This window comes from Kitasatospora sp. NPDC087271, from assembly GCF_044744605.1.
Classification (GTDB): Bacteria; Actinomycetota; Actinomycetes; order Streptomycetales; family Streptomycetaceae; genus Kitasatospora.
In genome coordinates this window covers 1-113,269 of record NZ_JBIUYQ010000007.1, presented here as the reverse complement: position 1 = coordinate 113,269, position 113,269 = coordinate 1, and the positions used below count along the sequence as shown (strand labels likewise).

General features: G+C 72.7%; 106 protein-coding genes and 1 tRNA gene (1 of these 107 cut by a window edge). 33 read left to right on the top strand and 74 right to left on the bottom strand.

The window, feature by feature from the left end; translation table 11 throughout:
- From ACIO9K_RS14380 to infC, 5 genes are all read right to left on the bottom strand, one after another.
- Positions 1-660, bottom strand: partial view of an ATP-binding protein gene (locus ACIO9K_RS14380; protein WP_363618183.1) — the 5' portion only. 444 nt of this gene lie to the left of the window's left edge; the window shows 660 of its 1,104 coding nt (coding positions 1-660); its start codon is at positions 658-660; the stop codon falls past the left edge of the window.
- 110 nt (positions 661-770) lie between these two features.
- Positions 771-1,637 carry an RNA methyltransferase gene (locus tag ACIO9K_RS14375; RefSeq protein WP_350877932.1) on the bottom strand — a complete coding sequence of 289 codons (867 nt, stop codon included), beginning with the start codon at positions 1,635-1,637 and terminating at the stop codon, positions 771-773.
- Positions 1,638-1,741: 104 nt separating this feature from the next.
- Complete coding sequence (gene rplT, locus ACIO9K_RS14370) at positions 1,742-2,137, bottom strand: 50S ribosomal protein L20 (RefSeq protein ID WP_030055649.1); 396 nt, start codon at positions 2,135-2,137, stop codon at positions 1,742-1,744.
- 109 nt (positions 2,138-2,246) lie between these two features.
- Complete coding sequence (gene rpmI, locus ACIO9K_RS14365; protein ID WP_030055648.1) at positions 2,247-2,441, bottom strand: 50S ribosomal protein L35; 195 nt, start codon at positions 2,439-2,441, stop codon at positions 2,247-2,249.
- A 141-nt stretch (positions 2,442-2,582) separates the two neighbouring features.
- On the bottom strand, positions 2,583-3,329 hold the full coding sequence (infC, locus tag ACIO9K_RS14360; RefSeq protein WP_363618492.1) for a translation initiation factor IF-3: 747 nt from the start codon (positions 3,327-3,329) through the stop codon (positions 2,583-2,585).
- Positions 3,330-3,811: 482 nt separating this feature from the next.
- Between infC and ACIO9K_RS14355 the strand changes: the two genes are divergently transcribed.
- Positions 3,812-4,189, top strand: coding sequence for a DUF1844 domain-containing protein (locus ACIO9K_RS14355; RefSeq protein ID WP_350877933.1), 378 nt, complete (start codon positions 3,812-3,814; stop codon positions 4,187-4,189).
- 76 nt (positions 4,190-4,265) lie between these two features.
- On the opposite strand, the gene ACIO9K_RS14350 is transcribed toward ACIO9K_RS14355, so the two are convergent.
- Entirely contained in the window at positions 4,266-5,039 is a 774-nt protein-coding gene (locus ACIO9K_RS14350) for an SseB family protein (protein ID WP_400329769.1), read from the bottom strand.
- 91 nt (positions 5,040-5,130) lie between these two features.
- On the opposite strand from ACIO9K_RS14350, the gene ACIO9K_RS14345 reads away from it, so the two are divergent.
- The gene (locus ACIO9K_RS14345; RefSeq protein WP_363618179.1) at positions 5,131-6,354 is read left to right on the top strand and encodes an alanine racemase; all 1,224 of its coding nucleotides are present in this window, start codon (positions 5,131-5,133) and stop codon (positions 6,352-6,354) included.
- A 291-nt stretch (positions 6,355-6,645) separates the two neighbouring features.
- A complete protein-coding gene (locus ACIO9K_RS14340) occupies positions 6,646-7,569 on the top strand; it encodes a lytic polysaccharide monooxygenase (protein ID WP_363618177.1) in 924 nt (307 codons plus the stop codon).
- Positions 7,570-7,648: 79 nt separating this feature from the next.
- Here ACIO9K_RS14340 and ACIO9K_RS14335 read toward each other — a convergent pair whose 3' ends face one another.
- From ACIO9K_RS14335 to ACIO9K_RS14320, 4 genes are all read right to left on the bottom strand, one after another.
- Positions 7,649-8,863 (bottom strand): DUF2510 domain-containing protein, encoded by a 1,215-nt coding sequence (locus ACIO9K_RS14335; protein WP_400329764.1) that lies wholly within the window; start codon positions 8,861-8,863, stop codon positions 7,649-7,651.
- A 128-nt stretch (positions 8,864-8,991) separates the two neighbouring features.
- Positions 8,992-9,780 (bottom strand): 3-oxoacyl-ACP reductase, encoded by a 789-nt coding sequence (locus ACIO9K_RS14330; RefSeq protein WP_363583826.1) that lies wholly within the window; start codon positions 9,778-9,780, stop codon positions 8,992-8,994.
- A gap of 6 nt (positions 9,781-9,786) precedes the next feature.
- Positions 9,787-11,154: an aldehyde dehydrogenase family protein gene (locus ACIO9K_RS14325; protein ID WP_400329761.1), complete on the bottom strand. Its 1,368-nt coding sequence runs from the start codon at positions 11,152-11,154 to the stop codon at positions 9,787-9,789.
- Positions 11,155-11,159: 5 nt separating this feature from the next.
- Entirely contained in the window at positions 11,160-12,545 is a 1,386-nt protein-coding gene (locus ACIO9K_RS14320; protein ID WP_363618173.1) for a glutamine synthetase family protein, read from the bottom strand.
- A gap of 152 nt (positions 12,546-12,697) precedes the next feature.
- Here ACIO9K_RS14320 and ACIO9K_RS14315 point away from each other — a divergent pair, with 152 nt between their 5' ends.
- From ACIO9K_RS14315 to ACIO9K_RS14300, 4 genes are all read left to right on the top strand, one after another.
- Entirely contained in the window at positions 12,698-13,426 is a 729-nt protein-coding gene (locus tag ACIO9K_RS14315) for a gamma-glutamyl-gamma-aminobutyrate hydrolase family protein (RefSeq protein ID WP_363618171.1), read from the top strand.
- Positions 13,427-13,580: 154 nt separating this feature from the next.
- Positions 13,581-14,639, top strand: a complete 1,059-nt coding sequence (locus ACIO9K_RS14310; RefSeq protein ID WP_400329756.1) for a cation diffusion facilitator family transporter — start codon at positions 13,581-13,583, stop codon at positions 14,637-14,639.
- 58 nt (positions 14,640-14,697) lie between these two features.
- Positions 14,698-15,600, top strand: coding sequence for a 5'-3' exonuclease H3TH domain-containing protein (locus ACIO9K_RS14305; protein ID WP_400330130.1), 903 nt, complete (start codon positions 14,698-14,700; stop codon positions 15,598-15,600).
- A 567-nt stretch (positions 15,601-16,167) separates the two neighbouring features.
- Positions 16,168-16,470 (top strand): hypothetical protein, encoded by a 303-nt coding sequence (locus ACIO9K_RS14300; protein WP_400329753.1) that lies wholly within the window; start codon positions 16,168-16,170, stop codon positions 16,468-16,470.
- A gap of 416 nt (positions 16,471-16,886) precedes the next feature.
- Here ACIO9K_RS14300 and ACIO9K_RS14295 read toward each other — a convergent pair whose 3' ends face one another.
- A complete protein-coding gene (locus ACIO9K_RS14295) occupies positions 16,887-19,739 on the bottom strand; it encodes a DEAD/DEAH box helicase (protein WP_400330127.1) in 2,853 nt (950 codons plus the stop codon).
- 344 nt (positions 19,740-20,083) lie between these two features.
- Here ACIO9K_RS14295 and ACIO9K_RS14290 point away from each other — a divergent pair, with 344 nt between their 5' ends.
- Both ACIO9K_RS14290 and ACIO9K_RS14285 read left to right on the top strand, forming a co-directional pair.
- Complete coding sequence (locus ACIO9K_RS14290) at positions 20,084-20,458, top strand: hypothetical protein (protein WP_350877952.1); 375 nt, start codon at positions 20,084-20,086, stop codon at positions 20,456-20,458.
- 29 nt (positions 20,459-20,487) lie between these two features.
- On the top strand, positions 20,488-20,895 hold the full coding sequence (locus ACIO9K_RS14285) for an ArsR/SmtB family transcription factor (RefSeq protein WP_400329750.1): 408 nt from the start codon (positions 20,488-20,490) through the stop codon (positions 20,893-20,895).
- A 57-nt stretch (positions 20,896-20,952) separates the two neighbouring features.
- Here the strand turns inward: ACIO9K_RS14285 and ACIO9K_RS14280 are convergent, their stop codons facing one another.
- Positions 20,953-22,125 (bottom strand): aminotransferase class V-fold PLP-dependent enzyme, encoded by a 1,173-nt coding sequence (locus ACIO9K_RS14280; protein WP_363583841.1) that lies wholly within the window; start codon positions 22,123-22,125, stop codon positions 20,953-20,955.
- Positions 22,126-22,207: 82 nt separating this feature from the next.
- Between ACIO9K_RS14280 and ACIO9K_RS14275 the strand changes: the two genes are divergently transcribed.
- From ACIO9K_RS14275 to soxR, 3 genes are all read left to right on the top strand, one after another.
- Entirely contained in the window at positions 22,208-24,298 is a 2,091-nt protein-coding gene (locus ACIO9K_RS14275) for a prolyl oligopeptidase family serine peptidase (protein WP_400329747.1), read from the top strand.
- Positions 24,299-24,501: 203 nt separating this feature from the next.
- The gene (locus tag ACIO9K_RS14270; protein ID WP_400329744.1) at positions 24,502-26,874 is read left to right on the top strand and encodes an immune inhibitor A domain-containing protein; all 2,373 of its coding nucleotides are present in this window, start codon (positions 24,502-24,504) and stop codon (positions 26,872-26,874) included.
- A gap of 239 nt (positions 26,875-27,113) precedes the next feature.
- The gene (gene soxR / locus ACIO9K_RS14265) at positions 27,114-27,596 is read left to right on the top strand and encodes a redox-sensitive transcriptional activator SoxR (RefSeq protein WP_363377928.1); all 483 of its coding nucleotides are present in this window, start codon (positions 27,114-27,116) and stop codon (positions 27,594-27,596) included.
- 229 nt (positions 27,597-27,825) lie between these two features.
- Here soxR and ACIO9K_RS14260 read toward each other — a convergent pair whose 3' ends face one another.
- Genes ACIO9K_RS14260 through ACIO9K_RS14240 form a run of 5 tightly spaced genes read right to left on the bottom strand, consistent with a single transcriptional unit; the run spans position 27,826 to position 33,505 of the window.
- Entirely contained in the window at positions 27,826-28,803 is a 978-nt protein-coding gene (locus tag ACIO9K_RS14260; protein WP_400329740.1) for an ABC transporter ATP-binding protein, read from the bottom strand.
- On the bottom strand, positions 28,800-29,798 hold the full coding sequence (locus ACIO9K_RS14255; RefSeq protein WP_400329737.1) for an ABC transporter ATP-binding protein: 999 nt from the start codon (positions 29,796-29,798) through the stop codon (positions 28,800-28,802). Before ACIO9K_RS14255 ends, ACIO9K_RS14260 begins: the two co-directional genes overlap by 4 nt.
- Positions 29,798-30,784 carry an ABC transporter permease gene (locus tag ACIO9K_RS14250; RefSeq protein WP_400329734.1) on the bottom strand — a complete coding sequence of 329 codons (987 nt, stop codon included), beginning with the start codon at positions 30,782-30,784 and terminating at the stop codon, positions 29,798-29,800. The genes ACIO9K_RS14255 and ACIO9K_RS14250 overlap by 1 nt, the downstream gene beginning before the upstream one ends.
- On the bottom strand, positions 30,781-31,740 hold the full coding sequence (locus tag ACIO9K_RS14245) for an ABC transporter permease (RefSeq protein ID WP_363618148.1): 960 nt from the start codon (positions 31,738-31,740) through the stop codon (positions 30,781-30,783). Before ACIO9K_RS14245 ends, ACIO9K_RS14250 begins: the two co-directional genes overlap by 4 nt.
- Before the next feature lie 13 nt (positions 31,741-31,753).
- Entirely contained in the window at positions 31,754-33,505 is a 1,752-nt protein-coding gene (locus ACIO9K_RS14240) for an ABC transporter substrate-binding protein (RefSeq protein WP_363618146.1), read from the bottom strand.
- A gap of 213 nt (positions 33,506-33,718) precedes the next feature.
- Between ACIO9K_RS14240 and ACIO9K_RS14235 the strand changes: the two genes are divergently transcribed.
- Positions 33,719-35,188 (top strand): aminopeptidase P family protein, encoded by a 1,470-nt coding sequence (locus ACIO9K_RS14235; protein WP_400329730.1) that lies wholly within the window; start codon positions 33,719-33,721, stop codon positions 35,186-35,188.
- A 17-nt stretch (positions 35,189-35,205) separates the two neighbouring features.
- On the opposite strand, the gene ACIO9K_RS14230 is transcribed toward ACIO9K_RS14235, so the two are convergent.
- From ACIO9K_RS14230 to ACIO9K_RS14220, 3 genes are read right to left on the bottom strand one after another with little or no spacing between them, the layout of a single operon-like run.
- Positions 35,206-36,231 (bottom strand): nitronate monooxygenase, encoded by a 1,026-nt coding sequence (locus tag ACIO9K_RS14230; RefSeq protein WP_363618142.1) that lies wholly within the window; start codon positions 36,229-36,231, stop codon positions 35,206-35,208.
- Between the two features lie 48 nt (positions 36,232-36,279).
- Positions 36,280-36,945, bottom strand: a complete 666-nt coding sequence (locus tag ACIO9K_RS14225; protein ID WP_363618140.1) for a response regulator transcription factor — start codon at positions 36,943-36,945, stop codon at positions 36,280-36,282.
- Between the two features lie 56 nt (positions 36,946-37,001).
- Entirely contained in the window at positions 37,002-38,201 is a 1,200-nt protein-coding gene (locus tag ACIO9K_RS14220) for a sensor histidine kinase (protein ID WP_363618138.1), read from the bottom strand.
- A gap of 164 nt (positions 38,202-38,365) precedes the next feature.
- On the opposite strand from ACIO9K_RS14220, the gene ACIO9K_RS14215 reads away from it, so the two are divergent.
- Together ACIO9K_RS14215 and ACIO9K_RS14210 are read left to right on the top strand one after the other, a co-directional pair.
- Positions 38,366-39,442 (top strand): ABC transporter permease, encoded by a 1,077-nt coding sequence (locus ACIO9K_RS14215; protein WP_400329725.1) that lies wholly within the window; start codon positions 38,366-38,368, stop codon positions 39,440-39,442.
- The gene (locus ACIO9K_RS14210) at positions 39,439-40,119 is read left to right on the top strand and encodes an ABC transporter ATP-binding protein (RefSeq protein WP_363618134.1); all 681 of its coding nucleotides are present in this window, start codon (positions 39,439-39,441) and stop codon (positions 40,117-40,119) included. Before ACIO9K_RS14215 ends, ACIO9K_RS14210 begins: the two co-directional genes overlap by 4 nt.
- Before the next feature lies 1 nt (position 40,120).
- On the opposite strand, the gene ACIO9K_RS14205 is transcribed toward ACIO9K_RS14210, so the two are convergent.
- Both ACIO9K_RS14205 and ACIO9K_RS14200 read right to left on the bottom strand, forming a co-directional pair.
- Positions 40,121-40,717, bottom strand: a complete 597-nt coding sequence (locus ACIO9K_RS14205) for a Uma2 family endonuclease (protein ID WP_363583869.1) — start codon at positions 40,715-40,717, stop codon at positions 40,121-40,123.
- Positions 40,718-40,826: 109 nt separating this feature from the next.
- Positions 40,827-41,537, bottom strand: a complete 711-nt coding sequence (locus tag ACIO9K_RS14200; RefSeq protein WP_063346897.1) for a GntR family transcriptional regulator — start codon at positions 41,535-41,537, stop codon at positions 40,827-40,829.
- Positions 41,538-41,800: 263 nt separating this feature from the next.
- Here ACIO9K_RS14200 and ACIO9K_RS14195 point away from each other — a divergent pair, with 263 nt between their 5' ends.
- On the top strand, positions 41,801-42,142 hold the full coding sequence (locus ACIO9K_RS14195; RefSeq protein ID WP_400329720.1) for a hypothetical protein: 342 nt from the start codon (positions 41,801-41,803) through the stop codon (positions 42,140-42,142).
- 3 nt (positions 42,143-42,145) lie between these two features.
- Here ACIO9K_RS14195 and ACIO9K_RS14190 read toward each other — a convergent pair whose 3' ends face one another.
- The 23 genes from ACIO9K_RS14190 to arc form a co-directional block, all read right to left on the bottom strand.
- Positions 42,146-43,075 (bottom strand): ornithine cyclodeaminase family protein, encoded by a 930-nt coding sequence (locus ACIO9K_RS14190; protein WP_400329717.1) that lies wholly within the window; start codon positions 43,073-43,075, stop codon positions 42,146-42,148.
- Positions 43,076-43,131: 56 nt separating this feature from the next.
- The gene (locus tag ACIO9K_RS14185) at positions 43,132-44,160 is read right to left on the bottom strand and encodes a proline racemase family protein (protein WP_363583874.1); all 1,029 of its coding nucleotides are present in this window, start codon (positions 44,158-44,160) and stop codon (positions 43,132-43,134) included.
- Positions 44,160-45,530, bottom strand: a complete 1,371-nt coding sequence (locus ACIO9K_RS14180; RefSeq protein WP_400330124.1) for an aldehyde dehydrogenase family protein — start codon at positions 45,528-45,530, stop codon at positions 44,160-44,162. The genes ACIO9K_RS14185 and ACIO9K_RS14180 overlap by 1 nt, the downstream gene beginning before the upstream one ends.
- A gap of 75 nt (positions 45,531-45,605) precedes the next feature.
- Positions 45,606-46,610, bottom strand: coding sequence for a proline racemase family protein (locus ACIO9K_RS14175; RefSeq protein ID WP_363618128.1), 1,005 nt, complete (start codon positions 46,608-46,610; stop codon positions 45,606-45,608).
- A gap of 115 nt (positions 46,611-46,725) precedes the next feature.
- Positions 46,726-47,661 (bottom strand): dihydrodipicolinate synthase family protein, encoded by a 936-nt coding sequence (locus ACIO9K_RS14170; protein WP_400329713.1) that lies wholly within the window; start codon positions 47,659-47,661, stop codon positions 46,726-46,728.
- 57 nt (positions 47,662-47,718) lie between these two features.
- A complete protein-coding gene (locus ACIO9K_RS14165; protein WP_400329710.1) occupies positions 47,719-49,182 on the bottom strand; it encodes an NAD(P)/FAD-dependent oxidoreductase in 1,464 nt (487 codons plus the stop codon).
- On the bottom strand, positions 49,163-49,477 hold the full coding sequence (locus ACIO9K_RS14160; RefSeq protein WP_363583882.1) for a (2Fe-2S)-binding protein: 315 nt from the start codon (positions 49,475-49,477) through the stop codon (positions 49,163-49,165). The genes ACIO9K_RS14165 and ACIO9K_RS14160 overlap by 20 nt, the downstream gene beginning before the upstream one ends.
- A gap of 132 nt (positions 49,478-49,609) precedes the next feature.
- Positions 49,610-50,779, bottom strand: a complete 1,170-nt coding sequence (locus tag ACIO9K_RS14155) for an FAD-dependent oxidoreductase (protein ID WP_363618124.1) — start codon at positions 50,777-50,779, stop codon at positions 49,610-49,612.
- Positions 50,780-50,942: 163 nt separating this feature from the next.
- Positions 50,943-51,833 carry a twin-arginine translocase subunit TatC gene (gene tatC, locus ACIO9K_RS14150; RefSeq protein ID WP_400330121.1) on the bottom strand — a complete coding sequence of 297 codons (891 nt, stop codon included), beginning with the start codon at positions 51,831-51,833 and terminating at the stop codon, positions 50,943-50,945.
- A gap of 127 nt (positions 51,834-51,960) precedes the next feature.
- Positions 51,961-52,278: a Sec-independent protein translocase subunit TatA gene (gene tatA / locus ACIO9K_RS14145; RefSeq protein WP_363583888.1), complete on the bottom strand. Its 318-nt coding sequence runs from the start codon at positions 52,276-52,278 to the stop codon at positions 51,961-51,963.
- A 255-nt stretch (positions 52,279-52,533) separates the two neighbouring features.
- A complete protein-coding gene (locus ACIO9K_RS14140) occupies positions 52,534-52,710 on the bottom strand; it encodes a hypothetical protein (protein WP_159398379.1) in 177 nt (58 codons plus the stop codon).
- A 60-nt stretch (positions 52,711-52,770) separates the two neighbouring features.
- On the bottom strand, positions 52,771-53,001 hold the full coding sequence (locus tag ACIO9K_RS14135) for a hypothetical protein (protein ID WP_063346907.1): 231 nt from the start codon (positions 52,999-53,001) through the stop codon (positions 52,771-52,773).
- Positions 53,002-53,004: 3 nt separating this feature from the next.
- Positions 53,005-53,952: a WYL domain-containing protein gene (locus ACIO9K_RS14130; RefSeq protein ID WP_363618486.1), complete on the bottom strand. Its 948-nt coding sequence runs from the start codon at positions 53,950-53,952 to the stop codon at positions 53,005-53,007.
- A 26-nt stretch (positions 53,953-53,978) separates the two neighbouring features.
- Positions 53,979-54,971: a WYL domain-containing protein gene (locus ACIO9K_RS14125; RefSeq protein WP_350877984.1), complete on the bottom strand. Its 993-nt coding sequence runs from the start codon at positions 54,969-54,971 to the stop codon at positions 53,979-53,981.
- A 165-nt stretch (positions 54,972-55,136) separates the two neighbouring features.
- On the bottom strand, positions 55,137-55,544 hold the full coding sequence (locus ACIO9K_RS14120) for an FKBP-type peptidyl-prolyl cis-trans isomerase (protein ID WP_400329704.1): 408 nt from the start codon (positions 55,542-55,544) through the stop codon (positions 55,137-55,139).
- Between the two features lie 139 nt (positions 55,545-55,683).
- Positions 55,684-56,994: an FKBP-type peptidyl-prolyl cis-trans isomerase gene (locus tag ACIO9K_RS14115; protein WP_363618120.1), complete on the bottom strand. Its 1,311-nt coding sequence runs from the start codon at positions 56,992-56,994 to the stop codon at positions 55,684-55,686.
- Between the two features lie 246 nt (positions 56,995-57,240).
- The gene (locus tag ACIO9K_RS14110) at positions 57,241-58,227 is read right to left on the bottom strand and encodes an FKBP-type peptidyl-prolyl cis-trans isomerase (protein WP_363618118.1); all 987 of its coding nucleotides are present in this window, start codon (positions 58,225-58,227) and stop codon (positions 57,241-57,243) included.
- A 136-nt stretch (positions 58,228-58,363) separates the two neighbouring features.
- Entirely contained in the window at positions 58,364-59,725 is a 1,362-nt protein-coding gene (pafA, locus tag ACIO9K_RS14105) for a Pup--protein ligase (RefSeq protein ID WP_400329699.1), read from the bottom strand.
- A 121-nt stretch (positions 59,726-59,846) separates the two neighbouring features.
- Complete coding sequence (gene prcA / locus ACIO9K_RS14100) at positions 59,847-60,602, bottom strand: proteasome subunit alpha (RefSeq protein WP_363583900.1); 756 nt, start codon at positions 60,600-60,602, stop codon at positions 59,847-59,849.
- Positions 60,603-60,633: 31 nt separating this feature from the next.
- Positions 60,634-61,476, bottom strand: coding sequence for a proteasome subunit beta (prcB, locus tag ACIO9K_RS14095; protein ID WP_363583902.1), 843 nt, complete (start codon positions 61,474-61,476; stop codon positions 60,634-60,636).
- A 163-nt stretch (positions 61,477-61,639) separates the two neighbouring features.
- Positions 61,640-61,858: a ubiquitin-like protein Pup gene (locus ACIO9K_RS14090; RefSeq protein WP_031069167.1), complete on the bottom strand. Its 219-nt coding sequence runs from the start codon at positions 61,856-61,858 to the stop codon at positions 61,640-61,642.
- 174 nt (positions 61,859-62,032) lie between these two features.
- A complete protein-coding gene (gene dop / locus ACIO9K_RS14085) occupies positions 62,033-63,544 on the bottom strand; it encodes a depupylase/deamidase Dop (RefSeq protein WP_208869055.1) in 1,512 nt (503 codons plus the stop codon).
- Positions 63,545-63,774: 230 nt separating this feature from the next.
- On the bottom strand, positions 63,775-65,541 hold the full coding sequence (arc, locus tag ACIO9K_RS14080; RefSeq protein ID WP_363583904.1) for a proteasome ATPase: 1,767 nt from the start codon (positions 65,539-65,541) through the stop codon (positions 63,775-63,777).
- Between the two features lie 283 nt (positions 65,542-65,824).
- Here arc and ACIO9K_RS14075 point away from each other — a divergent pair, with 283 nt between their 5' ends.
- Positions 65,825-66,130, top strand: a complete 306-nt coding sequence (locus ACIO9K_RS14075; RefSeq protein ID WP_363583906.1) for a ferredoxin — start codon at positions 65,825-65,827, stop codon at positions 66,128-66,130.
- Positions 66,131-66,143: 13 nt separating this feature from the next.
- Here ACIO9K_RS14075 and ACIO9K_RS14070 read toward each other — a convergent pair whose 3' ends face one another.
- The 3 genes from ACIO9K_RS14070 to ACIO9K_RS14060 form a co-directional block, all read right to left on the bottom strand.
- Positions 66,144-66,749, bottom strand: coding sequence for a hypothetical protein (locus tag ACIO9K_RS14070; protein ID WP_363583908.1), 606 nt, complete (start codon positions 66,747-66,749; stop codon positions 66,144-66,146).
- 125 nt (positions 66,750-66,874) lie between these two features.
- The gene (locus tag ACIO9K_RS14065) at positions 66,875-67,834 is read right to left on the bottom strand and encodes a tRNA (adenine-N1)-methyltransferase (protein ID WP_350877994.1); all 960 of its coding nucleotides are present in this window, start codon (positions 67,832-67,834) and stop codon (positions 66,875-66,877) included.
- A gap of 45 nt (positions 67,835-67,879) precedes the next feature.
- On the bottom strand, positions 67,880-69,100 hold the full coding sequence (locus ACIO9K_RS14060; RefSeq protein ID WP_363618112.1) for a site-2 protease family protein: 1,221 nt from the start codon (positions 69,098-69,100) through the stop codon (positions 67,880-67,882).
- A 168-nt stretch (positions 69,101-69,268) separates the two neighbouring features.
- Between ACIO9K_RS14060 and ACIO9K_RS14055 the strand changes: the two genes are divergently transcribed.
- Both ACIO9K_RS14055 and ACIO9K_RS14050 read left to right on the top strand, forming a co-directional pair.
- A complete protein-coding gene (locus tag ACIO9K_RS14055) occupies positions 69,269-70,177 on the top strand; it encodes a RecB family exonuclease (protein ID WP_063346918.1) in 909 nt (302 codons plus the stop codon).
- The gene (locus tag ACIO9K_RS14050; protein WP_063346919.1) at positions 70,177-70,848 is read left to right on the top strand and encodes a response regulator transcription factor; all 672 of its coding nucleotides are present in this window, start codon (positions 70,177-70,179) and stop codon (positions 70,846-70,848) included. The genes ACIO9K_RS14055 and ACIO9K_RS14050 overlap by 1 nt, the downstream gene beginning before the upstream one ends.
- An 88-nt stretch (positions 70,849-70,936) precedes the next feature.
- Here the strand turns inward: ACIO9K_RS14050 and ACIO9K_RS14045 are convergent, their stop codons facing one another.
- The 3 genes from ACIO9K_RS14045 to metH all read right to left on the bottom strand — a co-directional run bounded on the left by ACIO9K_RS14045 (position 70,937) and on the right by metH (position 77,275).
- Positions 70,937-72,556 (bottom strand): ABC transporter substrate-binding protein, encoded by a 1,620-nt coding sequence (locus tag ACIO9K_RS14045; protein WP_363618110.1) that lies wholly within the window; start codon positions 72,554-72,556, stop codon positions 70,937-70,939.
- A 353-nt stretch (positions 72,557-72,909) separates the two neighbouring features.
- Positions 72,910-73,614, bottom strand: a complete 705-nt coding sequence (locus tag ACIO9K_RS14040; protein ID WP_400329688.1) for an HAD family hydrolase — start codon at positions 73,612-73,614, stop codon at positions 72,910-72,912.
- A 154-nt stretch (positions 73,615-73,768) separates the two neighbouring features.
- Positions 73,769-77,275: a methionine synthase gene (gene metH, locus ACIO9K_RS14035; protein WP_363618106.1), complete on the bottom strand. Its 3,507-nt coding sequence runs from the start codon at positions 77,273-77,275 to the stop codon at positions 73,769-73,771.
- A 143-nt stretch (positions 77,276-77,418) separates the two neighbouring features.
- Here metH and ACIO9K_RS14030 point away from each other — a divergent pair, with 143 nt between their 5' ends.
- Positions 77,419-78,510: a hypothetical protein gene (locus ACIO9K_RS14030; RefSeq protein WP_400329685.1), complete on the top strand. Its 1,092-nt coding sequence runs from the start codon at positions 77,419-77,421 to the stop codon at positions 78,508-78,510.
- 370 nt (positions 78,511-78,880) lie between these two features.
- Positions 78,881-79,831, top strand: a complete 951-nt coding sequence (locus ACIO9K_RS14025; RefSeq protein ID WP_363583922.1) for a PAC2 family protein — start codon at positions 78,881-78,883, stop codon at positions 79,829-79,831.
- A gap of 101 nt (positions 79,832-79,932) precedes the next feature.
- Here the strand turns inward: ACIO9K_RS14025 and mshC are convergent, their stop codons facing one another.
- From mshC to ACIO9K_RS13995, 6 genes are all read right to left on the bottom strand, one after another.
- On the bottom strand, positions 79,933-81,162 hold the full coding sequence (gene mshC, locus ACIO9K_RS14020; RefSeq protein WP_363618102.1) for a cysteine--1-D-myo-inosityl 2-amino-2-deoxy-alpha-D-glucopyranoside ligase: 1,230 nt from the start codon (positions 81,160-81,162) through the stop codon (positions 79,933-79,935).
- A 317-nt stretch (positions 81,163-81,479) separates the two neighbouring features.
- Positions 81,480-82,319 carry a carbohydrate-binding protein gene (locus tag ACIO9K_RS14015; protein WP_363618100.1) on the bottom strand — a complete coding sequence of 280 codons (840 nt, stop codon included), beginning with the start codon at positions 82,317-82,319 and terminating at the stop codon, positions 81,480-81,482.
- A gap of 132 nt (positions 82,320-82,451) precedes the next feature.
- Positions 82,452-83,381 carry an AraC family transcriptional regulator gene (locus tag ACIO9K_RS14010; protein WP_363618098.1) on the bottom strand — a complete coding sequence of 310 codons (930 nt, stop codon included), beginning with the start codon at positions 83,379-83,381 and terminating at the stop codon, positions 82,452-82,454.
- Between the two features lie 68 nt (positions 83,382-83,449).
- On the bottom strand, positions 83,450-84,235 hold the full coding sequence (locus ACIO9K_RS14005; protein WP_063350993.1) for an SCO1664 family protein: 786 nt from the start codon (positions 84,233-84,235) through the stop codon (positions 83,450-83,452).
- 56 nt (positions 84,236-84,291) lie between these two features.
- On the bottom strand, positions 84,292-84,867 hold the full coding sequence (locus ACIO9K_RS14000; protein ID WP_350878006.1) for a DUF3090 domain-containing protein: 576 nt from the start codon (positions 84,865-84,867) through the stop codon (positions 84,292-84,294).
- Positions 84,868-85,195: 328 nt separating this feature from the next.
- Complete coding sequence (locus ACIO9K_RS13995; RefSeq protein WP_400329678.1) at positions 85,196-85,888, bottom strand: MSMEG_4193 family putative phosphomutase; 693 nt, start codon at positions 85,886-85,888, stop codon at positions 85,196-85,198.
- A 196-nt stretch (positions 85,889-86,084) separates the two neighbouring features.
- Here ACIO9K_RS13995 and ACIO9K_RS13990 point away from each other — a divergent pair, with 196 nt between their 5' ends.
- On the top strand, positions 86,085-87,068 hold the full coding sequence (locus ACIO9K_RS13990) for a magnesium and cobalt transport protein CorA (protein ID WP_363618094.1): 984 nt from the start codon (positions 86,085-86,087) through the stop codon (positions 87,066-87,068).
- Between the two features lie 229 nt (positions 87,069-87,297).
- On the opposite strand, the gene ACIO9K_RS13985 is transcribed toward ACIO9K_RS13990, so the two are convergent.
- The 7 genes from ACIO9K_RS13985 to ACIO9K_RS13955 form a co-directional block, all read right to left on the bottom strand.
- The gene (locus ACIO9K_RS13985) at positions 87,298-88,245 is read right to left on the bottom strand and encodes a hypothetical protein (RefSeq protein ID WP_400329673.1); all 948 of its coding nucleotides are present in this window, start codon (positions 88,243-88,245) and stop codon (positions 87,298-87,300) included.
- Between the two features lie 59 nt (positions 88,246-88,304).
- Complete coding sequence (locus tag ACIO9K_RS13980; RefSeq protein WP_400329670.1) at positions 88,305-88,757, bottom strand: NUDIX domain-containing protein; 453 nt, start codon at positions 88,755-88,757, stop codon at positions 88,305-88,307.
- 115 nt (positions 88,758-88,872) lie between these two features.
- A complete protein-coding gene (locus ACIO9K_RS13975) occupies positions 88,873-89,295 on the bottom strand; it encodes a hypothetical protein (protein WP_400329667.1) in 423 nt (140 codons plus the stop codon).
- A 266-nt stretch (positions 89,296-89,561) separates the two neighbouring features.
- Positions 89,562-90,410, bottom strand: a complete 849-nt coding sequence (locus ACIO9K_RS13970) for a Scr1 family TA system antitoxin-like transcriptional regulator (protein ID WP_400329664.1) — start codon at positions 90,408-90,410, stop codon at positions 89,562-89,564.
- Complete coding sequence (locus ACIO9K_RS13965) at positions 90,400-90,921, bottom strand: DUF6879 family protein (RefSeq protein ID WP_400329661.1); 522 nt, start codon at positions 90,919-90,921, stop codon at positions 90,400-90,402. Before ACIO9K_RS13965 ends, ACIO9K_RS13970 begins: the two co-directional genes overlap by 11 nt.
- Positions 90,905-91,126, bottom strand: a complete 222-nt coding sequence (locus ACIO9K_RS13960; protein WP_400329658.1) for a hypothetical protein — start codon at positions 91,124-91,126, stop codon at positions 90,905-90,907. Before ACIO9K_RS13960 ends, ACIO9K_RS13965 begins: the two co-directional genes overlap by 17 nt.
- 300 nt (positions 91,127-91,426) lie before the next feature.
- Positions 91,427-92,479: an LLM class F420-dependent oxidoreductase gene (locus tag ACIO9K_RS13955; protein WP_400329655.1), complete on the bottom strand. Its 1,053-nt coding sequence runs from the start codon at positions 92,477-92,479 to the stop codon at positions 91,427-91,429.
- Between the two features lie 251 nt (positions 92,480-92,730).
- On the opposite strand from ACIO9K_RS13955, the gene ACIO9K_RS13950 reads away from it, so the two are divergent.
- On the top strand, positions 92,731-93,711 hold the full coding sequence (locus ACIO9K_RS13950; protein ID WP_400329652.1) for an aldo/keto reductase: 981 nt from the start codon (positions 92,731-92,733) through the stop codon (positions 93,709-93,711).
- A gap of 49 nt (positions 93,712-93,760) precedes the next feature.
- A complete protein-coding gene (locus ACIO9K_RS13945; RefSeq protein WP_400329649.1) occupies positions 93,761-95,959 on the top strand; it encodes a helix-hairpin-helix domain-containing protein in 2,199 nt (732 codons plus the stop codon).
- Positions 95,960-96,045: 86 nt separating this feature from the next.
- Here the strand turns inward: ACIO9K_RS13945 and ACIO9K_RS13940 are convergent, their stop codons facing one another.
- Positions 96,046-96,651, bottom strand: coding sequence for a hypothetical protein (locus ACIO9K_RS13940; protein ID WP_063346931.1), 606 nt, complete (start codon positions 96,649-96,651; stop codon positions 96,046-96,048).
- A gap of 366 nt (positions 96,652-97,017) precedes the next feature.
- Here ACIO9K_RS13940 and ACIO9K_RS13935 point away from each other — a divergent pair, with 366 nt between their 5' ends.
- Positions 97,018-97,227 (top strand): DUF5703 family protein, encoded by a 210-nt coding sequence (locus tag ACIO9K_RS13935; protein WP_280681853.1) that lies wholly within the window; start codon positions 97,018-97,020, stop codon positions 97,225-97,227.
- A 333-nt stretch (positions 97,228-97,560) separates the two neighbouring features.
- On the opposite strand, the gene ACIO9K_RS13930 is transcribed toward ACIO9K_RS13935, so the two are convergent.
- The 3 genes from ACIO9K_RS13930 to ACIO9K_RS13920 all read right to left on the bottom strand — a co-directional run bounded on the left by ACIO9K_RS13930 (position 97,561) and on the right by ACIO9K_RS13920 (position 100,573).
- Positions 97,561-98,436, bottom strand: coding sequence for a chaplin (locus ACIO9K_RS13930; RefSeq protein ID WP_400329645.1), 876 nt, complete (start codon positions 98,434-98,436; stop codon positions 97,561-97,563).
- Between the two features lie 313 nt (positions 98,437-98,749).
- Positions 98,750-98,992, bottom strand: a complete 243-nt coding sequence (locus ACIO9K_RS13925; protein WP_400329642.1) for a chaplin — start codon at positions 98,990-98,992, stop codon at positions 98,750-98,752.
- 249 nt (positions 98,993-99,241) lie between these two features.
- The gene (locus ACIO9K_RS13920; RefSeq protein WP_063346934.1) at positions 99,242-100,573 is read right to left on the bottom strand and encodes a M20/M25/M40 family metallo-hydrolase; all 1,332 of its coding nucleotides are present in this window, start codon (positions 100,571-100,573) and stop codon (positions 99,242-99,244) included.
- A 291-nt stretch (positions 100,574-100,864) separates the two neighbouring features.
- Here ACIO9K_RS13920 and ACIO9K_RS13915 point away from each other — a divergent pair.
- Positions 100,865-100,952, top strand: a tRNA-Leu gene (locus ACIO9K_RS13915).
- A gap of 208 nt (positions 100,953-101,160) precedes the next feature.
- Here the strand turns inward: ACIO9K_RS13915 and ACIO9K_RS13910 are convergent.
- Positions 101,161-102,837 carry a DUF6297 family protein gene (locus ACIO9K_RS13910; protein ID WP_400329638.1) on the bottom strand — a complete coding sequence of 559 codons (1,677 nt, stop codon included), beginning with the start codon at positions 102,835-102,837 and terminating at the stop codon, positions 101,161-101,163.
- A gap of 5 nt (positions 102,838-102,842) precedes the next feature.
- Positions 102,843-103,541 carry an ATP-binding cassette domain-containing protein gene (locus tag ACIO9K_RS13905; protein ID WP_363618084.1) on the bottom strand — a complete coding sequence of 233 codons (699 nt, stop codon included), beginning with the start codon at positions 103,539-103,541 and terminating at the stop codon, positions 102,843-102,845.
- A 505-nt stretch (positions 103,542-104,046) separates the two neighbouring features.
- Between ACIO9K_RS13905 and ACIO9K_RS13900 the strand changes: the two genes are divergently transcribed.
- From ACIO9K_RS13900 to ACIO9K_RS13870, 7 genes are all read left to right on the top strand, one after another.
- The gene (locus ACIO9K_RS13900) at positions 104,047-104,220 is read left to right on the top strand and encodes a cypemycin family RiPP (protein ID WP_350878031.1); all 174 of its coding nucleotides are present in this window, start codon (positions 104,047-104,049) and stop codon (positions 104,218-104,220) included.
- Between the two features lie 106 nt (positions 104,221-104,326).
- The gene (locus tag ACIO9K_RS13895) at positions 104,327-105,172 is read left to right on the top strand and encodes a hypothetical protein (protein ID WP_400329634.1); all 846 of its coding nucleotides are present in this window, start codon (positions 104,327-104,329) and stop codon (positions 105,170-105,172) included.
- Complete coding sequence (locus ACIO9K_RS13890) at positions 105,172-106,083, top strand: alpha/beta hydrolase (protein WP_363618080.1); 912 nt, start codon at positions 105,172-105,174, stop codon at positions 106,081-106,083. Before ACIO9K_RS13895 ends, ACIO9K_RS13890 begins: the two co-directional genes overlap by 1 nt.
- The gene (locus ACIO9K_RS13885; protein ID WP_400329631.1) at positions 106,080-106,610 is read left to right on the top strand and encodes a hypothetical protein; all 531 of its coding nucleotides are present in this window, start codon (positions 106,080-106,082) and stop codon (positions 106,608-106,610) included. The genes ACIO9K_RS13890 and ACIO9K_RS13885 overlap by 4 nt, the downstream gene beginning before the upstream one ends.
- A 17-nt stretch (positions 106,611-106,627) precedes the next feature.
- Positions 106,628-107,272, top strand: coding sequence for a flavoprotein (locus tag ACIO9K_RS13880; protein ID WP_400329628.1), 645 nt, complete (start codon positions 106,628-106,630; stop codon positions 107,270-107,272).
- 77 nt (positions 107,273-107,349) lie between these two features.
- Positions 107,350-108,831 (top strand): NAD(P)/FAD-dependent oxidoreductase, encoded by a 1,482-nt coding sequence (locus ACIO9K_RS13875; RefSeq protein WP_363618074.1) that lies wholly within the window; start codon positions 107,350-107,352, stop codon positions 108,829-108,831.
- A gap of 90 nt (positions 108,832-108,921) precedes the next feature.
- Positions 108,922-109,593 carry a prolyl oligopeptidase family serine peptidase gene (locus ACIO9K_RS13870; RefSeq protein WP_400329625.1) on the top strand — a complete coding sequence of 224 codons (672 nt, stop codon included), beginning with the start codon at positions 108,922-108,924 and terminating at the stop codon, positions 109,591-109,593.
- A 25-nt stretch (positions 109,594-109,618) separates the two neighbouring features.
- Here the strand turns inward: ACIO9K_RS13870 and ACIO9K_RS13865 are convergent, their stop codons facing one another.
- From ACIO9K_RS13865 to ACIO9K_RS13850, 4 genes are all read right to left on the bottom strand, one after another.
- The gene (locus ACIO9K_RS13865) at positions 109,619-110,341 is read right to left on the bottom strand and encodes a DUF2278 family protein (protein ID WP_400329622.1); all 723 of its coding nucleotides are present in this window, start codon (positions 110,339-110,341) and stop codon (positions 109,619-109,621) included.
- 225 nt (positions 110,342-110,566) lie between these two features.
- Positions 110,567-111,952: a chloride channel protein gene (locus ACIO9K_RS13860; protein ID WP_400329619.1), complete on the bottom strand. Its 1,386-nt coding sequence runs from the start codon at positions 111,950-111,952 to the stop codon at positions 110,567-110,569.
- Between the two features lie 204 nt (positions 111,953-112,156).
- Positions 112,157-112,855 carry a TetR family transcriptional regulator gene (locus ACIO9K_RS13855; RefSeq protein WP_363583972.1) on the bottom strand — a complete coding sequence of 233 codons (699 nt, stop codon included), beginning with the start codon at positions 112,853-112,855 and terminating at the stop codon, positions 112,157-112,159.
- Between the two features lie 133 nt (positions 112,856-112,988).
- Positions 112,989-113,269 (bottom strand): acyl-CoA dehydrogenase family protein (locus ACIO9K_RS13850; RefSeq protein WP_400329616.1); only part of this gene is annotated, 281 nt, incomplete at its 5' end.

Sequence of the window (113,269 nt, the reverse complement as noted above, 5' to 3'; positions counted from 1 at the left end):
GCCGGTGGCGACCTTGCGCTCGACGTGCCGGCGCACCGCGGCGGCCAGGTCGACCACCTGCTTGCGCAGTTCCAGCCGGCCGGCGTCGATCCGGGAGATGTCCAGCAGTTCGGCGATCAGCCGGGTGACCCGGTCGGCGTCGGCGTCCACCGTCTCCAGCATCAGCCGCTTCTGCCCGTCGGTGAACCGCTCCCACTTGGCCAGCAGCGTCGCCGTGAAGCCCTTGACGCTGGTGAGCGGCGAGCGCAGCTCGTGGGCGACGGTGGCGATCAGCTCGGCGTGGCTGCGCTCGGTGCGGCGCCGGGCCTCGGTGCCGCGCAGCGCGATCACCACCCGCTGCGGCGGCCCCAGCGGCACGTCCCGGACGTACCGGGCGGAGACCAGCACCTCGCGGCCGCCGGGCAGCAGCAGGTTGCGCTCCGGCTGGCCGGTGCGGGTGGCCAGGCCGCCGTACGGGTCGGTCAGCTGCCACCAGCGGCGGCCGTCCAGGTCCTCCAGCGGGAGGACGTCCTCCAGCCCGCTGCCGAGCGCGGCCTCCGGGGGCAGGCCGGTGAGCCGGGCCGCGGCCCGGTTGAAGCAGACCACCCGGCCCAGCGCATCGGCGACCACCAGGCCGTCCGGTAGGTCGTCCGGGTCGAGCTCTGGCCCGCTGCCGACCATGGGTGTCCTCCCCGATTACCCACCGTGCCGTTCCCCCCACAGAGGCAGACCCTAGCGCCTCGCAGCCCCCTGTAGTAGGCCCTCGGCCGGTGGCGCCGGGAGCGTGCGGGTCAGGCGTTCGAGCGGCAGCCGCCGGGCGAGCGCTGCGCCCGGGCCGAGGCGTACAGGCAGACGGCCGCGGCGGTGGCCAGGTTGAGGCTCTCGGCGTGCCCGTGGATCGGGACGCGCACGACCTCGTCGGCCAGCGCGCGGGTCTCCTCCGGAAGCCCCCAGGCCTCGTTGCCGAACACCCACGCGCCGGGCGCGCCCAGGGTGCCCTCGTCGAGCTCCTGGTCCAGGTCGCGCTCCCCCGCGCCGTCCGCGGCGAGCACCCGGACCCCGGCCGCGCGCAGCTGCGCGACGGCCTCCTCGACCGGTACGCCGACCGCCACCGGCAGGTGGAACAGGCTGCCGACGGAGGCCCGGACGGCCTTCGGGTTGTACAGGTCCACCGAGGCGTCGGTGAGCACCACGGCGTCCGCGCCGGCCGCGTCGGCGGTGCGCAGCACGGTGCCGGCGTTGCCGGGGTCGCGGACGTGGGCGAGGACCGCGACGAGCTTGGGGCGGGCCTTGAGCACCTCGGCGAACGGGGTGTCGATGAAGCGGCAGAGCGCCACGATGCCCTGCGGGGTCACCGTGTCGCAGATGTCGGCGATCACCTCGTCGGTGGCGGTCAGCACCGGCAGCCCCTCGGCCAGGGTCGCCTCGACGATGGCGGCGTGCCGCTCGGCGGCCTCCGGGGTCACGTACACCTCGACCACGGCGTGCTCGGCCGAGCCCGGCAGCTGGCCGAAGGCGACGGCCTCCCGGACGGCCTGCGGGCCCTCGACCAGGAAGCGGCGCTCCTTGGTGCGCTGGTTCCGCTTGGCGAGCCGGCGGGCGGCGACGACGCGCGGCGAGCGCAGGGAGGTGAGCAGGGGGGTGTCGGTGCTCGGCATGGTCTCGTTCTCTGTGGCGGGCGGCGCTGAAGATCCGGGGAAACGCAGAACCGGACCCGCAGGGAGCCTGCGGGTCCGGTCGGAGCTCGACTGATCTCGGAAGATCAGGCGGCGTCGGCGGCAGCCTTGGGGGCGTTCACGTCGGCCGGCAGCGCCTTCTGGGCGACCTCGACCAGCGACGCGAACGCGCCCGGGTCGTTGACGGCCAGGTCGGCCAGCATCTTGCGGTCGATCTCGACGCTGGCGGCCTTCAGGCCCTGCACGAAGCGGTTGTAGGTGATGCCGTTGGCACGGGCCGCAGCGTTGATGCGCTGGATCCACAGCTGACGGAAGTCGCCCTTGCGCTTCTTGCGGTCGTTGAAGTTGTAGACCAGCGAGTGGGTGACCTGCTCCTTGGCCTTGCGGTACAGGCGCGAGCGCTGGCCACGGTAGCCGCTGGCGCGCTCCAGGATGACCCGGCGCTTCTTGTGGGCGTTGACTGCCCGCTTGACGCGTGCCACTTGATTACTCCTTGGGTTGGACCACGGACTACTTCACGTGGTCCGTCATTCGAATGGGTCGGGAAGGATCAGCTGACCCGCTCACGGCTCGCACCGGGCGGGAGGGCGATCACTTGCCGAGAAGCTTCTTGATCTTCTTGGCGTCAGCGGGGGCCAGCTCGACGGTCCCGGCCAGCTTGCGGGTCAGCGTCGAGGGCTTGTGCTCCAGGAGGTGGCGGCGGCCGGCGCGCTCGCGGAGCACCTTGCCAGAGCCACTGATCTTGAAGCGCTTGCTGGCGCCACTGTGCGTCTTCTGCTTCGGCATTTCGCCGTATCTCCTCGTCGGTCCCGTCCGCGCCCGCGCGGCCTGCGCCACGCGGGCGTGAACTGGATGGATCTGTGTGACCGGGCGGGGCGCCCCGTCACCTTGGGGCCGGTCTCCCGGGCCGCCCTGGCCGGTGAAGGCTCAGGCGCCCTGGGAGGCGGCCGGCTGCTCGACCGGAGCGTCGGCCTCGACGGCCGGTGCCTCGGCCGGGGCGTCCTGTGCCTCGGTCGCCTCGTCGTCGGCGACCTCGTCGTCGACCAGCAGGTCGTCGTCCACCAGGTCGTCGTCCGCGGCGGCGTCGGAGCCGGGGGTACGGCCCTGACGCTCGGCCTTGCGGGCGTCGGCGAGGGCGCGGGCCTCGGCCATCGCCTCGGTCTTCTTCTTGTGCGGGCCAAGAACCATGATCATGTTTCGGCCGTCCTGCTTCGGCGACGACTCGATGAAGCCCAGGTCCTGGACGTCGTCGGCGAGCCGCTGCAGCAGGCGGAAGCCCAGCTCGGGGCGGGACTGCTCACGACCACGGAACATGATCGTGATCTTGACCTTGTCGCCCTGCTTGAGGAACCGGACGACGTGACCCTTCTTGGTGTCATAGTCGTGCGGGTCGATCTTCGGCCGGAGCTTCATCTCCTTGATGACCGTGTGCGCCTGGTTCTTGCGCGCCTCACGGGCCTTCATGGCCGACTCGTACTTGAACTTGCCGTAGTCCATGAGCTTGCACACCGGCGGCCGGGCGGTCGCCGCGACCTCGACCAGGTCGAGGTCGTACTCCTGCGCGAGCTCCAGCGCCTTGGCAAGCGGCACGATGCCGACCTGCTCGCCGCTGGGACCGACGAGTCGCACCTCCGGGACGCGAATCCGGTCGTTGATGCGGGGCTCGGTGCTGATGGGGCCTCCTCGGTTGCACCTTCTGCGATGCGGCCGTCGGACGGCGGACGCACGTAGTGGACTCGACCACTGGGCGGGGCTTCATTCGTGCTGCGCTGCCCGGCACCTGTTCGGCACCGTGTGCACCGCGACACGAAAAAAGCCCCGCTCGGTACAAGCGGGGCTCCACACAATCCGGGGGCAACACCCTGGTGAGGAGCGCTGCTGCGACTCGGCGCCGTGGCGCCCGTCGCGGACCGGGACCCGTCGACCCTGAGGTCGACCAGGTGGGAGACTTTCGCGGTTGCCCTCTCGGGCCTCCTGGGTGGAGCCTCCTCTTGCTGGCCAGGTGCCCATACGGGATCCCGGCCGGTCAGTCTCGAAGCATACAGCGCTGCGGAGTCGAACGCTATTCCGCCCCACCTCACCACCTTTGTCCGCCTCCGGAAGGGCCCTTGTACGCTCCAGGGGTACGGACACCGGCACGACGGAACGAGCCCCCCTTGAGCAGCGAGCCCACCAAGACCCCCGGCGCGGACGACGACGCGATCGGCTTCGACGACCTCACCCGGGACATCGCCGAGGTCCCGGCCGTCGAGGTGATCACCACCGTCGCGGTGCACCTGATGAGCGCCGCCGCGGTCAAGTGCGGCCTGGCCGAGGGCGGGGACAAGGACAAGGACCTCGACGAGGCCCGCAAGCTGATCACCGCGCTGGCCGGACTGGTCACCGCCGGCGCCCCGGAGATCAGCAACTTCCACGCGGCGCCCCTGCGGGACGGCCTGCGCTCGCTGCAGCTGGCCTTCCGCGAGGCCTCCATCGTCCCGGACGCGCCGGGCACGGGCCCGGGCGAGAAGTTCACCGGGCCGGTCTACTCCTGACCCGGACGCGACCCGGGGGCGGTGCGTCACGCGACGCACCGCCCCCGACGCACTTCCTACGGCTCCCCACCGCTCCCTACCGCCTGTAGAGCGGTTCCCCCGGCAGCTCCGCGCTCGCCGGCAGCACCGCGAGGTCCAGCCCCCGGTCCAGCCGCACCCGCAGCACCGGGTCGGCGGCCACCGCCCGCCCGACCCGCTGCACGGCAGCCTGCAGCCCGTCCTGGTCCAGCGCCGGGTCGAACACCACCGCGAGCACCCCGTCCGAGCCCTCCGAGGCCGCCAGCAGCCCGGTGAGCACCTGCGGCTCGGCCGCCAGCAGCCCGCGGACCGCCTCGCGCACCTCCGGGTCCCGGACCGGCGGCAGGAACGGGCGGTTCTCCGCGAGCGCCCGCAGCCGGGCGCCGCTCAGCTGGAAGGGCACCGGCCCGGCCGGGTCGACCAGCAGGGTGTCGGCGCGCTCGGAGAAGGCCACCATCGCGGCCTGCGGGGCCGCCGTCGGCGCCGGGCGGGCGTCGGCACGCCAGCGGGCGAGCGAGTCGAGCGAGGTGAAGGCCGGCAGCGCGCGGCGCCCGTCCGGGGCCTCCAGCACCGGGACGGCCATGTCGCTGGTCTTCTCGTGCTGGTGCCCGTGCTCGTCCACCTCGACCTCGCCGAGGATCGCGACGATCGGGACCATCAGCCGGGTGGGGGTCAGCGCCGCCAGCACCTCCGGCTCGGCCGCGCGGTCCTGCGACCAGCGGGCGAGGGCCTCGGCGAGCGCCGGGTCTGCGGTGCCGTCGTCGTCGGAGAAGCCGGGGTTCGGGATGCCCTTGCCGACGAACGCCGGGTTGGAGAAGTCTTTGCGGTCCACCCGCCCGACCCTATGCCACCGCGCGCGAGCCGCCCCATTTGCCCGCACGCGGGGCCTACCCACCGGTAGTGCGGTGTGGCACCCTGCGCCCATGGTGATCCTCGACGCACCCGCGACCGCTCCCGCTCCGGTCTCCGACCGCCTCCGGTACGACCGGGCCACCGCGCACCTGGACGGTCCGGTGGCCGTCGTCGACCTCGCCGCCTTCGACGCCAACGCCGCCGACCTGGTGCGCCGGGCCGCCGGCAAGCCGATCCGGGTGGCCAGCAAGTCGGTGCGCTGCCGGGCGCTGCTGGAACGCGCGCTGGCCGTGGACGGCTTCGCCGGGGTGATGAGCTACACCCTCGACGAGTCGCTCTGGCTGGCCCGCACCGGCGTGCGCGACGTCCTGCTCGCCTACCCCTCCGCCGACCGGGCCGGGTACACCGAGCTGACCGCCGATCCGGCGCTCGCCCGCGAGGTCACCGTCGTCCTCGACGACCCCGCCCAGCTGGACCTGATCGACAAGGCCCGCGGCGGCGACGCCGAGGTGCGGGTCTGCCTGGAGCTGGACACCGCGCTGCACCTGCTCGGCGGGCGGGTCCGGGTGGGCGCCCGGCGCTCCCCGCTGCGCACCCCCGAGGACCTCGGCGCCTTCGCCGAACTCGTCCAGCACCGCCGGGGCTTCCGGGTGGTCGGCCTGATGGCCTACGAGGGGCACGTCGCCGGGGTGGGCGACCAGGTGCCCGGCCGGCCGCTGCGCTCGCAGCTGATCCGGCTGATGCAGGCCAGGGCCAGGACCGAACTGGCCGAGCGGCGGGCGGCCGCGGTCCGGCGGCTGCGGCGGGTGGCCGAGCTGGAGTTCGTCAACGGCGGCGGCACCGGCAGCGTGGAGTCCACCGTGGCCGAGCGCGCGGTCACCGAGGTCGCGGCCGGCTCCGGGCTCTACCTGCCCCGGCTGTTCGACAACTACCGCTCGTTCCACGGCCGTCCGGCCGCGCTGTTCGGCCAGCCGGTGGTGCGCCGCCCCGGCGTCGGCGTGGTGACGGTGCTCGGCGGCGGCTACCCCGCCTCCGGCGCGGCCGGCCCGGACCGCTCGCCGGTGCCGTACCTGCCGCAGGGGCTGCGCTACGACCCGATGGAGGGCGCCGGGGAGGTGCAGACCCCGCTGCTCGGCGCGGCCGCGGACGACCTGCTGATCGGCGACCGGGTCTGGTTCCGGCACGCCAAGGCGGGCGAACTGTGCGAGCGCTTCGCCGAACTGCACCTGATCGAGGGTGATCGGATCGTCCGGACCGTCCCGACGTACCGGGGCGAGGGGAAGGCGTTCCTGTGACCGGTCGGCGGCCGGCGGCGGCCTGACCGTCCGAACGGCCGTCCGACGACCTTTCCGGAGCCTTAAGCGGGCCCGATGGAACGCCTAACCCGGCCGTTCCGTCGGGCCTTTGCCCTGTTCGGGGGCCTACAGTCCGTCAGAAAGCGTGGCACGCGCGACTATTGCCAGCTGGTCCAGACCAATCATACGCTCTGGCCAGGGGTCCGCGGTCCGGGCCGGCGGCCCCCGAACGGGCAGGCGTGTCCGCTCCCCCACACCCGCCCGGAACGACGGTCAAGGAGTCCCCACCCCATGTCCATCAAGCGAAGTGCCCTGTCCGTCGGCGCGGTCGGCGCCGCGGCCCTCGCGGTGGCCGTTTCCACCGCAGGCACCGCCAGCGCCCACGGCACCATGACCAACCCGGTCAGCCGGGTCGCCGCCTGCTACGCCGAGGGCCCCGAGCACCCGGTGTCCCAGGTCTGCAAGGACCTCGTCGCCGCGAGCGGCACCCAGCCGCTGTACGACTGGAACGAGGTGAACATCGCCAACGCGGCCGGCAACCACCAGGCGCTGATCCCGGACGGCAAGCTCTGCTCGGCCAACCGCGACAAGTACCAGGCCCTGGACTGGCCGCGCACCGACTGGCCGGCCACCGCGGTCAAGGCGGGCGCCTTCACCTTCCAGTTCCGCACCACCGCGCCGCACGTGGGCACCCAGACCGTCTACATCACCAAGCCGGGCTACGACGCCACCAAGCCGCTGAAGTGGTCGGACCTCGACCCGACGCCGGTCGCCCAGGTGCAGGTCGACCGCACCGCCACCAACGGCTTCTACACCTACGCCGGCACCCTGCCGCAGCGCACCGGCCGCCAGCTGCTGTACACGGTCTGGCAGCGCAGCGACAGCCCGGAGGCGTTCTACAGCTGCTCCGACGTCGACTTCGGCGCGGCCACCGCGGCCGGTGCCCCGGCGGTTCCGGCGCTCGCCGCGCAGGCCCCGGCCGCGCCCAGCGACGCGCAGATCGCGGCCGACGCGCCCAAGTCCACGGTCGCCCACCACGGCCACGGCGGCGACCCCAACTCCCCGGCCGGCGCCGTGATCCCGACCGCCACCGCGGCCGTCGGCACGTCGGCCACCGGCCCGCTGCTGCTGGCCGGCGCCGCCGCGATCAGCGTCGGCTGGGCCGGCATGGTGCTCCGGCGCCGTCGCATCGAGGCTGTTCGACGCGACTCCTGACGCCGGACGCGGGGCCGGGGCGGCCAAACCCCCGTCCGGCCCGGTTCCGCGGCTCCACCCCGTGTGAGGAGCGGGTGGCTCAGGTGCTGGTGCCGCCGGTCCCAGCGGCACCACCGCCGGGAACGCCACCGGTGGCGCCGCCGGGAAGCCCGCCGCCCGGGATGGACGGCAGCTTGCCCTTGAAGTCGGCGATGCCGTTGACGATGGTGTCCATCAGGCCGAGGTCCGGCGCCTTGTCGGCGATGTCGAAGCCGAAGTGCACGGAGACCAGCGTCTTGCCGTCGGTGGACGGGAAGACCACCGTCTGCACGTAGCCGTTGTTGCCCTTCGGAGCGTCGACCTTCCAGCGGACCAGGTAGCCGTCCTGGCCGTTGACCTTGACCGCCTCGGACTTCAGCTCCTGGTGCCCGGTGATGGCGCCGTACGAGTCCTTGGCCGCCTTCTCGATGTCGGCCTTGGCGGCGGCCTGGGCGTCGGTGCCGCCGCCGCCGATCCGGCCGGTGGTCACCCCGCCGAGGGTGCACGATTCGCTGCCGTCCGGGCAGGTGTAGGCGCCGACCGTGAGCGCGGCGTAGCCGTCGCTGGTGTAGCCGCCCTGCCAGCCGGAGGGGACGGGCAGGGTGAGCCCGTTCACCAGGTCGATCGCGTTCCCGCCGCCGGGCCTGGTCTTGCCGCTGCCGCCGTTCCCGTTCCCGCCGGGCCCGCCGTTGCCGCCGGTCCCGCCGTTGCCACCGGTCCCGTTGCTGCCGTCGCCGCTGCCGCCGTTGTTGCCGTTGCCGTTCCCGTTGTTGCCGTTGCCGTTCCCGCCGTTCCCGTTGCCACCGAGGCCCGGGAAGCCGTTCCAGGGGCCGTTCTCGCCGTTCGGCACGGCCTGCCGGGCACTGCGCTGCGGGCGGTTGTCGCTGTGGCCGTCCATCGCCAGGTAGGTGATCCCGGAGCCGGTGCCCAGGCCGAGCAGCGCCGCGACCGTGGCGGCGATCACCATCGGGGACGGCCGGCGCCGGGGCTTGCGCGGCGGCGGTGCCTCGGAGCCGTAGGCGGTACCGAAGGGCGGCGGCTCCGGGTAGCGGACGGTCGGCCCGCTGTCCAGCACCTCGCCCTGCAGCACCGTGGGCTCGTCGGCCGACCCCGGCCCCGGAGCCCCGGCCGCCGGGGGCACCGGCTCCGGGGCGTCCGAGGGTGCGGGCCGGGTGCTGGCCGTCCAACCCCTGCCGTCCCACCAGCGCTGCGGCCTCGGGTCGCCGCCGGTGTCCTTCGGGTCCGGGTACCACCCGGCGGGAATCTGCTCGCTCACAACAGAGAATCTAAAGGCACGCGGATAAACGCGAAATCAGCGCGACCTCGAATTCCGGTGGCTTTCGATGAGATTACGGTGAGAAGGGGCACGTCGGGCACGCTCAGGACTGTCGCGCCCGCCCGGGGCTACAGCGGGGTCACGTAGGCGCCCGAGATGCCGCCGTCCACCAGGAACTCGCTCGCCGTGATGAAGGACGAGTCGTCGCTCGCCAGGAAGGCCACCGCGGCGGCGATCTCCTCGGCCCGGGCGAACCGGCCCAACGGGATGTGCACCAGCCGGCGGGCCGCCCGCTCCGGGTCCGTGGCGAACAGCTCCCGCAGCAGCGGGGTGTCCACCGGCCCCGGTGACAGCGCGTTCACCCGGATCCCCTCCCGGGCGAACTGCACGCCCAGTTCCCGGGACATGGCCAGCACCCCGCCCTTGGAGGCGGTGTACGAGATCTGCGAGGTGGCCGCGCCCATCCGGGCCACGAAGCTGGCCGTGTTGATGATCGAGCCCCGCCCGTGCCGCCGCATGTACGGCAGCGCGGCCTTGCAGCACAGGAACACCGAGGTCAGGTTGACCTCCTGGACCTTGCGCCAGGCGTCCAGGCCGGTGGTCAGGATCGAGTCGTCCTCCGGCGGCGAGATGCCCGCGTTGTTGAACGCGACGTCCACGCTCCCGTACGTCTCGTACGCCTCGTCGAACAGCGCCTCGACCATGTACGGGTCGGTGACGTCGGTGTGCACGAACAGGCCGCCGACCTCCTTCGCGGCCGCCCGCCCGGACTGCTCGTCCACGTCCGCGCAGACCACCTTCGCGCCCTCCGAGGCGAGCCGGCGGGCCGCCGCCAGGCCGATCCCGCTGCCGGCGCCGGTGATCACGGCGGTGCGGCCGACCAGGCGGCGGCACACCGGTGCGTCGTTCTCCGTCATCGGCTTCTACTCCTCGCTGTGGATGAAGACGTTCTTGGTCTCGGTGAAGTGGCGCAGCGCGTCCGGCCCCAGCTCCCGGCCGACCCCGGACTCGCCGTAACCGCCGAACGGCGTCCAGTACCGCACCGAGGAGTGCGAGTTGACCGACAGGTTGCCCGCCGCGACGCCGCGGGCCAGCCGCAGCGCCCGGCCGAGGTCCCTGGTCCAGATCGAGCCGGACAGGCCGTAGCGGGTGGCGTTGGCCAGCCGCAGCGCGTCCGCCTCGTCGGTGAACGGCAGCACGGCGGCGACCGGGCCGAAGATCTCCTCGGTGACCGCCGGCACCTCCGGGTCGGTCGGCGCGATCACCGTCGGCGGGTACCAGTAGCCGGGCCCGTCCGGCACCGCGCCGCGGGCCAGCACCGGCAGGTCCGGGGTGACGTAGGAGGCGACCCGGCGCACCTGGGCGGCCGAGATCAGCGGGCCCAGCCGGGTCTCCGGGTCCGCCGGGTCGCCGGTGCGCAGCGCCTCGACGGCGGGCAGCAGCAGCGCCAGGAAGTCGTCGTACACCTCCCGCTGGACCAGGATCCGGCTGCGCGCGCAGCAGTCCTGGCCGCTGTTGTCGGCGAAGGACATCGGGTCCGCGGCGCGGGCCAGGTCGGCGTCGGCGAAGACGATGCTGGGGCTCTTGCCGCCCAGCTCCAGGGTGACCCGCTTGGCCCGGGCCGCGCAGCGGGCGGCCACCTCCTTGCCGACCACGGTCGAGCCGGTGAAGACGATCTTGCGGACCGCCGGATGGTCCACCAGGGCCCGGCCGGTCGTCCCGCCCGGGCCCGGCAGCACCTGGAACAGACCCTCCGGCAGCCCTGCCGCCAGGGCGAGTTCGGCCAGCCGCAGTGCGGTGAGCGGGGTCGCCTCGGCGGGCTTGAGCAGGACGGCGTTGCCCGCCGCCAGGGCGGGCGCGAAGCCCCAGGCGGCGATCGGCATCGGGAAGTTCCACGGCGCGATCACCCCGACCACGCCGACCGGCTCGTGGAAGGTCACGTCCAGGCCGCCGGCCACCGGGATCTGGCGGCCGGTCAGGCGTTCCACTCCCCCGGCCGCGTACTCCAGCAGGTCCCGGACGTTGCCGGCCTCCCAGCGGGCGTTGCCCACGGTGTGGCCGGCCTCGCGCACCTCCAGTGCGGCCAGTTCCGGCACGTGCACCTCGACCTGGTCGGCGAACCGGCGCAGCAGCCGGGCCCGTTCGCCCGGTGCCAGCGCCGCCCAGGCCGGCTGGGCCTTCGACGCGCGCTGGACCGCCGCGTCCACCTGCCCCGCGGTGGTGTCCGGGACGGTGGCGAGCACCTCTCCGGTGGCGGGATTGCGGACGGTGCTGACGGTGGGGTCGGTCATCGGCCTCACATCCGTTCGAAGGATCGGTAGCGCTCCCAGTCGGTGACGGTGCCGTCGAAGGCGCACTGCTCCACCCGGGCCATGTTCAGGTAGTGCTCGACCACGTCGTCGCCGAAGGCCACCCGGGCCAGCTCGCTGTCGGCCCACAACTCCGCGGCCTCGCGCAGCGAACCGGGCACCCGGGCGTACTCCTCGACGGCGTAGGCGTTGCCCAGGCACGGCGCCGGCAGCTCCAGCTTCCGCTGCAGCCCGTGCAGGCCGGCCGCGATCATCCCGGCCACCGCCAGGTACGGGTTGACGTCCCCGCCCGGCACCCGGTTCTCCATCCGCAGGCCCGGGCCGTGGCCGACCACCCGGTAGGCGCAGGTCCGGTTGTCCCGGCCCCAGGCCACCGCCGTCGGGGCGAACGAGCCCTGGCGGTAGCGCTTGTAGGAGTTGATGTTCGGCGCGTACAGCAGGCTGAACTCGCGCAGCGCCGTCAGCTGGCCGGCCAGGAAGTGCCGCATGGTGTCGGTCATCCGGCCGTCCCGGTCGGCGAAGGCCGGCGCGCCCACCGCGTCGCGCAGCGACAGGTGGATGTGGCAGCTGTTGCCCTCGCGCTCGTTGTACTTGGCCATGAAGGTCAGCGCGCACCCCTGCTGCGCGGCGATCTCCTTCGCGCCCGTCTTGTAGACGCTGTGCTGGTCGCAGGTGGTCAGCGCGTCCGCGTAGCGGAAGGCGATCTCGTGCTGGCCGAGGTTGCACTCGCCCTTGGCCGACTCCACCACCAGCCCGGCGCCCGCCATCTCGTTGCGGATCCGGGACAGCAGCGGCTCGACCCGGGCGGTGCCCAGCATCGAGTAGTCCACGTTGTACAGGTTCGCCGGCGTCAGGCCGCGGTAACCGCCCAGCCAGGCCTGCTCGTAGGTGTCCCGGAACACCAGGAACTCCAGCTCGGTCCCGATGTCGGCGGCCAGCCCGTACTCCGCCAGGCGCGCGATCTGGTGGCGCAGCAGCTGGCGGGGGGCCGCGTCCACCGGGTGGCCGCCGTGCCGGGCCAGGTCCGCGGTCACCTGCGCGGTGCCCGGCTGCCAGGGGGTCAGCCGCAGGGTGCCGAGGTCGGGGCGCATCGCGAAGTCGCCGTAGCCGGTGGCCCAGGAGGAGAAGGCGTAGCCGTCGACGGTGTTCAGGTCGACGTCCACGGCGAGCAGGTAGTCGCAGGCCTCGGCGCCGTGCTCGACCACCTCGTCCAGGAAGAAGCGGGCGGCGAAGCGCTTGCCCTGCAAGCGCCCCTGCATGTCCGTGAACGCCAGCGCCACGGTGTGGACCTCGCCGGTGTCCACCAGCATGCGCAGTTCGTCCAGGGTCAGCGGCGCCCGGGGCGGCACGCCCGCGGCGGCGTTCTCGGGCATGACGGAACCCTCCACGATCACTCTTCGAGTTCAAGCGGTCACAGCGAACCGTACGGCCTGCGGCGGACGGCGCGGAAGAGGGCGGGCAGGTGTGGCGCGCCGACATGCGTGGTTGACGGGGGATCAGGCGGTGCGGGTGGAGAATGCCCGCCATGGATCGCAGGCCTTTCATCGGCGTCAGCACCTACCTGGTCGACGCGAGTTGGAGCAACTGGCAGGGCCGCCGGGTGGCCCTGGTGCCCGAGCGGTACACCGCGTACGTCCAGGAGTCCGGCGGGATCGCGGTGCTGCTCCCGCCCGACTCCCCCGACCGCGCACCCGAGGTGCTCGCCCGGCTCGACGCCCTCGTCATCGCGGGCGGGCCCGACATCGACCCCGCCTACTACGGCCAGCCCGCCCACCCCCGCACCGAGGTCGACTCCCCCGAACGGGACCGGTGGGAGTCGGCCCTGCTGCGGGCGGCCCTGGCGGCCGGGATGCCGCTGCTGGGGATCTGCCGGGGCATGCAGGTGCTCAACGTCGTCTGCGGCGGGACCCTCGTCCAGCACCTGCCGGACGTCGTGCCGGTGGACGTCCACGGCGGCGCGGACGGCGGCTACGGAACGCACCTGGTGCGGCCGGTGCCGGGGACGCTGCTCGGCGGGCTGCTGCCGGAGAGCGAGGTGGAGGTGCCGACCTTCCACCACCAGGCCGTCGACCGGGTCGGGGCGGGCCTGCGGGTCTCGGCCCACGCGCCGGACGGGACGGTCGAGGCGGTCGAGGGCCCGGGCTTCACCCTGGGCGTGCAGTGGCACCCGGAACAGGGGGACGACCTGCGGGTGATGCGGGCCCTGGTGCGGGCGGCCACCGCGGCGCAGTTGGACACCGCGCTGATCGGGTAGCCGAGGCGCGCCCGCCCCCTCGGAACGACCGCTCAACGGCAACGACAACGGTCACCAGTACAGCCTTTGGATCTTTGTCCGTTCTGCGGTTCACTTCGGGTGCAGGGCGATCGCGCCCCTCCCCTCCCCACCCGTGCGTCCAGAGAGGACTTCGATGGCCGGGCACGAGCATTCCCACACTGATCATGCGCATGACCACCAGCACGCGCACGACCACGGCGGACACCGGCACGGCGGACACGGCGGCCACTCGCACGGTGTCGCCGCCGACGCCGACCGCCGCTGGCTGCTCGGCGCCCTCACGCTCATCGTCGTCTTCATGGCCGGCGAGGTCGTGGTCGGCTTCGCCGCGAAGTCCCTGGCCCTGATCTCCGACGCGGCGCACATGCTCACCGACGCCGCCTCGATCGTCCTCGCGCTGGTCGCGATGCGCCTCGCCGCCCGCCCGGCCCGCGGCGGCTACACGTACGGCCTCAAGCGCGCCGAGATCCTGTCCGCCCAGGCCAACGGCGTCACCCTGCTGGTGCTGTCCGCCTGGCTGGGCTACGAGGCCGTCACCCGGCTGTTCGAGCCGCCGGAGGTCGCCGGCTCGCTGGTGCTGGTCACCGCGCTGATCGGGATCGTGGTCAACCTGGCCGCCGCCTGGTGCATGTCGAAGGCCAACCGCAGCTCGCTGAACGTCGAGGGCGCCTTCCAGCACGTGCTCACCGACCTGTACGCGTTCATCGCCACCGCCGTCGCCGGCGCCGTCATGCTGACCACCGGCTTCGTCCGGGCCGACGCGATCGCCTCGCTGATCGTGGTCGCGCTGATGCTCAAGGCCGGCATCGGCCTGGTCCGCGACTCCGGGCGGATCTTCCTGGAGGCCGCCCCGGCCGGCATCGACCCGGACGCGGTGGCCGACCGGATGGTCGCCCAGCCGCTGGTCGAGGAGATCCACGACCTGCACATCTGGGAGATCACCTCCAACCAGCCGGCCCTGTCCGCGCACATCCTGGTCACCCCCGGCGGCGACTGCCACGCCGTCCGGCGCGAGCTCCAGCGCGGACTGGCCGACGAGTACGGCATCACCCACAGCACGCTCCAGGTCGACCACGTCGGCGAGGACGCGGCCGGCGCCCTGCTCCAGATCGCCGCCCCGGGCGAGCAGCCCGCCGAACACTGCGCCGACGCGCACGGCCCGGTCCACCGCGCCGGCCCGCACGAACACTGAAGCCGCCCTCCTGTCGTCGCGGTGCGGCATGATCTGACACGTGACCGCACCGCGACTGATGCTCCTCGACTCCGCCAGCCTGTACTTCCGGGCCTACTACGGCGTGCCGGACACCCTGCGCTCCCCGCAGGGCGAACCGGTCAACGCCGTCCGCGGCCTGCTGGACTTCATCGCCCGGCTGGTCCACGACCACCACCCCGACCAGCTCGTCGCCTGCATGGACGCCGACTGGCGCCCGCAGTGGCGGGTGGACCTCCTCCCCTCGTACAAGACCCACCGCGTCGCCGAGGCCGCCGAGGACGGCGAGGAGGAGGTGCCGGACACGCTCGCCCCGCAGGTCCCGGTGATCGAACAGGTGCTGGACGCGCTCGGCATCGCCCGGGTCGGCTCCCCCGGCTACGAGTCCGACGACGTCATCGGAACCCTGACCGCCCGCGCCAAGGGCCCGGTGCAGATCGTCACCGGCGACCGCGACTTGTTCCAACTCGTCGACGACGCCCGCGGGATCACCGTGCTCTACCCGGTCAAGGGCATGGGCAACCTCCAGGTCACCGACGACGCGCTGCTCCTGGAGAAGTACGGCGTGCGCGGCGCCCAGTACGCCGACATGGCCGCCCTGCGCGGGGACCCGAGCGACGGCCTGCCCGGGGTCAAGGGCATCGGCGAGAAGACCGCCGCCCAGCTCATCAACGAGTACGGCGACCTCACCACCATCCGCGCCGCCGCCCTCGACCTCTCCTCCAAGCTCACCCCGGCCCGCCGCCGCAACCTCGTCGAAGGCGCCCCCTACCTCGACGTCGCCCCGACCGTCGTCCGAGTCGCCCTCGACGCCCCGCTCCCCGCCTTCGACCCGGCCCTCCCCCACGAACCGCTCGACCCGATGACCCTGGAGGAGCTCTCCACCCGCTGGGGCCTCGGCAGTTCCCTCGACCGCCTCCTGGAGTCCCTCTCCGCCCGCTGAGCCCCCGGCAGAGGGGCCTATTTCCGCCGCCCCAGGCGAAACAACGCCGTCGGCGAGGACACCCGGTACCTCTGTCGGGCCGACGCCGAACGCCTGGACCTTCCGCAGGAGGAGGCCGGACGCCCACCGCATCATCACGCGGTGCCGCAGGGCACTCGGTTCTGCCTGAGAATTCCCACGAACCCCAGCCGCCCGAGCCGGAATATACGAGAATCACGATCCCGCCGGCGAATCTCGACCGCCTAACGTCCTGCCGATGGCTTCGATCGGCACGGGAGTTGAGTGATGATCACGAGGCCGCAGTGGTTGACGGATGGCGTCCTGCCGAGTGGTGTAGCAGGGATCTTGGTGTAACCCCTGGCCATAAGGGAGCCATCGCGCAACTCTCCGAGTAGGCATGCTCGTTGAGTGAGAGGTGCGCGATGGCCGCGGCTGGGCCGGCTCATCCGGGAAACAGGCCGACCGAACGAAGCCCTCGCCCGGGCCTTGTGCGCCGTTGCGGCCAGTCACAACGATCCGGCACGACCGAGCCGGGCATCCGTCACTCAGTGGGTCCGCCAAGGCGTCATGCCCTCCGGGAACATCCCCCAGCACTACTACACCGTCGCCGTGAAGCTGGCGGCCGAGGCTGACGACCCCGCGATGGCCGGCCACGTCCTGCGCGCCATGGCCCACCAGGCGGTCGACCTCCGGAAGCCGCACCATGCTGTCAGGGTCGCCGAGGCGTCGATGGTCGGCGACCGATTCCGGCTCGCCAGCCCTCGCGAACGGTCTCTGCTCGGCGTCGTCCACGCACGCGCTCTCGCCGCTGCGGGGCGCGCCGCGGAGGCGAACGCCGCACTCCTTCGGGCACGCCGGTCATCGAAGTGAAGCCCTGGTTCGAGGAGTTCGGCGCGCGCGGAGAAGTGCGCCAACCCGCATGGACCACGGAGATGCTCCGCGACTACTTCGCCCCGGCGCCTCCCACACCCTGACCATCGGCGTCGCCTCGCTCGTTTCGGCTGCCTCTTCTCCACGAGAAGTCGACCTGATCGACTTCCCGTGCAACCGCTCACAATTCCGGTGCCGCTTCGGCCCCGCCGAAGCGGCACCGGCTTGGAATCTCGCTTCTGTCATCAGAATGCCTCTGCCCCTGTCATCGGCGGGGGCAGAGGCATTTCCTCTGCGCAGGAAGCCCCAGCGGCGAGGCGAAGCCGAAGCCGCACGGGGGTGGGGGACGGAAGCCGCCGGGCACGCCAGGGGCCCGCACGTTCGGGGTGAACGGGCGGGCCCCTGGCGTTCGGCGGTCAGCCCACCGAGGAGTAGGCGATGATGCCGCGGCGCAGGCCGTCGACGGCCTTGCGGGCCGTCCGGCGCAGTTCGGCGTCCTCGCCGGCCGCGTCCTGGATCTGGCCGAGGACGTCGATCAGTTGCTTGGTCCAGCGGACGAAGTCGCCGGCCGGCATGTCGGCGTCGCGCAGCACCTGGTCCAGGCTGTGGCCGAGGGCCCAGCGGTGGGCGGCCCAGGCGAAGCCGAGGTCGGGCTCGCGCTGGCCGACGCCCTCGGCGGTGTTGATCCGGTGCTGCTCCTCCAGGGCGTCCAGGTGGCCCCAGATCCGGACCATCTGGCCGAGCGCCTCCTTGGCCGCGCCCTCCGGCACCCGGGGGGCGGTGGCGTCGTCGGACTGGCGCGCCTCGTAGACCAACGCCGAGGCGCAGGCGGCGAGTTCGGCGGCGTCCAGGCCGCTCCAGACGCCTTCGCGGATGCACTCGGAGGCGAGCAGGTCGAGTTCGCCGTAGAGCCGGCCGAGGCGCTTGCCGTCGTCGGTGACGGTGTCGCCGCTGAGGTAGCCGAGGTCGGTGAGCAGCCCGCAGACCCGGTCGAAGGTGCGGGCGATGGTGTGGGTGCGGGAGCGCATCCGGCGTTCCAGTACCTCGGTGTCGCGGTGCAGGCGGTGGTAGCGCTCGGCCCAGCGGGCGTGGTCCTCGCGCTCGTCGCAGCCGTGGCAGGGGTGCTGGCGCAGTTCGGTGCGCAGCCGGGTGATCTCCTGGTCGTCGGCGGCGGCCGCGCGGCCCCGGCGGAACCGCTCGGGTTCGAGGTGGCCGGCCTTGGTGCGCAGCGCGGAGGCGAGGTCCCGGCGGGACTGCGGGCTGCGCGGGTTGAAGGACTTGGGGATGCGCACCCGCTCGACGGCGGCGACCGGGTACGGGAAGTCGATCATGGCGAGCCGCTTGACCTGCCGCTCGGCGGTGAGCACCACCGGGCGGGGCCCGTCCTGGAAGTCGGGGTGGCGGCCGACCCGGCCGTTGCGGCTGACCGGCGGCAGGCCCGGGTCGAGGACGAGGGCGAGGCCGGCGAACTTGCCGGTGGGGACGTGGATGACGTCGCCCGGCTTGAGGTGCTCGATCGACTCGACGGCGGCCGCGCGGCGCTGGCTGCTGCCCTCGCGGGCGAGTTCGTTCTCCCGGTCCTTGAGCCGGCGACGCAGGTCCATGTACGCGTCGAAGTCGCCGAGGTGGCAGGTCATCGACTCGCGGTAGCCCTCCAGCCCCTCCTCGTTGCGCTGGACCTGGCGGGCGATGCCGACCACCGAGCGGTCGGCCTGGAACTGGGCGAAGGAGGTTTCCAGCAGTTCGCGCGAGCGGTGCCGGCCGAACTGGGAGACCAGGTTGACGGCCATGTTGTAGGACGGCCGGAACGAGGACTTGAGCGGGTAGGTGCGGGTGCCGGCCAGGCCGGCCAGCGCCTCCGGGTCGAGGCCGCGCTGCCAGAGCACCACGGCGTGGCCCTCGACGTCGATGCCTCGGCGCCCGGCCCGGCCGGTGAGCTGGGTGTACTCGCCGGGGGTGATGTCGGCGTGGGTCTCGCCGTTCCACTTGACCAGCTTCTCCATGACCACCGAGCGGGCGGGCATGTTGATGCCGAGCGCGAGGGTCTCGGTCGCGAAGACGGCCTTGACCAGGCCCTTCACGAACAGCTCCTCGACCACCTCCTTGAACCGCGGCAGCATCCCGGCGTGGTGGGCGGCGATGCCGCGCTCCAGCCCGTCCAGCCACTCGAAGTAGCCGAGGACGTGCAGGTCCTCGTCGGGGATGTCGGCGCAGCGCTCCTCGACGAAGGCCCGGACGAGGGCGCGGTCGGCGTCCTTGTTGAGCCGCAGGCCGGAGCTGAGGCACTGCTGGACGGCGGCCTCGCAGCCGGCCCGGCTGAAGATGAAGGTGATCGCGGGCAGCAGCCCCTCGGCGTCGAGCCGGTCGATGACGTCCACCCGGCCCGGCGTCCAGACCCGGCCGGGGCGCCCGTTGGGCATGCTGCGGCCCCGGCCGCGGCCCAACCGGTCGCGCGGGTTGCGGTCCAGCTCGGAGCGGGCGAGCCGGACCAGCTCGGGGTTGACGGCCTTGCCGGGGTTGCGCGGGCCGTCCTTGGGGCGGCCGTCCCGGTCGGGGTTGGCGAACAGGTCGTACATCCGGTTGCCGGCCATCACGTGCTGCCACAGCGGCACGGGCCTGGTCTCGGAGACGATCACCCGGGTGCCGCCGCGCACGGTGTCCAGCCAGTCGCCGAACTCCTCGGCGTTGGAGACGGTCGCGGAGAGCGAGACGAGGGTGACCGACTCGGGGAGGTGGATGATGACCTCCTCCCAGACGGCGCCGCGGAAGCGGTCGGCGAGGTAGTGCACCTCGTCCATGACGACGTAGCCGAGGCCGTCGAGGGTGCTGGAGCCCGCGTAGAGCATGTTGCGCAGCACCTCGGTGGTCATGACCACCACGGGGGCGTCGCCGTTGACGGTGTTGTCGCCGGTGAGCAGGCCGACCTTGGCGGCGCCGTAGCGCTTGACCAGGTCGCCGTACTTCTGGTTGGACAGCGCCTTGATGGGCGTGGTGTAGAAGCACTTGCGGCCGCCCAGGAGGGCCAGGTGCACGGCGAACTCGCCGACGATGGTCTTGCCCGAGCCGGTGGGCGCGGCGACCAGGACGCCCGAGCCGGCCTCCAGCGCCTCGCAGGCCTCCAGTTGGAAGTCGTCCAGCGGGAAGTCGTACAGCTGCTGGAAGCCGTGGAGCGCGGTCGCCTGTTCCTTGGCCCGGCGGCGGCTGGCCGCGTACGCCTCGGCGGGGCTGAGCTCCTGGTCGTCGTGGGGCTGGGGCTCAGGGGTGTTCATCGCCGTCCGGGTGTGGTTGGTGTGATCTCGCATCTCAGCGAGAGGTTACCCGGCGGCACTGACATCGATAGCACCGTTTTTCCGTGCGACTTTCCGTGCGGCTTCCGTACGGCTTTCCCCGCGGCTTCCGTGCGGCTTCCACAGGGCTTCCGCACGGCGGGATCGGCCGCGGGATCATTCCGGGATCGCTTCCCTCTCACATCCATAGTTGCAAACATCTTCAAGTGATCGGAGTCCGACCAGCTTCGGACGTCTCCGGTCATCCCCGGTGGACCGCCGCCGGCCTCCCTACCGTCGTTGCCACGGCGGAGCGACCGCCACCAACTCACGGGAGGACACCGACGATGGCGAACCTGGAGACGTCCCTCAAAGAGGCCATGGGGATCGACGGCGCGATCGGCGTCGCCCTGGTCGACTACGGCAGCGGCATGGCGCTCGGCAGCCTCGGCGACGGCGGCGAACTGGACCTCAACGTCGCCGCCGCCGGGAACACCGACGTGGTCCGCGCCAAGATGCGGGCGATGGAGATGCTCAACCTGCACGACAACGAGATCGAGGACATCCTGATCAGCCTCACCAACCAGTACCACATGGTCCGACCGATCACCACGCCCACCGGACGCGGCCTCTTCCTCTTCCTGGCGCTCAACCGCGGCCGCTCCAACCTCGCGATGGCCCGCCACCAGCTCAAGCGGATCGAACTCTCGCTGGAGATCTGAGCGGACCGACACCAGGGAAGGGGGGACTCGTGGCGGTAGCGCTCTACCAGGCCAAGGCCGAGTTCTTCCGGATGCTCGGCCATCCCGTCCGGATCCGGGTGCTGGAACTGCTCCAGGCCGGACCGACTCCCGTCCGCGGGCTGCTCGCCGAGCTGGAGGTCGAACCCTCCAGCCTCTCCCAGCAGCTCGCGGTGCTGCGCCGGTCCGGCATCGTCACCGCCACCCGGGAGGGCAGCACGGTGGTGTACGCGCTGGCCGGCGGCGACGTCGCCGACCTGCTGCGAGCGGCCCGGCGGATCCTCACCGGGCTGCTCGCCGACCAGAACCTGCTGCTCGCCGAGCTGCGGGCCAGCTCCGACCGGGCCGGCTCCGAGCGGGCCGGCCCCGAGCGGGCCGGCCCCGACCGAGGCAGCTCCGAGCGGGCCGGCCCGGAGTAGCCGTGTGCGGACCGGGGCCGGACCAGCCGCGCGCGCAGGCCGGCCCCCGCGAGCCGGTCAGCCCTTCAGCAGGTCGGCCAGCCCGTCCGCCAGCCGCTCGTACTCCCGCGGCCGGTTGTACAGCTGCGCGCTGACCCGCAGCACCCCGCCACCGGCCCACGGGCGGATCGCGATCCGGGTGCCGAGCCGCTGCCACACCTCGTCCCGCAGCGGTCTCACGTCCTGCTCCGCCTCGACGCACCCGGCCGGCAGCCGGACGGAGCGCATCGAGACCCCGGGCGTCGCGGGCAGCGGTGACAGGCCGGCCCGCTCGGCGAGCACCCGCTGGCCGTACCCGGCGAGCGCGGCGTTGTGCGCGGCCACCGCCTCGGGGCCGAGCTCGCGCAGCAGCTCGAACCCGGCCGGGGCGGCCAGCCAGCCCGTGTAGTCGCAGGTGCCGCGCCACTCGACGTTCCACGGGAAGCCCCGGTCGTGCTCCCAGGAGAAGGTGAGCGGGCGCACCCGGTCCACCCACTCCGGGCGGACGGCGAGCACGCCGGTGCCGCGCGGGGCGAAGGCCCACTTGTGCAGGTTGCCGAACCAGAAGTCGGCGTTCGGGTCGACCGGGGCGGGCAGCATGCCGGGGGCGTGGGCGCCGTCCACGACGGTGGTCACGCCGCGCTCGCGCAGGTCGGCGAGCAGGCCCGCTCCGGCGATCAGGCGGGCGGTGGGCGAGGTGATCTGGTCCAGCACCGCGACGGTGACGCGCTCGTCGACGGCGGCGAGCACCGCCTCCCGGACGGCCTGCTCGTCGGGGGTGTCCAGCGGCAGTTCGACCTCGACCACCTCGGCGCCGGTCTCGGCGGCCCGGCGGGCGGCGGCCCGGGTGACCACCCCGTAGCCGTGGTCGGTGACCAGGATCCGGTCGCCGGGCGCGAACGGGATGGTGTCCAGGGCTATCGCGACCGCCTCGGTGACGTTGGAGACCAGGGCGAGCCGGCCCGGGTCGACGGCCAGGTCGGCGGCGATCCTGGTCCGCGCCGCGCCGACCCGGGCCGGCAGGTCGGCGAAGAAGCCGTCCGGGTCCAGCTCGTGTTCGGCGCGCAGCCGCTGCTGCGCCCGCTGCACGGGGACGGGCACCGCGCCGAACGAACCGTGGTTCAGGTGCGCCGCGTCCGGTGAGACGCCGAACAGCCCGTCGGCCGCGGGCAGCGGGGCCGGGGGTTCGGCGGTCCACAGGTCCTCGATCACGGCATCCTCCGCATTGTGATGTGTGACATTTCACATGACAGGGTACTGGTCGGGTGGCGTGTCCCGAGACGACGATCGGGCCGTGACCATCACCGACCCCTTCCTGTCGCTCAGCGCCCGCACCGGCCGGTTCACCTTCGGTGCGCCGCGCGCGTTCACCCTCGCCGAGGACGGTACCCGGCTGCTGCTGCTCCGCTCGACCGGTTCCGAGGATCCGGTCGACCGCCTGCACCTGCTCGACACCGCCACCGGCGAGGAACGACTCGTGGCCGACCCGGCCGTCCTCGCCCCCGGGCGCGCCGGCCGCCGCGACGACCTGCCCGCCGTAGAACGACGGCTGCGCGAACGCACCCGCCTGGTCGCCGCCGGCATCGGCACGTACGCGGCCACCGCCGACCTCGCGACCGCCGTCCTCGTCCTCGACGGCCGGCTGTTCCGGATCGACACCGCCACCGGCACCGGCACCGAACTGCCCGTCGCCGGGCCCGCGTTCGACCCCCGGCCGGACGCCGCCGGCGAACGCGTCGCCTACGTCGCCGACGACGCCCTGTACGTCACCCCCGACCTCGAACCGCTCTCCCCCGCCGACGGCGCCCGCTGGGGCGTCGCCGAGTTCGCCGCCGCCGAGGAGCTCGGCCGCTCCCGCGGCCACTGGTGGCGCCCCGACGGCGGCGCGCTGCTGGCCGCCCGGGTGGACGAATCCGCCCTCCCCCGGCGCTACTTCGCCGACCCCGCCCACCCCGGCGAGCCCGCCGAGGACTTCGCCTACCCGCAGGCCGGCGGCCCCAACGCGGACGTCCAGCTCTGGGTGCTCGGCCTCGACCGCAGCCGGGTACGGCTCCGCTGGGACGCCGCCGCGTTCCCCTACCTCTGCGCCGCCACCTGGGCCTCCGACCAGGAGCTGCTGCTCACCGTCGCCGACCGGCTCCAGCAGCACGTCCTGCTGCTGACCGCCGACCCGGCCACCGGCGAGACCCGCGAACTCTCCCGCACCACCGACGAGTTCTGGGTCGACGACCTGCCCGGCACCCCCGCCCGGCTGACCGACGGCCGACTGCTCACCGCCCACGACACCCCGCAGGCCCGCGGCCTCGCCCTGGACGGCAAGCCGCTGGACACCACCGGGCTCCAGATCCGCCGGGTGGTCGGGCACCTGGACGGCCGGCTGCTCTGCGAGACCGGCCAGGGCGACCCGGCCGACCAGTACGTCCACCTGGTCGACCCGGACGGCGGCGCACCCGAACCCGTCACCACCGGCCCCGGCGTGCACTCCGCACTCGCCGCCGGCCGCACCCTGCTGCTCACCACCGCCGACGCCGACGGCATCCGGCGCCGGCTGCTGCGCGACGGCTCGCTCGACGCCTCGCCCGACGGCCCCGCGCTGCCGCTCACCGACCTGAGCGCCACCCTGCCCTACCGGGTGCGGCCACGGCTCGCCCGGGTCACCGAACTCGGCCTGCCCACCGCCGTGGTGTACCCGCGCGACCACGTCCCCGGCCGCCTGCTGCCGGTGCTGCTGGACGTCTACGGCGGGCCCGGCTTCCAGGCCGTGGCGGCCGAGCCGCGCCGCTGGCAGCTCCGCCAGTGGTGGGCCGACCAGGGTTTCGCCGTCGTCACCACCGACAACCGCGGCACCCCGTTCGTCTCGCCGGAGTTCACCCGGGCGATCTTCCGCCGCTTCTCCCAGGTGGCGCTGGACGACCAGGTGAACGCCCTGCGGGCACTCGCCGGGCAGCACCCCGACCTCGACCTCGGCCGGGTCGGCGTGCGCGGCTGGTCGTACGGCGGGTACTTCGCGGCGCTCGCCGTGCTGCGCCGCCCGGACGTCTTCCACGCCGCCTGCGCGGGCGCCCCGCCCACCGACTTCCGGCACTACGACACCGCGTACACCGAGCGCTACCTCGCGCTGCCGCAGGACAACCCGGAGGGCTACGCCGACGACTGCCTGGTCACCGACGCGCCCGGGCTGACCCGGCCGCTGCTGCTGATCCACGGGCTGGCCGACGACAACGTCCACCCCTCGCACACCCTGCTGCTCTCCGAGGCGCTCACCAAGGCCGGCCGCCCGCACAGCGTGCTGCCGCTGCCGGGCGTCACCCACATGACCCCGGGTGGAGTGAACGAGCAGGTCACCCAGGCCGAACTCGCCTTCCTGCGGGCGTCCTTGGGCTGAGCCTCCGGATTCACGGACAGGGGCGTCGCACCGGTGGTGCGGCGCCCTTCGCCTTGCCCTCACCTCTTCCACGTGACCCGTGACATGTGAAATATTACCTGCGCTTCACCGAACGATTACTCCCACCCGGACCACCCGGGGCGCCCGGAAGCCCGGACCGCCCGGAAGCCCGGGACCCTCATCCCCCGGAAAGGACCGGTCAGTTGCGCAGACTGTCCGCCGCACTCGCGGCCGCGCTCACCACGAGCGCGATAGCCGCCACCCTGCTGGGCACCCCCGCCCAGGCCGCTCCCCTCACCGCCGCGACCGCCCCCGCCACGATCGCCGCCGCCCCGGCGGAGCAGGGCGCCGAAGCCCCGCCCGCGCCGCTCGCCCCCCAGGAGCGCGAGCGGCAGGCGCTCCGCACCAAGGCCCTGGAACAGCTCAACCAGGGCACCGTCGCCAAGACCGCCGGCAAGCGGGCCCCCGCCAAGGTGAAGGTCGGCAACGACTACGTCCAACTGGCGCACCAGCGCACCGACAAGGTCTTCGTGATCCTCGCCCAGTTCGGCGACGAGGTCGACAACACCACCCAGTACAACGGCCAGCCCCGCTACGGCGGCACCCCCGGCCCGCGCCACGACCAGATCCCCAAGCCGGGCAAGGGCGACAACCACACGCTGTGGGAGCCGGACTTCGACCGCGGCTACTACCAGAAGATGTTCTTCGACGACACGCCCGGCGCCGTGTCCATGCGCAACTACTACCGCACCCAGTCCTCCGGCCGCTACGACGTCCAGGGCACCGTCAGCGACTGGGTCACCGTCCCGTACAACGAGGCCCGCTACGGCAGCAACAAGGGCCCGCAGGGCTCCGGCGCCTGGACACAGGGGCAGGAGTTCATCCGGGACGCCGTCAAGGCCTGGTACGACGGCGAGATCGCCAAGGGCCGCAGCGTGGCCGACATCAAGGCGCAGCTCGCCCAGTACGACGTCTACGACCGCTACGACCACACCAGGACCGGCGAGTTCAACCAGCCCGACGGCTACCTCGACAACGTCATCGTGGTGCACGCCGGCGTCGACGAGACCTGGGGCGGCGGCGCCCAGGGGGCCGACGCGCTGTGGGCGCACCGCAGTTGGACCTTCCCCGACGCGACCGGCCGGACCGGCCCGGAGGGCAACAAGATCGGCGGCGCGCCGGTCGGCGACACCGGCCTCTACGTCTACGACTACGTCCAGGCCGGCGAGAACAGCGGCGTCGGCCTGTTCGCCCACGAGTACGGCCACAACCTCGGCCTGCCCGACCTGTACAGCACCAACGGCGGCGACAACAGCGTCAACTTCTGGTCGCTGATGTCCTCCGGCTCCTACCTCGGCAAGGGGCCGAACACCACCGGCGGCTACCCCGGCGACCTCGACGCCTGGAGCAAGCTCCAGTTCGGCTGGCTCGACTACGACGAGGCGCAGGCCGCCACCCGGTCCAGCCACGCCCTCGGGGTGAGCGGCTACAACACCGACCAGGCCCAGGCGCTGCTCGTCCACCTGCCGGACAGCACCACCAGCACCGACCTCGCCGACCCGTACGAGGGCGCCAGGCAGTGGTGGAGCGACACCGGCGACAACCTCGACAACTCGCTCAGCCGGGACGTCGACCTGCGCACCGCCACCGGCCCGGCCGCCCTGGACGCCGCCGCCTGGTACGACACCGAGCAGGACTACGACTTCCTCACCGTCGAGGCCTCCACCGACCAGGGCAAGCACTGGACGGCCCTGGGCGGCACCGTCGACGGCGCACCGATCGGCAACACCAACGCCAACACCCCCGGGCTCAGCGGCAGTTCGGGCACCTACCGGAAGCTGCACCTCCCGCTGGACGGCTATCTCGGCCAGCAGGTCCGGCTGCGCTTCCACGCCACCTCGGACGGCAACACCCACGGCCGGGGCGTGCTCGTCGACGCCGTGAGGATCACCGCCGGCGGCACCGAGCTCTTCGCCGACGGCGCCGAGAACGGCGCCAACGGCTGGACCGCCACCGGCTTCACCGTCATCACCGGCCGCACCGCCGTCAAGCAGCACCCGCGCGCCTACCTCGCCGAGAACCGCCGCTACACCGGCTACGGCGCGTTCCTGAAGACCGGCCCGTACAACTTCGGGTACACCGGCGTCGCGGGCAAGGCCGACGTCGTCGACACCTACCCGTACCAGGAGGGCGTCCTGCTCTGGCTGTGGGACACCGCGTACGGCGACAACAACACCAAGGACCACCCCGGCGGCGGGCTGATCCTGCCGATCGACGCCCACCCGGCGGCGGTCCGCTTCGCCGACGGCACCCTGGTCAACGGGCGGGCGCAGACCTACGACGCGCCGTTCTCGCTCAGGCCGACCACGGCGTTCACCCTGCACAAGGGCGGCGTCGCGGTGCGGATCCCGTCCGAGCCGGCCGTCCCGGTCTTCAACGACCACACCGGCACGTACACCGACCCGGCCCTCCCGCAGCTCGCGGTGAAGGTCCCGGACACCAACACCAGGATCGAGGTCGTCCGGGAGTCCCAGGGCGGGCGGATCACCACCGTCCGGGTCGGCCCGGCCTCGTAGGAACCCACAGCGAAGGCCCCGGGCCCCCCGACGAAAAGGGGCCCGGGGCCGGCTCGTGGGTCTCACCGCGCCCGGCGAACGGTTCACGCCGACCTCGGGCGGGGCCGTTCGGCGCCGACTCCAGGGGACAACTGTCCTGCTCGGCAACGGCAGTAATGCTCTGCGCAGCGAACGATCCGACCACGTCCGGTACGCTGGATCTTCAACAGGACTTGAAGTCAAGGAGTCGAGGAGCAGGCATGGACACCGCACCGGTCGACCTGCTGAGCGTCGGCGAGGTGGCCCGGCGGGCCGGGATCGCCACCTCGGCGGTGCGCTTCTACGAGGACCAGGGGCTGATCTCCTCCGAGCGGTCGCCGGGCAACCAGCGCCGCTACCGGCGGCACGTGCTGCGCCGGATCTCGCTCATCCTGGTCGCCAAACGGCTCGGCATCCCGCTCTCCGAGGTGGCCGAGGTGTTCACCGGGCTCCCCGAGGACCGGATGCCGGGCAAGCACGACTGGGACCGCATCTCGCGGCGCTGGGCCGAACAACTGCGCGCCCGGCGGGCCGAGTTGGAGCGGCTGGAGGAGGAGCTGACCGGCTGCATCGGCTGCGGCTGCGTGTCGCTGCGCCGCTGCCGGGTGCTCAACCCCGGGGACGAACTGGCCGCCGAGGGGCCCGGCCCGCGCCGGCTGCTGCCGGGCACGGCGGGCGAGGCCGGCGGGCCGTCCGGACCGTGAGAAAGGCCGGAGCATGAGAACGGCCGGACCATGAACCGGACCGTGAAAACGGTGGAACCCGGTCGGACGCGGCCCTCGTGAGGTTCCCCGCCGCGCCCGACCGGGCGTCTGCGGCGAGGGATCGCGTCCCTCGCCCGTTGGGTGCCGTACCGCCCGGCGTGGGGGCAACTGGGCGGTACGGCGGCTCTGTGTGCCCGGCCTCAGACCTCCGGCCTCAGACCTCCGGGAATCAGGCCTCCGGGAAGTGGCAGGCCGCCTGCCGGCTACCCACCCCGGCGATCTGCAGCAACGGGCGTTCCGTGCGGCAGATCTCCTGCGCCTTGGGGCAGCGCGGGTGGAAGGTGCAGCCGGACGGCGGGTTCGCCGGGCTCGGCGGGTCGCCGAGCAGCACGATCCGCTCCCGCGCGCGCTCCGCCGCCGGGTCGGGCAGCGGGACCGCGGACAGCAGCGCCCTGGTGTACGGGTGCGCCGGGCTGCCGTACACCTCGGCCTTGTCGCCGATCTCGACGATCCGCCCGAGGTACATCACCGCCACCCGGTCGCAGACCCGCTTGACCACCGAGAGGTCGTGCGCGATGAACACGTACGCCAGGCCGAGCTCCTGCTGGAGCCGCTCCATCAGGTTGACCACCTGGGCCTGGATGGAGACGTCGAGCGCGGAGACCGGCTCGTCGGCGATGACCAGCTTCGGCGAGGTGGCGAGCGAGCGGGCGATGCCGATGCGCTGCGCCTGGCCGCCGGAGAACTCGTGCGGGTAGCGGTCGATCTGCTCGGGGATCAGCCCGACCAGTTCCATCAGCTCGCCCGCCCGCCGGCGCGCGTCGGCCGCGCCCGCCCCCTGGAGCATCAGCGGCTCGGAGATGATCCGGGCCACCGTCTGCCGGGGGTTGAGCGAGGAGTACGGGTCCTGGAAGACCATCTGCAGGTGCCGCCGGTGCGGTCGCAGCCGGGCCTGGGAGAGCCCGCCGATCTCGGTGCCGTCGAAGGTGACGGTGCCCGAGGTCGGGTCGAGCAGGCGGACGATCATCCGCCCGGTGGTGGACTTGCCGCAGCCGGACTCGCCGACCAGGCCGAGCGTCTCGCCCTTGCCGACGTCGAAGCTGACGCCGTCGACGGCGCGGACCGGGGCGCCGGGGCGGCCGGTGCGGCTTCGTCGACCGGGGAAGGTCTTCACCAGGTCCCGTACGGACAGCAGGGTTTCGGTCATGGCCGGACTCCTTCCGGCACCAGCGGCAGGTGGCAGGCGGCCTGGTGGCCGGGGGCGAGCGGGCCGAGCTCTGGGCGTTCGGCCAGGCAGCGGGCGTGTTCCTCGGCGGTGGCGGCGTCGGTGCGGGCGCAGCGCGGGGCGAAGGAGCAGCCGGGGGCGGGGGCGATCAGCGACGGCGGGCTGCCGGGGATGGCCCGCAGCGGGGCGTCGTCGGTGTCGTCCAGGCGCGGCAGCGAGTCCAGCAGGCCGCGGGTGTACGGGTGCCCGGGGGTGGCGAACAGCCGGTCCACCGAGGCCTGTTCGGCGGCCCGGCCGCCGTACATGACCAGCACCTCGTGGGCGACCCGGGCGACCACGCCGAGGTCGTGGGTGATCATGACGACGCCGAGGCCGCGCTCCTGCTGGATGCGGGCGATCAGGTCGAGGATCTGCGCCTGGACGGTGACGTCGAGGGCCGTGGTGGGCTCGTCGGCGATCAGCAGTTCGGGCTCGCAGGCGAGGGCCATGGCGATCATGACGCGCTGGCGCATGCCGCCGGAGAACTGGTGCGGGTACTCGTCGACCCGCCGGGCCGGCTCCGGGATGCCGACCTCGGCCAGCATCTCGACCGCCCGCGCGCGGCCCGCCCTGCGGTTGGCCTTGAAGTGCACCCTGTAGTGCTCGGCGATCTGCTCGCCGACGGTGTAGAAGGGGTGCAGGCTGGACAGCGGGTCCTGGAAGATCATCGCGATCCGGCGGCCCCGGACGGTGCCCAGCTCCCGTTCACCGAGCCCGTTGAGCTCCATCCCGTCGAGCCGGATCGAGCCGGTGACGGCGGCGCCGCGGTGCAGGCCCATGACGGCGAGCGAGGTGACGGACTTGCCGCTGCCGGACTCGCCGACCAGGCCGAGGGTCCGCCCGGCCTCGACGGCGAAGGAGATGCCGTCCACCGCCCGGACGACGCCCCGGGGCGTGTCGAAGGAGACCCTGAGGTCGTCGACCTCCAACAGAGTCATCAGTACCTCACTCTCGGGTCGACGTACGCGTAGAGCAGGTCGACCAGCAGGTTCGCGGCGACGATGAAGGACGCCGCGAGCAGGGTGACGCCGAGGATGACGGGCTGGTCGGAGCGGACCAGCGCGTCGTAGAACAGCCGCCCGACGCCGGGCAGGCCGAAGATGGACTCGGTGATGACGGCGCCGGCCAGCAGGCCGCCGAGGTCCATGCCGAAGATGGTGAGGATCGGCGTCATCCCGGAGCGCAGCCCGTGCTTGACGGCGACGGTGCCGGGCGGCAGGCCCTTGGCCCGGGCGGTGCGGATGTACGGCTCGGCCATCGCCTCGATCATCGAGTTGCGGCTCTGCCGGGCGTACATGGCCGCGTACAGCAGGGCCAGGGCGATCCACGGCAGCAGCAGGTTGGAGGCCCAGGCGACCGGATCGTCGGTGAACGCGTGGTACGCCGGGTACCGCAGCAGGCCGGCCGTCCGGACGACGCCCCAGATCAGCATGATCGAGGTGAAGTAGACCGGCAGCGACGCGGCGCCGACCGACGCCACCATCAGCGTCCGGTCGGTGAGCCCGCCCTTGCGCAGCGCCGAGGTGACGCCGGCGCCCAGGCCGAGGACCAGCCAGAGCACGGCCGCGCCGATGGCGAGCGAGACGGAGACCGGCAGGCGGTCGGTGAGCAGGTCCCAGACCGGCAGCGAGTACTCGTAGGAGTAGCCGAGGCAGGGGAAGCCGCAGTGGGTGGCGCTGGCGCCGCTGCCGTAGTCGCGCCCGGCGACGATGCCGGTGAGGTAGGTGACGAACTGCTCCCAGACCGGCTTGTCCAGGCCCATCGCCGTCTTGACCTCGGCGACCCGTTCGGGGCTGCAGGTCTTGCCGCAGGCGGCCACCGCCGGGTCGGAGGGCAGCAGGTAGAAGATGGTGAAGGTGATCGCGCAGACGGCCAGCAGGATGCCGGCCGCGGCGAGCAGTCGGCGTCCGAGGTAGAGGGTCACGACCGGCCTCCCCGGGGGTCGAGGATGTCGCGCAGCGCGTCGCCGAGCAGGGTGAAGGCGAGCACGGCGAGGAAAAGGAAGACCGTCGGGATCAGGAAGTACGTCGGGTCGGTCTCGTAGTGGACGATGCTCTCGGCGATCATCTGGCCCCAGGACGGGGTCGGCGGGCGCACGCCCACGCCGAGGTAGCTGAGCGCGGCCTCGGTGGCGATCATGCCGGGGACGAGCAGCGTGGTGTAGGCGATGATCGGACCGGAGACGTTCGGCAGGATCTCCCGGGTGAGGATCCGCCAGGAGCGGGCGCCGCCGACCTTGGCCGCGTCGACGTACTCGCGGTGCTTGAGCGAGAGGGTCTGGCCGCGGACCACGCGGGCGATGCCGGGCCAGCCGAACAGGCCGATCACCAGGGTCATCAGCAGGATCCGGTTGACGTCCTTGGCCACCGACATCATCGAGATCATGAAGATCAGGGACGGGAAGGACATGGTGAGGTCCATCAGCCGGGAGAGCACGGCGTCGGTGCGGCCGCCGAAGTAGCCGGCGGCGATGCCGGTCAGGGTGCCGGCGACCACGACCAGCACGGTGGCGGTGAACGCGATCAGCAGCGAGGTCTGGCCGCCGTGCAGGACCCGGGCGAACAGGTCGCGCCCGGTCGCGGGTTCGACGCCCAGCCAGTGCCGGGTGCCGATCCCGCCGAAGTCGCCGATCGGCAGGCCGCCGAGATAGGGGTCGATCGCGCGTTTGTCGAACTCGTCGGGGGTCCAGCCGCCGAGCGTGCTCAGCGGTCCGGCCAGGGCGGTCAGCAGGACCAGGAGGGCGACCGTGACCAGGCCGAAGCGAGCCGAGCCCCTGGCCCACAGCTGGTCCCAGACCAGCCGCCACGGCCCGCGGCCGGCGGCCTTCGCGGGGCCCGCCGCCGCGACCGGCGCGGCGGCGGGCTCAGTGCGTGTGCTCATCGTGGACGGCCCCTCAGCCCTTGCTCTTCGAGGGGTCCTTGAGGCCGATGGTGGCGAAGTCCCACTGGCCGGTCCAGACCGGGTGGCCGAAGGCGCCGGCCACGTTGGTGCCGGCCAGCAGCGGGCGGCGCAGCCAGAGCAGCGGCACGGTGGGCGCCTTCTTCAGCAGGTCGTCGCTGAGCTGCATCCAGGCCTTGTCGGCCTCGGCCACGTCGCTCATCGCGTTGATCTGGTCGATCCGGTCCGAGGTGGCCTGGTCGCGGAACTGCTCGACGTTGCCCTGGTTGCCCTTCTCCTTGATGGTGCGGCCGTCGAAGACCTGGGGCAGGAAGGTGGCACCCGACGGGTAGTCCGGGCACCAGCCGAGGATGGCGAGGTCGGGCGCGTTCTTGGTGTCGCCGATGGTGTCGTAGTAGACCGACGGGTCGGCGGTGGTGATGGTGACCTGGATGCCGACCTTGGCCAGCGACTGCTGGAGGGCCTCGGCCCGGGTCTTGTCACCGGAGGAGACGGTCAGCGAGACCTTGAGGTCGGTCTTGCCGGCGTCCTTGAGCAGCTGCTTGGCCTTCTCCGGGTCGCCGGTCGGGGCGATCTTCAGGGTGTCCTGCTTGGTGCCGCCGGTCAGCGCGGGCGGCAGGTAGGAGGTGGCCACGTCGGCCGTCGCCGGGCCGCCGAACGCCGTGACCTGGGCATCCCGGTCCACCGCGTACATCAGGGCCTCGCGCACCTTGGGGTCGTCGAACGGTGCCTTGGAGGTGTTGGGGTAGAGCATGTCGGTGCAGCCCTGCTGCTCGGCGATCAGCCGGCTCTTCACGTCCGGCTTCGGCAGCACCTTGGAGATCGACTCCGGGCGCAGCGTCGCCCACTCGATCGTGGAGGCGTCCTCGCCCTCGCTCGCGATGATCCGGTCGTCGATCTGACCGGCCTTGAGCCCCTCGACGACGACGATCTTGTCCGGGTAGGCCTTGCGGACGGGGTCGGTGGACTGGTCCCAGTTGGTGTTGCGGACCAGCGTCAGCTGCTTGCCGCGGTCGTAGGTCTCGATCTTGTACGGGCCGGAGGAGAACGGGCGCAGGTCGTACTGGGTGCCCTTGTCCTGGGACTGCGGCACCGGGGCGAAGGTCGGCAGCGTCGCGGTGGAGGAGAACTCGGCGACCGGGCGCTTCAGGTGGAAGACGACGGTCTTCTCGTCCGGGGTCTCGATGCTGGCCAGGTGCTCGCCGTTCAGCGGGCCCTTGTAGTTCTCTCCGCCGGCCAGGTACTGCTGGGCGTAGTCGGGGCCGCCGGTGAGGTCCGGGGCGAAGGAGCGCTCGACGTTGTACTTGACGTCGGCGGACTTGATCGGCGTCCCGTCCTCGTACTTGACGCCGTCCTTGAGGGTGAAGGTCCAGGTCTTCCCGCCGTCGGAGGATCGGCCGAGGTCGGTGGCGAGGTCGGGGACGAGCTCGCTGCCGGCGGCGCCCGGCTCGGCCTTGAAGGTGACCAGGGTGCGGTAGAGCAGCCGGATGCCGAAGTCCATGTTCGGCATGGTCCAGTTGCGGGCCGGGTCGAGGTGGGCGAAGTCCTGGTTGGACAGGACGGTGAGGGTGCCGCCCTTGACCGGGGTGCCACCGACGATCGAACCGGACTCCGCCCCCGGGCCCTTGGTGCTGCCCGCCGCCGCGTCGGCGCCGCTGTCGCTCTTGTCGTTCTTGCAGGCCCCGAGGCCGAGGGTGAGGGTCGCCGCGAGGGCCGCCGCGAGGGCGGCGTGGGTGCGCCTGGTCATGTGCAACTCCGCTGTGGGGGGCCTGCCGTGAAGCCCGTGTCCGCCCCGGGAGGTGATCCGGGGCCCGACCGGGAGGCGACCTTCGAGGTCTGGTCGCTCCGCGGTGTGACCCGTAACATAGTAATGTGAAATTGCACTGCACAAGAGGTGACGCCCCCCGTTACCGAGCTGTGTCCGGGCCACACCACCCCCGCCCCACCTAGGAGTTCACCGGTGCCCCTCCGACAGACCGGCCTCAACACCGGGAGCCACGACCTCCCCGTCTCCCCCGCCCTCGACACCTTCATGGGCACCCGCTGGGCCGCCACCCCCCTCCCCGCCGACCGGCGAGTCCCCGGCCACGACCGCCTCCCCGGCCGCCACACCCGCCTCTCCGCCGCCTTCCCCGGCGAGCGGCTGATCGTCCCCGCCGGCCGGCTGAAGGTCCGCTGCAACGACCTCGACCACCGCTTCCGCCCGCACAGCGCCTACGCCTGGCTCACCGGCCTCACCGGCGAGGACCAGGCCGACCACGTCCTCGTCCTCGAACCGACCGGCCCCCACGGCCACGAGCCGGTCCTGTACCTGCGCCCCCGCTCCCCCCGCGGCCGGCAGCACGCCAACGGCACCGAGTTCTACCGCGACCGCCGCTACGGCGAGTTCTGGGTCGGCCGCCGCCCCGACCTCGCCGAAGCCGCCGCGCTCACCGGACTGCGCACCGAACACCTCGACGAGCTCGACAAACTCCTCGCCGGCCCCCAGCCGCCCACCCGCGTCCTCGCCGGCACCGACCCCCTCGTCGACGAGAGCACCGGACGCCCCGGCGCCCACACCACGCGGGACGGCGAACTCGACGCCGTCCTCGCCGAGTTGCGCCTGGTCAAGGACACCTGGGAGATCGGCCAGCTGCAACTCGCCGTCGACCACACCGTCACCGGCTTCCAGGACGTCGTCCGCGCCCTGCCCACCGCCCTGCGCCACCCCCGCGGCGAACGCTGGATCGAGGGCGTCTTCGACCTGCGCGCCCGCGCCGAAGGCAACGGCACCAGCTACACCACCATCGCCGCCTCCGGCGCCCACGCCTGCGTCCTGCACTGGATCCGCAACGACGGCGCCCTCGACCCGAACTCCCTGCTCCTGCTGGACGCCGGCGTCGAAACCGACACCCTCTACGCCGCCGACATCACCCGCACCCTCCCGCTCAGCGGCACCTTCACCCCCGTCCAGCGGCAGGCCTACGACCTCGTCCTCGCCGCCCAGAGCGCCGGCATCGCCGCGCTGCGCCCCGGCGCCCGCTTCCGCGACTTCCACCACGCCGCCATGCGGGTCATCGCCGAAGGCCTCGCCGACTGGGGCGTCCTGCGCATCCCCGCCGAACAGTCCCTCGCCGAGGACAACGGCCTCCACCGCCGCTACACCCTCTGCGGCAGCGGCCACATGCTCGGCCTCGACTACCACGACTGCGCCAGGGCCCGCGCCGACCGCTACCTCGACGGCACCCTGGAAGCCGGCATGGTCCTCACCGTCGAACCCGGCCTCTACCTCCAGCCGGACGACGAAACCCTCCCCCTCGAACTCCGCGGCCTCGGCATCCGCATCGAGGACGACCTCGTCATCACCCCCGACGGCGCCCACCTCATGTCCCACGCCCTCCCCCGCACCGCCCCCGCCATCGAATCCTGGATGGCCGACCTCCTCGGCTGAGCCCGGGGAGCGGCCGCTCACACCGCCCGTGCCGCCGCCCACAGCTCCGCGATCAGGTCCGCCGCCGGGCCCGTGCGGGCCAGGTGGTGGGCGGTGCCGGCCCAGAGGTGCATGGACTGGAGGTCGGCGCGGCGGGTCGCGGCGGCGCGCAGCGGCTGGGTGAGGTGGTGCACCTCGGGGTAGGCGGGCGGGGCGTACGGGCCGTGGCGGTCGATGAAGGCGTTGCGCAGACCGCGGGCCGGGCGGCCGGTGAAGGCCCGGGTGACGGCCGTCTCCGGGAGTTCGGTGAGCGCCGCCCGGTGCGCGGCCGAGGTGCCGGCCTCGTCGGCGCGCAGCAGGGCCGTCCCCAGCTGCACCGCCGCCGCCCCGGCCCGCAGCGCCGCCGCCACCGCCGGGCCGTCGCCCAGCCCGCCGGCCGCGATCAGCGGCAGCGCCGTCACCGCCCGGACGGCGGGCAGCAGCTCCAGCAGCGGGACGTCACCGGGCTCGTCCCCGATCCGGTGGGTGGCGCGGTGCCCACCGGCCTCCGGGCCCTGCACGCACAGCGCGTCCATCCCGACCGCCTCCGCCGTCCGCGCCTCCGCGGGCGTGGTGACGGTGCCGACCTGGAACGACCCGGCCGCGCGGACCGCCGCCGCCTCCTGCGGCGTCGGCAGGCCGAAGGTGTACGAGACCACCGGGACCGGGTCCGCCAGCAGCACGGCGAGCTTGGCCTCCCAGTCGTCCCGGTCCGGCCCGATCTCCTCGGGCAGCGCCACGCCCCACCGCTCGGCCTCGGGCCGCAGCCGCTCCCGGTAGGCGGCGACGGCCGCCGGATCGCCGGGCGGGGCCGGGACGAACAGGTTCACGCCGAACGGCCCGCCGGTCAACTCCCTGACCAGCGCGACCTGTTCGGCCATCGCGGCGGCGCTCCGGTACCCGGCGGCGAGGAACCCCAGCCCGCCGGCCCGGTTCACCGCCGCCACCAGCTCCGGGGTGGATGCCCCGCCCGCCATCGGCGCGCCGATCACCGGCACGGAAAGTTCATCGAGACGCACGGCCATCGGGGTCCTCCACTCCGGGCAACGGTTCGGACCCGGCCCACCCTACGCTCAGCGGATCAGTCCCCGCCCGCGCGCCGCCCGCACCGCCGCCGTCCGCGAGTCCACCGCCAACTTGGTGTAGACGTGCACCAGATGGGACTTCACCGTGGCCTGGCTCAGGTGCAGCCGCTGGCTGATCTGCTGGTTGGTCAGCCCGTCCGCGACCAGCCCCAGCACCTCGGTCTCCCGCGCGCTGAGCGCCGCCGCCGGCGTCCGCATCCGTTCCAGCAGCCGGTCGGCGACGCTCGGCGCCAGCGCCGAGCGGCCCGCGGCGGCGGCCCGGACGGCCTGGGCCAGTTCCTCCGGCGGGGCGTCCTTGAGCAGGTAGCCGGTGGCGCCGGCCTCCAGCGCGGGCAGGGTGTCGGCGTCGGTTTCGTAGGTGGTGACGACGAGGACCCGGGGCGCGCCCGGCCGGGCGGTGATCGCGGCGGTCGCCTGGGCGCCGTTCATGGCCGAGCCGGGCCCGAACTGGAGGTCCATCAGCACCACGTCGACCCCGCCCGCCGCGGCCAGTTCGACGGCCCGTTCGGCGGTCGCGGCCTCGGCGGCGATGGTGAAGTCCGGCTCGCCCTCCAGGACGGCCCGCAGCCCGGCCCGCACCACCGGGTGGTCGTCCGCCAGCAGCAGCCGGATCACCGCGCCGCTCCCGCGCCCGCCGTCACTGCGCTCGTTCACGCCCTGACCTCCGTCACTCCGTCCGTTCACGCCCCGTACGCCGTCGCTCCGCCCGTTCACGCCCCGCCCTCCGTCACCGGCAGCTGCACCGCGAGCGCCGTGCCCCCGCCGGGCGCCGACTCCACCGTGAAGGTGCCGCCGAGCGCCCGCGCCCGGGCCCGCATCGACGGCAGCCCGAACCCGCCGTCCCCTCCGCTGCGCCCGGCGACCGCCGCCGGGTCGAATCCGGCCCCGTCGTCGAACACGTCCAGCGCCACCTCGCCCTCCATGTAGCTGAGCGTCACCTCGGCGTGCGAGGCGTGCGCGTGCCGGACGGTGTTGCCGAGCGCGGACTGCGCGATCCGCAGCAGCGCGACCTCCTGCGGCACCGGCAGCCGTACCGGGTCCCCGGAGACGTGCAGTTTCACCGGCAGGCCGCTGTGCGCCGCCGTGGTGGCGCACAGCCGTTCCAGCGCGACCGGCAGCGGGTCGCCGTCGAGCGCGGGCGGGGTGAGCGCGCGGACGAACCGCCGGGCCTCGTCCAGGTTGTCCTGGGCGGCCTGCCGGGCCTGCTCGACGTACCCGGAGGCCGCCTCGGTGCGTTCCGGCAGGGCCCGCTGGGCGGCCCGCAGCAGCAGCTGGATGGAGCTGAGGCTCTGCGCGAGGGTGTCGTGGATCTCCCGGGCGAGGCGCTCGCGTTCGGCGAGCACCCCGGCGGTGTGGTGGGCGGCCGCGGCGTCGGCGCGGGCGGCGGTGAGTTCGTCGATCAGCCGACGGCGCTCCTCGCTCTCCCGGTACAGCGCCTGGTAGCCGAGCACGGTGGCGGTGGCGACGGCCGCGCCGAGCGCGGGTCCGATCGCGGCGGGCAGGCTGAAGGTGTGCTGGTGCCAGGACCAGGCGGCGATGGCGGTGGCGGCGGTCAGCCCGACGGCGGTGAGGCCGCCGCGCCGCCCGAGCAGGTGCAGTTCCAGGAAGTACAGCGGGAACGCCAGCCACACCCCGTCCTGGGTGGCGATCAGCACGCCCACCCAGGTGACGCCGAGCAGCGCCAGCCACAGCGCGGCGGCCCGGCGCGAGCGGCGGACGGCGGCCAGCCGGGGGCCGACGGCGTACACGGCGGCCATCGCGGTGGCCGCGGCGGCGACGGAGACCGGGTCGCCGTCCCGGCCGACGGCGGCGCGGGCGACGGCCAGGGCGAGCAGGCCCGCCACGAGCAGGTGCAGGCAGACCTGGAGGACGCGGGCGACGGGGGTGGTGCGGGATCGTTCGGTCGCCATCAGTCCAGCCTAGGTTCCGAACCGGGCCCCGGCATCAATCAAAAGGTTGAACTCCGCTTCTGCCCTTTGATGCCGAGGATGCAATCCGCGGTGCGATGCCCGCAGGGCCCCTTCTCCGGGACGGTGGAAGCGTCGGAAACACTCGTTCAGCAGGAAGGCCCACCGTGTTCGTCGCCTGGAGGGATCTGGGGTTCGCCAAGGGGCGGTTCGCCCTGATGGGGACCGTCATCGTGCTGATCACCGTACTGGTCGGTCTGCTGTCCGGACTGACCGCCGGACTCGGCCGGCAGAACATCTCCGCGATCACCGGCCTGCCAGCCGACCACCTGGTGTTCGGCAAGCCCGCCGACGGGCAGAAGCTCTCCTTCACCGACTCCCAGGTCACCCCCGAGCAGTGGCAGGCCTGGGCGGCCGAGCCGGGCGTCACCTCCGCCCAGCCGCTGGGCATCACCACCACCAAGGCCGCTGCCGGCACCCGCACCACGGCGCTGTCCGCCTTCGGCGTCCCGGACGGCTCCGCGCTGGCCCCGCAGGGCGCCCGGATCGCCCCCGGCCAGGCCGTCCTGTCGAAGACCGCCGCCAAGAACCTGGGCGACCTCACCCCCGGCGCCGACTTCACCCTGGCCGGCCACCGCCTCCGGGTCGCGGCCGTCGACGGCGACGCCGCGTACAGCCACACTCCGGTGATCTGGACCAGCCTCGCCGACTGGCAGCAGGCCGTCCCCGGCGGCTCCGGCCACGCGACCGTCATCGCGCTCACCACCGCCAAGGGCGCCGACCTGCACGGCGCCGACGCCCGTCACGGCACCGAGACCCTCACCCGCGACGACGCCCTCGCCGCGATCGGCTCCTACACCTCCGAGAACGGCTCGCTCCAGCTGATGCGCGGCTTCCTGTTCGCCATCTCGGCCCTGGTGATCGGCGCCTTCTTCACCGTCTGGACGATCCAGCGCAGCGGCGACGTCGCGGTGCTCAAGGCCCTCGGCGCCTCCACCCGCTACCTGCTGCGCGACGCCCTCGGCCAGGCCGTCCTGCTGCTGGTGCTCGGCACCGCCGTCGGCACCGCGCTCGCCCTGGGCGCCGGCGCGCTGATCCGCTCCGCCGTCCCCTTCGTCCTCGACGCGCCGACCCTGCTGCTGCCCGCCGCCATCATGATCGCGCTCGGCGCGGTCGGCGCCGCCCTGTCCATCCGCCGGATCACCTCCGTCGACCCGCTGACCGCCCTGGGGAGTGCCCGATGAGCCTGACCCTCGACCGCATCACCCTCACCTACCCGGACGGCGACGGCCGGCTCACGGCACTGGACGACGTGTCGCTGACCGTCCCCAAGGGCTCGATCACGGCCGTCGTCGGCCCCTCCGGCTCCGGCAAGTCCAGCCTGCTGGCGGTCGCCGCCACCCTGATCACCCCGGACTCCGGCCGGGTCGTGCTGGACGGCACCGACACCACCGGCCTCGGCCGCGCCGAACTGACCGCGCTGCGCCGCACCCGGATCGGCATCGTCTTCCAGCAGGCCAACCTGCTGCCCTCGCTCACCGCCGTCGAACAGCTCCAGGTGATGGCCCACCTGGACGGCCGCTCCCCGCGCACCGCCCTCCCCCGGGCCCTGGACCTGCTGGCCGCCGTCGGCCTGCGGGACCAGGCCGCCCGCCGCCCGCACCAGCTCTCCGGCGGTCAGCGCCAGCGCGTCAACATCGCCCGCGCGTTGATGAACGACCCCACCGTGCTGCTGATCGACGAACCCACCAGCGCCCTCGACCACGAACGCGGCGCCGCCGTCCTCGACCTCATCACCGACCTCACCCACCGCCGCGCCACCGCCACCGTCCTGGTCACCCACGACCGCACCCACCTGACGGCCGTCGACCAGATCGCCGAAGTCCACGACGGCCGCCTGACAGTGCCCGCGGCGGCCTGAGCTACTTCTTCGCCGCCAGCACGTCGTCCACCGACAGCGTCACCGCCGCCCCGATCGACTCCGGCAGGGTGAACGACTGCCCCGGGTGGTGGACGGCGTGCACGCGGTACTCGCCGTCCTGCGGGTCAGTGAGCACCATGACCCGCTGGTTCGTCCGGTCCACGATCACGTAGACGGGTACTCCAGCGGCGGCATAGACGAAGGGCTTCCGCTTCAGGTCGTCGCTGAGGTTGGACGACGTGACCTCCAACACGAGCCGGAAGACCGCCGGGTCGTAACAGTTGTACTCGATCAAGTGGTCATCGATGTCGGCATCGACGATCGCCAGGTCGGGAACGGCGTAGTCCGACGGCCCGTCCGGCAGCCAGATGCCAACGCCCTGAATGACGTCGACCTCATCCCCGTCGAGGCCGGCGGCGAACAGCACACGCATGAGGCGGCTCAGTGACTTGCCGTGCGAAGCATTCGGCGGCGGCGTCACGGTGATCTGGCTCCCGACGATCTCGACCCGGTGCCCGGCGAACTGGTTGGAGATCAGCTCGGCGACTTCGAGCAGCGTCGGCTGCTCGATGGGCTCTTCCACTGCTGCGGCGGACATGGATTTCCTCCTGGCTGCCGATGTCGAGAACGTCATCGTAGGGCGCGAACGCATTCCGACGCCCGATCCCCAGTCTTCACCCGAACGGGCGGTTTAGCCCCGGCTAGCCCTACCGCGCCCGCAGCTTCAGCGCCGGGCGGGCCTCCTCCGCCGCCTCGTCCTGCCCCGCCCACAGCGAGCGGACGTGGCTGAGGTGGCGGGTCATGCAGGCCTCGGCCGCCTCGGCGTCGCCGGCCAGCATGAGGTCGAGCAGTTCCAGGTGCTCCTCCGCCGAGGAGGTCAGCTCGCCGCGCTCGTCGAGCCGGTTGAGGCCGTACAGCCGCGAGCGCTTCCGCAGGTCGCTGACGACGTCGACCAGCCGGGCGTTGCCGGCCAGCCCCAGCAGGTCCAGGTGGAACTGCCGGTCGGCCTCCAGGTACCCGATGAGGTCGTGCTTGCGCGCGGCCGCGACGATCTCCTCGGCCTGCGGGCGCAGCCGCTCCAGCTGCTCCTTGGTCGCCGTGCGCGTCACCCGGCCGACGGTGGGGACCTCGATCAGGGCGCGGATCTCGGTGTAGTCGTCGAGGTCACGCTCGGTGAGCTCGGTGACCCGGAAGCCCTTGTTGCGGACGGCCTCGACGAGGCCTTCGCGGGCGAGGTCGAGCATGGCCTCGCGGACGGGGGTGGCGGAGACGCCGAAGTCGGCGGCGAGCGCGGGTGCGGAGTAGACGACGCCGGGGCGCAGTTCGCCGGAGATCAGGGCTGCCCGGAGCGCGTGGGCGACCTGGTCGCGAAGCCGCTCCTGTACGGAGATCAGGGTGCGGGGTTTGAGGTCGGCCATGGTGTTCCTCCGGGTGGGTGCAGAACACCAGCGTACAATGTCACGTTACGTTGAGTGCGCAACATTCCACGATTCGAACGGTCCCTCAGCACCCGAGGCCCCGGCCGAAACTCATGGTGGCAGCGGCCGGCGGCCGTGACAACGGCCGGCGGCGCACGACCTGTCGCCCGCCCTGCTCATACGGAGCCGGCCCGGCAGGGGATCCCTTCCCGCCGGGCCGACTCCCGCTTCACAGCCCCCGACACCCGCCAGGAGCAACGGACTTGGGAATCGAGATCGCCCTGTACGACGACCACCCCAACAAGGGCGGCCGGTCCGTCCCGACCCTGCTGCACCTCTCGGTCGACCACGGCCCGGCCCTCGCCGCCGCCCTGGCCGCGCACGCCGGGCCGGCCGACCACCGGCCCGGACGGCTCGGCCGGATCGACCCGTACGGCGACACCCGGTTCAACGAGCAGGACGCCGGCGCCGCCTTCGAGGAGGCCACCGTCCTGCTCGCCCGCTGCACCACCGAGGAAGAGCGGGCGGCCGTCCGCGACCTGCGCAACCTGCTCGCCCACTGCGCCGCCACCCCGGGCAGCTGGCTCCACTTCCTCGGGGACTGAAGGTCAGCCCGCCCCGGTGCTCCGGTACACCTCCGCCGCGACCGCCAGGTCCTCCCACGCCATGCCGACGCTCTTGAAGAACCGCGGCCGCCCCGCCGGCACCAGCGCGTCGCCGCGCACCAGCTCGGCCAGGTTCCACACCTGCCGGCCGGCCACGCCCGCCATGATCAGGTCGCCGGCCTCGCGGGCCGCCACCGTCCGCGCCTCCACGTACAGTTCGGCCCGCCCGACCAGCACCTCGTCCACCTCCCGCGCGTCCGGCTCGTGCGAGCCGACGGCCGCGACGGCGGCGTGCGCGGGCACCAGGGCGCCGTCGAACAGCGGCGTGCGCGCGGTGGTGCAGCAGACCACCAGGTCCGCTTCGGCGACCGCCTCCGGCCCGCCGACCCCGGCCGCCAGCCCGAGCTCCCGCCCGTACGCGGCCAGGGCCCCGGCCCGTCCGGCGTCCCGCGCCACCACGGTGAGCCGGGTCAGCGACCGGACGGCCAGCAGCGCGTCCAGGTGCCCGTACGCCTGCGGCCCGGAGCCGAACAGCACCAGGTGCTCGGCGTCCGGCGCGGCCAGCCGGCGCAGCGCGACGGCGGTGACGGCGGGTGTGCGCAGCGCGGTGAGCGCGGCGCCGTCGAGCAGGGCGAGCGGCTGCAGGGTGGGCCCGTCGAGCAGCAGGTAGCTGCCGGTGATCCGGGGCAGTCCCCGCCCCGGGTTGGCGGGCGCGACCCCGGCGATCTTCACCCCGGCGTACGGGCCGGCGGCGGCCGGCATCATCAGCAGTTCGCCGGCCGGGACGGGGACGGCCGAGCGGGCCGGTGCCGGCTCCGGGTCGAACCCGTCGAGCAGCACCCGCTCGATCGCCGCCACCGCCTCGCCGGGCCCGACCGCGCCGACGCCCGGCACGGCGTACTGGAGCGGCTCAGCCGCCGTACCGGGCGGCACAAGAGGCGACGCAGGAGGCGACGCAGCAGGGTCCACAGGAGGGTTCGCGGGAGCGGTCACAGGAGGAACCCCGCGCCCAGGTCGTCGTCCGGTTCCAGGACGAACGCGTGCTCGCCGGTGCGGTGCGCGCTGCCGGTGACCTCGGTCACGACGCCGCCGTCCAGCGGGTCGCCGCCGGGCAGGACGCGGCCGGTGAAGACCGTCCCGATGACGGACTCGTGCCGCAGTTCCTCCCCCGGCGCGAGCCGGCCCTCGGCGGCGAGGACGGCGAGCCGGGCGGAGGTCCCGGAGCCGCAGGGCGAGCGGTCGATCTGCCCGTCCGCGAAGACGGTGACGTTCCGCTGGTTCAACACGCCGTCCTCCGAGACGAGTTCGTCGAACAGGATGACCCCGTACACCCCCGACAGGAGCGGGTCGCTCGGGTGCGCCACCGCCGCCGCGCCGGCCAGCAGCTCCCTGATCTCCCGCCCGGCGGCGGTGAGTTCGGGCAGCTGCGCGGGCTCGACCGCGAGGCCGAGGGCGGCCGCCGGCACCGAGGCGTAGCAGGCGCCCGCGTGCGCCACCGCGACCTCCACGGTGCCCCGTGAAGTGGCCAGCGGCAACTTCAGAGCGGCGACCCGGGTGGGCACGTTGCGGAAGGTGACGCCGGTGGTCCGCCCGCCGGCCCGGTGCACCAGCGCGGTGACCCGGCCGGACGGCACGTCGATCCGCACCCGGGCCACGCCGTCGGCGGGGGCCGCGACCCGCCCGGAGTCCACCGCCCAGGCGCCGAGCGCGATGGTGCCGTGCCCGCAGGCCGTCGAGTAGCCGTCCTTGTGCCAGAACAGCACCCCGAAGTGCGCCTCGTCGTCGTCCGGCGGTACCAGGAACCCGCCGTACATCCCGGCGTGTCCGCGCGGTTCGCGGCTGAGCAGCTGCCGGGCGTCGTCCAGCGCGCTCGGCCGGGGCGCGGTCGCGCTGCCGCCGGCGCCGAGGGCGATGGCCCGCCGTTCGGCGACGCTGTCGCCGGGGATCGCGGGCACGCCGTCCAGCACGATCCGGAACGGCTCGCCGGCCGCGTGGTAGTCGACGGTGCGGACGGGCATCACGCGCCACCGCCCGGCAGGACGCTGACGGTGCGGCTGACGGTGTAGAAGTCCAGCGCCGCCTGGCCCTGCTCGCGCTCGCCGTGGCTCGCGCCCTTGGCGCCGCCGAACGGCAGGTGGAAGTCGACGCCGCTGGACGGCGCGTTGACCCGGATCATGCCCGCGTCCAGCCGGTCGGCGGCGGCGAGCGCCACGTCCAGGCTGCGGGTGTGCACCGAGGTGGAGAGGCTGTGCGGGGTGTCGTTGGCGAGCGCGATCGCCTCGTCGAGGTCGGCGGCGGCGTGCAGCAGCGCGACCGGGCCGAAGAACTCCTCGCGGGCCAGCGGGTGTTCGGCCGGCACGTCGGTGAGCAGGGCCGGTTCGAGGTACCAGCCGTCCCGCTCGGGTGCCCGGCCGCCGGTGAGCAGGGTGGCCCCGGCGGCGACGGCCGAGTCGACGGCGGCCGTCAGCCGGTCCCGGGCGGCGGCGTTGATGACCGGCCCGCAGGCCGTGTCGTCGACCAGTTCCAGCGCCTTGACCAGGGCGTCGCGCAGCGGCTCGTACGCGGCGCCGACCGCGATCACCCGGCTGGTGGCGGTGCACTTCTGCCCCGCGTACCCGGCGATGGCGGCGGCGAGGTGGGCGGCGGCCTGCGCGAGGTCGGCGTCCGGCAGCACCAGCGCGGCGTTCAGCCCGCCGAGTTCGGCCTGCACCGGCACGCCGCGCTCGGTGGCGGCCCGCACCACGGCCCGGCCGACGCCGGTCGAGCCGGTGAAGGAGACCACGTCGGCCGTGTCGACCAGCGCCGCGCCCTCCTCGGCGCCGCCCGGCAGCACGGTGAACACGTCCTCGGGCAGCCCGGCCCCGGCGGCCAGTTCGGCCAGCCGCAGCGCGCAGGCGGTCGCCTCGGGCGCCGGCTTGAGCACCGCGGTGTTGCCGACCGCCAGCGCCGGCGCGGCCTTCCAGGTGGGGATCGCCAGCGGGAAGTTCCACGGCGCGATCAGCCCGGCGACGCCGTACGGGCGGCGCCGGGTGAGCAGCAGCCCGGGCCCGGCGGCGGTCTCGTGCACCGCGCCGGACGGCGCGAACGGCGCCTGCGCGTAGTAGCGCCAGATCGCCGCGGTGCGGGCGACCTCGCCGCGCGCCTCGGCGAGCGGCTTGCCGACCTCGCGCACGATCAGCCCGGCCAGCTCGTCCGCGTGCGCCTCGACCGCTTCGGCGATCCGGCCGAGCGCCGCGGACCGGGCGCCCGCGCCGGCCGCGAGCCAGCCGGGCTGGGCTGCCCGGGCCCGGGCGACGGCGGCCCGGACGGCTTCGGCGCCGGGTTCCTCCACGGCGACGACGAGGTCCGCGGGGTCGGCGGGGTTGTACGAGGTGATGGTCACGACCAGCAGCCCTTCGAAGGTGGTTCAGCGGACGTCGGAGCGGGCCCCTCCCCCGGAGGCCGGCTCCTCTTTCAAACAGCTCTACAACAGGAACCCGGCCGGGAACGGGTCGCGCGGGTCGAGGAAGTACTGGGCGGTGCCGGTGACCCAGGCCCGCCCGGTGACGGTGGGCACCACGGCGGGCAGACCGGCCACCTCGGTCTCCTCGACCAGGCGCCCGATGAAGGTCGTCCCGATGAAGGAGTCGTTGCGGAAGTCGCGCCCCAGCGGCAGTTCGCCGCGCGCGTGCAGCTGCGCCATCCGGGCCGAGGTGCCGGTGCCGCAGGGCGATCGGTCGAACCACCCGGGGTGGATGGCCATCGCGTGCCGGGAGTGCTCGGCGGTGGAGCCGGGGGCGAGCAGCTGGACGTGGTGGCAGCCGTGGATGGACGGGTCCTCCGGGTGCACCGGGCGGTCGGGGCTCGCGTTGATGGCGGCCATCAGGGCCAGTCCGGCCTCCAGGATGTCCTGCTTGCGCTCGCGCTCGAAGGGCAGCCCGAACTCGGCGAGCGGCAGGATCGCGTAGAAGTTGCCGCCGTACGCCAGGTCGTAGCCGATCGTGCCGTACCCGGGCACCTCGATCTTGGCGTCCAGCGCGGCCGAGTAGGACGGCACGTTGCGGATGGTCACCGCGGTGGCGGCGCCGTCCTCGACCCGCACCTCGGCGATCACCAGCCCGGCGGGCGTGTCCAGCCGCACCGTGGTGACCGGCTCGACCACCGGAACCATGCCGGTCTCGACCAGCACGGTGGCGACGCCGATGGTGCCGTGCCCGCACATCGGCAGCAGGCCGGAGACCTCGATGTAGAGCACGCCGAAGTCGGCGTCCGGCCGGGTCGGCGGCTGGAGGATGGCGCCGCTCATCGCGGCGTGGCCGCGCGGCTCGTACATCAGCAGGGTGCGGAAGTGGTCCAGGTGCTGCTGGAAGTGCACCCGGCGCTCGGCCATGGTGGCGCCGGGAATGACGCCGAAGCCGCCGGTGATGACCCGGGTCGGCATGCCCTCGGTGTGCGAGTCGACGGCGTGGAACACGTGACGGCTGCGCATGGCTCTGACGACTCCCGTCGGAGTGGGCGTACGGAGGTGCTGACCGTACGCGGGATCGGGTGGGTGGGGCCGGGCCGGCTGCCCCCTCAGCCGGCCTGGTGACGAAGTCTCCCGGTTATGCCAGGCCCTCGGCCAGCGCCTTCTCGGTGGCCGCGCGGACGGCCGCCTCGATGTCCGGGGTCAGCGGCTGGCGCGGCGGGCGGACCGGGCCGCCGGCGCGCCCGGCGATGTCCATGGACAGCTTGATGGCCTGGACGAACTCGGTCTTGGAGTCCCAGCGCAGCAGCGAGTGCAGCGACTTGTACAGCGGCAGCGCGGTGTCCAGCTCCTGCGCCACGGCGGCCCGGTACAGCGCGACGCTGGCCTCCGGCAGGGCGTTCGGGTAGCCGGCGATCCAGCCGACCGCGCCGGCCAGCGCCAGCTCCAGCAGCACGTCGTCGGCGCCGATCAGCAGGTCCAGCCCGGGGGCCAGTTCGGCGATCTCGTAGGCCCGGCGGACGTCGCCGCTGAACTCCTTGACCGCGACGATCGAGCCCTCGCCGTGCAGTTGGGCGAGCAGCGCGGGGACGAGGTCGACCTTGGTGTCGATCGGGTTGTTGTACGCGACGACGGGCAGTCCGGCCTTGGCCACGTCGGCGTAGTGCGCCCGGACGGACGCGTGGTCGGCCCGGAAGGCGTTCGGCGGCAGCAGGAGCACGGAGCCGGCGCCGGCCTCGGCGGCCTGCTCGGCCCAGCGGCGGGACTCGGCGCTGCCGTAGGCGGCCACGCCGGGCATCACCCGGGAGCCGTCGCCGGCCGCCTCGACGGCCACCTCGACGACGCGGGCGCGCTCCTCGGCGGTGAGCGTCTGGTACTCGCCCAGCGAGCCGTTGGGGACGACGCCGTCACAGCCGGACTCGATCAGCCAGCGGACGTGCTCGGCGTACGCGTCGTAGTCGACGGAGAGATCCGGGCGCAGCGGGATCGTGGTGGCGACCATGATGCCGCGCCAGGGCCGGGCGGTGTCGTGTGGGGTGTTGGACACGGTGAGCTCCTTGGTGAGGTGTGACATTTTATTAGAGGAGATGGGCCGGAGACAAGAGTCCCCGGCCCGCATGTTCGACGGACCTCAGGCGTCCTCACCGGACGACCCGGACGACCCGGACTGCCCCGACGACCCGGACTGCCCGGCCGCCAGCTGCGACAGCGGCACCGGGCAGGCCAGCGGCCGCCGGTCCGGCCCCGGCTCACCCGAGCCGGCCAGGCAGGCCACGGCCGGACCGCACATCCGGCCCTGGCACCAGCCCATCCCGGCCCGGGTGAGCAGCTTGACGGTGCGCGGATCGCCCGCGCCCAGCTCGTCCACGGCCTCCCGGATCGCCGAGACCGGCACCTCCTCGCACCGGCAGACGTCGGTGTCCGGGCGCAGCCAGCCGGTCCAGCCGGGGCCGGGCCGGTGGGCCGCGGCCATCAGGTCGGCGAAGTTCCGCAGCCGGGCCCGGCGGCGCAGCAGTGCGGGCTTCGGGGCCCGGTCGGCCACGGCGTGCGCGACCAGTTCGCCCTCCACGATCGCGAGGTCCGCGCCGCCGACGCCGTTGGTCTCCCCCGCCGACCAGAGTCCGGGCACGGTGGTGCGCAGCCGGGCGTCGACCCGGAGCCCGACGGCGCCGTCCGGGGCGGTCCTGGTGGCCGCGCCCAGTTCGGTGGCCAGGTCGATCTGTGGCAGCAGCCCGTGGCCCACGGCGACGGCGTCGCAGGCGATCCGGCGTTCGGTGCCGGGCACCGGCCGCCAGTCGGCGTCCAGCCGGGCCACCGTGACGGCGGTGACCCGCTCGGTCCCGTGCGCCTCGACGACGGCGCTGCGCGGGCGCAGCCGTACGCCGTGCCGCAGCAGCGTGCTCCCGTGCCCGGCGCCCTCGACGAGCTTGGCGGGGACGGCCGCCAGGGCGCCGGGGCGCCGGGCGTAGCCGAGGTAGTCGGTGGCCTCGACGACCGCGGGCACCTCGGCCCCGGCGGTGACCAGCGAGGACGCCGCCGCGAGCAGCAGCGGCCCGCTGCCAGCCACCACGATCCGCCGCCCGGGCAGCACCAGCCCGGCCTTGAGCATCGCCTGCGCGCCGCCCGCGGTGACCACCCCGGGCAGGGTCCAGCCGGGGAACGGCAGCTGGCGCTCGTACGCGCCGGTGGCGAGCAGCACGGACGCGGCCGGGACGGTGGCCCGGTCGGTGGCCTCCGGGCCGCGCGTGACGTGCACGGCGAAGCCGTCGCCGGTCCGCTCCAGCGCCCACACCTGGTGGCCGCCGAGGAAGCGGACCCGCCCGGCCCGCTCGTGCGCGGCGAGCCGGTCGGCCAGTCCGGTGTAGACGGACCAGCCGTGGTGGAGCCGGTCCGGGCGGGCGGCGCCGAGGCCGGGCGCGGGGTGCCGGTAGTACTGCCCGCCGGTGCTGTGACCGGCGTCCAGCAGGACGCAGCGCAGCCCGAGGTCGGCGGCGGTCACGGCGGCCGCGAGCCCGGCCGGGCCGGCACCGATCACCGCGAGGTCGGGGCGTCGGGCCGCTTCGGCGGCGGCCCGGTCAGACGGCGAGGTCGGCACGGCCGTGGCCCTCCTGGGTGGTGACGGTGGTGCCGGGTTCGGCGGGGAGCAGGCAGGTGCGCTGGTTGGGGCGGCCGTCGACGGTGGCCAGGCAGTCGAAGCAGGCGCCGATGCCGCAGAACACCCCGCGCGGCCGGCCGCCGACCCGGGTGGTGCGCCAGGCGAGCACGCCGTCGGCCCAGAGCGCGGCGGCGATCGACTGTCCGGGCAGGGCCGGGACGGGTCGGCCGTCGAACTCGATGTGGTGGGCGGGGCCGGGTTCGGCCCGGACCAGGTCGGCGGGGGTGCGGCGCATCGGCGGCTTCTCCGTTCCGGGGTTGGTCGACGGACGAGGGCGGTCGACACGACAGGGGCGGTCGACACGGCGGGGGCGGTCGACGAACGAGCGTGGTCGGCAGGCGGACAGCGGTGGTCGAGGAGCCCGGGCTCAGGCCCCGGCGTCCGACGGGAAGCGGTCCGGGCGGAACGGCGCGAGGTCCAGTTCCGGCTGCTTGCCGGTCAGTTGCTCGCTGATCAGCAGGCCGGTCGCCGGAGCCAACCCGATGCCGGCGCCCTCGTGCCCGCAGGCGTGGTAGAGCCCGGGCGCCCTGGGGTCCTCGCCGATGGCGGGCAGGTGGTCCGGCAGGTACGGACGGAAGCCCCGGTAGGTGCGCATCACGGTGACGTCCGCGAGCACCGGGAAGAGCGCCGCGGCCTGGGCGGCGAGCCGCCGCAGCACCTCCTGGGAGAGGGTGCGGTCGAAGCCGACCCGTTCGCGGCTGGCGCCGATCAGCACCGGCCCGCCGGGGGTGCCCTCGACCACGGCGGAGGTCTGGAGCCCGGCCGAGCCGCTGGCGACGTCGGCGACGTAGTCGGCGGCGTAGACCTTGTGCCGGACGATCCGCGGCAGCGGCTCGGTGACCAGGACGAAGCCGCGGCGGGGCATCACCGGCAGGTGCACCCCGGCCAACCCGGCCAGTTCGCCGCCCCAGGTGCCGGTCGCGTTGACGACGGCGGGGGCGTCGAGTCGGCGGCGGTCGGTCCGCACGCCGCGCACGGCGCCGTCCGGCCCCCGGTGCACGGCGGTCACGGTCTCGCCGGTGATCAGCTCGGCGCCCATCCGGCGGGCCTCGCGCAGCAGGTGGGCGGCGGCGAGGGCGGGCTGGACCTGGGCGTCCTGCGGGTAGTGGAAGCCGCCGGCGAGGCCGGGGGCGAGGTGCGGCTCCAGCTCGTGCAGCCGCTCGGCGGGGATCTCCTCGGCGGTGACGCCGGCGGCGGCCTGGCCGACGGCGAAGGCCCGCAGGGCGTCCTGCCCGGCCGGGGTGGAGGCGATCACCACGCCGCCCTTGGGCTCGTACTCGACGGCCGCGCCGAGGTGTTCGGCGAGGTCGTGCCAGAGCCGGGTGCTGAGCAGGGCGAGGTCGAGTTCGGGCCCGGGCTCCTTGTCGGAGACCAGCAGGTTGCCCTCGCCGGCACCGGTGGTGCCGCCGGCCACCGGCCCGCGGTCGACGACGGCGACGGTGAGCCCGGCGCGGGCCGCGTAGTAGGCGCAGGCGGCGCCGACCACGCCGGCGCCGACCACGACGACATCCAGGGGAGGTCTCTGGGTCTTGAGCACGTCAGTAATATGTCACATGCCATCCACCCTGCCAAGACCACCCGCCGGATCCCGAACCAGGCCGGAGCAGCGCAAAAGCCCGGGCTCACCGGGCCGGAGCAGCGCAAAGGCCCCGGCCCACCGCGTCGGGCGGCGGGCCGGGGCCTCAGGGTGCGCTACCGGCTCAGGTGATGTCGTCGATCTGCTCGTGACGGGCGGCCGGCACCGGGGCGCCCGCCGTCGGCGCGGCCGAGGCCTGGACCATCTCCGTACCGGCCACCGGCTGCACCGAGAGGTCCAGCTCCGAGGCCTCCTCGTCGCTCAGTCCGGCGTCGGGGTCGCGGCGCTCCTTGCGCCTGTCGTTGAAGATCGCGATGCCCACCGCGAGGAAGTACAGCGCCCAGATCGGCGCGGCCAGCGTGAGCATGCTCACCGGATCGGCGCTCGGGGTGGCGAAGGCGGCGAAGACCGTGATGCCCATGACCATGCCGCGCCACCAGCCGAGCAGCCGCTTGCCGGTGACCATGCCGACCATGTTCATCATCACCAGCAGCAGCGGGAACTCGAAGGCCAGGCCGAAGACCAGCACCATCCGGGTGGCGATGTCGAGGTAGTCCTCGGGCGGCAGGATCGGCGTGGTCTTGTCCGGGGTGAACGAGATCAGCACGTCGACGGTGGTCGGCAGCACCAGGATGGCGCAGCCCACACCGGCCAGGAAGAGCGGCGCCCCGCACAGCATGAAGATGACGGCGTACTTCTTCTCGTGCCGGTGCAGACCGGGTGCCACGAAGGCCCAGACCTGGTAGAGCCAGACCGGCACGGTCGCGACCACACCGGCCGTCAGTGACACCTTGAGCATCCAGGTGAAACCGGCGGTCAGACCGATGTTGGAGACCTGGGCGCACTTGCCCTTGAACTGGTCGGCAGTCTCCACGGTGCAGCGCGGCAGCGGCTCCAGCAGGAAGTTCTCGATCTGCCTGTGGTAGATCGCCGCCACGATGGTGATCAGCACGATCGCCAGGACCGACTTGACCACGCGGTTGCGCAGTTCCCGCAGGTGGTCGGTGAGGGCCATCCGCCCCTCAGGATCCTTGGACGCCTTCGACGCCTTGGAGAGCTTGCTCAACCCCGGTCCTCAACTCGTGCGTCGAGGCCCGCCGGTCGACGGGCCTCCGTGGTCGCGTTCGTCACGTGCGCCGCACTCAGTGCGGGCGGTCGCCGTCGGCCGCGGACGGCCCGGCGGCGGGCTCGGCCACCGGGCGGGCGGTGCCCGAGGCGCCCGGAGCGGCCTGGATGGTCCTGGCCGCGGTCGTCGCCGAACCGCCGTCGACCCGGGGCGCCGGAGGCGGCGTCGCGGCGGCGTCCTCCTCGGCGCCGTCCGAGCGCATGGCCTTGGCCTCGCTCTTCAGGATCCGCATCGACTGCCCGAGCGAGCGAGCCAGGTCGGGCAGCCGCTTGGCGCCGAACAGCAGGACGGCGAAAATCACGACCACCACGATCGCGGTCATCGAGATGCGCATTGCGCGACCACCTTCACTCATGGCGACCCGTCGGGCCCCCCGCCGCGGATGGTAACCGCTGCGGATGACGCCACGACGACGGCCGCCCGAACAGGACAGCGGCCCCGGTTCGCAGTTCAGGAGCCATCTGCAGGAGCCACCTGAGAGCGTAACCCGCCCCCGCCTCCCCGCAGCAGCCCCCGTACCACCGACGGCCCTCCTGTGCTAAACGGCACTGCCGAGCGGGCACCACCCGAGGGGCACCACCGGACGGCCCTACCGGCCCGGTACGGCCTCCGCCAGCTCCCCCGCCGCCTCGGCCAGCGCCCGCGAGGCCGCGTCCACGCCCTTGGCCAGCGCCCGCACGTCCAGCCAGAGCCGGATCGCGAGCACCCCGAGGACCAGCAGGCCCGCGGTGGCGAGCAGGACGGCGGCGACGAGCATCCAGGACATGCGCCCCACCCTATCGGGCCCGGCCCCCCGGCCGGGTCCGGAGGAGGGCGCCCGGCGGCGCTACCCCTCGGCCGGGACGAGCCGCATGGTGCGCACCCCGGCCCCGACGAGCGCCGCGACGATCTTCTCCCCGGCCGGCTTGCGCACCGCCGCCCCGCAGAGCGGGCAGCCGAAGCTGTAGTGCGCCTGGGCCGGGGTGCGACCGAGGGTCAGCCGGAACTCCTCCGCCGGGAGCTCGACCTTCTCCCGGCACTCGGAGCAGTACACCTTGAATCTGGTCCCGGGCTCCACCGATCAGACCCGCCCCTCCCCGTCGGCGACGGTCTGCTCCCCGTACGCGGCCAGCGCCTCCAGGGCGGCCGCGCGGGCCTGCCCGGCCAGCCCGGGCGGCGAGACGATCCGGCCGTCCCGGCCCAGCCGCAGCGCCAGCGGGCGCAGCTGGGAGGGATCGGCGCTGCGCAGGGTGATCCGCAGCCCGCCGTCGGGCAGTTCCTCGGCCCGGTCGTGGGTGTAGTACTCGGCCACCCAGCGCCCGCCGGAGGTGACCTCGACGACCACCTCGGGGTCGTCCGCGGACGGGTTGACCAGCCCGCCGCTCAGGTCGCGCGGCTCGCGCCGCGGCGGGTCGGCGGGGACGTCCAGCACCCGGATCTCGGCGACCCGGTCCAACCGGAACATCCGGTGGTCCTCGGAGGTGCGGCACCAGGCCTCGAGGTAGGTGTGGCCCTCGGTGAGCAGCCGGATCGGGTCGACCTCGCGCTCGGTCATCCCGCCGCGCCCGTGCGAGTAGTAGCGCAGCCACAGTCGGCGCCCCTCGCTGAGCGCGCGGTCGATGTCGGCGAACACGTGGCCCTCCGCCTCGAAGGTCACGCCGACCCGGGCGCTGCCGGCGGCGCTCTCGCCCGCCGCGTTCTCGATCTTGACGACGGCCCGGGTGAGCGCCTCCCGGTCGCCGGCCCGCAGGCCGGGCAGCCCGGCCACCGCACGGGCGGCGACCAGCAGCGCGGTGGCCTCGTCGGCGGCGAGGCGCAGCGGCTGGGCCACGTCGTCGACGTTGTGCCACCAGATCCGCTCGCCGTCGGTGTCGATGTCGAGCAGGTCGCCGCCGCGGAAGCTGGTGCCGCACATCGGCAGCACGTTGAGGTCCCCGATCAGCTCGCGCTCGGAGATCCCGAACGCGCGGGCCACCTCGGCCACCTCGGCGCCGGGGCGCTCGCGCAGGTAGGTGACCAGCGACAGCATCCGCCGCGTCTGGTCGATCGCGTTGCTCACGCCTGAACCCCTCCGCTTCCGTTCACCACGTCCAGCCCGGCCACGGCCCGCAGCCGGTCGATCACGTCGGCCCGCAGCTCCTCGGGCCCGAGCACCAGCACGTCCGGCCCGAACTCGGCGAGGTCGGCGCCCAGCCCGTTGCCGTACGGGATCTCCAGCTCGTCCCAGCCGTCGTCCACCCGCGCGCTGCTCAGCGCCTTGGTGCGCAGCGGGAAGCCCGCTCCCCGGCGGACCCGGACGGTGGCGGTGGCGGTGGCGCCCTCGCCCGCGAACTTGGCGACGGTCGCGCGGACGTCGACGTGCTCGGGCACGGTGCCGAGGAAGGCGCCGGTCCTGGCCCGGACCTTGCCGGTGATCCGGCTGAGCCGGAACACCCGGGCGTCGCCGCGGTCGCGGTCCCACCCGGCCAGGTACCAGTGCCCGCGCCAGCACTCCAGCGCCCACGGCTCGACGGTGCGCAGCTCGCCGGCGGCGGCGCCGGCCTTGCGGTACTCGAAGCCGACCGGGCGGCGGTCCCGGGCGGCGGTGAGCAGCGGCTCGAACGCGGCCTCCCGGGCGGGGATGCGCGGCTCCAGGGCGGTCCGGCCCTCGGGCTCGGCGAACGGCACCCCGGCGGCGCGCAGCTTCTGCAGCGCGCCGCTGGCCGCGCCGGACATCTTGGCCTGCTGCCAGACCCGGGCGGCCAGGGTCAGCGCGGCCGCCTCCTCGGCGTCCAGCGCGATCTCGGGCAGCCGGTTGCGGTCGGCGCGGGCCAGGTAGCCGAGCTCGCCGTCCAGGGCGCTCTCGTCGACGTCGATCACCAGGCCGAGTTCGCGCAGGTCGTCCTTGTCCCGCTCGAACATCCGGTTGAAGGCGTCCTCGCTGCTGTTCTGCCAGGCCTCGCGGTACGCCTCGATGGATTCCCGCAGCTCCTTCTTGGAGAGCGGACGTCTGGTGTTCATCAGGCACAGGGCGAGATTCATCAGCCGCTCTGCCTTGGCGATCGCCATCGCTGACCCTTCCGGTGTGCCGCGCCGTGCGCGGGGTGCGCCAACCGGGCGATCACCACCCGGCGGGACCGACCGTACCGGTAGCGGTACGCACGGCAAAAGCGGCCTCCCGAAACGCCCGTGGGCCGGGCCCCCGGAGGGGTCCGGCCCACGGCCGCGGCAGGCTCAGACGCCCAGCAGGTCGACCACGAAGATCAGGGTCGAGCCCGCCGGGATCAGCGGGGTCGGCGACTGGTTGCCGTACGCCAGGTGCGACGGGATGGTCAGCTCGCGGCGACCGCCGACCTTCATGCCGACGACGCCCTGGTCCCAGCCCTTGATGACGCGGCCGCCGCCCAGCGGGAAGCGGAACTCGTTCGGGGTCCGGTTCCAGCTCGCATCGAACTCCTCGCCGGTCTCGAAGGTCACGCCGACGTAGCGGACCTTGACGTTGTGGCCCGGCTTGGCCTCCTCGCCGTCACCGACGACGATGTCGCGGATCTGCAGGTCCGCCGGGGCGTCGCCGATCGGGAAGTCGATCTCGGGCTTCTCGTTGAGGTTGACGCTCACAGTCCCTCTTCTCACGTTTCGCATTGCAGTCACGACCAAGCGGCGGGCGCCCGCACCCCCGGTCCGTTCCCGGACCACGGTACGGGCGCCCACCGCCCGGGGTGGTCCGGCCACGCGGCCGGACCTGAAGGTCACACGCACACCATTGTCACCCGAAAGTGGATCAGCCCTGACCGGCGTCCAGGATGTCCACCACGAAGACCAGCGGCGCGCCCGGCGGGATGTCGCCCTGGCCCTTGTCGCCGTAGGCCAGCGCGGCCGGGATCACCAGCTCCACCCGGCTGCCGACGGTCTGGCCCACCAGCCCCTGGTCCCAGCCCTGGATGACCTGGCCACCGCCGACCGGGAAGGAGAACGCCTGGCCCTTGCTGAGCGAGGAGTCGAACATCTTGCCGTCCTTGAACAGCGCGCCGGTGTACTGGACGACGACCTTCTCGCCCTTCTCCACCGCCGGCCCGGTGCCCTTGATCAGGACGTGCGACTTCAGCTCGGTCGGGTCCTTCGCGCCGGCCACCGGGGTGATCTCGGCCGGCTTCTTGCCGTTGTCCTTGACCTGCGGGAAGTCCGCGGGCGGCGGCGTGACGGTGCCGCTCACCACGGCGTCGGGCGCGTTGGCGTTGCGGATGTCGATCACGAAGATCAGGTCGTCCTTCGCCCCGATCGACATGTCGGCCTTGCCCTGGGAGCCGAACGCGGCGGCCGGCGGGGCCACCACGAGGACCCGGCTGCCGGCCTTCTTCCCGACCACGGCCTGGTCCAGCGCCGGGATCAGCGCGTCGGTGCCGGCCTGGAAGATCTGCGGCTTGCCGTTGTTGTCGTACGAGCTCGGGATGTCCTTGCCGGTGGTCCAGTCCTTGGCGGTGTAGTCCACCGAGGTCCAGGAGTTCTTGTCCACCTTGGGGCCGGTGCCCTCGGTCAGCACCTTCACCACGAAGGAGCCGTCGGAGGCCTCGCCCGGCACCTGGATCTCGGCCTTCTTGCCGAAGTCACCGGTGACGGTGGGCAGCACCTTGGCGCTGTCCTTGATCGGCGGCACCGGGTCGGCGGTCGGCGTGGGCGGCGCGCTCTTGGCGGCGTCCGGCTTGGCGGCGGTGTCCGACTTGCCGTCCTTGTTCACCAGGTACAGCGTCACGGCGCTGCCGGCCAGCAGCACGGCCAGCACCGTGCCGAGGATCACGCCCAGCCGGCCCACCCCGGGCGGGTTCTCGTCGTACCCGGCCTCCGAGGTGTCGCCCCGACGCACGGTGGAGGCGAAGATCTGCGGGGTGTCGTCCGTCTTGGTCCCGCCCGAGGCGCGCGGCTGCTCTCCGGGCTGGGCCCAGCCGGCCTGCTGCTTCAGGATCGACGGCGGGACGACGATCGACTCGCCGTCCCCCGGGAGCGGGCCGCCGGGACGCGAGGCGGTCGGGTCACCCGCAGAGCTGTCGTTCGCCGCGGTGCCGGCCCCGCCCGGGCTCGGCGTCTTCTCAGTCATGACTCCCCATCCATCTCGCCACGAGGTCTTCCAGGTCTGCGACCGGCGTGCTGACTGCCGGTCTGCCGTCGCACCGTCCGCCCCGGACCTCGACGCCGGGCGGCGCCTGCCACAGTGCGAGGGCAGTATGACAGCTCAGGATGAGGGCGGACGCTTCGTTGTACGAGCGTCCGCCCAAGCGTACGGAATCCCAGGGGGGACTTCCTAGAGCGTGTCCGCCCTAAACCGCTTCCCTGAGCCGCTTCCCTAAACCGCTTCCAGAACGTCGATCACGAAGACCAGCGTCGAGTTGGGCGGCACCGAGCCCTGCGCCTGGTCCTTGTAGCCGAGCCCGGGCGGCACCACGAGCAGGATCCGGCTGCCGACGGTCTGGCCGACCAGCGCCTTGTCCCAGCCCTCGATCACGCTGCCGGTGCCGATCTGCACCGCCTGCGCGCCCCCGTGCGTCCAGGAGGAGTCGAACTGCTGGCCGTTGTTCCAGAGCACCCCGGTGTACTGCACCACCAGGGTCTGCCCGCTCTTGACCTGCTTGCCCTCGCCCTTGATCAGCACCGCCTGCTCCAGGTCGGTGGGCGCGGCCTGCCCGGTCGGCACGGTGATCGTCACCGGGGCCTTGCCGTTGTCCTTGACCTGCGGCATCGTCGCCGGCGGCGGGGTCATGGCGCCGGTCAGCGTGGAGTCCTGCGGCAGGCTCTCCATGATGTCCAGGACGAACACCACGGTGTCGCCCTTGTTGACGCCGAGCTGGGTGCTGCCCTGCTCGCCGAAGGCCGCCGCCGGCGGGGCGACCACCAGCAGCCGGCTGCCGACCTTCTTGCCGATCACGCTCTGGTCCAGCGCCGGCACGAGCTGTCCGCTGCCGGCCTGGTAGAGCTGCGGCTTCCCGCTCGGGTCGTACGAGCTGGGCAGGTCCTTGCCGGTGGTCCAGTCCTTCGCCGTGTAGTTGACCGTCACCCAGTCGCCCTTGTTGACCGTCGACCGCTCGCCCTCGCTGACGGTGTTCACCACGAACTGGCCGCCGGGCTGGCCCTCCGGGAGGGTGATGGTGGCCTTGCTGCCGAAACCGCCCTCCGAGAGCGTGGGCATCGGCGACGCCTCGCCGACCGGCGCGGGCACCGTCGGAGGCGCGCTCGCCGCGGACGGAGTCGCCGGGCCGGCCGCCTTGGGCGAACTGCCGCAGGCGACCGCCAGCAGCAGGGGCAGGGTGAGTAGCAAACCGGCGGTGCGGCGCACGGTGGTCCTAACTGTCGATCGAGGTCGGCTCTCCTGACTTCGACGGACAGCGTATGCCCGGACGGCGTCCGGCCCCGGTAGACACCACCGGGGCCGGACACCGCCTTGATCACGAACCTGGGATCCCCCGCGGGGCTCACATCCCGGCGATCAGCTTCTCCACCCGCTCGTCCACCGAGCGGAACGGGTCCTTGCAGAGCACCGTGCGCTGCGCCTGGTCGTTCAGCTTCAGGTGCACCCAGTCCACCGTGAAGTCCCGGCGCTGCTCCTGCGCCCGGCGGATGAAGTCCCCGCGCAGCCGGGCCCGGGTGGTCTGCGGCGGGATGGACTTGGCCTCGAAGGTCTTGAGGTCGGTGGTCACCCGCTTCGCCTGGCCCTTGCCCTGGAGCAGGTAGAACAGGCCGCGCTGGCGGTGGATGTCGTGGTACGCCAGGTCGATCTGGGCCACCCGCGGGTTGGACATGCTCATCTGGTGCTTCTCGCGGTAGCGCTCGATGAGCTTGTACTTCATGATCCAGTCGATCTCGGTGGCCACCTCGTCCAGGTTCTCGGTGCGGACGGCCTCCAGGGTCCGGCCCCACAGTTCGAGCACCCGGCCGATGGTGCCGGTGTTGATGCCCTTGCGGTCGGCGAACTCCAGCGCCTTGGTGTAGTACTCCTCCTGGATGTCCAGCGCGCTGGCCTCGCGCCCGTTGGCGAGCCGCACCTGGTGGGTGCCGGTGAGGTCGTGGCTGACCTCGCGGATCGCCCGGATCGGGTTCTCCAGGGTGAGGTCGCGCATCACCACGCCGGCCTCGATCAGCCGCAGCACCAGGTCGGTGGCGCCGACCTTGAGCAGCGTCGTGGTCTCCGACATGTTGGAGTCGCCGACGATCACGTGCAGCCGGCGGTAGCGCTCGGCGTCCGCGTGCGGCTCGTCGCGGGTGTTGATGATCGGGCGGGAGCGGGTGGTGGCGGAGCTGACGCCCTCCCAGATGTGCTCGGCGCGCTGGCTGACGCAGTAGACCGCGCCGCGCGGGGTCTGCAGCACCTTGCCGGCGCCGCAGATCAGCTGGCGGGTCACCAGGAAGGGGATCAGCACGTCGGCCAGCCGGGAGAACTCGCCGTGCCGGGCCACCAGGTAGTTCTCGTGGCAGCCGTAGGAGTTGCCGGCCGAGTCGGTGTTGTTCTTGAACAGGTAGACGTCCCCCGCGATGCCCTCCTCGTGCAGCCGCCGCTCGGCGTCGACCAGGAGCCCTTCGAGGATCCGCTCGCCCGCCTTGTCGTGCGTCACCAGCTCGACCACGTCGTCGCACTCGGGGGTGGCGTACTCGGGGTGGGAGCCGACGTCGAGGTACAGCCGGGCGCCGTTGCGCAGGAAGACGTTGCTGCTGCGGCCCCAGGAGACGACCCGGCGGAACAAGTACCGCGCCACCTCGTCCGGCGACAGCCTGCGCTGCCCGCGGAACGTGCAGGTCACGCCGTACTCGTTCTCCAGCCCGAAAATCCGGCGGTCCATGAGCACTCCATTCTGTGTCGGAGCTGTCCGAAACCGCCTCCACGACGACTGGGCCGCCGCAGGGGCACCGGAGTCCCGTACGGCCTCCGTCCGGCCGCCGTACGGGACTCCGCAGGCACTGCTACTCCGGCGCGGTGTCCGCCGGGTCGTCCTCGTCGTCCGACTCGGCGGACTGGTCGCCGTCGAGCAGTCGGGCGAGCTGGTTGCCCAGGATGCGCTTGAACTTGCGCTGCTGGAACCGCTGGCGGTCGAGGACGGCCACCTCCAGCTGCTCCGGGGTGAGGGCGCGCGGGCTGCCGCCGTTGGGGTCGCGGGCGAGCGAGTCCACGGCGGCCCGGACCACCTCGGTGAGGCTCATCCCGGCCCGGTGGCGCTGGCCCAGGTAGTTGCCGATCGAGTCGGCGTTGCCGCCGACCACGACGTAGTTCTTCTCGTCGACGATCGAGCCGTCCGGGGTGAGGCGGTAGATCTGGTCCTCGTCCGCGGTGCGGCCGACCTCGGCCACGATCAGCTCGACCTCGTAGGGCTTCTCGCCGACCGAGGAGAAGATGGTGCCGAGCGTCTGGGCGTAGACGTTGGCCAGGCCCCGGGCGGTGACGTCGGCCCGGTCGTAGGAGTAGCCGCGCAGGTCGGCGTAGCGGACGCCGCCGATGCGCAGGTTCTCGAACTCGTTGTAGCGGCCGACCGCCGCGAAGGCGATCTTGTCGTAGATCTCGGAGACCTTGTGAAGCGCTCTGGAGGTGTTCTCCGCGACGAAGACGATGCCGTCGGCGTAGGTGAGCACGACCACGCTGCGGCCGCGCGCGATGCCCTTGCGGGCGTACTCCGCGCGGTCCGCCATGGCCTGCTGGGGCGAGACGTAGAACGGTGTCGACACCGGCGGTCGTCCCTTTCCTGAGAGGTGATGGCTAGAGCAGCGGGGCCTGCGGGCCGTTGGGGTGCGAGCGGCGCTCGTCGGTGATCGCGACCGCGATCTCGGTGACCTCCGCGTCGGTGAGCCGGCGGAAGCCGTCCTCGGTGATCAGCGAGACGATCGGGAAGATCTTGCGGGCGAGGTCGGGGCCGCCGGTGGCGGAGTCGTCGTCGGCCGCGTCGTACAGCGCCTGGACGACGAGCATGGCGGCCTGGTCGGCCGTCAGGCCGTCGCGGTAGAGCTTCTTCATCGAGCCGCGGGCGAAGACCGAACCCGAGCCGGTGGCGGCGAAGCCGCGCTCCTCGGAACGCCCGCCGGTGACGTCGTAGTTGAAGATCCGGCCGCGGCCGAGGTCCAGGTCGTAGCCGGCGAACAGCGGGACGACCGCCAGGCCCTGCATCGCCATGCCCAGGTTGCCCCGGATCATCGCGGTGAGCCGGTTGGCCTTGCCCTCCAGTGAGAGCACCGCGCCCTCGATCTTCTCGTAGTGCTCCAGCTCCAGTTGGAACAGCCGGACCATCTCGATGGCGAGGCCTGCGGTGCCGGCGATGCCGACCGCGCTGTACTCGTCGGCCGGGAACACCTTCTCCATGTCGCGCTGGGCGATCACGTTGCCCATCGTCGCCCGGCGGTCACCGGCGATCACCACGCCGCCGTCGAACACCGCGGCCACGATGGTGGTCCCGTGCGGGGCGTCGACCACGGCCCCCGCGGGGAGCCCGCGGTGGCCGGGGATCAGCTCCGGCCGGTGCTCGGCGAGGAAGTCCACGAAGGAGGAGGACCCCGGGGTCAGGAAGGCAGCCGGTAGACGCCCGGTGCCACGAGTGTTGGCTTCCACACGATTCCTTCCAGGTAGCTTGAAGCTCGCGCTGCCCGCACCCTACCCGCCCGACGATCACTGTCCACGCGCGCAGGGGGCCGGTGCCGGACGGCCGGGCGGCCCTCGCCGCCCGACCGCCCTCGACGGTCACGACCGTGAATTCCCGAATACCGGGGACGGGCTATTGCCCGCCCTTCTGCACGAATCCACGGACGAAATCTTCCGCATTCGACTCCAGGACCTCGTCGATTTCGTCCAGCACCGCGTCGACGTCGTCGCTCAGCTTTTCCTGGCGTTCCTTGAGGTCGTCGGAATTCTGGGTTTCCGCGGCCTGCTCCTCGACCTCCTCGGAGGAGCGGTTCGCCCGCTGCTGGCCGCCGCCGGTGTCCTTGCTCGCCATTTCCCTCACCCCGCTCGATTCTTCTGGCACGGTTTGGTCGTTGCTTGCTGCACCGACCCTATACACAAGGTGCGACTGCCGCTCCCGGTTTGCCGGTGGCGCTTCCTGTCCAACACCCGCTGCCACCCCGGATGATTCCCATTCGGCGGACGTTCACCCATGGTGATCGAAAAGTTACCCGCCGGAGAGGACCCGTAGCAGGTCCTCCGCGGTGCGACAGCGGTCCAGCAGCTCCTTGACGTGGTTGCGGGTGCCCCGCAGCGGCTCCAGCGTGGGCACCCGCTGCAACGAGTCCCGGCCCGGCAGGTCGAAGATCACCGAGTCCCAGGAGGCCGCGGCGACGTGGTCGGCGTACTGCTCCAGGCAGCGCCCGCGGAAGTACGCCCGGGTGTCCTCCGGGGGCTTGGAGACGGCCCGCTCGACCTCCGCCTCGGTCACCAGCCGCTCGAACCGGCCGCGGGCCACCAGCCGGTTGTAGAGGCCCTTGTCGGGCCGTACGTCGCTGTACTGGAGGTCGACCAGGTGCAGCCGCGGGTTCTCCCACCCCAGGGCGTCCCGGCTGCGGTAGCCCTCCAGGATCTCCCGCTTGGCGATCCAGTCCAGTTGCCTGGAGAGCGACATCGGATCGCGCTCCAGCCGCCCGAGGACGTCCTCCCAGCGGGCCAGCACGTCCAGTGTCTGCTCGTCCGCGTCGGTGCCGAAGCGGTCCTCGACGTACTTGCGGGCCAGCTCGAAGTACTCCAGCTGGAGCTGGACGGCGGTGAGTTTGCGCCCGTTGCGCAGGGTGATCAGGTGCTTGAGCGTGGGGTCGTGGGAGACCCGGTGCAGGGTGCGCACCGGCTGGTCGACGGCGAGGTCGGAGGCGATGAAGGAGTCCTCGATCATCGACAGGACCAGTGAGGTGGTGCCCAGCTTGAGGTAGGTGGAGATCTCGGAGAGGTTGGCGTCCCCGATGATCACGTGCAGCCGGCGGTACTTCTCCGCGTCGGCGTGCGGTTCGTCCCGGGTGTTGATGATCGGGCGCTTGAGCGTGGTCTCCAGGCCGACCTCGACCTCGAAGTAGTCGGCCCGCTGGCTGATCTGGAAGCCGTGCGTCGAGCCGTCCTGGCCGATGCCGACCCGGCCGGCACCGGTGACCACCTGGCGGGAGACGAAGAACGGGGTGAGGTGGCGGACGATGTCGGCGAACGGCGTCGCCCGCTTCATCAGGTAGTTCTCGTGGGTGCCGTAGGAGGCGCCCTTGTTGTCGGTGTTGTTCTTGTACAGGTGGATGTTCTGCCCGTTGGGCAGTTCCAGCGCGCGCTGCGCGGCGGCGGCCATGATCCGCTCGCCGGCCTTGTCCCAGAGCACGGCGTCGCGCGGGTTGGTGACCTCGGGCGAGCTGTACTCGGGGTGCGCGTGGTCCACGTAGAACCGGGCCCCGTTGGTGAGGATGACGTTGGCCAGGCCGATGTCCTCGTCGGTCAGCTGGCTGGCGTCCGCCACCTCGCGCGCCAGGTCGAAGCCCCGGGCGTCACGCAGCGGGTTCTCCTCCTCGAAGTCCCAGCGGGCCCGCCGCGCCCGGTGCATCGCCGCCGCGTACGCGTTGACGATCTGGGACGAGGTGAGCATGGCGTTGGCGTTGGGGTGCCCGGGCACGGAGATCCCGTACTCGGTCTCGATGCCCATCACGCGCCGTACGGTCATGCGGCCCTCCTTGCCCGGTGCGCCGCCCCCCACGGGCGGAGCACGCCGACGTACCGCTGAACAACACCGGCGCCGGCGTTCTGCCCGCGATCGGTGGGTCGAGCCTAGAACCCGGCGCCGACGGGCGGACCCCGAGACGCGCCGTCCGGCTGCGGGGCCGCGAGGCGCCACAGCCGGACGGGGTGCGTGCTGTTCCGGGGACCGCCGGGCGGCCCGGTCTCACCGCGTGCTTACAGGTACTGCCCCGTGTTGGCGACAGTGTCGATCGAGCGGCCGGACTCGGCGCCCTGCTTGCCGGTGACCAGCGTGCGGATGAAGACGATCCGCTCGCCCTTCTTGCCGGAGATGCGGGCCCAGTCGTCCGGGTTGGTGGTGTTCGGCAGGTCCTCGTTCTCCTTGAACTCGTCCACGCAGGCGGCGAGCAGGTGGGAGACGCGCAGACCGCGCTGACCGTGGTCGAGGAAGTCCTTGATGGCCATCTTCTTCGCGCGGTCGACGATGTTCTGGATCATGGCGCCGGAGTTGAAGTCCTTGAAGTACAGGACCTCCTTGTCACCGTTGGCGTAGGTGACCTCCAGGAAGCGGTTCTCCTCGGTCTCGGAGTACATCCGCTCCACGACCGACTGGATCATCGCGGCCACCGTGGTGCCCAGGGAGCCGTCGTGCTCCTTGAGGTCGTCCGGGTGGAACGGCAGCGACTCCTTGAGGTACTTGGAGAAGATGTCCTTCGCGGCCTCGGCGTCCGGGCGCTCGATCTTGATCTTGACGTCCAGGCGGCCGGGCCGCAGGATCGCCGGGTCGATCATGTCCTCGCGGTTCGAGGCGCCGATGACGATGACGTTCTCCAGGCCCTCCACACCGTCGATCTCGGCGAGCAGCTGCGGGACGATGGTGTTCTCCACGTCCGAGCTGACGCCGGAACCGCGGGTGCGGAACAGCGACTCCATCTCGTCGAAGAAGACGATGACGGGCGTGCCCTCGCTCGCCTTCTCCCGGGCCCGCTGGAAGACCAGGCGGATCTGCCGCTCGGTCTCGCCCACGTACTTGTTGAGCAGTTCGGGGCCCTTGATGTTGAGGAAGTAGCTCTTCCCCTGGGGGCGTCCGGTGACCTCGGCGACCTTCTTGGCCAGCGAGTTGGCGACCGCCTTGGCGATCAGCGTCTTGCCGCAGCCGGGCGGGCCGTAGAGCAGCACGCCCTTGGGCGGGCGCAGCTCGTACTCCTTGAAGAGGTCGGCGTGCAGGTAGGGCAGCTCGACCGCGTCCCGGATCAGCTCGATCTGGTTGCTCAGTCCGCCGATCTGGCGGTAGTCGATGTCCGGGACCTCTTCGAGGACCAGCTCCTCGACCTCGGACTTCGGCACGACCTCGTACACGTAGCCGGAGCGGGGCTCCAGCAGCAGGGCGTCCCCCGCCCGGACGGTGAGCTCGCGCAGCGGTTCGGCGAGGCGCACCACCCGCTCCTCGTCGGTGTGGCCGACGACCAGGGCGCGTTCGCCGTCCTCGAGGATCTCCTTGAGGGTGACGATCTCGCCGATGCGCTCGAAGGCCATCGCGTCCACGATGTTGAGGGCCTCGTTGAGCATCACTTCCTGGCCGCGCCGCAGTTCGTCGAGGGCGACGTTGGGGCTGACGTTCACGCGGAGCTTGCGCCCCCCGGTGAAGATGTCGGCGGTGCCGTCCTCGTTGGCCTCGAGGAAGGTGCCGAACCCGGCCGGGGGCTGTGCCAGCCGGTCCACTTCCTCCTTGAGGGCCACGATCTGGTCGCGGGCCTCTCGCAGGGTGGAGGCGAGCCGTTCGTTCTGGGCGGACACTCCGGCCAGGTTGGTCTGGAGCTCGACGATCCGCTCTTCGAGGATCCTCGAATTGCGCGGCGAGTCGGCGAGCTTGCGGCGCAGCACAGCGATTTCCTGCTCAAGGAACGAGACCTGAGCGGCCTCGTCGGAACCACGAGCGGGCCTGCCGGTGCTGCGGTTGTAGTCGTCATCGTGGGCTGCCACGGTCCTCACCTCCTCCGGGGAGCTGGACGCTTCCAGACCCTACCTGGGACCAGGGGTCCGTAAACCCCTAGATCAAGAAAGATGGAACGGGCGTGTCCGATCTTCGCCCCAGCGTGCTTCCCCTCTGCTAAGGGGATACCCACCGCTCACCACCCAAAGCGGGCCAGATGTATCGTCGAGCGAAGTGATATCCGATCGCGACCGGGCGCCTGGGTCCGATCGTTGTACGAATGGCGGGATTGCCCCGGAAAAGGGCGACCCGGGACAGAAACGGCAGGGGACCATGTCGGTAACCGAGCAGACGGCCGCGGCGGCCGAACAGCTGGAGGTGTGGATCGACCAGGATCTGTGCACCGGCGACGGCATCTGCGTGCAGTACGCACCCGAGGTCTTCGAGCTGGACATCGACGGCCTCGCCTACGTGAAGGGGCCGGACGACGAGCTGCGCCAGCAGCCCGGGGAGACCGCCCCGGTGCCGCTGACGATCCTTCAGGACGTGGTGGACTCGGCGAAGGAGTGCCCCGGCGACTGCATCCACGTGCGCCGGGTCACCGACCGGGTCGAGGTGTACGGGCCGGACGCGGACTGACGCGTCCTCCCCCTCAGGTCTGGCTGACCGGGGCGGCGGTCTGGGAGCGTTCCCAGCCGCCGCCCTTGCGCATCCAGGTGAGGTCGAGTGAGATGTCGGGACGGAAGCGCGGCACCTCGTCGCTCGAATACCCCTGCGCGTGGCCGGTGATGGCGCCGTCGGAGCGCAGTGCGAGCCGGCCGAGGGTGAGGTTCTCGCGCTCGGAGAGGAGCGTGGCCAGCACCACCGGGCGGTCGCCGGGGCCGAAACCGAGCAGGTAGACGGCGTCCGGCGGGGTGCCGTTCTCGGCCGCGCAGTGCGCGGCGACGACCGTGCCGGGCCGTCCGTCGCCCAGGTCGGCCGGCATGCTGATGGCCGTCGCGACCGGGAACGGGCCGCAGTCGAGCGGAAGTTGGGCCTTGGCCGGGTCGGGGGCGGCACTCGCCCCGAGGGCCTTGGGAGTGCCGTGGACGGGCACCGGGGTGCCGGTGGCGGGGCTGGCGGCGAGGGCCGCGGCCACCACCGCGCCGCAGCCGGCCAGGGCCAGGGCCCAGTGCCAGGGGGCGGTGCGCGCGTGCCCGGGCCCGGTGCGGCCCCGCGGTGTCTGCTGTCCAGCCGTCGTCCCGACCGCGGTCTCCACCAGGCGTCCCCTCCAGTGCTCCCAGGAGCTGGTCTGCGTGCGCGAGCATCGTCCCACACGCCGGCGGCCGGAATGCCGAGGGGTGGCACGAGCAGGCTCGTACCACCCCTGGGAAGCGATCCCGGTCAGCCCAGGTCGGGCTGCTCGGTCTCGACGGCGCGGGCGGCGGCACGGGCCGCGGCACGCTCCTGGAGGCTCGGCTCCGAGCCCCCGTTGTCGTAGTCCTCGCCGTACGCGCCCTTGGCCGGGCGGCGGCGGCGCAGCGGCGGCTCGACGCCGTCGGCGAGGCGGCGGGCGGTGAGCAGGAAGCCGGTGTGGCCGATCATCCGGTGGTCCGGGCGGACGGCCAGGCCCTCCAGGTGCCAGGTGCGGACCATGGTCTCCCAGGCCTGCGGCTCGGTGAAGGTGCCGTGGTCGCGCAGTGCCTCGACGGTCTTGGACATCTGCGTGGTGGTCGCCACGTAGCAGCAGATCAGGCCGCCGGGTACGAGCGCCTTGGAGGCGACGTCCAGGCACTCCCAGGGGGCGAGCATGTCGAGGATGACGCGGTCGACGTCGGCCTCGACCAGGTTGTCCTGGAGGTCGCCGACGGTGAGCTTCCACGCCGGGTGCGGCCCGCCGAAGTAGCGCTCGACGTTGCCCTTGGCGATGTCGGCGAAGTCCTGCCGGCGCTCGTACGAGGCCAGCATGCCGGTGTCGCCGACGGCGCGCAGCAGGTAGGTGGAGAGCGCGCCCGAGCCGACACCGGCCTCGACGACGCGGGCGCCGGCGAAGATGTCGGCCATGGCCAGGATCTGCCCCGCGTCCTTGGGGTAGATCACGGCGGCGCCGCGCGGCATGGACAGGACGTAGTCGGGGAGCAGGGGGCGCAGCGCGAGGTACGGGACGTTCCCCGTGGTGCGCACGACCGTGCCCTCGGGGGCGCCGATCAGCTCGTCGTGCGGGAACGCACCCTTGTGGGTGTGGAACTGGTTCCCGGCCTGGAGCGTGAACGTGTAGTGGCGGCCCTTGGGGTCGGTCAGCTGGACCTGGTCCCCGACCTGGAAGGGCCCGCGTCGGCGGGTGGCACCGGTCGGTTCGGACATGCGGTCAATCCTAAGGGAAGCGGACGGTCCGCCCGACCAGGGTGATCACCGGCCGGCGACGGCGGCGGTGAGGCGCTGCTCGATGTCGGTGAGCGCGGCGACGCCGAACACCCGGCCGTCCGCCTCGACCACCAGGTACTCCCCGGCCGGGGTGGCCTGGACGGCGCGCAGCAGGTCCTCGCCGCCGAGGTCGGCGTCCAGCCGCAGGCCGGGTTCGAGGTCGCGGGCGAGCGGGCCGACGGCGACCCACGGGCGGCGGTGCTCGGGCACCGCGCGGACGGCGGACTCGCGGACGATGCCGATCGGGTCGCCCCGGCCGTCCACCACCACGACCGCGCCGGCCTGGGCCTCGCGGGCCCGGCGCAGCGCCTCGCCGAGCGGGGTGTCGGCGGTGACCTCGACGGTCCGGCGGGCGAGCTCGCGCAACCGCAGGCCGGGCAGCACCTCCTTGAGCCGGGCGTTGCGCAGGCTTCCGGTGGCGCCGTTCCAGATGATCGCGGCGAGGACGGCGGCCAGCACCGCGTCCACCAGGGTGTCGGTCGTGGTGCGTTCGATCCCGCGGGCGGCGCTGAACAGCGGCAGGCCGACCAGCACCGCGACGGCCAGCGCCCGGCCGACCCAGGCGGCGGCGACCGTGCCGGTCATCGCCTTGCCGCTGATCGCCCAGACGACCGCGCGCAGCATCCGGCCGCCGTCCAGCGGCAGGCCGGGCAGCAGGTTGAACGCGGCGACCACCAGGTTGGAGACCATCAGCCCGGTGAGCAGCACCCCGGGCACCGTGGAGAGCTCCACGGCCTGCATCGCGAGGAAGAACACGCCGCCGAGCACCAGCGAGAGCAGCGGGCCGACGAAGGCCAGCCAGAACTCGCGCCACGGGCTCTCGGCCTCGTTCTCGATCTCCGAGACGCCGCCGAAGAACTGGAGCTGGATCCGCCGTACACCGAGCCTGTAGCGAAGCGCGACCAGGGTGTGAGCGAGCTCGTGCACCAGGACGGAGGCGTAGAAGGCGACCGCGAAGAAGAACGCGAGCAGGTAGCGGGCGGCGCCGAGGTCCGGCAGGACGTCGCCGAGCTGGCCGCCGAACACCCAGGTGATCAGCGCGGCGATGACGAACCAGGAGGGGGTCACGTAGATGGGCACGCCGAAGGGGCGGCCCACCAGGAGGCCGCTGCCGCGCTCGGGCGGCCGGGGCGGTCGCCCTGCCGGGCGGCCGCCGTCGTCCTGCGGTGGCTGGTCGGAGGTCTGCTGCCCCCTGCTGTCGCTCACCGTGATCCCTTCGGTCGTCTGCCCCGTCGTGCCCCGGTGCGCCCACGCTACGTGATCGCGGCCCTCCGGTGGCGTGCGGCCCTCTGTCCGGCTTCATACCCACTGTGCCGCGCGGTGTGGCAGCACCGTGGCAGCGGGATGACAGCGAAGGGCAATAGGGTCGGAGGCATGCAGCAGACCGACACCACCAGCGCCGCCGGGGCCCCGGCGCGCCCGGCGGCGCCCCCGACCGGCCTGTCCCCGTCCCGGGCGGGGGACTTCCTGACCTGTCCCCTGCTGTACCGGCTGCGGGTGATCGACCGGCTGCCCGAGCCGCCGAGCGCGGCGGCGACCAGGGGCACGCTGGTGCACGCGGTGCTGGAGCGGCTCTTCGACAGCCCCGCGACCGAGCGGACGCCGGAGCGGGCGCTGGGCCTGCTGCGCCCGCAGTGGGAGCGGCTGCTGGGCGAGCGCCCGGAGCTGGGCTCGCTGTTCCCGGACGATCCGGACGGCGCGGCGCTCGCCCGCTGGCTGGCGGACGCCGAGAAGCTGGTCGGCCAGTGGTTCCGGCTGGAGGACCCGACCCGGCTGCACCCGGTGGAGCGCGAGCTGTACGTGGAGACGGCCCTGGAGTCGGGGCTGCTGCTGCGCGGCTACATCGACCGGGTGGACGTCGCCCCGAGCGGTGAGGTCCGGCTGGTGGACTACAAGACCGGCCGGGCGCCCTCGCGGGACTTCGAGGGCAAGGCGATGTTCCAGATGAAGTTCTACGCGCTCGTGGTGTGGCGCTGGAAGGGTGTCGTCCCCAAGCGGCTCCAGCTGGTCTACCTCGGCGGGGGCGGGGACGTGGTCAGCTACGACCCGGACGAGGCCGACCTGCTCGCGGTGGAGCGCAAGCTGCGGGCGCTCTGGGAGCGGATCACCCACGCGGTGGCCACCGGGGAGTTCCCGGCGACCCGCAACCGCCTCTGCGACTGGTGCGACCACCAGGCCAGTTGCCCGGAGTTCGGCGGCACTCCCCCGCCGTACCCGCTGCCGCTGTCGCGTACGTCTGACGAAGACGATCCCACGGGGGATCAGATGAGCAAGGAGTCCTAGTGACGATCCGAGTGCTGCTGGTCGACGACCAGCCGCTGCTGCGCACCGGTTTCCGGATGATCCTGGAGGCCGAGTCCGACCTGGTCGTGGTCGGCGAGGCCGGCGACGGTCAGCAGGCGCTGGACCAGGTGCGGGCGCTGCAGCCCGACGTGGTGCTGATGGACATCCGGATGCCCAGGATGGACGGCGTCGAGGCGACCCGCAGGATCGCCGGCCCCGGGCGGGACGGCCCGGCCAAGGTGCTGGTGCTGACCACCTTCGACCTGGACGAGTACGTGGTGGAGGCGCTGCGCGCGGGCGCCAGCGGCTTCCTGCTGAAGGACGTCCCGGCGGAGGAACTGGTGCAGGCGATCCGGGTGGTGGCGGACGGCGCGGCGATGCTGGCGCCGAGCATCACCCGCCGACTGCTGGACATGTACGCCACCAAGCTGCCCTCGGGCGAGGAGGCGCCGCCGCAGGCGCTGAGCGCGCTGACCGAGCGCGAGCTGGAGGTGCTGAAGCTGGTGGCGCGCGGGCTCTCGAACGCGGAGATCGCGGCCGAACTGTTCGTCAGCGAGACCACCGTGAAGACGCACGTCGGCCATGTGCTGACCAAGCTCCAGCTGCGCGACCGGGTGCAGGCGGCGGTGTACGCGTACGAGAGCGGGCTGGTGCGCCCGGGCGCCCTGTAGACCCTGTAGCCGACGGCCCGCCCGCCTTCCCCGTGCACCCTGGGGGAAGGCGGGCGGGCCGCCGTGTTGAGGGGTGTCGTCCGGTCGTCTACTTGCCGGCGCTGCGGCTGATCTCCCAGAAGCGGAACACGCCGGTGGTGTCGATGGTCGACTCGACGCCGATGATGTACGAACGCGACGCGAAGAAGCCCTTGTTCTGGTACAGCGGGATGAGCGGCGCGTTCTCGGCGACGATCTGCTGGATCTGGGCGTAGCCGGCCACCGCGGCGCTGCGGTCGGCCTGCTTGAGGCCGTCCGGCACCAGCTTCTGGCTGATCCTCGGGTCGTCCCAGCCGTGGTGGTAGGCGCCGCCGTCGATGAGCAGCGGGGCGATGTAGTTGTCCGGGTCCGGGTAGTCGGCGAACCAGCCGATGAGGTACGCCTGGTAGCGGCCCTCGGACCAGCCGGCCCGGTACTTGTCCCAGTCCGGCTCCGTCTGGACGGTCACCTGGAACAGGCCGCCGGCCTCCAACTGCTTCTTCAGGGTCTCGGGCTCGGCGCTGCCGGCCCGCGAGCGCGACCAGGTGAGGGTGAGCTTGACCGGGAGCTGGACCTTGGCGTCGGTGAGGATCTTCTTGGCCTTGCCGCTGTCCTGGTCGCCGTAGCGGTCGAAGAAGGCCGTGGTGTGGCCGGTGACGCCGGCCGGGACCATCGCGTACAGCGGCTGGACGGTCCGGGCGAAGACGTCGCGGGCGAGCGACTTGCGGTCGAGCAGCTGGGCGGCGGCCTGGCGGACGGCGACGTTGCCGGCGACCGGGTCCTTGGTGTTGAAGACCAGCGAGCGGGTGTCGTTGCTGTCGCCCTCGACGACCTGGAGGTCGGTCTTGCCGCCCTGCTGGTCGGAGTGCATCTGGGCGGCGGTGTTCGGGTCCAGGCTGTTGTCGGTGAGGTCGACGTCGCCCTTGTCCAGCGCGGCCTTCAGGTCGGCGGGCTTGTCGAAGTACCGGATGGTGAACTTGCTGTTCCGGAGCTTGGCCTCGCCGCTGTACTTGTCGTTGGGCACCAGGACGACCTTGCCCAGCTGCTTGGCCGTGTCGCCGTTGCCGCCCATGACCTCGACCGTCTCGAAGCGGTACGGGCCGGAGCCGATCAGCTTGTCGTTGGGGACGACCTTGTCGGCCGGGTAGGCCTGGTGGTCGAGGATGGCGCCGGCCGGGCCGGCCAGCTTGGCCGGCAGGGTGGCGTCGGGCGTGGAGAGGTGGAAGATCACCTCGGTGTCGCCCTTGGCCTCGACGCTCCTGATCGAGGAGAGCAGGGGGGCCGCGCCGTTCTGGTCGTTGATCTTCTTGGTGCGCTCGATCGAGAACACCACGTCGGCGGCGGTCAGCGGGTGGCCGTTGGAGAACTTCAGGCCGGTCCGCATGGTGCAGTGGTACTGGGTGGCGTCGCCCGCGGTGAACTCGCAGGACTGCGCGGCGTCCGGGGAGGGGGCGCTGGAGGCCGCCGGGAAGGTGAGCAGCGACTGGAAGGTGTTGCGCAGCAGCAGCCAGGAGCCGGAGTCGTAGGCGGCGGCCGGGTCCAGCACGCCGGTGAGCTGGGTGGTGCCCATGACGATCGCCTTGCCGCCGTCCCCCTTGACGGCGTCGGTGACCGATCCGCAGCCTGCCGCCGTCACGGCGACAAGACCGGCGCAGCCGAGTGCTGCCAGGCGTTCAGCTGAAGTCTTCACGGGGCGCGTCCTTCTGGGTGCGGTCCGACCGGGGCCGGCGGCCCGCGTCGAGGGCGCTCCCGGTGCGGAAGGCGTGCGCGGGCCTGGCGCCCGTACGACCGCGGGCGGGACGGGGTTGCCCGTCGTCGGCGGTGGCAGGGCGCGAGGGAGGGGAACGAACTGGAGTAGCGTGCCATATCGAACACGCACGACCGATACCCGTGCAGATGACGTTTGGGACACGGTGGTTGAGGGCATCGCGAAACACCCGACGAGTTGTCAGGCAATGCCCTTTTTCTCCCCGGGCGGCCGTCGGCGGTGGCCGGATCCGGCTGCTTACCGGCGAGTAGACCACCCTCGCAATGAGATGACAATCACACCCGCGAAGCGACCAGCGAGCGCAGCAGTTCAAGATCGACCTGCTCCAGCGAGGAGCGCACCAGCCGCCCCGGGGCCGGCTCGATCGGCGCCACCGAGGGCACCGCGACGACCGGGCAGCCCGCCGCCTCGGCCGCCCGCACCCCGGTCGGCGCGTCCTCGACCACCACGCAGCGGGCCGGGTCCGCGCCCAGCCGCCGGGCCGCCTCCAGGTACGGGTCCGGGTGCGGCTTGGTGCGCGGCACCTCGTCCCCGGCGACCGTGAAGGCGAAGTGGTGGGAGCCCAGCGAGCGCAGCACGATGTCCACCACGTGCCGGTGCGAGGCGGTCACCAGGACGGCCGGAATCCCGTGTGCGGCCAGGGTGTTGAGGAGGCGTTCGGCGCCCGGCATGAGCGGCACGCCGCCCGCCAGCAGGTCGACGAAGCGCTGGTTGATCAGCACCGTCAGGTCCGCCGGGGCGAGGTCCACCCCGGTGGTGTCGACCAGGTAGTCGATCACCCGCGTCATCGGACCGCCGACCACCTGGGCCCGGTCCTCGTCGGTCAGCGCGTGGCCCAGCTCGGCGAACAGGGTGACCTCGGCCTGCCACCAGAAGTCCTCGGTGTCCACCAGCGTCCCGTCCATGTCCAGCAGCACCGCCTGCAGGCCGCGGCCGTCCCCGTGGTCGAGGACCCGGGTGGCGGTGGAGGTGGTGGTCATGGCGGGAGTCCTTCCGTCGGTACCCCCCGGGCGCGTTCGAGCGCCCCCCGGGGATGGCACGGGCCGACCCGCTGGTGAGCGGACCGGCCCGTTCAGGATCATCCAGGATACGCCCGGTTCGCCCGAAAAGAGCGAACGGAACGAGGCGCCGGGGTTACCGGGCGTTGAAGTACTTCGCCTCCGGGTGGTGGATGACGATCGCGTCGGTGGACTGCTCCGGGTGCAGCTGGAACTCCTCGGAGAGCACCACGCCGATCCGCTCGGGCTTCAGCAGCTCGGCGATCTTGGCGCGGTCCTCCAGCTCCGGGCAGGCCCCGTAGCCGAGCGAGAAGCGGGCGCCCCGGTACTTGAGCGCGAACATGTCCTTGACGTCCTGCGGGTCCTCGCCGGAGAAGCCCAGCTCGTAGCGGACCCGGGCGTGCCAGAACTCGGCCAGCGCCTCGGCCAGTTGCACCGACAGGCCGTGCAGCTCCAGGTAGTCGCGGTAGGAGTTGTCGGCGAACAGCTCGTTCGCCGCCTCCGAGATCCGGTTGCCCATGGTGACCACCTGGAGGCCGACCACGTCCCGCACGCCGGACTCCTCCGGGCGGAAGAAGTCGGCCAGGCAGAGCCGGCGCCCGCGCCGCTGGCGGGGGAAGGTGAAGCGGGTCCGCTCGGTGCCGTCCTCGTGGAAGACGATCAGGTCGTCGCCCTTGGAGTTGGCCGGGTAGTAGCCGTAGACCACGGCCGCCTCCAGCCAGCCCTCGGTCTGCAGCCGGTCCAGCCACATCCGCAGCCGCGGCCGGCCCTCGGTCTCCACCAGCTCCTCGTACGAGGGCCCCTCGCCGCTGCGGGCCGCCTTCAGGCCCCACTGGCCCTTGAACAGCGCGTCCTCGTCCAGCCAGGAGGCGTAGTCGGCGAACGGGATGCCCTTGACGATCCGGTCGCCCCAGAACGGCGGGGTCGGCACGGTGTTGTCGACGGTGACGTCCGAGCGGATCTGGCCGAGGTTGACCTCCGGCTCCTCCACCACCTCGACCCGGGCGTGCCGGCGCTGCTTGAGCTCCGGCAGGCTCGCGCCGGGCACGCCGCGCTTGACCGCGATCAGCGCGTCCATCAGCCGCAGGCCCTCGAAGGCGTCCCGGGCGTAGCGGACCTCGCCCTCGTAGATCTCGTGCAGGTCCTGCTCGACGTAGGCCCGGGTGAGCGCGGCGCCGCCCAGGATCACCGGGTAACTCGCGGCCAGCTTGCGCTGGTTGAGCTCCTCCAGGTTCTCCTTCATGATCACGGTGGACTTCACCAGCAGGCCGGACATCCCGATCACGTCCGCCTTGTGCTCCTGCGCGGCGTCCAGGATCGCCGAGACCGGCTGCTTGATGCCCAGGTTGACCACGTTGTAGCCGTTGTTGGACAGGATGATGTCCACCAGGTTCTTGCCGATGTCGTGGACGTCGCCCTTGACGGTGGCCAGCACGATGGTGCCCTTGCCCTCGCTGTCGGACTTCTCCATGTACGGCTCCAGGTGGGCCACCGCGGTCTTCATCACCTCGGCGGACTGGAGCACGAAGGGCAGCTGCATCTGGCCGGAGCCGAACAGCTCGCCGACCACCTTCATGCCGGCCAGCAGGGTGTCGTTGATGATCTCCAGCGCGGGCCGCCCGGCCAGCGCCTCGTCCAGGTCGGCCTCCAGGCCGTTGCGCTCCCCGTCGATGATCCGGCGCTGCAGGCGCTCGTCCAGCGGCAGCGCGGCCAGCTCCTCCGCCTTGGACGCCTTGACCGAGGCCGAGGAGACGCCGTCGAACAGCTCCAGCAGGTGCTGGAGCGGGTCGTAGCCGTCCCGGCGGCGGTCGTACACCAGGTCGAGGGCGGCCTCGCGCTGGTCCTCGGGGATCCGGGAGATCGGCAGGATCTTGGAGGCGTGCACGATCGCCGAGTCCAGGCCGGCCTCCACGCACTCGTGCAGGAAGACCGAGTTCAGCACCACCCGGGCGGCCGGGTTGAGGCCGAAGGAGATGTTGGACAGGCCCAGCGTGGTCTGCACGGCCGGGTGGCGGCGCTTGAGCTCGCGGATCGCCTCGATGGTCTCGATGCCGTCCCGGCGGGACTCCTCCTGGCCGGTGGCCAGGGTGAAGGTGAGGCAGTCCACCAGGATCGAGCCCTCGTCGACGCCGTAGTCGGCGGTCAGCTCGGCGATCAGCCGCTCGGCGATCTCGACCTTCTTGCCGGCGGTGCGGGCCTGGCCCTCCTCGTCGATGGTCAGCGCGATCAGGCCGGCGCCGTGCTCGCGGGCCAGCGAGGCGATCCGGCCGAAGCGCGAGTCCGGGGCGTTGCCGTCCTCGTAGTTGACCGAGTTGAGCACCGCGCGGCCGCCGAGCGCCTCCAGGCCGGCCCGCAGCACCTGCGGCTCGGTGGAGTCCAGCACGATCGGCAGGGTGGAGGCGGTGGCCAGCCGGCCGGCGATCTCCTTCATGTCGGCGACGCCGTCGCGGCCGACGTAGTCCACGCACAGGTCCAGCAGGTGGGAGCCGTCCCGGATCTGCTCGCGGGCGATCTCCACGCAGGCCTGCCAGTCGCCGGCCAGCATCGCCTCGCGGAACTTCTTCGAGCCGTTGGCGTTGGTGCGCTCGCCGATCGCCAGGTACGAGGTGTCCTGGCGGAACGGCACCGCCTGGTACAGCGAGGACGCCGAGGACTCCGGCTGCGGGGTGCGCGGGGTGACCGGCCGACCCTGCACCCGCTCGACCACCTGGCGCAGGTGCTCGGGCGTGGTGCCGCAGCAGCCGCCGACCAGCGAGAGGCCGTACTCGCGGGTGAACACGTCGTGCGCGTCGGCCAGTTCGGACGGGGAGAGCGGGTAGTGGGCGCCGTCCTTGCCGAGCACCGGCAGGCCCGCGTTCGGCATGCAGGACAGGCCGATCCGCGCGTTCTTGGCCAGGTAGCGCAGGTGCTCGCTCATCTCGGCCGGGCCGGTGGCGCAGTTGAGGCCGATGTAGTCGACGCCGAGCGGCTCCAGGGCCGTCAGCGCGGCGCCGATCTCGGAGCCGAGCAGCATGGTGCCGGTGGTCTCCACGGTCACCTGCACCAGCACCGGCAGGTCCAGCCCGGCCTCGGCGAGGGCGCGCTTGCAGCCCAGGATGGCGGCCTTGGTCTGCAGCAGGTCCTGGCTGGTCTCGACCAGCAGCGCGTCGGCGCCGCCGGCGATCAGGCCGGCCGCGTTCTGCTGGAAGCCGTCGCGCAGCGTCTCGTACGGCGCGTGGCCGAGGGTGGGCAGCTTGGTGCCGGGGCCGATCGAGCCGAGCACCCAGCGGGTGCGGCCGTCGGCGGCGTGGGCGTCGGCCACCTCGCGGGCGATCCGGGCGCCCGACTCGGACAGCTCGAAGATGCGATCCGCGATCTCGTACTCGCCGAGTGCGGAGAAGTTGGCGCCGAAGGTGTTGGTCTCGACGCAGTCCACGCCGACCCCGAAGTAGGCCTCGTGGACGGAGCGCACGATGTCGGGCCGGGTGACGTTGAGGACCTCGTTGCAGCCCTCCAGGTTCTGGAAGTCCTCCAGCGTCGGATCCTGTGCCTGGAGCATGGTGCCCATTGCACCGTCGGCGACCACCACCCGGGTGGCGAGCGCTTCACGCAGCGCGTTCGCGCGGCTCTGCTGAGTGATGGACGGATTGGCTGCAGTGGCCATGGGGCTTCTCCCTGGTGCGACGGCTGTCGGCTTTGCGGGCCCGCTTACTCGGGCCCGCACGTGGCCAGGGTATCCGGCCCGCGCCCCGGCCTGCGGTCGCATTCCGTATCCTGAGCGTTCGACCGCAAGGGGGGAGCAACCGCGTGGGCCGATTCCCGACCGTCGCGCGACGCGTCACGGGGGCCCTGGCGGCCCCGTTCCGGGCGTTGCGCAAGCGCTGGCGGAGCTGGTCCCGGTGGCACCGGGCGCTGCTGGCACTGGGCCTCGCGGCGGCCGTGCCGGCGGCCGCGCTCGGCTCGGCCTTCGTCGCGATCCGCTTGCACTACACCGGCGACCCGTCCGCCGAGGCCCGCACCCGCGGCCGGGACGCGCTCTGGCTCGGCCACGCCTGGGTGGACGGCCGCAAGGGCGAGGCCGACGTCGCCGCGCTGGTGCGACAGCTGGCCGGCACCGGCGTCCGCGACCTGTACGTGCACACCGGCCCGCTGGAACACGACGGCTCGCTGCCGCCCGCCGTCCACCCTCGGGCCCGCTGGTTCACCGACGCGGTGCACCGGGCGCTGCCGGACGTCCGGGTGCAGAGCTGGCTGGGCGACGAGGTCAAGCCGGAGAAGGACGCCCTGGACCTGGAGGACGCCCCCACCCGGGACCGGGTCACCGCCTCCGCCCGGCAGGTCCTGGACCTCGGCTTCGACGGCGTGCACTTCGACATGGAACCGATCCGGCCCGGCAGCGCCGGCTGGCTGGCCCTGCTCGACCAGGTCCGCCCGGTCACGGCCGAGCACGGCGCCGCGCTCTCGGTGGCGGCCCCGCAGCTCGACCCGGTGCCCGGCCTGCACACCGCCGGGATCCTGCTCACCGACCACGGCAAGTGGTGGGACCAGGCGTACTTCACCGAGACCGCCCGCCGGGTCGACCAGGTCGCCGTGATGGCGTACGACACCAGCATGCCGACCGAGCCGCTGTACGGCGGCTACGTCGCCCTGCAGACCGAACTGGCGCTGGAGGCCACCCCGGCCGGGGTGGACCTGCTGATCGGCCTGCCGTTCTTCTGGGACGACCGGCACGGCCATCGGGGTGACGCCGAGACCGTGCCGGCCGCCGTCCGGGGCGTCCGGCTGGGCCTGGGCCGCCAGGACCCGGGGCGGCGGAACTTCGGCGTCGCGCTCTACGTGGACTTCGCCGCCACCCCGGAGCACTGGGCCGCGTACCGGCGCGGGTGGGTGGACGCCTGAGGGGTTCCGGCGGCACGTGCGGGAACGGCGCGCGAGGAAAGAGTGCGTGCGGGAACGGCGCGTGCGGGAAGGGTGCGCCGTCGCGCCGCGTCGCCGCCCGGACACCGTCCGCGCCCGCTCCGGAGGAGCTGACGACCCGTCAGCCCGGACCGTCCGGATATCCGCTGGATCGGGGCGGCACGCTCCCCCAGACTGTCCCGGTGCCCGGCCGCGGTGCGCATCAAAGCCCGTAGGCTGGGCAGGTAGGGACCATGGGGCGAGGCGTTCCATGGGTGACGAGAGGTTCGACAGTCGGCAGCCGACCCGTCGGCGCCCCGGCAGGCCAGCCGAGGCGGCGCAGGTTCGACCGCCGACCGGAGGGAGACGCTGGGTGATCGAGCTGGAAGATGTTCCCGAGTTGATCGACCCGGTGATGGTCTGCGCTTTCGAGGGCTGGAACGACGCGGGCGACGCCGCCTCCGCGGCCCTGGCACATCTGGACGACACCTGGGGCGGCAAGGTGATCGCCGCCCTGGACGCGGAGGACTACTACGACTTCCAGGTCAACCGGCCCACGGTCTGGCTGGACGGCGGCATCCGCCGGATCACCTGGCCGACCACCAGGCTCTCGGTGATCCGGGTGACCGAGCCGACCACCCGGGACGTCGTCCTGGTGCGCGGCATCGAGCCGAGCATGCGCTGGCGCTCGTTCTGCAACGAGCTGCTCGGCTTCGCGCACGAGCTCGGCATCGAGCTGGTGGTGATCCTGGGCGCGCTGCTCGGCGACACCCCGCACAGCCGCCCGGTGCCGGTCAGCGGGGTCACCTCCGACCCGGAGCTGGCCCGCCGGCTGGACCTGGAGGAGAGCCGCTACGAGGGCCCGACCGGCATCGTCGGGGTGCTCCAGGAGGCCTGCACGCACGCCGGGGTCCCGGCCGTGACGCTCTGGGCGGCCGTGCCGCACTACGTCGCGCAGCCGCCGAACCCCAAGGCGACGCTAGCCCTGGTCAACAAGCTGGAGGACCTGCTGGACCTGCGCATCCCGCCGGGCGAGCTCGGCGAGGACGCCAGGGCCTGGCAGCTGGGCGTGGACCAGCTGGCCGCCGAGGACAGCGAGGTGGCCGAGTACGTCCAGCAGTTGGAGGAGGCGCAGGACACCGCGGAGCTGCCGGAGGCCTCCGGCGACGCGATCGCCCGCGAGTTCGAGCGCTACCTGCGCCGCCGGGAGAACGTCGGACCGACCGGCGAGAAGCCGGTGGCCGGGCACGCCACGGCGGAGCGGCCGGCCGAGCCGGAGTCCCCGGGCTCGGCCCGGGAGAGCCAGGACGGCGACGAGGAGTAGCCGCCACCCCGGGCCCGCCCCGGGCCCGCCCCGGACAACGCCGAAGGGGCGTCAGGACGCGTGGTCCGGACGCCCCTTCGGCGTGTCGAGGGGGGCAGGTCCTACAGCGCGACGCCGAGCAGGGCGTCCACGGTGCGGCTGACCAGGCCGGGCGCACCCATGTCGGTGCCGCCCCCGGCCTCCTGCCGCTCGGCCCAGCGGTCGACGGCGGCCAGCGCGGCGGGCGCGTCCAGGTCGTCCGCGAGCGCCGTACGGACCTCGTCGAGCAGCTGCTCGGCGGCCGGGCCGTCCGGCCGGGAGACCGCGGCCCGCCAGCGGGCGAGGCGCTCGACGGCCTCGTCCAGGGTCGCCTTGGTCCACTCCCAGTCCTCGCGGTAGTGGTGCGAGAGCAGCGCCAGGCGGATCGCCGCCGGGTCGACGCCCTCGCGGCGCAGCGCCGAGACGAAGACCAGGTTGCCGCGGGACTTGGACATCTTGTGGCCGTCCAGGCCGACCATGCCGGCGTGCACGTACGCCTTGGCGTACGGGTGGGCGCCGGTGGCGACCTGGGCGTGCGAGGCGCCCATCTCGTGGTGCGGGAAGGAGAGGTCGCTGCCGCCGCCCTGGATGTCGAAGGACATGCCGAGGTACTGCAGCGCGATGGCGACGCACTCGATGTGCCAGCCGGGGCGGCCGTGGCCGAGTTCGGTCTCCCAGGCGGGCTCGCCCGGGCGGGCGGCGAGCCAGAGCAGGGCGTCCAGCGGGTGGCGCTTGCCCGGGCGGTCCGGGTCTCCGCCGCGCTCGGCGAAGACCGGGCGCATGGCCTCCCGGTCGAGGCCGGAGACCTGGCCGAAGCGGGGGTCGGAGTCGACCGAGAAGTAGATGTCGCCGTCCACCTGGTAGGCGGCGCCGCTGGCGAGCAGCTTCTGGACCAGCGGGACGATCCACGGGATCGACTCGACGGCGCCGATGTAGTGGGCCGGCGGGAGCAGCCGCAGGGCGGTCATGTCCTCGCGGAACAGGGCCGTCTCGCGCTCGGCGAGGGCCACCCAGTCCTGACCGGTCTCGACCGCCCGGGCCAGCAGCGGGTCGTCCACGTCGGTGACGTTCTGGACGTACAGGACGTCGTGGCCGGCGTCCTTCCACACGCGCTGCACCAGGTCGAAGGCGTTGTAGGTGGCGGCGTGGCCCATGTGGGTCGCGTCGTAGGGGGTGATGCCGCAGACGTAGATCCGGGCGGTGCCGTCCTGCGGCACGACCTCACGGACCGTGCCCGCTGCGGTGTCGAAGATACGGAGGGGGAGCCCCTGACCAGGCAGGGCGGGAACCTCGGAGGCGGGCCAGGCATGCATGGAACCGACTTTAACCTTGCGAACATTTGAAAGCCTAACCAGTACACAAGATCGACTGGATTCGCTTCCTGTCATTGCCGGACCGCTTCCCGACTGATAAGGAACGGACCTTGACGGGACCGGCGTTGTTTCCGGCAGGCATGCGGCAGGCTTCGGGCGGGCTTCGGGCAGGCGTTGGGCAGGCTTCGGGCGGGCGTCGGGCAGGCGTTGGGCGGGCTTTCAACAGGCTTCGGGCAGGCTTTCGGACACGGTTGAGCGCCCGGTCGACCCTGCCGCCGACCGGGCGCCCGGCACCCCGGGGGACGCGGCCGGAGCCGCTACGACCGCTGCCAGAGGGCCGGCACGTTCGGCGGCTCCCAGCCCACCATGGCGGTGTGCGCCTGGAGGCAGAGGTAGGAGGCACCGGAGTAGGTGACGCGGTCGCCCGCGTTGTACGAGGCCCCGGGCTTCCAACTGCCGCTCGGCGGCGTGGGCGTTCCGGTGGGGGTTCCGGTCGGGGTGGCGGTGGGGGTCGGGCTCGGCGTGCCCGGGGTCTGCGGCACGTCCAGGACGAAGTCGTAGCTGCCCTCACGGCCCGGGCCGTTCTGGCGGACGTTCATCAGCAGCCGGGCGTCGTAGATGGTGTCCGTGCTGTTGCGCGGCTCGCCGGGGAAGTAGAGCTGGGTGGTGAGCACCGGGCGGCCGGGCGCCTGGAGCTTGACGTGGAGGTGCCGGGTGCGGCCCGGGTAGAGGCCGGGGACGATCGTGTCCAGCTTGAAGGCGCCGTTCGCGTCGGTGAACTGGTGGCCGCGGAAGGTGAACCCGGTGTTGTCGTAGGCGCCGTTGTCGTCGGCCTGCCAGAAGTCCAGCAGGACGCCGGAGATCGGCCGGCAGGCGCGGCCGAAGACGTAGCCGCTGACGGTCAGCCGGGTGCCGGGGCCGTCGTTGACCATGGAACTGCGCAGTGGGGAGTTGGGCTTGAAGTAGGGGCCCTCGGTCTGCTCGATGGTGGGGTCGTCGCCGTCGTGGCACTCGGGGGTGAGGCCGGGGGGCCGACCGGTGCCGGCCTGCTCGCGGGCCAGCGCGACGCCGCCGCCGACCAGCAGCGGGGCGGCGCCGAGCGCGGCGGCGGCCTTCAGGACGGTCTTGCGGCTGATCATGCCGTCGGGCGTGGGCATGCGCCCTCTCCTTCGGGTGGGGGGTGGGGTGGATGTGGGGGGGCGGCCCTTGCCATGGTGGGGGCATGACAAGGGCCGAACCGGCCGCCCGTCCGCGCGCGCCGGACCGGCCACCGGTGGCCACCAGCAAAGTTACGGGCAGTCCGGGGCCGCCGCGATGGACGCGATCCGGGGATCGTGGTGATTTCCGTCGACCCGGGCCCGGAACTCCCCCGGCGTCATCCCGGTCTCCCGCCGGAAGAAACGGCAGAAGTAAGCCGGGTCGGCGAAGCCCGCCTCCTTCGAGACCTGACGAATCGTCAGATCCGTGCAGGCCAGCAGCCGTTTGGCCTCCAGGGTCTGCTGGCGCCGGATCAGCCCGCCCGGGGTGCGGCCGGTGGCCTGCTTGACCAGGGTCTGCAAGTGGCCTGGCGAGACGCCGAGTTCCTGCGCACTGGACGCCACCGAGTGCCGCACCCCGCCCGGGCCGGCGATCAACCGGGTGAAGGCGGAGGCCAGTTCGGTCGGACGGCCGGGCGGCGACGGCCGCTCCCCCGGCCGGCCGGCGCGCAGCGCCCGGACGATCAGGATGTGCAGACTGGCCCGCAGCACGCCCTGGTAGCCGGGCTGCCTGGAGCGGTACTCGTGTTCCATGTCGGCGAGCAACGCGCCGACCGGCCCGGCCTGTTCGCCGAGCCCGAGCGCGGGGCGGGTGGCCAGGGTGCGCAGCGCGGCGAGGTCCTGCGGGTTCCGGAGCAGGAAGTCCTCGTTGAACAGGACGACCTGGCCGGTGAGTTCGTCCGCGTCCGACCAGTAGTGCACCTGGCCGGGCGTGATCACGCACAACTGCGGTGGCGCCAGCGGCCGGTGGACCAGGTCCAGGACGTGGGCGCCGCGGCCGCCGGTGACGTGGACGATCTCGTAGAACGAGTGCCGGTGCGGGAAGCCCGCCCGGGACAGCGGGCCGATCGTGTCGAAGCTCCCGATGGCGAACGGGAGCAGGTGCGGCAGCGGGACCTGTAGCCGGTGCAGCGGCAGGTCCGGCGTGGTACGGGGGGTGGGGGTGGTCCGTAACGCGTCCATCGGAGCAGTGTGCTGCCGGTTCGCGGACAGGTCCAGACCATCAGCCGGTCCGAACCGGTCCGCAGGCCCTAGACCGGCGGCCAGGGGATCGAGGGCCAGTCCTCGGAGGGCAGCGGGTGCCGGCCGGTGCGGCGCAGCCCGGCCACCCGGGCGCGGGTCGCCTCCAGTTCGGCGGCGGTCAGGTGCGGGGCGAGGCGCGCGGCCAGCTCGCCGTCCAGGCGCTCGGCGAGCCGGGTCAGCACCTCCAGCGCCTCGGCGGGCAGCGGCTCGCCGGCCCAGCCCCAGAGCAGGGTGCGCAGCTTGCCCTCGGTGTTGAAGGTGACGCCGTGGTCGATGCCGTAGACCCGGCCGTCGGCGGCCGGGATCAGGTGGCCGCCCTTGCGGTCGGCGTTGTTGAGCACCGCGTCCAGCACGGCGAGCCGGCGCAGCCGCTGGTCGTCGTGGTGCACCAGCAGCGCGGTGCGTCCCCCGCCGACCTCGGCCCGCACGATCGGCAGCCAGCCGTGCTCCGGGCCGCGCGGGTCCTGGAGGGCCAGCAGCGGCTCGGCCTGCGGATCCGGCTCGACCCACAGCTGCACCATCCCGGGCCCGTGCGGCCCGTCGCGCAGCACGGTCGGCGGCACCAGCGCCCAGCCGGTCGCGGCCGACACCTCGTACGCGGCGACCTCGCGGCCGGCCAGCGTGCCGTCCGGGAAGTCCCACAGCGGGCGCTCCCCGGCGACCGGCTTGTAGACGGCCTGCGCGCTCAGCGAACCGTGCGTGGCGGTGCAGTACAGCGCGGCGTTGGACGCCTCGGTGAGGCGCCCGTGCACCGTCAACTCGCCCTCGCGCAGCAGCTCCAGCGCGGTGGGCACGTCGGCGGCGAGGGCGGCGGCGGTCGCCGGATCCGCCTGGGGCGGGGTCTCGGTGTTCAGCGCCGGTAGCCGTTCGCGCGCGGGCACAGGTGGCCCTCCGGATCGAGCGGCAGGTTGCAGAACGGGCAGGGCTTGCGGCCGGCCGAGACCAGGTCCAGCGCCCGCTTGGCGAACACCCGGGCCATCGCGCCGGACAGCCGCACCCGCAGCATGTCCGGACCGTTGTCGTCGTCCTCGAAGACCGCCGCGGCGCTGTCCTCGTCCTCGTCCTCCTCCACCTCGATCAGCGCCTGCGCCTCGACCACCAGGCAGCCGTCCACGCTGTCCCAGGCCAGGGCCATGGTGCCGACCCGGAACTCCTGCTCCAGCGGCAGGTCCAGCGGTGCGGTGTCGAGCAGGTCCTGCGGGGCGGCGGCCGGGATGGAGACGTCGCCGCCGCTGCGCCGCAGCGCCTCGTCCAGGACCTCGTCGATCCGCTCGGCGAGCGCCGCCACCTGGGTCTTCTCCAGCAGGACGCTGGTGATCCGGCCCCGGGCGCTGGCTTGCAGGTAGAACGCCCGGGCGCCGGGCTGGCCGACGGTGCCGGCCACGAACCGTTCGGGCTGGTCGTAGAAGAAGACCTGACGGGGCACGCTCTCGCTCCGGATCGTGTCGGTCGTGGGGATCACAGGGATCGTTCGGACGTCATGGCTCGGGCTGCCGTACGGCGGCCCGGACGCGGGCTCGCCACGCGGCGGGGCTCGTTAGTCACCCTACGACCTCCGGGCCCCCGCAGGGGAGCCGAGCCGCAGTGGCACCGGCCAGCTCAGGTGGTGCCGCCGGCCGCTGCGGAGCGGCGTGCGGCGGCTCTCCCGCCCGCGTGATGCGGCTCCGGGCCGGGCGGCTCCGGTCAGGTCGGGTGGCGCCGGTCAGGCCAGGGTCGTACCAGGCGGGTCAGGCGGGTCAGGCGGGGCGACCGTCTCAGGCGGTGCCGCCGACCACCGCGTCGCCCGCCGGGGCGGCCGGGGCCGCGCCGGGCCTGGGCGCGAGCGAGCCGAGGTCTCCGGTGTCGCCCATCCTCAGGACGAAGGGCCGCTGCGGGGTGTAGCGGATCGCGGTGACCGAGCAGGGCTCGACGCTGATCCGCTGGAAGTGGTCCAGGTGCAGGCCGAGGGCGTCGGCCACCACCGCCTTGATCACGTCCCCGTGCGAGCAGGCGAGCCAGACCGCGTCCGCGCCGTGCTCGGCGGCGACCTTCTCGTTCCACTCCCGGACCGCACCGACCGTCCGGTGGCTCAGCTCGCGCAACGACTCCCCGCCGGGGAAGGCCGCGGCGGCCGCGTGGTCCTGCACGGTGCGCCAGAGCGGCTCCTTGGCCAGCTCGGCCAGCGGCCGACCGGTCCACTCGCCGTAGTGGCACTCGCCCAGCCGCTCGTCCTCGGCGGGCGGACCCAGCTCGGGCCGGGCCGCCAGCAGCGGCTCCAGGGTCTGCCGACAGCGCTCCAGCGGGCTGCTGACGGCCTGCACCAGCGGGATCCCCGCGAGCCGGCCGGCCAGCGCGGCGGCCTGCGCGCGCCCGGTGTCGTCGAGGTCCACGCCGGGCGTCCAACCGGCCAGGATTCCGGCGGTGTTCGCGGTCGAGCGGCCGTGGCGGACGAGCAGCAGGGTGGGCATGGGGCTCAGCCTACGGCCTCCGGGCGCGGGCGTGGAGTGTCGGTGCGAGCTGCGGCCGTCGGGTGCCGGCGCGGGGTGCGGGCGCGCAACGCGCGGGCGGGGTACGGGCCCTCCTGGGCCGCCGCCGCAACCGGCCCGCGAGGCCGTCCTGGCCCGGCTCCGCCCCGGGCACCCCTCCCCGGGCCACAATGGCCCGATGATCGTCCACTGCGCCAGCTACCACGACGGCCACCGGATCGAGGCCCCCGACGACCTCGCCGGCGCGCTCGCCGCCGCCCGCGCCGCCGGGCCCGGCGGCTTCGTCTGGATAGGACTGTTCGAGCCCACCGCCGAGGAACTCAACCACGTCGGAAGGGAGTTCGCCCTGCACCCGCTGGCCGTCGAGGACGCCGTCAGCGCCCACCAGCGCCCCAAGATCGAGCCGTACCAGGGCTCCCTGTTCGTCGCCCTCAAGACGCTCGGCTACCACCCCGGCGCCCACGCGGTGACCATCGGCGAGGTGATGGTCTTCCTCGGCGCGGACTTCGTGATGACCGTCCGGCACGGCGCCGACGCCCCGCTCTCCGGCCTGCGGGCCCGGCTGGAGAAGCAGCCCGAACTGCTGCGCTACGGGCCCAGCTCGGTGCTGCACTCGGTCTGCGACACCATCGTCGACGGCTACATGGACGTGGCCACCGGGCTCCAGACCGACCTGGACGAACTGGAGGCGGACGTCTTCGCCCCCAACCGGGTCGGCCGCGACACCGCCGGCCGGATCTACGGCTACAAGCGCCAGGTGATGACCGTCCGCCGCGCCACCGGCCCGCTGCTGGAACCGACGCTGCGCCTGGCCCGCGGCGGCGAACCATACATCCGACCGGAGACCCTGCCCTACCTGCGGGACGTCGCCGACCACCTGGCCCGGGTGACCGACCAGGTCGACGGCATGGACCGGCTGCTGTCCGACATCCTCAACGCCAACCTGGCGCAGGTCAGCGTGCAGCAGAACAACGACATGCGGAAGATCTCGGCCTGGGCGGCGCTGGCCGCCGTGCCGACGATGATCGCGGGCGTCTACGGGATGAACTTCGAGGACATGCCCGAACTGCGCCAGCCCTGGGGGTACCCGGCGGTGCTGTCGCTGATGGTCGCGGTCTGCATAGTGCTGCACCGGGTGTTCAAGCGGCACGACTGGCTGTAGTGCCGCCCGACGGCCCCGGACCGCTACGCCAGGCCGGCGCGCTCCAAGGCCTCGACGCCGGTGCGCAGCGCCTGGATCCGCTCGTCCAGGGTGAAGCCGGACGGGGCCGGATTCGTTTATCACCTGGAAGGACAGCGCCCTCGTTGCGGCCGGACTCCGGCCGTACCCGACCGTACGCCCGTCCGTGCGCCACGGGGGAACGGCGCACGGACGGGCAGCCCAGGGGCGGCTACTGGCCGGGGTCCGGCCCGGTGTAGGCCGATGAGCGGAAGATGCGCGGGAACGCCCGGGAACCGTGCCGCTGGTCGAGCCAGGCGGTCAGGCCGGACAGGTCCCCGCCGATCGTCGCGGCCACTATCAGGCCGTGCAGCGTGCCAGCATCGGTCCCGCCCGTCTCGGTCAGGAAGCGCTGATACCGCGCCCCGACCCCGTGTTCGTATCCGGCCATCGCCAGGTGGAAGCGGGTCGCGATGCCGGGCTCCGCCTGGTCGAAGTCGGACGGCTCCAGGCGGCCGGTGGTGTCACGGAAGGCCAGCCGATCTGGCAGTGCGATCCGCTCGGCCAGGTCGAGCCGATCGGCCACCGTGGCGGCGATCGTCCGGGCCTCCCGATCGGTCGCCCCCTCCATCACGATCCCGAGGTTACGGGTCGAGACGGCGTCCTCCTGGTCCCGCGCCGAGTAGGTGCGCCCCTGCGGGTCACGCCGGTTGATCCCGTACCGGCTCCGGACCACGTGCCCGTCCTGGAACCGGTACTCCCGGAACGACCCCCAGTGCAGGCAGTCATGCGCGTAGGAGCGGAGCAGGTCCAGCGCCACCAGTTCGGGCGAGGTCAGCCGGGGGTCACTCAGCCGCCCGTACCTCGTGATCACGGAGGCCATCTGCTCGTGCCGGTAGCCCTGGTTCGGGTGGTGGAACCCGCCGAACGCGTCGGGCTGGGTCGAGCGCACCCCGACCCACACCCGATCGATCGGCAGGAGCTGGTTCAACCCCAGCTCCCGGTAGCGGTCGGCCAGGAGCGCCGCCCCCTGCCGGAACACCTCCCGCGCCGACTCGTCCGCCCAGGTGTCCAGCACCCAGTGCAGCAGCGAGAACGTCACGTGCGGGTGCGCCTGGTCCAGCGCCGCCGTCGCCCGGCGCGCGGCCAGCAGGTGCGCCAGCTCGGCGCGCTCGGCCACGTCTCCGGCCAGGTGCTCGTTCGGCCCCAGACACGAGGGGGTGAGCGAGCGACCGAGGGTCAGAAGCGCTGACGGCTGATCAGCTGTCGGTGCGACTCCTGCACTCCCTCGGGGAGCTCGTCCGGTGAGAACCATCGGGCCTCCAAGATCTCGAACGAAGCGACCTTGATCCGTCCGCTGACGTACAGCGCCTCGTAGGCGACTTCGACGCGCAGCTTGTATCCGCTCTTCAGGTGCGCCAGCTCGCACACCTTCACCGTGAGTCCGGTCTCCTCCTTGACCTCACGGATGATCGTCTCTTCGAAGCTCTCGCCCTTGTCCGCGTAGCCGGTCGGTAGCCCCCACTGCCGACCCTCCGGCCACATCCGGTGCTTGAGGAGCAACACCCGGCCTTCGTCGTCGCGAACGATGCCCGTGACCCCGACCATGAACTTCGAGTGCCACAGCCACAGAACGCGCCACTGCATCGGGCCCCGGATGATCCGCCAGAGCTTCGCAGCGATCTTCTTCATGGGTTCGCCCCTTCATTGGTCGGGCCACCGCGCGCCGCTCGCGCGGTCGGCCCACGATCCCGCGCCCCACCCCACCGACACCAAATCCCGTGATGATCAGACCAATTGGAGTGCGTCAGTGCTGGTGCCGGCACCACAGGCGATCCGAATGCAGGGTTGCCTGTCGGGCCACCTCGGCAGCCACCGGATCGGCCCCGCCCGAGGCGTTGGACGGGTCGGCCGGCGCGGGGGCACAGAGGTCGAACCGCAGCCATCCGGCGTGCTCCTGCAACGGCTTCTTGCCCTGCTCGGCGCGGATGCGGGTGGCGTTCATCGCGTACTGCTTACGGGTGTCGGCCGTCATCAGCCACAGACGCGCGTGGTAGGCGTCGGGGAAGGCGAGCAACACGGGCTTGCCGGAGAGGTCCGGGAGGGTGCAGAACTCGCCCAGGAGCACATCCCGCAGGACATGGGAGCCCGCCGCCGCCACCACCTCATAGCGCATGACCATGCCCGGCTTCGGCTCTCCGGGCGCCGCCACCAGTTCAAGCGGCGGCATTGCGGCCCGACCTCAACTCCGTGCACCTCGGGCACGGGCACTCCGGGTCGAGCGGGTAGGTCAGCGCACGACCGGTCGGGTTCGCCGCCCGGTACTGCTCCCTCAACGCGGCCATCGCCTGCGGACTGGCCTTCTCCCTGCTCCGGTACGAACCGGCGGACCTCACGGCAACGGACACACCTGGCTCCTTTTCGCTCGGCTTCGTGGAATGAGATGCCAGGCTAGGGGAATTCCAGATAGGGACTCAACGATATTCCCGCTATCGACTAAAGATCTTGAGATGTCCCTCGATAGTGGTCGGCCCACTCCGTCAGCTTGACCCGAGCATCCTCACCCCACAACGAATAGCCCTCGAAGGTCCGGAACTCGTCCAGGTACTCCTGAATGTCTCGGGGGTCACGGAACACAAGCGCGCCCGTGGAGACCTCGACAGTTGCTAGGGCCTCGTCGTAGACGGTGAATACGTTCAATGGCGCCCACGGCATGTGACCAGCCATCGGGATAATCCCGAGGCGTACATTGGGCAACCGGGACACAGAGACCAACCGGTCAATCTGCATCGCCATGGCCTGCGCGGGAACAAGAGGCCAGCGGCAAGCCTGTTCAGTCAGAATGAAGTCGAAGCGCTTAGCCGGCTCGTAGAGGACGGCCTGCCGTTCAAGTTTTTTGGCAATAGCCTTCGAGTGATCGCCGGGGAACGGGGCGAGACTGGCCCGGATGTACTCAGGAGTCGCAAGAAGACCGGTGATCATGGTCGGCAGAAAGTATCGAAACTCGCCGGTGGTACGTTCAAGCGTCGCCAACTCGACTTGCTTCTTTTCAAGCCCCTTCCTGCGCAGGGCCCTCGCGTCCTGCCACTCCGTGTTGGCGATGCGGGCAAGTGCCGTGACGTGGGCAATGAGGTCAGGCGGCGCGTCCAGCGCCCGCAGGATCAGTTCAACGTCAACCAGCGACGGCGTGACCTTGCCAGTCTCGATCTTGGAAATCTTGGACTGCGACATGTTGACACGCCGAGCGAGCTGGATCCCGGAGAGTCCAGCTCGCTTGCGAAGCTCTTGAAGGATTGCCGCCAGGTCCGAGTTCGATTGACCTAGCTCTTGCGGATCAAGCGCCAATGCCCTTCACGTACTCCTCGAAAGGCACCGATTCAGCGATTGCAATCCGCTGATACTCGACGAACGGGCTCACGTCGCCCTCGAACACGGTGCGGTCGATCTGCGTTCCGTCAGGCAGGTAGTTCATGAGCACCACCTCCCTTTTGTCGAACATCCAGTAGTCCGAGACGCCGGCCAGCGGGTTAGGGCGATCCGTGACGTCCATGATCCGAATGTCTTCGCCCGCCCAGGCATGCGGCAGGTAGTACATGAACTCGTAGCGCAAGTACTCGGAGAGCGGTCGTGTGACAATGTGAACGCGCCCCTTGGACTTCCCCTCTCGGCGCACCCGCTTGAGGTCGTCCGTGTAATCGTTGGAGTGCGCGTGCGGGTCAATTCGCTCACCCGCCCGGAAAGCCCGCAGTTCCTCGATCTCCTGCGGCACGTTGTAGGCCGGGAGAGTTTCCAGGCGCCATGCCTCCGTCTTGAACTCCCGGAACCTGGTCTGCCAAGCGTCACCATCCAAGCGCACGGACAGCCTCCCGAAGCACGCTCTCGGGGATCTCCACGAGCCCTTCGCCATTGGGCGGCGTGAAGGCGCTGGACACGTCCCCCTGAACCACGAACGTGCCTCGCTCGGTGCGGTACACGTTCGGGCAGTCGTTCTGGTTGCACTCCCCCGAGCCACTGCCGTTGCCCGTGTTGGTCAGCCGCGTGAGACCCGACCTGTCGTCCATCTCAACCCCCTGGAACTGCGGCCCGCTTGGACCGCCCGGCAATGACGCTAGAGAACCCTTCGACACGTGTCTATGACAGGACAGAAATATTCCCGTGTTGGACTAAGGATCATGATGGAACGGCCCAGAACACACGAAAGGCCCCGGCTGCCCAGTTCGTCGGGCAGCCGGGGCCAGTGTGCTCGGGCGGTCAGATGCGGTTGCCCCAGCGGTACGCGGCAAGGCTGCGGGCGGCGTTGGAGCGGCCCGCCGGGGGCTCGTCGCCGGGGAGGCGAACCCGGCCCCCAGGGATGCCCGCCGTTAGGCGAGCCCTGCCAGTTCCAGCGCCTCCACGCCGACGCGGAGAGCGTTGATCCTGCCTTCCAGCGAATAGTCGATTCCGCCGGGGGCCAGGGTGAGCGTGGTGACGCCCGCGTCGGCGTAGGCCTGCATCCGGTCGGCGATCCGGGCGGTGTCGCCGATCAGCGAGGTGGCGTCGATCAGGTCGTGCGGGACGGCGGCCGCGGCGCCCGCGTAGTCCTTGGCCAGGTACTTCTCCTGGATCTCGTCGGCGGCCTGCTCGTAGCCCATCCGCCGGGCGAGCTGGTTGTAGAAGTTCTTCTCCTTGCTGCCCATGCCGCCGATGTACAGCGCGGCGTAGGAGCGCTGGGAGTCGACGCCGGCCGTGATGTCCTCGCCGACCGCGATGGTGACGGTCGGGCAGAGGTCGAAGCCGTCCAAGCCCTGCCCCGCCTTGGCGCGGCCGGCCTTCAGCGGGTCGAGGGAGAGCGCGGCGTGCTCGGGCGAGAAGAAGATGCCGAGCCAGCCGTCGGCGATCTCGCCGGTCTGCTCCAGGTTCTTCGGGCCGATCGCGGCGATGTACAGCGGGATGTGCTCGCGCACCGGGTGCACGGTGAGCTTGATCGGCTTGCCGGGGCCGCCGGGCAGCGGCAGCGTCCAGTGCGCGCCCTCGTGGACCAGCCGCTCGCGGGACATCGCCTTGCGGATGATCTCCACGTACTCGCGGGTGCGGGCGAGCGGCTTGTCGAACTTCACCCCGTACCAGCCCTCGGAGACCTGCGGGCCGGAGACGCCGAGGCCGAGCCGGAAGCGGCCGCCGGAGAGGGTGTCCAGGGTCGCCGCGGTCATCGCGGTCATCGCCGGGGTGCGGGCGGGGATCTGGAAGATGGCCGAACCGACGTCGATCCGCTCGGTCTTCGCGGCGACGAAGCTCAGCACCGTCGCGGCGTCCGAGCCGTACGCCTCGGCCGCCCAGCACACCGAGTAGCCGAGCCGGTCCGCCTCCTGGGCCACGGCGATGTTGTCGGCGTCCATGCCGAGACCCCAGTAGCCGAGGTTGATTCCGAGTCGCATGTGCCGAACCTTCCAGTCGGTGAGGGTTGGTGGCGAGGGTAGCCGCGCACTCGCCGGTCATGCTACTGACCGGTAGTGGTGGTCTGGGTCACACCCGCCGCCGCCCGGGCCCGGTGATCGTTCTGCGGGTCGCCACCCCTGCCCGGACACCGGCCGCTACGCTCAGCCGACGTGGGGAGCGCTCTCCCCGCCTACGCGTTCTCAGGGCTACCGGGGCGCCCGGTGCCACCGGCCAGTGGAGGGCCCGTCCGATGGAAAAGCGTCACCTCGGCCGTACCGGTCTCCAGGTCTCCCGGCTCGGCCTCGGCACCATGACCTGGGGCCGCGACACCGACGAACACGAGGCCGCCGAGCAGCTCAAGGAGTTCGTCGACGCCGGCGGGACCCTGCTCGACACCGCCGACGTGTACGCCGACGGCGGCGCCGAGTACCTGATCTCCCGGCTCACCGACAGCCTCATCCCCCGCTCCGAACTCGTCATCGCCACCAAGGCCGGCAGCGTGCCGGAGTCCGCCCGCCGCTTCGACGGCTCCCGCGGCCACCTCCTCGCCGCCCTCGACGCCTCGCTGCGCCGGCTCGGCACCGACTACGTCGACCTGTGGCAGGTGCACTCCTTCGACCCCATGACGCCCGTCGAGGAGACGCTCAGCGCCCTCGACATCGCCGTCTCCTCCGGACGCGCCCGGTACGTCGGGGTCTGCGACTTCAGCGGCTGGCAGCTCGCCAAGGCCGCCACCTGGCAGCGTGCCCACCACGGGCGCACGCCGCTGGCCGGGGCCCAGCTGGAGTACTCGCTGCTCCAGCGCGGCATCGAGCGCGAGGCGCTGCCCGCCGCGGCGGACTCCGGGGTCGGACTGCTCGCCTCCTCGCCGCTCGGGCGCGGGGTGCTCACCGGCAAGTACCGGCACGGCGTCCCGCAGGACTCGCGCGGCGCCTCGCCGTACCTGTCCGGGTTCGTCCAGCCGTACCTCGGGGAGCGCTCGCGGCGGATCGTCGACGCCGTCGCCACGGCCGCCGACGGCCTCGCCAGCAGCCCGCTCGCGGTCGCCCTCGCCTGGGTCCGGGACCGGCCCGGAGTGGCGAGCGCGCTGGTCGGGGCCCGTACGGTGGCACAGCTGCAGGCGGCACTGTCGGTGGAGGCGCTTACGCTTCCGGGTGAGATCCGTGGTGCGCTGGACGACATCTCGTCGCCGGTGCACCGCTACCCGGACCAGGGGTGGAGCGAGCTGTAGCCCCCCTCGTTCAGCTGAACACGCAGTGGAGTGACCCTTGGAGCGGACGATGAGTGACACGGAGAACGGCGCTCCGGAGGAGACCTCGGCAGTCTCGGTGAGCCCGACGGAGTCGGCCGGCCCGGCCGAGACGGCGAGCCCCGCGGAGACGGCGAGCCCGGCGGAGAAGGCGGCGGCGATCGCCGAGCTGGCGCAGCGGATCCGCAGTGTCGGCCCGCAGGCGGCACCGCCGGAGGGCGAGGGCCGGCCCGCGGCTCCCGAGGACGCCAAGGACGTTAAGGACGCCAAGGCCCCGGCCCCGGCCTCCGCGCAGCCCGACCAGCAGCGCGCGCAGGCCCTCAAGGACACCGCCGAGGTGCTGACCGCCGGGGGCGCCCCGGCCGATCTCGCGGCCGCCGCGGTGGCCGAGTTCGGCGACGGCGCCGCCGAACAGCTGCGCTCCGACCCGTGGGCCGTGCTGTCCCTGCCCGGCGTCCGCCCCGAGCACGCGGACGGCTTCGCCCGCGGCCTGCTCGGCCCCGCCGCCGGCCCCGGCGACCCGCGCCGCGCCCAGGCGCTGGTGCCGTGGCTGCTGGAGCAGGCGGCGCTGCGCGGCCACTCCGCCGTCGAGGTCGCCGAGATCGCGGCCGGGCTCGACCGCCACGGGCTGCCGGACTCGGCCGCGGCGATCCAGGCCGCCGTCCTGGACGGGCGCGCGATGCCGTTCCAGGAGGAGCTGACCGGCCCCGAGGCGCACGCGGCGGGCGGCGACGAGGACGAGGAGCCGCCGACCCGGACGCTGCTCGCCCTGGAGCGGCTCGCGCTGGCCGAGGAGAGCCTCGCGGACGGGCTGGTCCGGCTGATGTCGACCTTCGTGCCGGGCGAGGACCCGGAGCCGGGCGAGGAGGATCCGGAGGGGGACACGGCGGAGGACGCCGGGACGGCGGAGGACGCCGGGACGGCGGAGGACTCCGAGTCCGCGGCCGGCTCCTCGCCGGCCTCCGACTCCGAGGCGGGCTCCGGCTCGGGCGCGGCCCCCGCGGAGGCCACGGCGGAGGACGCTCCGCAGGCCCCCGCCGCGCCCGGCCCGACCGCGTGGGCGGCTGCCGGCGAGGCCGCGCCGTCCTCCTCCGCGACCGCCCTGATCCAGGCCGTCGCCGACAGCGCCCTGGTGCTGCACACCGGCGGCGAGGCCGCCCGCGCCGAACCCGCCGCGCTGCTGGCCGCTGCCGGCGCCCTCGGGCTGCGGGCCTGGGCCGCCACCTGGACCGACCAGGGCCGGGAGTCCTTCGCCGCGCTCACCGACACCCCGGCCGCCGTGATCACCCTCGCCGACCTGCTCTCCGGCGCCGCCGGGCCGGGCCGCGCCTCCGACGGCACGCTCGCCCTGGACGTCCTGGTCGTCCTCGACGCCCCGCTGCTGGACGTCGAACTGGCCGCCACCGTCCTGGAGTCGCTCGCCGACGGCACCCGGCTGGTGCTCAGCGGCGACCCCGGCCAGCTCTGGTCGGCCGGCCCCGGCCGGTTCTTCGCCGACCTGCTGGCCGCCAAGGTCTGCCCGGCGGTCGCCTCCCGCACCCCGGACTTCGGCCCGATCGGCGAGCTGGTCTCCGGCGTCGGCATCGGCGAGCTCCAGCCCGTCGAGGCGCCGGACAAGGAGGTGGTCATCCTGACCGCGAAGGACGGCGGCGAAGCCGTCCACCGCGCCCTCCAGCTGCTCACCGACTCCATCCCCCGCGCCCTCGGCATCCCCGCCGAGCAGGTGGTGCTGCTCACCCCCGGCCACGGCGGCCCGGCGGGCACCCGGGCGCTGAACGCCGCCGCGAAGGCCCGGCTCAACCCGGGGCCCGGCCGGTTCGGCGGCTTCGACCCGGGCGACCGGGTGGTCGACTCCCCGGCCCCCGGCGTCACCCGCCCGGCCCGGGTGCTGGACGGCGACGCCACCGGCCTGCACCTGGCGTACGCGGACGGCTCGCGCCGGACCGTCCCGCCCGCCCAGGCGGGCCGGCTGCGACACGGCTGGGCGCTGACCGTCCACCAGGCACTCGGCCGCCGCTGGCCGGGCGCGGTCGTGGTGCTCCCGGAGGACGCCGGCCCGTCGCTCACCCGGCAGTGGGTCTACACCGCCTTCGGCCGCGGCGAGCGGCACCTGTCCGTGGTGCACGCGGCGGGCCCGGCGCTCGCCCAGGCCGTCACCGAGCGCCCGGCGCAGCCGCGCACCACCCGGCTGCGGGCGATCCTCGCCGAGAACGCCGCCTCGGCGTACTAGGTCCTGCGCGCCGGTCGGCGGAACGCGCGGAGGGCGGGCCCCCTACAGGTGGGGCCCGCCCTCCGGGTGTCCGCACGACGAACGGTTCAGTCGTCGGGGTCCTCGTCGTCGTAGACCTCGCTCACGTCGAACCGGCAGATCAGCATCTGCGGGTCGGCGTGCTCGAAGGGCTCCGGCAGCCACTCCCCCGGCTCGGTCGGCTCCGCCGCCGCGACCCAGAGCGTCGAGTCCGCCTCCTCCAGGCCGAACTCCTCGCTGCGGGCGGCGATCTCGTCCGGCTCGTACTCGCCGAACAGCACACCGATCGCGGCGTTCACCCCGCTGGTGCCGCCCCCGCCGGGGGTCAGCGACTCGTCGAGCCGCTCGGCCTGGGCGCGCAGCCGCTTGGGGTCGGCGACGTGGTAGTCGCGGCGGATCAGCACGCTGATCGCCTCCGGCTGTTCGGGGCCGTGGTAGCCGCCCGGACCCTCGTCCCCGGGGATCTCGAAGGGGGTGACCTCGTCGTAGACCTCGTAGAGGATCTGGTCGTAGGCGATGGCCGCCGTCGCGAGCTGCTCGTAGGCGGCGGACACAGCGGGATCATCCGCTGCGCTGGGGCTTGACACCGCTTCCAGATGACGGTCGATGGCGGCCTTGACCGCCTCGGCGGCGGCGCGTACCTCGGCAATGGTTGGCTGCGCGGCATCAGACATGGTGCAGACGCTATCTCCCCGCGGTGTCGGTACGCACAGCGGTTGTCACCTACACCCGCGATTTCACCGCAACTTCCCCCCTGATGTCCGATCCGCGTGCTTCTGTCCCCGCGCATGCCCGGCGCGAAGGGCGTGCGGCCGGGCCGCGCGGGGCCGATCGGGTGCCGCTTCGCGCGCCGGGATCGGGGTATCCCGTCCGGAGGAACAACGGGACTGATGCACTGTCAGTCGGGCCGGCGCGCCCCGGCCGGTCCGGGGCGTCCCACCGGGTCGGACGGGCGGCCGGGAGGACGTCCGGAAATACCCGGGCCGACTGTCCGAGGCAGGTCGTAGGCTTGCGCGCAGGTGATCCTCAGGAGGAGCGTTTTGACCCCACCGAAGCCGGTCCGGCAACCGGAGTACGAGTACCAGTCGCTGCGCATGCCGCGCGGCACCACGCGCAACGCGGCACGCCAACTGCTCACCGAGCACGCCGAGTACGGGCACTGGGAGCTCGACCGGCTGAGGCTGTTCCCCGACGGGAGCCGGACGGTCCGGCTGCGGCGGCGGATCATCCGGCAGGTCCGGAGCTGGTGACGGGCGAGCGCGCCTGAACCCGCCCGCCGCCGCGGGGATGGACGGGCGGGGCGCCTGGGTGGGGAAGGCCCAGGCGGGAGGCGGCCGGGTCGGGGGGCTCCGGATCGGCGAGCTCCGGGCCGGGGAACGCGCCCGTCGCGGTGGGGATCTCACGCCGGGCTTTCGAGCCGGGGCTTCACGTCATGTCAGGCCTTGATGCGGGTTCTCACACCGAACCTCCGCCCGCCCGCGGCCGCCCGTACCTCCAGGCGGCCGCGGGCGCGTCACGCTCCGGCCTCGTGCTCCGGCGGCGCCGCGGGGGTGCGGCGCCGCGGGGTGTGGCCTACCGGCGGCTCAGCGGGCCCCGGCGCGGGCGCGGCGGTAGAGCACACCGCCACCGAGCAGCAGGGCGAGACCGGCGGCGCCGAGCAGTTCGACGTCACCGGCGCCGGTGGAGGCCAGCTGGCTGCCAACGGCGCCGCCCGGCGAGGAGGCGACGACCGGGGCTGCGGCGCGGGCCGCCACCGGGGCGACCTGGCCGCTCGCGACCGGCGCGACGGCGGGGGCCGAGTGTGCGCCGGCCTCGGGGGTGGTGGACGGGCCGCCGTTGCGCGGGTTGCCCGGGACCTCCCCACCGGCCTGCGGCGGGATGGACGGGCTGTGCTTCTCGGGGCAGTCGTCGGCCGGCTTCGGGGCCGGGGCGGGCTGCGCGACGTTGGCGCAGTCGTTGCCGAAGGCCGGGTTCCCGACGCCGACCACGTCGACGGAGTTGCCGCAGGCGTTGACCGGGACGTGCACGGGGGCCTGGATGCTGTTGCCGGAGACCACGCCGGGCGAGTTGGCGGCGACGCCGGAGGCGGACGTACCCGAGGCGGAGGAGCCCCGGCCGGAGCCGGTGTTGGCCCCGGGGCCGGCGTGGGACCCGGAGCCGGTGTGGGAACCGGAGCCCGCGTGGGAGCCGCCCGGCTTGGCGGCCTCGGGGTGGCCGCTGACGTTGGCGCAGCGGTTGCCGTAGGACGGGTTCAGCACGCCGATCACGTCGACGGTGTTGCCGCAGGCGTTGATCGGCACCTCGACCGGCACCTGCACCGAGTTCCCGGAGGCGACGCCCGCCGATCCGGCGGCACCTCCCTGGGCCTCGGCACCCGCGTAGGCGTAGCCGGCGGTCGAGGCCAGGACACTGCCGGTGGCCACGACCGTGAGGATCCCCTTCTTGGCTACATTCCTCATCTTTTCCCCTGACGTATCGAGAACGACGTGACGACCTTGACGTAAATACCTTCCGAAAGTCGGAATTTCCGAATATCCGGATATCCGGCAAGGTCTTCGACTGCACAGGAGCTAACGAGAGAGCGGCGGAGAGGTTGAGCCGAACGAACCAACTTCACCCGATCGAGCGATTGCTCTCTTGTTTGCCCCTCCGCATCCAGCTCCCTGCACCCAGCTCCCCTCACTCCGCATGCAAGCGGCCCCCGGGCGGCGCGTCCGCCGCCCGGGGGCCGAATGAGTCGGCTCAACGAGCCTCAGCAGCTCGGAGCGTGACTCAGAAGTTGGCGCAGTGGTTGCCGAACGCCGGGTTCAGCACGCCGATCACGCTGATGGTGTTGCCGCACAGGTTGACCGGGACGTGCACCGGGATCTGCACCTGGTTGCCGGAGACGACACCCGGGGAGCCAGCGGCCACACCCTCGGCGCCGGCACCGCCGTGAGCGGACGCGACACCAGCGGCGGCGATCACCAGGCCACCGGTGGCGGCGGCAACAGCGGCGATCTTCTTGACCTTCATCATTCCTCCTGTATGGACAACGCAACCCGTTCGGCGGGTTGCACAGGGATGAACGAGGGTGTGGCAAACGGGGTACGGAACAGATTTGCCATTCACTCGCAACGGTGACGGTCCGCACACACGGTCGATCCGCATTTCCTTGCAGGATCGTTTCTGTTGATCTCCTTCGCCCTGTCCCAAATCATTAGCTCGGACAATGCGGACGGCCCGCCCCCGGCACTCCGGGAACGGGCCGTCCACCCAAGGTGCTCAGCAGGCGTCGAGGAACCGGTCCAGCACCCGGACGCCGAACTTCAGCCCGTCCACCGGCACCCGCTCGTCCACACCGTGGAACATCCCGGCGAAGTCCAGCTCCGGCGGCAGCTGCAGCGGCGCGAAGCCGAAGCAGCGGATCCCGAGGTCCTGGAACGACTTGGCGTCCGTCCCGCCCGACAGGCAGTACGGCACCGCGCGGGCGATCGGGTCCTCCGCCCGCAGCGCCGTCTGCATCGCCTCCACCAGCGCGCCGTCGAAGGTGGTCTCGATCGCCTTGTCCGAGTGCAGGCTCTCCCGCTTCACGCGCGGGCCCAGCACGCTGTCCAGCTCCGCCAGGAACTCCTCCTCGTAGCCGGGCAGGAAGCGCCCGTCCACGTGTGCGGTGGCCTGGCCGGGGATCACGTTCACCTTGTAGCCGGCGCCGAGCATGGTCGGCTGGGCGGTGTTGCGCAGCGTGGTGCCGATCATCTTGGCGATGCCGCCGAGCACCCGCAGGGTCTCGTCCATGTTCTCCGGGTCGAGCTCGACCCCGAGCGCGTCCGACAGCTCGTTCAGGAACGCCCGTACGGTCTTGGTGATCCGCAGCGGGAACTTGTGCCGGCCGAGCCGGGCGACCGCCTCGCACAGCTCGGTGATCGCGTTGTCGTCGTTCTCCATCGAACCGTGCCCGGCGCGGCCCTCGACCGTCAGGCGCATCCAGTGCATGCCCTTCTCGGCCGTCTCCACCAGGTACAGCCGCACCTGGTCGTTGACCGTGAAGGAGAAGCCGCCGACCTCGCCGATGCCCTCGGTCACGCCCTCGAACAGCTCCGGGTGCTTGTCCACCAGGAACCGAGCCCCGTACGTGCCGCCGGCCTCCTCGTCCGCGACGAACGCCAGCACCAGGTCGCGCGGGGGCTTGCGGCCGGTGCGCAGCCGGTCGCGGACCACCGCGAGGGTCATCGCGTCCATGTCCTTCATGTCGACCGCGCCGCGCCCCCACACGCAGCCGTCCGCGATCTCGCCCCCGAACGGGTCGTACGTCCAGTCCGCGGCGTTGGCCGGCACCACGTCGGTGTGGCCGTGGATCAGCAGGCCCGGGCGGGAACGGTCCTCGCCCTCGATCCGCACCACCGTCGAGGCCCGCCCCTTGGCAGACTCGAAGATCTGCGGCTCCACCCCGAACTCCGCGAGCTGCTCGGCGACGTACTCCGCCGCCTTGCGCTCCCCCGGGCCGGAGCCGTCCCCGTAGTTGCTGGTGTCGATCCGGATCAGATCGCGACAGATCCCGGCGACCTCCGACTCAGCCGTCGCCCTCGGCCCCGCCGACTCGCTCCGCTCGCTCACGGTCACTCCTCGTCTTTGGCCCGCACCGACGCACCAGCGCGCCACCCCCAGGACCTGCACCCGGGCCGTACGAGCACGTACGCCCATCCTCCCCCAGCCCCCGACCCGGATCCACCCCCTGCGCGCCCCCGAAACCCCCTGGTCACGCCCCCGCCACACACTCCCCCTTGCCCCCGCCACCACCCTCGCTCCCCCGCCCCGAACCGTTTTGGGACCCCAAGCCGATCTTTGCTACAGTTACATCTGTCAGCGCGGCCGACGAGAGAACGAAAGCCGCGAAGACAACACCCGGTCCGGGTGGCGGAATGGCAGACGCGCTAGCTTGAGGTGCTAGTGCCCTTTATCGGGCGTGGGGGTTCAAGTCCCCCCTCGGACACCAGCAAGACCCCTGTTGATTCAGGGGTCTTTTGCTTTTCCCGGCCGTCGTGTGACCAACCGCGGGGCCGGCGGCCCGGCGAGTGGTGTCGGGCGGTGGTGGAGAGCTCCGCCAGGGAGTCGTGGCTTCGGGCATGGTGGTCGGCCGACCTCGTGGGGCCGGTCGATCCGACGTGACGGCGGGTCGGCCGGCCCTTGGCGTGGGGTCGGGGCTATCGGGTGTGGAGGCGGTGGGCGGTGCGCCGGACCCACCAGAGGGCGGCCGCGGTGACGGCCAGGGTCCAGGCGAGTTGTGCCACGGCGTACGGGTGGCCCTGGGCTGCGGAGCGGGCGAGCGGGAACAGGAGGGTGCCGACCGCCAGCGGGCCGCGCAGGTACCAGAGCGCCACCTGGCCGGGGCCGGTGTTGCCCATGGGGGTGTTGACACCGATCGTCAGGTGCATGGGCACGACGCCCCGGTAGGAGCTGACCAGCGCGGCCGCGGTGAGTGCGGGTACGGAGGCGAGGAGCGGGAGGAGTCCTGCGGCGCCCCGGCCGCCGAGCGCGCACGCCAGTGCGCCGGCTCCGGTGAGCGCGAGGAGGAGGCCGCCGGGCACCGCCGAGTGCTGGAGGGCGAGCGACTTGAACGTCCAGGGCAGGTTGGTGGAGCGCCGCGGGTCGTCGCTCTCCAGCCGGGCCGGCTCGGTGAGTTGAGCGGCCGCCAGGTATTCGGCGACCAGGGACAGCACGACGACGATCTGCTGTGCGGTCGAGGTGAAGGAGGGGGCGGCCTCGGTCAGTCCGACGGCGAGCCCGCTCCAGACGACGGCCCACCCCAGGCGGCGGGGGTTGCGCAGCAGGCAGGTGAGGTCGCGCCACGGGACCAGCAGCAGCCGGTGCCGCGGCACGGGGAGGCGGAGCCGGGGGGTGCTGCGCCGCTCCTTGAGCCGCGGTACTCCGGAGCGGGCCTGGCGGAGGTCGAGCATGAGGACGGACGTGCTGATCTGGGCGGCGACCGTCGCGCGCAGCCTGAGGGCGGCCTGCGGGATCGCGGGCAGTTCCCGCCAGGCGAGGACGAGGGCGACCACCGGGGTGCCGACCGACAGCACCGTGCCGACGGCGCCCGCCGTACCCACGAGGCCGAGCGCCCACAGGAGCGGTTGGGACGCCCACCCCCACGGGCCCGACCAGAGCAGGAGGTCCTGCAGCCAGCCCGTCCGCCCCTGTGTCCATGCCGTCCACACGCCGGCGGCGGCGACCGCGGCGAGGAGCCACCCCGCGGCGAAGACCCCGCGGCCGTAGCGGGACATCCACTGGTCGTTCCGCTCGACCAGGACGCCGACCGCGCTCGTGGTGAGCGCCACCGAGACGCCCGTCCAGGAGCCCGCGAGGGTCAGCAGGAGCCACGACTGCGGGGCCAGGCCCTGCAGCAGGAAACCCGCGACCGCGCCGGCGACGCCGCTCACCACGGAGGCCAGCGCCACCGAGGAGCGCAGCCCCGGCGCGAGCAGGGCTCGCCGGTCGACGGCCGAGGGCAGCAGGAAGCCGGTCGTGGCCCGGTCCAGCAGGACCGGGCCGCGCCACATCGCTCCCCGGGCGGTGAGCAGCAGGGCGAGGACCAGCACCGCCGGGATGACCGCCAGGAGCGTCGCGGACGCCTGTTCCCCGATCTGCACGGGTGGCCGGTCGGCCGCCCGGGTCGAACTCGTCCACTGGAGCAGGGCGGGGACGCCCCAGCAGCCGCCCACCAGGAGGACCGTGTAGGCGATGAACCACGCGCTCCTGCGCTTCTCCTGGCGCGTGCCGCTCCGGGCTTCGCGCAGGAACAGCAGGGTGTCCGCGGTGCAGTCCCCCGACCTGTCGGGCACCCGCGTCCTCGTCCCGGTCGCGGGTGCCACGCTGTCGCTCAAACCGCTCATCCTTCCCCCCGCACCGCCCCGGACGGGCCCGAGTGCCCCGCACGCGAGCCGACTTCGACGATCTGGTCCGCGACCTCGTTCAGGGCCCGGTGGTGGGTGGCCATGAGGACGGCCGTTCCGCGGTCGCGGTGCTCCGCGATCAGGCGGGCGAGGGCGGTCCGGGCGTGGGAGTCGAGCCGCTGTTCCGGCTCGTCGAGGATGAGGAGGTCGTGCGGCCGGATGAAGGCGGCGGCGAGGAGCAGCGCCTGGGTCTGCCCGGAGGACAGGGCCGAGGGGAACTGTTCGGACTGCGCCGTGAGGCGGTGCGACTCCAGCGCCCCGTCGACCGCGGCATCGGCTCCGGCGCCCATGCCGTGCGACAGCGCCACGAGCCGCAGGTGCTCCCGCACGGTGAGGTCCGGATAGAACGCACCGGGATCCATCACCGACGCGACCCGCTTGCGCACGTCCAGGGAGTCCTCGTGGATCTCCTCCCCGTCGAAGACGACCGACCCCGCGGAGGGTCTCTCCCGGCCGGCCGCCACGCGGAGCAGCGTGCTCTTGCCGGATCCGTTCTCCCCGACCAGGGAAACGCACTCACCACGGTGGATGCGGAGGGAGACCCGGTCGAGCACGGTGCTGTCACCGTACGCGTGTGTGACGTCGACGAGTTGCAGCAGCGGTGCGTCCGCCGCCTTGCCGGTTTTCTTTTTCAATCGACGAGCCGTCTTCTCTCGGATGATCGAAACGTTCATTTTCACACTTTTCTGAACATTGGGCCGATCATAGCAAGGCGTCCCAATCCTGCAAAGCCGACCCAAATACGCCCTCCGGACGACCCGGCACGCATCCTCCGGTCGACCCCGAGGCCGTCAAGTCAAATGGGGCGATTTGAGGCCATACGGACTGTTCGGCGGAATCCTCCGACCGCCCGGATTCTCGATCAAGGCCTGACCTGCGACATCAATGATCGAATACATGAGCATCCGGCGACTCCACAACAAAAGGGGCATTGCACAGAATTCGAAGAATGTCCGCCTACAATGGAATTGGTCAATTTCTTCGAAATTATCCGCCACTGATTCGCATTGCGCACACCATGAACGCATCAAGGGTCTTCCCGTGGTTACCGAAACGACATATGGTCGAACGGCAGCGGCCGGCAGCGGACGTCGGTCCTCTGCGGGTTGGCCGCTGTCTCCACCATCAAAAGGAGAAAGAGTGAACGCCACCGAATCGCGTGTCGAGTTCGTGACCGATGCCGTCAACGCTTCGTTCGCGGAGGCGCAGGAGGGTTTCGTGAACGCACACAACGCTCCCGCGATGACCACCCCCACCATCGTCGCCATATGCGAGGTCGTCGTGACGGGCAGCACGATCTGCCTCGGCTGCTGAACCACTGACCCACCGGTGACACCACCCATGTGAGCAGACGGGCCGGAAAGGGGGACGAGCGGTTCCCCTTTCCGGCCCCGCTCGACTGGAGCACGAGGACGCGTGAATGCCATTCACCAAGATCGTCAACGAGCCTTCCCACCCCATATCGCGCGAGGACGCGCATTACTGGACGCTGGCCCCGGCCGCGGTGGGCGAGATCATCAGCGGCCTCGAAGCCTTGACCAGGACGGCCGCCTACGGACCCAACGGCCTTTTGCAGGGCCTGAGTTCGAAACGTGCTCGCAGCGTGGTCCCGCAGGCCCTCCGCAAGGCGATCGACAGCCGCGGCGGTGCCGTCGCCATCAAGGCCATGGGCGTCGTCGGCGGAGCGCTGACCCTGACCGGCCGCAGGAGCCGGGCGCAGCAGATCACCGGAGCCGGCCTGATGCTGGCCTCCAGCGGCCTGAGCAAGTACCGCACCTCGTTCGGCAGGGACGGGGCGGACCACATGGCCGCCCTGATCTGCGGCTACCGCCTGCTCACCGCCCTGGTCCCCGAGGCCGAGAAGTCCGACGACCTCTTCCTGCGCGCGGTCAACGCCCAGACCTTCATCGCCTACGTGACGGCCGGCGCGGCGAAGGCGATCTCCAGCACCTGGCGGTCGGGCGAGGCGCTGGAACAGGTCCTGCAGACCCAGCAGTACGGGGACAGCGCGGTCGCCAGGTGGCTGAAGAAGAGCCCGCTGCTGTGCAGTTCGATGACGTGGTTCACCATCGTCTGGGAGACCGGGTTCCCGGTCGTCTACCTGCTGGCGCCGGCGGACGCCCGCAAGGCCCTGGCCGGCGTCAAGCTCTTCCACCTGGGCATCGCCGTGACGATGGGCCTGCCGCGGTTCTTCTGGGGATTCAGCTCGGCCCACGCGGCGGTCCTCTACGCCGTGGACCGCCTGCCCAGGAACGGGGGCCGGTGATGAGGTTCGAACGCCAGGTGGTCGCCACCTTCAGCGCCGCCGCCGCGGTCAGCGCCTACCTCTCGTACATCCGCCTGGAGGAGGAGTACACCCGGCGCAGCGGACTCAAGGGGACCTCCCTGATCCAGGGCCCGGACGGCCTCGCGATCGAGTACGCGCTCGATGGCGAGGAGCTCGGCCCCACCGCCCCCGTCGCGGTCCTCGAAAGCGGCCTGGGCGCGCCGCTGGAGTCCTGGGACTGGGTGGCCGGGCTGCTCAGCCGGCGCTTCCGGGTCCTGCGCTACCACCGCAGCGGGTACTGGCGCTCGAAGAGCGGACTGCGGCCGGCCCAGTCGGTCGAGTTCCTCCTGCAACAGCTCGCGCCGGAGGGCGACGTCGTCCTGTGCGGCCACTCGATCGGCGCCCTCACCGCCATGAACGTCGCGGCGGAGTCCGCCTACGTGCGCGAGCGCGCCACCGTCCTGCACATCGTCGACGGGACGGACGCCGTACTCCTCGGTGAGGACCGCGGGTCGAAGCGGCGGGTGGCGCGCTACAACCAGGACACCGCGCGACGGCTGCTCGGCTCGGCCCTGGGCACCACCCGCTGGCTGACGAGCCCCACCGAGCGGGAACTCGAGTACCGCCCGGACATCCAACGGGCTTACCTGGCCTCGATCTCCAGCCCCCAGGTGCTGCTGGCGGCGCGCCAGGAGTACCTCCACGAGCCCCTCGCCGGCCAGGACTTCGTGGCCGCCGGCCCGCTGCGGCGCGTCGTCATCTCGGCCGCAAACAACACCGAGCAGCAGCGCAAGCTCAGCGAGCGGGTCGCCGCGGACTTCCACGTCGTCCCGGCGAGCAGCCACCGGTCCATCATCGCCAAGCCCGCCCTGGCGCAGCAGACGGCGGCGATCATCCTGGAGAACTCATGAGCGCGTGGCGCAGGACCGTCACGTCCCTGGTCAAGGCCGCCCTGGTGACGCACGTCGTGCTGACGGTCTTCGAGAACCTGCCCGACGACAAGCTGCCGATCAAGATGCGCCTGCCGTTCTTCCCCGACCTGCCGCAGTGGCGCTTCTTCGCTCCGAACCCCGGCATCGAGGACCTGTACGTCTTCTACCGCACGCGCGCGACGCCCGCGGACGGGTGGACCACGTGGGCCGACCTGGCCATGCGGAACGAGGCGAAGCCGCTCGCCGTGCTGTGGAACCCGGGGAGCCGGGTTCCGAAGGCGCTGTTCGACATGGCGTCGCAGGTACGCACGCTCGCCTCGAACGGGGCCATGTTCGAGTGGATGCTGAACAGCGACGGGTACAACCTGATGGCGGGGGCCGTGCAGGACGCGTGCAGGAGGAGCAGCGAGTCGGGGGACTACCAGTTCATGATCGTGGCGTCCGTCCCGACCGAGGGTGCCGACGGGATCAAGCCCATCATGATCTCGCCCGAACTCGCCCTGTGAACCGGGGGAACACCGAGATGCCCGAAACCGAAAGCACCGGAAACTCCGGAAGCACTGCGAACACCGGAATCGCCGCAAGCGCCGGAAGTCAGGCGATCCCCGACCTGGGCGAGAAGCGGATCCTGTTCATCGTGACCGGATCCATCAATGCCGCGCTCACACCGTACTGGCTGCACTGGCTGCGCCAGTCGTTTCCCCGGATCACGAGCGATCTCCTGGTGACCAGGTCCGCACAGCGATTCGTGACGCTGGACGCCCTGCGCCGACTGGTGGGCGGCGACGTGTGGACCGACGACTACGCCGACCCCTCCCTCCCGGAATCCGCGCACGTGGGGATCGGCGAACGCGTCGACGCCTTCGCCGTCTTCCCCGCGACGCTCGATTTCGCGATGCGGCTCGCCTCGGGAAACTGCGACACCCCCGCCACCATGGCGTTGCAGATCACCGAAAAGCCGATCGTGCTCGCCACCGCCTTTCCGGCCGGAAATGCCGTCGTCGAACACAACATGGAGCTCCTGCTGCGGCGCCCGAACGTCTCGGTCAGCCAGACCGTGGCGGCGTACAGCGTCGGGAAGCGAAAATGGGAGGGCGAGACCGGCTTCTACCTGCCGTCGGTCCTGAAGGAGCTGGAAGGAATGTTCGATGCAAAGGGCCGCCGGTAGCACCAGCTCGCGGTGAGCGGCCGCCCCGCCCGTGGAATCCCGCGCGGCGGACCGACCATGAACGAGGCGGACCGACCATGAAGTGGAACAGGGACGTCGCGGTCGTGGGCAGCGGGCCGAACGGCCTGGCGGCGGCCGTCACCTTCGCCCGCGCCGGGCTGCACGTGGACGTCTACGAGAGCCAGGACGAGATCGGCGGCGGCCTGCGCACGCACGCCCTCTTCGACAGCGACGTACGGCACGACATCTGCTCCGCCGTCCATCCGATGGCCGCCGTGTCGCCGTTCTTCCGCCGGTTCGACCTGTCGGCCCGCGGCGTCGACCTGCTCCGGCCGGAAGCGTCCTACGCCCATCCGCTGGCGGACGGGCGGGCCGCCGTGGCGTACCAGGACCTCGACCGGACCTGCGACGCGCTGGGCCGCGACGGCGCCGGCTGGCGGCGGCTGATGGCACCGCTCATCGGCCGCAGCGCCGAGATCGGGGAGCTCTTCCTCTCCGACTTCCGTTCCGTCCCCACGTCCCTGCGGACTCCGGCGATGCTCGCGTGGCGGTCCCTGGTCCACGGGACGGCGCTCGCCACCCGCCGGTTCGCGACCGACGAGGCGGCCGCCCTCCTCGCCGGGGTGGCCGCGCACGCCGTCGGCAGGCTCCCCAGCATCGTCGGCGGAGCCGTGTCGGTCTTCCTCGGCCACCTGGCGCACAGTTCGGGGTGGCCGGTGCCGCGCGGCGGGAGCTCGGAGATCGCGGCCGGCCTGGCCGAGGACATCCGGCGCCACGGCGGGCAGATCCACACCGGTGCGCGCATCACCGACCTGGCGCAGGTGCGCGGTTCGCGCGTCGTCATGTTCGACACCGGGCCGAAGGAGTTCTCGGCCGTGGCGGGCGACCGGCTGCCCGCCGCCTACCGGCGACGGCTTCGCAGGTTCCGGTACGGGCCCGCGGCGGCCAAGGTCGACTTCCTGGTGTCCGAGGCGATCCCGTGGCGGAACACCGACGTGGCCAGGGCCGCCACCGTGCACCTCGGAGGGTCGCAGGCGCAGATCTACCGCCGGGAGTCCGGGGTCGCCCGCGGTGTCGACGCGGGCGACCCGTTCGTGCTGCTGGTGGATCCCGGCGTCGCCGATCCCGCTCGGGTCCGCGCCGGGAAACGGCCCGTCTGGGCGTACGCGCACGTGCCCAACGGGTACGCGGCGGACCCCACCGGCTCCGTCACGGCACAGATCGAGAAGTACGCACCCGGGTTCGCCGAGACGGTCGTCGCCGCCCGGAGCACCAACGGCGTCCAGTACGAGGCGTACAACCCGAACTACGTCGGCGGGGACATCGGGGCCGGGGCCCTGACCCTCGGCCAGCTGCTCATGCGCCCAACCCCCCGGTGGAACCCGTACGCGACCCCGCTCCCCGGCGTCTACCTGTGCTCCGCGTCCACGCCGCCCGGTCCGGGCGTCCACGGCATGAGCGGCTACCTCGCCGCCGTCTCCGCGCTCCGCCGGGAGTTCGGCATCGCCGCGCCGCCCTCGCTCGGGCCCTGTCCGGCGTCTTTGCGACGTGAACCGTGACGGCGGCGTCATCAATCGGAGAGGCTCCTCGGTAAGGGTGGTGGCGGTGGGTCCGCCCCGTGGAACCCCTGACGTTTTTGGAGGAGACCGATGTCCGCACCTGTTCAGCACCACCGCTTCGCCGTCGACGAGGACGGCAACGACCTCGGGTACGCCCTGTCGCTGCCGGACGGGTACGACGAGGGCCCCGGGCCGTGGCCGCTGCTGCTGTTCCTGCACGGCGCCATGGAGCGCGGCGAGGATCTGGCGGCGCTCGCCGTGCACGGTCCGGTGCGGCAGATCGCCGCCGGGGCGAAGCTGCCGTTCGTGGTGGTGGCCCCGCAGTGCCCGGCGCACAGCTCGTGGGTCGCGGAGGTGAGCGCGCTGGCGGCCCTGGTCGAGGAGGTGGCGCGGACGTACCGGATCGACCCGGACCGGCGGTACGTCACCGGGCTGAGCATGGGCGGCACCGGCACGTGGGCGCTGGCCGCCCGGTACCCGCGCCGGTTCGCCGCCGCCGTGCCGATCTGCGGGTCCGGGCTGAGCGAGGCGGCGCCGCGCCTCGTCGACCTCCCGGTGTGGGCCTTCCACGGCGGGGAGGACGACGTCGTCCCGGTCGCCCACACCGAGCGGGTGGTCGAGGCGCTGCGGGAGGCGGGCGGTCCGGTGCGGTTCACCCGCTACCCGGGGGTCGGCCACGACTCCTGGACGCGGACGTACGACGACCCCGAGGTCTACGCCTGGTTGCTCGCCCAGTCCCGCCGGTCCCACAGCGCGGGCTGATCCGCCAGGGTCGGCCGGACAGGACCTACTGCTGGGGGCCGGTCGCCTGACGGGGCCCGGTCCTGGGGCGGGTGGGGTGCGGGACGGACGCGGGCAGGGCGTGTCCGGTGCGGTCGTCGGTGTGCCAGGACTGCGACTGGAAGGCCAGGAACACCGCCGCCCACCGGCTCTCCGCCGGCAGGTGGACGAGCAGCGCGCCGTCCTGGTAGACGCCGTCGTCCGTCCGGAACCGCCCGCTGTTGCCCTGGTTCATGTGCACGTCGTGCACGCCGTTGCCGGGCAGGAAGCCGAACACCTTGTCCGGGACGCCGGGTTCGGGCCCGAAGCGCTGCCCGAAGACGTACACCGCGGCCGCCGGGTCGGCGATCGCCCGTTGGACGTGCTGGTCGAGCGCGTCGGCGAGGTCGTTGTCCGGGCCCGGGAGGTCGGGCGGCAGGACGCGCATCGCCGCGGGGTCGAACAGGCGCCCGCGGACGAAGTCCAGGCTCGCCGTGCCCGGCCGGGACGGCACCGGGTTCCAGCCGCTGCCGGCCGGCGGGAGGAGGCCGGTGACGGGGTGCCGGAAGTTCTCGACCGCGAGGTAGCGCAGGTCGGCGGGGGCCTGCTGGGAGAGGACGTTGACCGCCGCGCGGTAGTCGGTGCCCCCGGCGTCGCGCAGGTGGATCTGGTAGTGCGGGGTGTCGGTGGCGCCCTCGCGGCGCCGGTCGACGGCGGTGGCGGCGAGCACGCCGTAGTCGCTGATCGGCATGGGTGTCGTTCCTCGGTTCCCTGGCTGCTGGTCCTGGTGCCCCGTCGGCCGGCCGGCCGGGGTGCCTCCGTTATCGCGCACCCCGCCGACCGGGGAGCGTGGAATCCGCAGTTGTTCATCTGCCGTCCCCCGAAGGGATTTTCGCGCCGCAGAACGTTGACGTCGGGGCGCGGGCGTCTGGGGGCCGGGCGAGGGCTGGACGGGGACCGGACGAGGGCTGGACGGTCAGTCGGCCGGTGCCGGCCCGCCCCCGCCGGGCGGAGCGTGGACGCGTCTCGACCGCCCCCGGACCAGCTCGCCGGTGACGAAGGCCGTCACCGCGGTGACGATCAGCAGCGGCATCGCATCGGCGGCCTGACCGCCCAGCAACGCCGCCGCCAGCACCGTGCTGGTGACCGGAAGCCGGGTGACGGCCGCGCCGGAGGCGGCCAGTCCGGCGGCCAGCGCGGGCGCGGTGCCGAGGCCGGGCAGCGGCGCGCAGGCCGCCCCGAGCGCGGCACCGATCAGGATCGCCGGGAAGATCGGGCCGCCGCGCAGGCTGCCCAGGGCGATCCCCCAGCCGACCGTCTTGCACAGCACCAGGGCGAGCAGCGCGCCGATCGGCCAGGCCGCCGGGTCGGCCGCCAGCGCGCCCAGGGTGGCCTGCCCGGAGAGCGCGGCCTCCTCCGGTGAGCGACCGGTGAGCAGGGCGTACGCCGCGAGGCAGGCTCCGACGGCGATCGCGCACAGCACCGTCCGGACGGCGGTCCGACGAGCGGTCGGCACCGGCCGGGGGCCGTCCGGATCGCCCGTGGTGAAGGCCTTGACCCGCCGGCCGAGGGCCTGCCCGGCCACGCAGACCACGGCGATCACCACCGCCAGCGGGACGCCCCAGAGGAAGTCACCCGGGTCCGGGACGCCGCTCTCGGGCACCCGCGGCAGCGAGAGCGCGCCGATCGACAGCCCGGTCCAGTGGCCGAAGCCGGTGAAGACCAGCGCACCGACCCCGCTGGCCAGCAGGCAGGGCAGGACCAGAGCGATCAGCCGCGGGCCGCCCAGCCCGGCCGCCTCGATCATCATCACGCCCGCCACCAGCGGGCTGCCGAAGATGGTGGAGATCGCGGCCGCCGCCCCGGCCGTGCCCAACACCGGTACCAGTTCCGGGTGTTGGGACCTCCTGGCGGACCGGACGGAGAGCAGCGCGAGGCCGCCGCCGATCGCCATCAGCGGCGCCTCCGGGCCGAGCACCGCGCCGAGCGGCAGGCAGGCGAGCGCGGCCAGCACCACGCCGGGGACGGCGCCCGGCGGGGTGGGCGGGCCACCCAGCCCGTCCACCGGCACGTGGCCGCCGTGCCCGGGCAGCCGGGTGACCACGGGGGCGAGCAGCAGGCCGGCCAGCAGCAGCGCGGGCAGCGGCCACCACCAGGGGGCGCGGTCGAAGCCGGCGGTGACCGGCAGGCTCTCCCAGACCCAGTGCTGGAGTTGGTGCTCCAGGCCGACGAAGCCGAAGGCGACCAGCGAGACCGGGGCGCCGATCAGGGCGGCGACCAGCAGCAGGCCGAGGTAGCCCTTGCCGAGCAGCACCTGGCGCAGGGTGGGGCCACCGTTCTCCTGCTGGGGCGTCCCCGGCATCGCCGCTCCTTCGCGCTCCCGGGGCGCGCGGCCCCCGTCCTGCGACCGAGTCTCGCCCGGGGCCGGGCGGCCCGCACGGCGTGCGGCCCGTCAGCCGGGCGCCGGACGAGCGGAGTTGCGCCGTTCGGGTGGGAGCGCCCTCCGCAGCGGGTGGCGACCGGAGCGGGACGGCGTCGGCCGGAGCCGGCTGATCGGAGCCGGCGGTCAGAGCCGGTGGGCGTCGCCGAGCGCGCTCTCGATGCCCTGGACCATCCGCCACAGCGGCGCCCGGCGGCTGGCGACCAGCACCACCACATCGTCCGCCCCGGACTCCCCGGACTCCCCGCCCGCGCCGTTCTCGCCGCCCGGGCGGTCGTTCCAGGTGCCGGTGACGAAGGCCATCGCCGCGTCGACCTCGGCCACCCAGTCGCTCTCGCCGCCCGAGCGCAGCCAGGTGCGCAGGGCGTGGTTGTGCGCGGCGACGACGGCGGCGGCGGTCACGTCGGCGCGCAGCGGGCCGTCCGGCCGGTCGGCGAACCGGCCGCGCAGGTAGGCCGCGAGCGTGTGCTCGTAGCGCCAGACCACGGAGAGCTCGTACGCCCGCAGGCCGGGGACCTTGCGGGTGAGGCGGTAGCGCTGGACGGAGAAGGAGGGCTGTTCGGCGTACATCCGCAGGACGAGCCGGGCCGCGTCGCAGGCGTGCTTGACCGGGTCCTCCTCGCCGGTGCCGGACTCCAGGAACTCCGTCATCTCGGCGAGGCTGCGCTCGTGGTCCGGGAAGACCACGTCCTCCTTGGCCGGGAAGTAGCGGAAGAAGGAGCGCCGGCCGACCCCGGCGAGCGAGACGATGTCGTCGATGGTGGTCTGCTCGAAGCCGCGTTCCAGGAAGAGCTCGAAGGCCGCGGCGACGAGCGCCTCGCGCATCGCCGGCTTGGCGGGCCCGTCGTTCATGGGCAGGTCCTGCTCTTCCTTCTCGCTCATTCCCGGAACATAGCATCGGCCCCGAACGGCCGGACCGGGTGCTCGGCCCGGCCGTCGGTGCACCTCGGAGGCGCTGTTACGGCAGGTTGCGGGCCATGACGATGCGCTGGACCTGGTTGGTCCCCTCGTAGATCTGGGTGATCTTCGCGTCCCGCATCATCCGCTCCACCGGATAGTCCCGCGTGTACCCGTACCCGCCCAGCAACTGCACCGCGTCCGTCGTGATCTCCATCGCCGCATCCGACGCGTAGCACTTCGCCGCCGCCCCGAAGAACGTCAGATCCCCGTCCCCACGCTGCGACTTCGCCGCCGCCGCATACGTCAGCTGCCGCGCCGCCTCCAGCTTCATCGCCATGT

Coding starts and splice junctions, on each gene's coding strand:
- soxR (WP_363377928.1), top strand. CDS start 27,114: ATGGACACCGCACCGGTCGACCTGCTGAGCGTCGGCGAGGTGGCCCGG.
- ACIO9K_RS14130 (WP_363618486.1), bottom strand. CDS start 53,952: ATGCTGTCGCTGGTCACCTACCTGCGCGAGCGCCCCGGCGCCGAGGTG.
- ACIO9K_RS14240 (WP_363618146.1), bottom strand. CDS start 33,505: ATGACCAGGCGCACCCACGCCGCCCTCGCGGCGGCCCTCGCGGCGACC.
- ACIO9K_RS14245 (WP_363618148.1), bottom strand. CDS start 31,740: ATGAGCACACGCACTGAGCCCGCCGCCGCGCCGGTCGCGGCGGCGGGC.
- mshC (WP_363618102.1), bottom strand. CDS start 81,162: ATGCATGCCTGGCCCGCCTCCGAGGTTCCCGCCCTGCCTGGTCAGGGG.
- ACIO9K_RS13870 (WP_400329625.1), top strand. CDS start 108,922: ATGTCCGCACCTGTTCAGCACCACCGCTTCGCCGTCGACGAGGACGGC.
- ACIO9K_RS14115 (WP_363618120.1), bottom strand. CDS start 56,994: ATGACTGAGAAGACGCCGAGCCCGGGCGGGGCCGGCACCGCGGCGAAC.
- ACIO9K_RS13895 (WP_400329634.1), top strand. CDS start 104,327: ATGCCATTCACCAAGATCGTCAACGAGCCTTCCCACCCCATATCGCGC.
- ACIO9K_RS13925 (WP_400329642.1), bottom strand. CDS start 98,992: ATGAAGGTCAAGAAGATCGCCGCTGTTGCCGCCGCCACCGGTGGCCTG.
- ACIO9K_RS14255 (WP_400329737.1), bottom strand. CDS start 29,798: ATGACTCTGTTGGAGGTCGACGACCTCAGGGTCTCCTTCGACACGCCC.
- ACIO9K_RS14140 (WP_159398379.1), bottom strand. CDS start 52,710: ATGTCCTGGATGCTCGTCGCCGCCGTCCTGCTCGCCACCGCGGGCCTG.
- ACIO9K_RS14220 (WP_363618138.1), bottom strand. CDS start 38,201: ATGGCGACCGAACGATCCCGCACCACCCCCGTCGCCCGCGTCCTCCAG.
- ACIO9K_RS13860 (WP_400329619.1), bottom strand. CDS start 111,952: ATGCCGGGGACGCCCCAGCAGGAGAACGGTGGCCCCACCCTGCGCCAG.
- ACIO9K_RS13875 (WP_363618074.1), top strand. CDS start 107,350: ATGAAGTGGAACAGGGACGTCGCGGTCGTGGGCAGCGGGCCGAACGGC.
- ACIO9K_RS13930 (WP_400329645.1), bottom strand. CDS start 98,436: ATGAGGAATGTAGCCAAGAAGGGGATCCTCACGGTCGTGGCCACCGGC.
- rpmI (WP_030055648.1), bottom strand. CDS start 2,441: ATGCCGAAGCAGAAGACGCACAGTGGCGCCAGCAAGCGCTTCAAGATC.
- ACIO9K_RS13880 (WP_400329628.1), top strand. CDS start 106,628: ATGCCCGAAACCGAAAGCACCGGAAACTCCGGAAGCACTGCGAACACC.
- ACIO9K_RS14210 (WP_363618134.1), top strand. CDS start 39,439: ATGAGCCTGACCCTCGACCGCATCACCCTCACCTACCCGGACGGCGAC.
- ACIO9K_RS14200 (WP_063346897.1), bottom strand. CDS start 41,537: ATGGCCGACCTCAAACCCCGCACCCTGATCTCCGTACAGGAGCGGCTT.
- ACIO9K_RS14125 (WP_350877984.1), bottom strand. CDS start 54,971: ATGGCGATCGCCAAGGCAGAGCGGCTGATGAATCTCGCCCTGTGCCTG.
- ACIO9K_RS13955 (WP_400329655.1), bottom strand. CDS start 92,479: ATGCGACTCGGAATCAACCTCGGCTACTGGGGTCTCGGCATGGACGCC.
- ACIO9K_RS14120 (WP_400329704.1), bottom strand. CDS start 55,544: ATGCGAAACGTGAGAAGAGGGACTGTGAGCGTCAACCTCAACGAGAAG.
- ACIO9K_RS14325 (WP_400329761.1), bottom strand. CDS start 11,154: ATGACCGACCCCACCGTCAGCACCGTCCGCAATCCCGCCACCGGAGAG.
- ACIO9K_RS14290 (WP_350877952.1), top strand. CDS start 20,084: ATGGCGAACCTGGAGACGTCCCTCAAAGAGGCCATGGGGATCGACGGC.
- ACIO9K_RS14055 (WP_063346918.1), top strand. CDS start 69,269: ATGCAGCAGACCGACACCACCAGCGCCGCCGGGGCCCCGGCGCGCCCG.
- ACIO9K_RS13950 (WP_400329652.1), top strand. CDS start 92,731: ATGGAAAAGCGTCACCTCGGCCGTACCGGTCTCCAGGTCTCCCGGCTC.
- ACIO9K_RS13940 (WP_063346931.1), bottom strand. CDS start 96,651: ATGTCTGATGCCGCGCAGCCAACCATTGCCGAGGTACGCGCCGCCGCC.
- pafA (WP_400329699.1), bottom strand. CDS start 59,725: ATGGACCGCCGGATTTTCGGGCTGGAGAACGAGTACGGCGTGACCTGC.
- ACIO9K_RS13945 (WP_400329649.1), top strand. CDS start 93,761: ATGAGTGACACGGAGAACGGCGCTCCGGAGGAGACCTCGGCAGTCTCG.
- ACIO9K_RS14345 (WP_363618179.1), top strand. CDS start 5,131: ATGGTGATCCTCGACGCACCCGCGACCGCTCCCGCTCCGGTCTCCGAC.
- ACIO9K_RS14300 (WP_400329753.1), top strand. CDS start 16,168: ATGCCCTCCGGGAACATCCCCCAGCACTACTACACCGTCGCCGTGAAG.
- ACIO9K_RS14040 (WP_400329688.1), bottom strand. CDS start 73,614: ATGACCACCACCTCCACCGCCACCCGGGTCCTCGACCACGGGGACGGC.
- ACIO9K_RS13960 (WP_400329658.1), bottom strand. CDS start 91,126: ATGGACGACAGGTCGGGTCTCACGCGGCTGACCAACACGGGCAACGGC.
- ACIO9K_RS14330 (WP_363583826.1), bottom strand. CDS start 9,780: ATGACGGAGAACGACGCACCGGTGTGCCGCCGCCTGGTCGGCCGCACC.
- ACIO9K_RS14065 (WP_350877994.1), bottom strand. CDS start 67,834: ATGTCCGAACCGACCGGTGCCACCCGCCGACGCGGGCCCTTCCAGGTC.
- ACIO9K_RS14015 (WP_363618100.1), bottom strand. CDS start 82,319: ATGCCCACGCCCGACGGCATGATCAGCCGCAAGACCGTCCTGAAGGCC.
- ACIO9K_RS14320 (WP_363618173.1), bottom strand. CDS start 12,545: ATGCCCGAGAACGCCGCCGCGGGCGTGCCGCCCCGGGCGCCGCTGACC.
- ACIO9K_RS14305 (WP_400330130.1), top strand. CDS start 14,698: ATGCTCCTCGACTCCGCCAGCCTGTACTTCCGGGCCTACTACGGCGTG.
- ACIO9K_RS14185 (WP_363583874.1), bottom strand. CDS start 44,160: ATGCCCGTCCGCACCGTCGACTACCACGCGGCCGGCGAGCCGTTCCGG.
- ACIO9K_RS14170 (WP_400329713.1), bottom strand. CDS start 47,661: ATGTCACACCTCACCAAGGAGCTCACCGTGTCCAACACCCCACACGAC.
- ACIO9K_RS14090 (WP_031069167.1), bottom strand. CDS start 61,858: ATGGCGAGCAAGGACACCGGCGGCGGCCAGCAGCGGGCGAACCGCTCC.
- ACIO9K_RS13980 (WP_400329670.1), bottom strand. CDS start 88,757: ATGAAGAAGATCGCTGCGAAGCTCTGGCGGATCATCCGGGGCCCGATG.
- ACIO9K_RS14310 (WP_400329756.1), top strand. CDS start 13,581: ATGGCCGGGCACGAGCATTCCCACACTGATCATGCGCATGACCACCAG.
- ACIO9K_RS14295 (WP_400330127.1), bottom strand. CDS start 19,739: ATGAACACCCCTGAGCCCCAGCCCCACGACGACCAGGAGCTCAGCCCC.
- ACIO9K_RS14375 (WP_350877932.1), bottom strand. CDS start 1,637: ATGCCGAGCACCGACACCCCCCTGCTCACCTCCCTGCGCTCGCCGCGC.
- ACIO9K_RS14315 (WP_363618171.1), top strand. CDS start 12,698: ATGGATCGCAGGCCTTTCATCGGCGTCAGCACCTACCTGGTCGACGCG.
- metH (WP_363618106.1), bottom strand. CDS start 77,275: ATGGCCACTGCAGCCAATCCGTCCATCACTCAGCAGAGCCGCGCGAAC.
- ACIO9K_RS14230 (WP_363618142.1), bottom strand. CDS start 36,231: ATGGCCGTGCGTCTCGATGAACTTTCCGTGCCGGTGATCGGCGCGCCG.
- ACIO9K_RS13975 (WP_400329667.1), bottom strand. CDS start 89,295: ATGCCGCCGCTTGAACTGGTGGCGGCGCCCGGAGAGCCGAAGCCGGGC.
- ACIO9K_RS13995 (WP_400329678.1), bottom strand. CDS start 85,888: ATGCCCACCCTGCTGCTCGTCCGCCACGGCCGCTCGACCGCGAACACC.
- tatC (WP_400330121.1), bottom strand. CDS start 51,833: ATGGCCCTCACCGACCACCTGCGGGAACTGCGCAACCGCGTGGTCAAG.
- ACIO9K_RS14340 (WP_363618177.1), top strand. CDS start 6,646: ATGTCCATCAAGCGAAGTGCCCTGTCCGTCGGCGCGGTCGGCGCCGCG.
- ACIO9K_RS14205 (WP_363583869.1), bottom strand. CDS start 40,717: ATGTCCGCCGCAGCAGTGGAAGAGCCCATCGAGCAGCCGACGCTGCTC.
- ACIO9K_RS14260 (WP_400329740.1), bottom strand. CDS start 28,803: ATGACCGAAACCCTGCTGTCCGTACGGGACCTGGTGAAGACCTTCCCC.
- ACIO9K_RS13885 (WP_400329631.1), top strand. CDS start 106,080: ATGAGCGCGTGGCGCAGGACCGTCACGTCCCTGGTCAAGGCCGCCCTG.
- tatA (WP_363583888.1), bottom strand. CDS start 52,278: ATGCGCATCTCGATGACCGCGATCGTGGTGGTCGTGATTTTCGCCGTC.
- dop (WP_208869055.1), bottom strand. CDS start 63,544: ATGACCGTACGGCGCGTGATGGGCATCGAGACCGAGTACGGGATCTCC.
- ACIO9K_RS13855 (WP_363583972.1), bottom strand. CDS start 112,855: ATGCGCGAGGCGCTCGTCGCCGCGGCCTTCGAGCTCTTCCTGGAACGC.
- ACIO9K_RS14175 (WP_363618128.1), bottom strand. CDS start 46,610: ATGCGCAGCCGTCACGTGTTCCACGCCGTCGACTCGCACACCGAGGGC.
- ACIO9K_RS14160 (WP_363583882.1), bottom strand. CDS start 49,477: ATGCGCCGCACCCCCGCCGACCTGGTCCGGGCCGAACCCGGCCCCGCC.
- ACIO9K_RS13990 (WP_363618094.1), top strand. CDS start 86,085: ATGATCGTCCACTGCGCCAGCTACCACGACGGCCACCGGATCGAGGCC.
- ACIO9K_RS13890 (WP_363618080.1), top strand. CDS start 105,172: ATGAGGTTCGAACGCCAGGTGGTCGCCACCTTCAGCGCCGCCGCCGCG.
- ACIO9K_RS13865 (WP_400329622.1), bottom strand. CDS start 110,341: ATGCCGATCAGCGACTACGGCGTGCTCGCCGCCACCGCCGTCGACCGG.
- ACIO9K_RS14075 (WP_363583906.1), top strand. CDS start 65,825: ATGTCGGTAACCGAGCAGACGGCCGCGGCGGCCGAACAGCTGGAGGTG.
- ACIO9K_RS14010 (WP_363618098.1), bottom strand. CDS start 83,381: ATGGACGCGTTACGGACCACCCCCACCCCCCGTACCACGCCGGACCTG.